The organism is Xanthobacter flavus, from assembly GCF_017875275.1.
Lineage (GTDB): Bacteria > Pseudomonadota > Alphaproteobacteria > Rhizobiales > Xanthobacteraceae > Xanthobacter > Xanthobacter flavus_A.
Genome location: NZ_JAGGML010000001.1, coordinates 2881387 through 2996729, shown reverse-complemented (window position 1 = coordinate 2996729; position 115343 = coordinate 2881387). Strand labels below are relative to the sequence as shown.

The 115343-nt window shown below is 67.8% G+C and carries 95 protein-coding genes and 1 tRNA gene (1 of these 96 running past the window's edge); 54 read left to right on the top strand and 42 right to left on the bottom strand.

Translation table 11 applies throughout. The annotated features are described in order from the left end of the window. The 16 genes from J2126_RS14310 to J2126_RS14235 form a co-directional block, all read left to right on the top strand. Positions 1 to 945: the 3' portion of a UbiD family decarboxylase gene (locus J2126_RS14310; protein ID WP_209487591.1), read on the top strand. It extends 489 nt beyond the left edge of the window; 945 of the gene's 1434 nt are visible here — the last part of the coding sequence; the start codon falls outside the window, past its left edge; it ends in the stop codon at positions 943 to 945. A gap of 85 nt (positions 946 to 1030) precedes the next feature. Next, the gene (locus J2126_RS14305) at positions 1031 to 2071 is read left to right on the top strand and encodes an ABC transporter substrate-binding protein (protein ID WP_209487590.1); all 1041 of its coding nucleotides are present in this window, start codon (positions 1031 to 1033) and stop codon (positions 2069 to 2071) included. Positions 2072 to 2126: 55 nt separating this feature from the next. Next, positions 2127 to 2963, top strand: a complete 837-nt coding sequence (locus J2126_RS14300; RefSeq protein WP_209487589.1) for an ABC transporter ATP-binding protein — start codon at positions 2127 to 2129, stop codon at positions 2961 to 2963. Beyond that, positions 2963 to 3733, top strand: a complete 771-nt coding sequence (locus J2126_RS14295) for an ABC transporter permease (protein WP_245327334.1) — start codon at positions 2963 to 2965, stop codon at positions 3731 to 3733. Before J2126_RS14300 ends, J2126_RS14295 begins: the two co-directional genes overlap by 1 nt. A 36-nt stretch (positions 3734 to 3769) precedes the next feature. Further along, positions 3770 to 4609, top strand: a complete 840-nt coding sequence (locus tag J2126_RS14290) for a helix-turn-helix domain-containing protein (protein ID WP_209487588.1) — start codon at positions 3770 to 3772, stop codon at positions 4607 to 4609. Between the two features lie 200 nt (positions 4610 to 4809). After that, entirely contained in the window at positions 4810 to 7806 is a 2997-nt protein-coding gene (locus J2126_RS14285; protein WP_209487587.1) for a xanthine dehydrogenase family protein molybdopterin-binding subunit, read from the top strand. Beyond that, positions 7803 to 8627, top strand: a complete 825-nt coding sequence (locus J2126_RS14280) for an FAD binding domain-containing protein (protein WP_209487586.1) — start codon at positions 7803 to 7805, stop codon at positions 8625 to 8627. The genes J2126_RS14285 and J2126_RS14280 overlap by 4 nt, the downstream gene beginning before the upstream one ends. Next, entirely contained in the window at positions 8615 to 9133 is a 519-nt protein-coding gene (locus J2126_RS14275) for a (2Fe-2S)-binding protein (protein WP_209487585.1), read from the top strand. Before J2126_RS14280 ends, J2126_RS14275 begins: the two co-directional genes overlap by 13 nt. Next, a complete protein-coding gene (locus J2126_RS14270; RefSeq protein ID WP_209487584.1) occupies positions 9126 to 10670 on the top strand; it encodes an AMP-binding protein in 1545 nt (514 codons plus the stop codon). The genes J2126_RS14275 and J2126_RS14270 overlap by 8 nt, the downstream gene beginning before the upstream one ends. A 42-nt stretch (positions 10671 to 10712) precedes the next feature. Then, positions 10713 to 11519, top strand: coding sequence for an enoyl-CoA hydratase/isomerase family protein (locus tag J2126_RS14265; protein ID WP_209487583.1), 807 nt, complete (start codon positions 10713 to 10715; stop codon positions 11517 to 11519). Between the two features lie 39 nt (positions 11520 to 11558). Next, entirely contained in the window at positions 11559 to 12893 is a 1335-nt protein-coding gene (locus tag J2126_RS14260; RefSeq protein ID WP_209487582.1) for an MFS transporter, read from the top strand. 90 nt (positions 12894 to 12983) lie between these two features. Beyond that, positions 12984 to 14702 (top strand): thiamine pyrophosphate-binding protein, encoded by a 1719-nt coding sequence (locus J2126_RS14255; RefSeq protein ID WP_209487581.1) that lies wholly within the window; start codon positions 12984 to 12986, stop codon positions 14700 to 14702. A 35-nt stretch (positions 14703 to 14737) separates the two neighbouring features. Then, positions 14738 to 16201 (top strand): aldehyde dehydrogenase family protein, encoded by a 1464-nt coding sequence (locus tag J2126_RS14250; protein WP_209487580.1) that lies wholly within the window; start codon positions 14738 to 14740, stop codon positions 16199 to 16201. Next, entirely contained in the window at positions 16201 to 17916 is a 1716-nt protein-coding gene (locus J2126_RS14245) for a GMC family oxidoreductase (RefSeq protein WP_245327333.1), read from the top strand. The genes J2126_RS14250 and J2126_RS14245 overlap by 1 nt, the downstream gene beginning before the upstream one ends. Positions 17917 to 18374: 458 nt before the next feature. After that, positions 18375 to 20807: a TonB-dependent receptor gene (locus J2126_RS14240; protein WP_209487579.1), complete on the top strand. Its 2433-nt coding sequence runs from the start codon at positions 18375 to 18377 to the stop codon at positions 20805 to 20807. A gap of 227 nt (positions 20808 to 21034) precedes the next feature. Further along, positions 21035 to 21748 (top strand): nitroreductase, encoded by a 714-nt coding sequence (locus J2126_RS14235; protein ID WP_209487578.1) that lies wholly within the window; start codon positions 21035 to 21037, stop codon positions 21746 to 21748. A gap of 12 nt (positions 21749 to 21760) precedes the next feature. Here the strand turns inward: J2126_RS14235 and J2126_RS14230 are convergent, their stop codons facing one another. Further along, complete coding sequence (locus J2126_RS14230) at positions 21761 to 22267, bottom strand: cysteine hydrolase family protein (protein ID WP_209487577.1); 507 nt, start codon at positions 22265 to 22267, stop codon at positions 21761 to 21763. An 87-nt stretch (positions 22268 to 22354) separates the two neighbouring features. Between J2126_RS14230 and J2126_RS14225 the strand changes: the two genes are divergently transcribed. Beyond that, complete coding sequence (locus J2126_RS14225) at positions 22355 to 23290, top strand: GlxA family transcriptional regulator (protein ID WP_209487576.1); 936 nt, start codon at positions 22355 to 22357, stop codon at positions 23288 to 23290. Positions 23291 to 23327: 37 nt separating this feature from the next. On the opposite strand, the gene J2126_RS14220 is transcribed toward J2126_RS14225, so the two are convergent. Beyond that, entirely contained in the window at positions 23328 to 23813 is a 486-nt protein-coding gene (locus J2126_RS14220; protein WP_169122216.1) for a DUF1269 domain-containing protein, read from the bottom strand. A gap of 244 nt (positions 23814 to 24057) precedes the next feature. Between J2126_RS14220 and J2126_RS14215 the strand changes: the two genes are divergently transcribed. Further along, the gene (locus tag J2126_RS14215) at positions 24058 to 25185 is read left to right on the top strand and encodes a helix-turn-helix transcriptional regulator (RefSeq protein ID WP_209487575.1); all 1128 of its coding nucleotides are present in this window, start codon (positions 24058 to 24060) and stop codon (positions 25183 to 25185) included. Positions 25186 to 25607: 422 nt separating this feature from the next. Here the strand turns inward: J2126_RS14215 and J2126_RS14210 are convergent, their stop codons facing one another. The 9 genes from J2126_RS14210 to J2126_RS14170 form a co-directional block, all read right to left on the bottom strand. After that, entirely contained in the window at positions 25608 to 26825 is a 1218-nt protein-coding gene (locus tag J2126_RS14210; RefSeq protein WP_209487574.1) for a GIY-YIG nuclease family protein, read from the bottom strand. Further along, positions 26818 to 28884, bottom strand: coding sequence for a DEAD/DEAH box helicase (locus tag J2126_RS14205; RefSeq protein WP_209487573.1), 2067 nt, complete (start codon positions 28882 to 28884; stop codon positions 26818 to 26820). Before J2126_RS14205 ends, J2126_RS14210 begins: the two co-directional genes overlap by 8 nt. A 1-nt stretch (position 28885) precedes the next feature. Next, entirely contained in the window at positions 28886 to 30181 is a 1296-nt protein-coding gene (locus J2126_RS14200; protein WP_209487572.1) for a PD-(D/E)XK nuclease family protein, read from the bottom strand. Then, a complete protein-coding gene (locus tag J2126_RS14195) occupies positions 30178 to 32952 on the bottom strand; it encodes a class I SAM-dependent DNA methyltransferase (protein ID WP_209487571.1) in 2775 nt (924 codons plus the stop codon). The genes J2126_RS14200 and J2126_RS14195 overlap by 4 nt, the downstream gene beginning before the upstream one ends. Before the next feature lie 182 nt (positions 32953 to 33134). Beyond that, complete coding sequence (locus J2126_RS14190; protein ID WP_209487570.1) at positions 33135 to 34241, bottom strand: tyrosine-type recombinase/integrase; 1107 nt, start codon at positions 34239 to 34241, stop codon at positions 33135 to 33137. A gap of 4 nt (positions 34242 to 34245) precedes the next feature. Continuing rightward, a complete protein-coding gene (locus J2126_RS14185) occupies positions 34246 to 34728 on the bottom strand; it encodes a helix-turn-helix domain-containing protein (protein WP_209487569.1) in 483 nt (160 codons plus the stop codon). A gap of 5 nt (positions 34729 to 34733) precedes the next feature. Continuing rightward, positions 34734 to 34946 carry a helix-turn-helix transcriptional regulator gene (locus J2126_RS14180; protein WP_245327332.1) on the bottom strand — a complete coding sequence of 71 codons (213 nt, stop codon included), beginning with the start codon at positions 34944 to 34946 and terminating at the stop codon, positions 34734 to 34736. A 131-nt stretch (positions 34947 to 35077) separates the two neighbouring features. Beyond that, positions 35078 to 35770, bottom strand: coding sequence for a hypothetical protein (locus tag J2126_RS14175; protein WP_209487568.1), 693 nt, complete (start codon positions 35768 to 35770; stop codon positions 35078 to 35080). Positions 35771 to 35883: 113 nt separating this feature from the next. Continuing rightward, a complete protein-coding gene (locus tag J2126_RS14170; protein WP_209487567.1) occupies positions 35884 to 37077 on the bottom strand; it encodes a tyrosine-type recombinase/integrase in 1194 nt (397 codons plus the stop codon). A 448-nt stretch (positions 37078 to 37525) separates the two neighbouring features. On the opposite strand from J2126_RS14170, the gene J2126_RS14165 reads away from it, so the two are divergent. Genes J2126_RS14165 through J2126_RS14150 form a run of 4 tightly spaced genes read left to right on the top strand, consistent with a single transcriptional unit; the run spans position 37526 to position 44133 of the window. Beyond that, positions 37526 to 39268 (top strand): type I restriction-modification system subunit M, encoded by a 1743-nt coding sequence (locus J2126_RS14165; protein WP_209487566.1) that lies wholly within the window; start codon positions 37526 to 37528, stop codon positions 39266 to 39268. Further along, positions 39265 to 39651 carry a hypothetical protein gene (locus J2126_RS14160; RefSeq protein ID WP_209487565.1) on the top strand — a complete coding sequence of 129 codons (387 nt, stop codon included), beginning with the start codon at positions 39265 to 39267 and terminating at the stop codon, positions 39649 to 39651. The genes J2126_RS14165 and J2126_RS14160 overlap by 4 nt, the downstream gene beginning before the upstream one ends. Beyond that, on the top strand, positions 39648 to 40970 hold the full coding sequence (locus J2126_RS14155) for a restriction endonuclease subunit S (protein WP_209487564.1): 1323 nt from the start codon (positions 39648 to 39650) through the stop codon (positions 40968 to 40970). Before J2126_RS14160 ends, J2126_RS14155 begins: the two co-directional genes overlap by 4 nt. Before the next feature lie 19 nt (positions 40971 to 40989). Further along, positions 40990 to 44133, top strand: a complete 3144-nt coding sequence (locus J2126_RS14150) for a type I restriction endonuclease subunit R (RefSeq protein ID WP_209487563.1) — start codon at positions 40990 to 40992, stop codon at positions 44131 to 44133. A gap of 293 nt (positions 44134 to 44426) precedes the next feature. Here J2126_RS14150 and J2126_RS14145 read toward each other — a convergent pair whose 3' ends face one another. Continuing rightward, entirely contained in the window at positions 44427 to 45209 is a 783-nt protein-coding gene (locus J2126_RS14145; protein ID WP_209487562.1) for an LEM-3-like GIY-YIG domain-containing protein, read from the bottom strand. Positions 45210 to 45587: 378 nt separating this feature from the next. Between J2126_RS14145 and J2126_RS14140 the strand changes: the two genes are divergently transcribed. The 4 genes from J2126_RS14140 (at position 45588) to J2126_RS14125 (ending at position 49296) form a co-directional block, all read left to right on the top strand. Beyond that, positions 45588 to 46163: a recombinase family protein gene (locus J2126_RS14140; RefSeq protein ID WP_348634306.1), complete on the top strand. Its 576-nt coding sequence runs from the start codon at positions 45588 to 45590 to the stop codon at positions 46161 to 46163. 387 nt (positions 46164 to 46550) lie between these two features. Further along, a complete protein-coding gene (locus J2126_RS14135; protein ID WP_209487561.1) occupies positions 46551 to 46979 on the top strand; it encodes a Rha family transcriptional regulator in 429 nt (142 codons plus the stop codon). Between the two features lie 1148 nt (positions 46980 to 48127). Beyond that, positions 48128 to 48901: a hypothetical protein gene (locus J2126_RS14130; protein ID WP_209487560.1), complete on the top strand. Its 774-nt coding sequence runs from the start codon at positions 48128 to 48130 to the stop codon at positions 48899 to 48901. A gap of 254 nt (positions 48902 to 49155) precedes the next feature. After that, positions 49156 to 49296 carry a hypothetical protein gene (locus tag J2126_RS14125; RefSeq protein WP_209487559.1) on the top strand — a complete coding sequence of 47 codons (141 nt, stop codon included), beginning with the start codon at positions 49156 to 49158 and terminating at the stop codon, positions 49294 to 49296. A gap of 34 nt (positions 49297 to 49330) precedes the next feature. Here the strand turns inward: J2126_RS14125 and J2126_RS14120 are convergent, their stop codons facing one another. The 6 genes from J2126_RS14120 to J2126_RS14095 form a co-directional block, all read right to left on the bottom strand. Continuing rightward, a complete protein-coding gene (locus J2126_RS14120) occupies positions 49331 to 50980 on the bottom strand; it encodes a tyrosine-type recombinase/integrase (protein ID WP_209487558.1) in 1650 nt (549 codons plus the stop codon). A gap of 85 nt (positions 50981 to 51065) precedes the next feature. Next, positions 51066 to 51150 (bottom strand) — tRNA-Leu (locus J2126_RS14115). A 134-nt stretch (positions 51151 to 51284) separates the two neighbouring features. Next, entirely contained in the window at positions 51285 to 52055 is a 771-nt protein-coding gene (locus J2126_RS14110) for an enoyl-CoA hydratase (protein WP_209487557.1), read from the bottom strand. A gap of 149 nt (positions 52056 to 52204) precedes the next feature. After that, positions 52205 to 53083 (bottom strand): bifunctional DNA-formamidopyrimidine glycosylase/DNA-(apurinic or apyrimidinic site) lyase, encoded by an 879-nt coding sequence (gene mutM / locus J2126_RS14105; protein WP_209487556.1) that lies wholly within the window; start codon positions 53081 to 53083, stop codon positions 52205 to 52207. A 122-nt stretch (positions 53084 to 53205) separates the two neighbouring features. Then, entirely contained in the window at positions 53206 to 53559 is a 354-nt protein-coding gene (locus J2126_RS14100; RefSeq protein WP_209487555.1) for a DUF2200 domain-containing protein, read from the bottom strand. A 10-nt stretch (positions 53560 to 53569) separates the two neighbouring features. After that, on the bottom strand, positions 53570 to 54724 hold the full coding sequence (locus tag J2126_RS14095; protein ID WP_209487554.1) for a DNA recombination protein RmuC: 1155 nt from the start codon (positions 54722 to 54724) through the stop codon (positions 53570 to 53572). 80 nt (positions 54725 to 54804) lie between these two features. Here J2126_RS14095 and def point away from each other — a divergent pair, with 80 nt between their 5' ends. Together def and fmt are read left to right on the top strand one after the other, a co-directional pair. Then, complete coding sequence (gene def / locus J2126_RS14090; protein WP_209487553.1) at positions 54805 to 55323, top strand: peptide deformylase; 519 nt, start codon at positions 54805 to 54807, stop codon at positions 55321 to 55323. 51 nt (positions 55324 to 55374) lie between these two features. Beyond that, a complete protein-coding gene (gene fmt / locus J2126_RS14085; protein WP_209487552.1) occupies positions 55375 to 56298 on the top strand; it encodes a methionyl-tRNA formyltransferase in 924 nt (307 codons plus the stop codon). Here fmt and J2126_RS14080 read toward each other — a convergent pair. After that, on the bottom strand, positions 56291 to 56524 hold the full coding sequence (locus tag J2126_RS14080; RefSeq protein WP_245327331.1) for a methionyl-tRNA formyltransferase: 234 nt from the start codon (positions 56522 to 56524) through the stop codon (positions 56291 to 56293). The genes fmt and J2126_RS14080 overlap by 8 nt on opposite strands. A gap of 30 nt (positions 56525 to 56554) precedes the next feature. On the opposite strand from J2126_RS14080, the gene truA reads away from it, so the two are divergent. Both truA and J2126_RS14070 read left to right on the top strand, forming a co-directional pair. Next, positions 56555 to 57292: a tRNA pseudouridine(38-40) synthase TruA gene (gene truA, locus J2126_RS14075; RefSeq protein ID WP_209487551.1), complete on the top strand. Its 738-nt coding sequence runs from the start codon at positions 56555 to 56557 to the stop codon at positions 57290 to 57292. Positions 57293 to 57434: 142 nt separating this feature from the next. Next, entirely contained in the window at positions 57435 to 57785 is a 351-nt protein-coding gene (locus tag J2126_RS14070; RefSeq protein ID WP_209487550.1) for a hypothetical protein, read from the top strand. Positions 57786 to 57855: 70 nt separating this feature from the next. Here the strand turns inward: J2126_RS14070 and trxA are convergent, their stop codons facing one another. The 8 genes from trxA to J2126_RS14030 form a co-directional block, all read right to left on the bottom strand. After that, complete coding sequence (gene trxA, locus J2126_RS14065; RefSeq protein WP_024276966.1) at positions 57856 to 58176, bottom strand: thioredoxin; 321 nt, start codon at positions 58174 to 58176, stop codon at positions 57856 to 57858. Between the two features lie 85 nt (positions 58177 to 58261). After that, a complete protein-coding gene (addA, locus tag J2126_RS14060; RefSeq protein ID WP_209487549.1) occupies positions 58262 to 61777 on the bottom strand; it encodes a double-strand break repair helicase AddA in 3516 nt (1171 codons plus the stop codon). After that, positions 61774 to 64821, bottom strand: a complete 3048-nt coding sequence (gene addB / locus J2126_RS14055) for a double-strand break repair protein AddB (RefSeq protein ID WP_209487548.1) — start codon at positions 64819 to 64821, stop codon at positions 61774 to 61776. The genes addA and addB overlap by 4 nt, the downstream gene beginning before the upstream one ends. A gap of 33 nt (positions 64822 to 64854) precedes the next feature. After that, positions 64855 to 65556 (bottom strand): nucleotidyltransferase family protein, encoded by a 702-nt coding sequence (locus J2126_RS14050; RefSeq protein ID WP_209490171.1) that lies wholly within the window; start codon positions 65554 to 65556, stop codon positions 64855 to 64857. A gap of 77 nt (positions 65557 to 65633) precedes the next feature. Next, positions 65634 to 67205, bottom strand: a complete 1572-nt coding sequence (tsaE, locus tag J2126_RS14045; RefSeq protein ID WP_209487547.1) for a tRNA (adenosine(37)-N6)-threonylcarbamoyltransferase complex ATPase subunit type 1 TsaE — start codon at positions 67203 to 67205, stop codon at positions 65634 to 65636. Beyond that, complete coding sequence (locus tag J2126_RS14040; protein ID WP_209487546.1) at positions 67202 to 69751, bottom strand: sensor histidine kinase; 2550 nt, start codon at positions 69749 to 69751, stop codon at positions 67202 to 67204. The genes tsaE and J2126_RS14040 overlap by 4 nt, the downstream gene beginning before the upstream one ends. A gap of 147 nt (positions 69752 to 69898) precedes the next feature. Next, on the bottom strand, positions 69899 to 70333 hold the full coding sequence (locus tag J2126_RS14035; protein ID WP_209487545.1) for a VOC family protein: 435 nt from the start codon (positions 70331 to 70333) through the stop codon (positions 69899 to 69901). 3 nt (positions 70334 to 70336) lie between these two features. After that, complete coding sequence (locus J2126_RS14030; protein ID WP_209487544.1) at positions 70337 to 71347, bottom strand: tyrosine recombinase XerC; 1011 nt, start codon at positions 71345 to 71347, stop codon at positions 70337 to 70339. A 239-nt stretch (positions 71348 to 71586) separates the two neighbouring features. Between J2126_RS14030 and J2126_RS14025 the strand changes: the two genes are divergently transcribed. From J2126_RS14025 to J2126_RS13990, 8 genes are all read left to right on the top strand, one after another. Next, positions 71587 to 72192: a PadR family transcriptional regulator gene (locus tag J2126_RS14025; protein WP_209490169.1), complete on the top strand. Its 606-nt coding sequence runs from the start codon at positions 71587 to 71589 to the stop codon at positions 72190 to 72192. A 167-nt stretch (positions 72193 to 72359) separates the two neighbouring features. Continuing rightward, a complete protein-coding gene (locus J2126_RS14020) occupies positions 72360 to 72629 on the top strand; it encodes a helix-turn-helix domain-containing protein (protein WP_209487543.1) in 270 nt (89 codons plus the stop codon). Between the two features lies 1 nt (position 72630). Further along, positions 72631 to 74652: a hydrogenase 4 subunit B gene (gene hyfB / locus J2126_RS14015; RefSeq protein ID WP_209487542.1), complete on the top strand. Its 2022-nt coding sequence runs from the start codon at positions 72631 to 72633 to the stop codon at positions 74650 to 74652. Beyond that, positions 74649 to 75596 (top strand): respiratory chain complex I subunit 1 family protein, encoded by a 948-nt coding sequence (locus tag J2126_RS14010; RefSeq protein ID WP_432445331.1) that lies wholly within the window; start codon positions 74649 to 74651, stop codon positions 75594 to 75596. Before hyfB ends, J2126_RS14010 begins: the two co-directional genes overlap by 4 nt. After that, complete coding sequence (locus J2126_RS14005; protein ID WP_245327330.1) at positions 75596 to 76321, top strand: hydrogenase-4 component E; 726 nt, start codon at positions 75596 to 75598, stop codon at positions 76319 to 76321. The genes J2126_RS14010 and J2126_RS14005 overlap by 1 nt, the downstream gene beginning before the upstream one ends. Continuing rightward, entirely contained in the window at positions 76318 to 77763 is a 1446-nt protein-coding gene (locus J2126_RS14000) for a hydrogenase 4 subunit F (protein WP_209487540.1), read from the top strand. Before J2126_RS14005 ends, J2126_RS14000 begins: the two co-directional genes overlap by 4 nt. A gap of 9 nt (positions 77764 to 77772) precedes the next feature. After that, on the top strand, positions 77773 to 79275 hold the full coding sequence (locus J2126_RS13995; protein ID WP_209487539.1) for a nickel-dependent hydrogenase large subunit: 1503 nt from the start codon (positions 77773 to 77775) through the stop codon (positions 79273 to 79275). Positions 79276 to 79284: 9 nt separating this feature from the next. Next, on the top strand, positions 79285 to 79797 hold the full coding sequence (locus J2126_RS13990) for an NADH-quinone oxidoreductase subunit B family protein (RefSeq protein WP_209487538.1): 513 nt from the start codon (positions 79285 to 79287) through the stop codon (positions 79795 to 79797). A 6-nt stretch (positions 79798 to 79803) separates the two neighbouring features. Here J2126_RS13990 and J2126_RS13985 read toward each other — a convergent pair whose 3' ends face one another. Next, positions 79804 to 80493, bottom strand: a complete 690-nt coding sequence (locus J2126_RS13985) for a class I SAM-dependent methyltransferase (RefSeq protein ID WP_209487537.1) — start codon at positions 80491 to 80493, stop codon at positions 79804 to 79806. After that, positions 80454 to 80873, bottom strand: a complete 420-nt coding sequence (locus tag J2126_RS13980) for an EVE domain-containing protein (protein ID WP_209487536.1) — start codon at positions 80871 to 80873, stop codon at positions 80454 to 80456. The genes J2126_RS13985 and J2126_RS13980 overlap by 40 nt, the downstream gene beginning before the upstream one ends. 151 nt (positions 80874 to 81024) lie before the next feature. Between J2126_RS13980 and J2126_RS13975 the strand changes: the two genes are divergently transcribed. Both J2126_RS13975 and J2126_RS13970 read left to right on the top strand, forming a co-directional pair. Then, positions 81025 to 81324 carry an antibiotic biosynthesis monooxygenase family protein gene (locus J2126_RS13975; RefSeq protein WP_209487535.1) on the top strand — a complete coding sequence of 100 codons (300 nt, stop codon included), beginning with the start codon at positions 81025 to 81027 and terminating at the stop codon, positions 81322 to 81324. A gap of 184 nt (positions 81325 to 81508) precedes the next feature. Further along, positions 81509 to 82258 (top strand): YkgJ family cysteine cluster protein, encoded by a 750-nt coding sequence (locus J2126_RS13970; protein ID WP_209487534.1) that lies wholly within the window; start codon positions 81509 to 81511, stop codon positions 82256 to 82258. A gap of 258 nt (positions 82259 to 82516) precedes the next feature. Here J2126_RS13970 and J2126_RS13965 read toward each other — a convergent pair whose 3' ends face one another. Together J2126_RS13965 and tsaD are read right to left on the bottom strand one after the other, a co-directional pair. Further along, complete coding sequence (locus tag J2126_RS13965) at positions 82517 to 83500, bottom strand: NAD(P)H-dependent glycerol-3-phosphate dehydrogenase (RefSeq protein WP_348634305.1); 984 nt, start codon at positions 83498 to 83500, stop codon at positions 82517 to 82519. 3 nt (positions 83501 to 83503) lie between these two features. Beyond that, positions 83504 to 84565 (bottom strand): tRNA (adenosine(37)-N6)-threonylcarbamoyltransferase complex transferase subunit TsaD, encoded by a 1062-nt coding sequence (gene tsaD / locus J2126_RS13960; RefSeq protein WP_209490165.1) that lies wholly within the window; start codon positions 84563 to 84565, stop codon positions 83504 to 83506. A 141-nt stretch (positions 84566 to 84706) separates the two neighbouring features. On the opposite strand from tsaD, the gene hemC reads away from it, so the two are divergent. From hemC to lepA, 5 genes are all read left to right on the top strand, one after another. After that, a complete protein-coding gene (hemC, locus tag J2126_RS13955; RefSeq protein WP_209487533.1) occupies positions 84707 to 85639 on the top strand; it encodes a hydroxymethylbilane synthase in 933 nt (310 codons plus the stop codon). A 112-nt stretch (positions 85640 to 85751) separates the two neighbouring features. Then, the gene (locus J2126_RS13950; protein WP_209487532.1) at positions 85752 to 86450 is read left to right on the top strand and encodes a uroporphyrinogen-III synthase; all 699 of its coding nucleotides are present in this window, start codon (positions 85752 to 85754) and stop codon (positions 86448 to 86450) included. A 110-nt stretch (positions 86451 to 86560) separates the two neighbouring features. After that, complete coding sequence (locus J2126_RS13945; RefSeq protein ID WP_209487531.1) at positions 86561 to 88183, top strand: hypothetical protein; 1623 nt, start codon at positions 86561 to 86563, stop codon at positions 88181 to 88183. Continuing rightward, the gene (locus J2126_RS13940) at positions 88180 to 89988 is read left to right on the top strand and encodes a heme biosynthesis protein HemY (protein WP_209487530.1); all 1809 of its coding nucleotides are present in this window, start codon (positions 88180 to 88182) and stop codon (positions 89986 to 89988) included. Before J2126_RS13945 ends, J2126_RS13940 begins: the two co-directional genes overlap by 4 nt. Positions 89989 to 90336: 348 nt before the next feature. Next, entirely contained in the window at positions 90337 to 92142 is a 1806-nt protein-coding gene (gene lepA / locus J2126_RS13935; protein ID WP_209487529.1) for a translation elongation factor 4, read from the top strand. 21 nt (positions 92143 to 92163) lie between these two features. On the opposite strand, the gene J2126_RS13930 is transcribed toward lepA, so the two are convergent. Both J2126_RS13930 and J2126_RS13925 read right to left on the bottom strand, forming a co-directional pair. Further along, positions 92164 to 93414 (bottom strand): PepSY-associated TM helix domain-containing protein, encoded by a 1251-nt coding sequence (locus tag J2126_RS13930; RefSeq protein ID WP_209487528.1) that lies wholly within the window; start codon positions 93412 to 93414, stop codon positions 92164 to 92166. Continuing rightward, positions 93411 to 95453 (bottom strand): TonB-dependent siderophore receptor, encoded by a 2043-nt coding sequence (locus tag J2126_RS13925; RefSeq protein WP_209487527.1) that lies wholly within the window; start codon positions 95451 to 95453, stop codon positions 93411 to 93413. Before J2126_RS13925 ends, J2126_RS13930 begins: the two co-directional genes overlap by 4 nt. A gap of 471 nt (positions 95454 to 95924) precedes the next feature. Here J2126_RS13925 and glsA point away from each other — a divergent pair, with 471 nt between their 5' ends. Further along, positions 95925 to 96920 carry a glutaminase A gene (gene glsA, locus J2126_RS13920; protein WP_245327329.1) on the top strand — a complete coding sequence of 332 codons (996 nt, stop codon included), beginning with the start codon at positions 95925 to 95927 and terminating at the stop codon, positions 96918 to 96920. Between the two features lie 69 nt (positions 96921 to 96989). Here the strand turns inward: glsA and J2126_RS13915 are convergent, their stop codons facing one another. After that, positions 96990 to 97544 (bottom strand): hypothetical protein, encoded by a 555-nt coding sequence (locus J2126_RS13915; protein ID WP_245327328.1) that lies wholly within the window; start codon positions 97542 to 97544, stop codon positions 96990 to 96992. Positions 97545 to 97863: 319 nt separating this feature from the next. Between J2126_RS13915 and groES the strand changes: the two genes are divergently transcribed. Both groES and groL read left to right on the top strand, forming a co-directional pair. Beyond that, positions 97864 to 98154 (top strand): co-chaperone GroES, encoded by a 291-nt coding sequence (gene groES, locus J2126_RS13910; RefSeq protein WP_024281106.1) that lies wholly within the window; start codon positions 97864 to 97866, stop codon positions 98152 to 98154. A gap of 70 nt (positions 98155 to 98224) precedes the next feature. Continuing rightward, positions 98225 to 99871: a chaperonin GroEL gene (gene groL, locus J2126_RS13905; protein ID WP_209487525.1), complete on the top strand. Its 1647-nt coding sequence runs from the start codon at positions 98225 to 98227 to the stop codon at positions 99869 to 99871. 350 nt (positions 99872 to 100221) lie between these two features. Here the strand turns inward: groL and J2126_RS13900 are convergent, their stop codons facing one another. Then, positions 100222 to 101724 (bottom strand): protein adenylyltransferase SelO, encoded by a 1503-nt coding sequence (locus J2126_RS13900; protein ID WP_245327327.1) that lies wholly within the window; start codon positions 101722 to 101724, stop codon positions 100222 to 100224. Positions 101725 to 101917: 193 nt separating this feature from the next. Here J2126_RS13900 and J2126_RS13895 point away from each other — a divergent pair, with 193 nt between their 5' ends. Next, complete coding sequence (locus J2126_RS13895) at positions 101918 to 102301, top strand: hypothetical protein (protein WP_209487524.1); 384 nt, start codon at positions 101918 to 101920, stop codon at positions 102299 to 102301. Positions 102302 to 102379: 78 nt separating this feature from the next. Further along, positions 102380 to 103348, top strand: coding sequence for a DUF1775 domain-containing protein (locus J2126_RS13890; protein WP_209487523.1), 969 nt, complete (start codon positions 102380 to 102382; stop codon positions 103346 to 103348). Positions 103349 to 103417: 69 nt separating this feature from the next. On the opposite strand, the gene J2126_RS13885 is transcribed toward J2126_RS13890, so the two are convergent. Further along, positions 103418 to 104293, bottom strand: coding sequence for a LysR substrate-binding domain-containing protein (locus J2126_RS13885; protein WP_209487522.1), 876 nt, complete (start codon positions 104291 to 104293; stop codon positions 103418 to 103420). 115 nt (positions 104294 to 104408) lie between these two features. Here J2126_RS13885 and J2126_RS13880 point away from each other — a divergent pair, with 115 nt between their 5' ends. Then, positions 104409 to 104816 (top strand): tautomerase family protein, encoded by a 408-nt coding sequence (locus tag J2126_RS13880; RefSeq protein WP_209487521.1) that lies wholly within the window; start codon positions 104409 to 104411, stop codon positions 104814 to 104816. A gap of 198 nt (positions 104817 to 105014) precedes the next feature. Here J2126_RS13880 and J2126_RS13875 read toward each other — a convergent pair whose 3' ends face one another. Both J2126_RS13875 and J2126_RS13870 read right to left on the bottom strand, forming a co-directional pair. Then, positions 105015 to 105674 carry a DsbA family protein gene (locus tag J2126_RS13875; protein ID WP_394031187.1) on the bottom strand — a complete coding sequence of 220 codons (660 nt, stop codon included), beginning with the start codon at positions 105672 to 105674 and terminating at the stop codon, positions 105015 to 105017. A 210-nt stretch (positions 105675 to 105884) separates the two neighbouring features. After that, on the bottom strand, positions 105885 to 106376 hold the full coding sequence (locus J2126_RS13870; RefSeq protein WP_245327326.1) for a DUF721 domain-containing protein: 492 nt from the start codon (positions 106374 to 106376) through the stop codon (positions 105885 to 105887). An 86-nt stretch (positions 106377 to 106462) separates the two neighbouring features. Here J2126_RS13870 and mutY point away from each other — a divergent pair, with 86 nt between their 5' ends. Next, positions 106463 to 107563 (top strand): A/G-specific adenine glycosylase, encoded by a 1101-nt coding sequence (gene mutY, locus J2126_RS13865; RefSeq protein ID WP_209487518.1) that lies wholly within the window; start codon positions 106463 to 106465, stop codon positions 107561 to 107563. A gap of 72 nt (positions 107564 to 107635) precedes the next feature. Here the strand turns inward: mutY and J2126_RS13860 are convergent, their stop codons facing one another. The 3 genes from J2126_RS13860 to J2126_RS13850 all read right to left on the bottom strand — a co-directional run bounded on the left by J2126_RS13860 (position 107636) and on the right by J2126_RS13850 (position 110840). Then, complete coding sequence (locus J2126_RS13860) at positions 107636 to 108859, bottom strand: site-specific DNA-methyltransferase (RefSeq protein ID WP_281066340.1); 1224 nt, start codon at positions 108857 to 108859, stop codon at positions 107636 to 107638. A 129-nt stretch (positions 108860 to 108988) separates the two neighbouring features. Next, the gene (locus tag J2126_RS13855) at positions 108989 to 109516 is read right to left on the bottom strand and encodes an Hsp20/alpha crystallin family protein (RefSeq protein WP_209487516.1); all 528 of its coding nucleotides are present in this window, start codon (positions 109514 to 109516) and stop codon (positions 108989 to 108991) included. A 310-nt stretch (positions 109517 to 109826) separates the two neighbouring features. Then, a complete protein-coding gene (locus J2126_RS13850) occupies positions 109827 to 110840 on the bottom strand; it encodes an NAD(P)-dependent oxidoreductase (protein WP_348634400.1) in 1014 nt (337 codons plus the stop codon). A gap of 18 nt (positions 110841 to 110858) precedes the next feature. Between J2126_RS13850 and J2126_RS13845 the strand changes: the two genes are divergently transcribed. Both J2126_RS13845 and J2126_RS13840 read left to right on the top strand, forming a co-directional pair. Beyond that, positions 110859 to 111956 carry a LacI family DNA-binding transcriptional regulator gene (locus J2126_RS13845; protein ID WP_209487514.1) on the top strand — a complete coding sequence of 366 codons (1098 nt, stop codon included), beginning with the start codon at positions 110859 to 110861 and terminating at the stop codon, positions 111954 to 111956. After that, positions 111953 to 112759 carry a TrmH family RNA methyltransferase gene (locus tag J2126_RS13840; protein WP_209487513.1) on the top strand — a complete coding sequence of 269 codons (807 nt, stop codon included), beginning with the start codon at positions 111953 to 111955 and terminating at the stop codon, positions 112757 to 112759. Before J2126_RS13845 ends, J2126_RS13840 begins: the two co-directional genes overlap by 4 nt. 480 nt (positions 112760 to 113239) lie before the next feature. On the opposite strand, the gene J2126_RS13835 is transcribed toward J2126_RS13840, so the two are convergent. Next, positions 113240 to 115189 (bottom strand): sigma-54-dependent Fis family transcriptional regulator, encoded by a 1950-nt coding sequence (locus tag J2126_RS13835; protein WP_209487512.1) that lies wholly within the window; start codon positions 115187 to 115189, stop codon positions 113240 to 113242. Positions 115190 to 115343: the final 154 nt, after the last annotated feature.

Sequence of the window (115343 nt, the reverse complement as noted above, 5' to 3'; positions counted from 1 at the left end):
CACCGCTGCCAGATCAGCGGGCCGAACCGCATCGGCGTGCTGCTGCTGCCCCGCCATACGCTCGCCTACTACCGCATGGCGGAAGAGGCGGGCGCGGCGCTGGAGATCGCCATCGTCATCGGCGCGCACCCCGCGCTGCTCCTGGCCTCGCAGGCCATCTGCGCGCTGGATGAGGACGAGATGGAGATCGCCGGCTCCCTTCTCGGCCGCCCGGTCGAGGTGGTGAAGTGCAAGACCAATTCCGTGCGCGTGCCGGCCGCCGCCGAGATCGTGGTGGAAGGCCGCATCCTGCCCAAGGTGCGCGAGCCGGAAGGCCCGTTCGGCGAATTCCCGCAATATTACGGCCCGCGCGCCGCCCGCGAGGTGATCGAGGTGGATGCGGTGACCCATCGTCGCCACGCCATCTACCACACCATCGTCGGCGGCTCGTTCGAGCATCTGGTGCTCGGCGGCGTGCCGCGCGAGGCGACGCTGCTGCAGCACCTCAAGCGCTCCTTCCCCAACGTGCTGGACGTGCGCCTCACCCGCGGCGGCACCTGCCGCTATCACCTCGTCGTCAAGATCGACAAGCAGCGCGAAGGGGAGCCCAAGAACATCATCCTGTGCGCCTTCGGCGGCCACTATGACGTGAAGCAGGTTGTGGTGGTGGACAAGGACGTGGACATCTCCAGCGCCGAAGAGATCGAGTGGGCGGTGGCGACCCGTTTCCAGGCCGATCGCGACATGGTGGTCGTCGCCGGCGCGCTCGGTTCCAAGCTCGACCCCTCCACCGACGAGGCCGGCATCAGCGCCAAGCTCGGCCTCGATGCCACCGCACCGCTCTCCGACGATCCCCTGTCCTTCCGCCGAATCCACGTGAAGGGCGAGGAGAGCGTGGACCTTGCCGAGGCGCTGGTGAAGGACCCAAATGCCGCCTTCGCCCGCATCGTTGCTCAGGTCTCCTGATCCCAAAGCAGCGCGGACGGCGTCCGCGCCCCAACACAGAAGCCGGGCGCCCCGCGCACCGGCCGCCAGCCCGGGAGGATTATTGATGTTCAAGACGACAACCCGCCGCCTCTTCTGCGCCGGAGCCTTTGCCGTCGCCTTCGCCGCCGCCGGCAGCGCGCAGGCCGCCGACAAGGTGAAGGTCGGCATCAACAATGTGGTGTCGGACGTGGTGTTCCACCTCGGCGTCGAGCGCGGCATCTTCGCCCAGGAAGGTCTGGAGGTGGAACTGATCGCCTTCGATTCCGGTCCGAAGATGGTCGCCCCGCTGGGTTCGGGCCAGATCGACGTGGGCGCCGGCGCCTCCTCCGCCGGGCTCTACAATGCGGCCGCGCGCGGCATCAACATAAAGGTGGTGGCGGACAAGGGCTCCACCCCGGTCCATTACGACTACATGCCCCTCATGGTCCGCAAGGAGCTGGTGGACTCAGGCAAGGTGAAGACCATCGCCGATCTCAAGGGCATGCGCGTCGGCTCCGTCGGCCCGGGCGCGGCGACCAACGCCAAGATGGCGCACATCCTCGCCAAGGCCGGCCTTACCTACAAGGACGTGAACCACAACTACATCGGCTATCCCCAGCAGATCGCCGCCTTCACCACCGGCGCCATCGACGCCGCCATCACCACCGAACCCTCCGTCACCCAGGCGGTGAACAACGGCGTCGCCGTGCGCTTCCTCGTGGACGGCTATCCCAACCAGCAGGTGGCCGTGCTGCTCTACGGCGGCGATTTCATCGCCAAGCGCCGCGACGTCGCCCAGCGCTTCATGAACGCCTATGTGAAATCGGCCCGCATCTTCAACGACGCCACCGCAGGCGGAAAGTTCGACGGCAAGGGCGCGGACGAGGTCGTCAAGACCATCATGCGCACCACCGGCCTCAAGGACGCCGAGCTGTTCAAGACCATGATCCCCAACGGCATCGACCCCGATGGCAAGGTCGATACGCAGAGCATGGCGGAAGACCTCAAGTTCTTCACCGAGAACGGCTATATCGAGCGCCCGGCCAAGGTCTCCGACGTGGTGGACACCTCGTTCGCGGAAGCCACCCTGAAGGCGCTCGGCCCGTACAAGGCCGCCCAGAACTGACGCGCACGCGGCGCCCTTGCGGCGCCGCCCCATCCGGCATCCGGAGGAAGCATTCATGGCCGTGGTGAGCATGTTGAACGTGAAGCCGAGCCCCGCGGAAGCGGCGCCGCCGGTGCAGATTTCCATGCGCGGCGTGCGCAAATACTTCGGCTCATCCGGGTTCGTCGCGGTGGACGGCATCGACCTCGATATTCCGCAAGGCCAGTTCTTCGTCATCGTCGGCCCGTCCGGATGCGGCAAGACCACCCTTCTGCGCATGCTGGCGGGCCTCGAGAGCGTCAGCGAAGGCACCATGAAGCTCAACCGGACCGACCCCAGCCGGCCGGAAAACTCCATGATCTTCCAGGGCGACAGCCTGTTCCCCTGGATGACCGTCTACGACAACGCCGCCTATGGCCTGAGGATGCGCGGCGTGGCGGAGAAGGACGTGGCGGAGAGCGTGAAGCTGTGGCTGGAGCGCATTGGCCTCTACCGCTTCCGCGACCGCTATCCCAACCAGCTGTCCGGCGGCATGCGCCAGCGCGTCTCCATCGTGCGCGCCTTCGCCAACGATCCGGAAATCCTGCTCATGGACGAGCCGTTTTCGGCCCTCGACGAGCAGAACAAGATGCTGCTGCATGAAGAATTGCTGCGCATCTGGGAAGCCACCAAGAAGACCGTTGTCTTCATCACCCATTCGGTTGACGAAGCGGTGACTCTGGGCGACCGCATCATGATCATGACCGCCAATCCGGGGCGCGAGAAGGCCATCATCGACGTGCCCTTCGCCCGCCCCCGCAACGTGCTGGAGCTGCGCCACGATCCCGCCTACGGCGATCTGGTGTTCCACATCTGGGAGCAGTTGCGCGACGAGGTGCAGCGCGCCCGTATGAGTGCCGAGGGAGGCAAGTGATGGCGAAGAGATCCGGCTTCATCGGCGAGCGCTTCATCGGCCTGCTCACCCCGCTTTTGCTCCTCGGCCTGTGGGAGGCGGCGGCACGCATGGGGCTCGTCGACGCCCGCTTCTTCCCACCGCCCTCCAGCATCGTCCACACCTTCGGCGCGCTGGTCGCCTCGGGCGAGTTGTGGACCAATCTCCTCGCCAGCCTGCGCCGCCTCTTCCTCGGCATGCTGCTCGGCGGCGTGCCGGCGCTGTTCCTCGGCCTCGCCATGGGCATCTCGAAGCCGCTGCGCGCGGCCATCGACCCGCTGATCTCAGCGACCTACCCGATCCCGAAGAGCGCCATCCTGCCGCTGGTGCTGCTCATCTTCGGCCTCGGCGAGATGTCGAAGGTGGTGATGGTGGCGCTGGGCGCCTTTTATCCCATCCTCATCAATACGGTGATGGGCGTCGCCAACATCGACAAGATCTATCTGGACGTCGGCCACAACTACCGCGCCAGCCGCTGGCAGGTGTTCCGCACCATCGCGCTGCCGGGGGCGCTGCCCTCCATCATGGCCGGAGTGAAGCTCGCCATGGGCATGGGCCTCATCCTCATCGCCATCTCGGAGATGGTCGCCGCCTCCGACGGCATCGGCTACATGATCTGGAACGCCTGGCAGGTGCTCACCGTTGACACCATGTATGTGGGGCTGTTGGTTATTGCGCTGCTCGGCTTCGTCTTCTCCGTCATCCTCGACGAGATCGAGCGGATGCTGATCCCCTGGAAGGCGAAAGCTTGACCGGAAGATGAAAGCCTAAGCGGAGATACAGGCCGGATGTCGAACGCACTCCGGATCGCGCACGGGGCCTTCGGGCGGGTCGCCCTTCTGGACATGGACCGCCCGCTGGTGCGCCACGCGCATCCGCACTGCCACGTGCTCCTCAAGGTCGAGGGCGCGGACACGCAATTCGCGGTCTGTGAGGGGCTGGTTCCCCTCACAGACCGTTCGTGCGTTCTGGTGAACGGCTGGGAGCCCCATGCCTATGTGCATGATCCGAGCCGGCCGAAGACCATCATCCTCGCCCTGTATATCGAGCCGGGCTGGCTGAAGACCTTCCGCCCCGGCTGGGTCGCGTCCGGCGGCGCCGGCTTTTTCGAGCAGCCGGGGGGCGAGGTGTCGCCGCGCATCCACCGCCTCACCCACGACCTTGCCGCCGCCATGATGGCCGAGCCCGACGCCAAGGCAGTTCACGAGGCGCTGCTGGCGGACCTGATGATCGCCGTGGTGGAGCGCTTCACCCCCTGGCGCAGCTTCTCCATCCGCGCTTTGGACGGCCAGCGCCGCATGGACTGGCGCATCCGCCGCGTGGTGGACGCCATGCGCGCCAACCTCGCCGAGGAGGTGGACACGGCCACCCTCGCGAAGGAAGCGGGCCTCTCCCGCGCGCACTTCTTCCGCCTGTTCGAGGCCTCTACCAACGTGCCGCCGCGCATCTATCTCAACGTGATGCGCGTGGAGGCGGCGGTCGCGGCCGTCACCGCCGAAGACGGCAGCTTCACCCACATCGGCGAGCGCCTGGGCTTTGCCGCGCCCTCCCATTTCACCCGCTTCTTCCGCGACCACACCGGCGTGACGCCGAGCGAATTCCGCGCCATCTCCCGCATCGCAATGTGAGGTCGGCGTCGCGGGAAGGCGTTGCAGGCGCTCAACTCAAGAGGCGCTCGCCCCTCTTTCTTCCCGCCGCACCGCACAACGCCGAATGAGACTCCTCGGTAAAAGCTGAGACGGCTCGGCATGGTCCGCGCCGCCCTCTCCCGGCACCTTCCCCCCAACCAACGCACCGCCTCCGCGGCGCGAATAAGGGAAGCGCCGGGATGCTGGATACGCCGCACGACAAGGCGGGGGAATGGGTCGGCCGCGCCATCGAGCGCGTGGAGGATGCCGCCCTTCTCACCGGCGGCGGCCGCTATCTGGACGATCTGGGCGTGAAGCCCGGCGCCCTCCACATGGCGATCCTGCGCGCGCCCCACGCCCATGCCGACATCGTCTCCATCGATACAGCTGCCGCCAGGGCGCTGCCCGGCGTCGCCGCCGTGCTCACCGGGGCCGATGTGGCACAGCTCACCACCTCCCTCGTGGTGGGGGTGAAGGCACCGGTGGAATGCTGGCCCATGGCGGTGGATCGGGTGCGCTTCGTCGGCGAGCCGGTGGCCCTCGTGGTCGCGCAGGATCGCTACGTGGCGGAGGATGCCCTCGACCTCATCGAGGTCTCCTACGAGATGCGTCCCGCCGTGGTTGACCCGCTCGCCGCCATGGAAGAGGGCGCGCCGCTGCTGCACGACGGCTTCCCCCGCAACATCGCTTCCGACCGCACCTTCCGCTATGGCGACCCGGAGGCCGCCTTTACGGAGGCAGCACACCGCATCGCCATCTCGGTGCGCTATCCCCGAAACTCCTGCACGCCCATCGAGACTTATGGGCTCGTCGCCGAATACGACCCGCACGAGGATGCCTATGACGTCCTCGCCAATTTCCAGGGCCCCTTTTCCATCCATGCGGTGATCTCGCGGGCCCTGAAGGTGCCGGGCAATCGCCTGCGCCTGCGCACGCCCCGCGACAGCGGCGGCTCGTTCGGCATCAAGCAGGGGATCTTCCCCTACATCGTGCTGGGGGCCGTGGCGGCGCGGGTTTCCGGGCGGCCGGTGAAGTGGATCGAGGATCGCCTCGAACACCTCATGGCGTCCGTCTCCGCCACCAACCGCGCCACCACGCTCACCGCCGCGGTGGCGGCGGACGGGCGCGTCACCGCGCTCGACTACGATCAGGTGGAGGATTGCGGCGCCCATCTGCGCGCGCCCGAGCCGGCGACGCTGTACCGGATGCACGGCAATCTCACCGGTGCCTACGACATCCGAAACCTCACCGTCCGCAACCGCGTGGTGGTCACCAACAAATGCCCCACCGGCCTCAACCGGGGCTTCGGCGGCCCGCAGGTCTATCTCGCCCTCGAACGGCTGATGCAGCGCATCGCCGTGGAGCTGGGGCTCGACCCGCTGGAGGTGATCCGCCGCAATCTCGTGCCGGCGGATGCCTTCCCCTATCGCACCGCCTCCGGCGCGCTGCTCGATTCCGGCGATTACCCGAAGACGCTGGAGCTGGGCCTTGAGGCCGGCGATCTCGCCGAGCTTGTGGCCCGGCGGGAGACGGCGCGGGCGGAGGGGCGAATTTACGGCATCGGCTATGCCGCCGTGGTGGAGCCGTCCGTCTCCAACATGGGCTATATCGCCACCGTCCTTACCCCCGCCGAGCGGCACAAGGCAGGGCCGAAGAACGGCGCGCAGGCGACCGCCACCATCGCCATCGATCCGGTGGGTTCGGTCACGGTGCATGTCGCCTCCGTGCCCCAGGGCCAGGGCCACCGCACCGTGCTCTCGCAGGTGGTGGCGGACGTGCTGGGCTTGAAGCCCTCGGACATCCGCGTGAATGCGGAGATGGACACGGCCAAGGACGCCTGGTCCATCGCCTCCGGCAATTATGCCAGCCGCTTCGCCGCCGCCGTGGCGGGCGCTGCCAAGCTGGCGGCAGACCGCATCGCGGCGCGCCTCGCCCGCATCGCGGCCCCGCAATTGAACGTGCCGGCGGAGGACGTGATGTTCGCCGGCGGCAGGATCGCCGCGCGCTCCAATCCCGCCAATGCGGTGCCCTTCTCCCGCGTCGCCGCGCTCTCCCACTGGTCGCCGGCGCAACTGCCGGAAGGGGTCGCGCCCACCATCCGCGAGACGGTGTTCTGGACCCCGCCGGAACTCACGGCGGCGGACGAAGGCGACCACATCAATTCCTCCCTCTGCCACGGCTTCATCTTCGATTATTGCGGCATCGAGATCGACCGCGACACGGGCGAAATCCGCATCGACCGCTACGTGACCGCGCATGACTGCGGCACCATCCTCCACCCCGGCATGGTGGACGGGCAGATCCGCGGCGGCTTCGCCCATGCGCTCGGCGCCGCGCTGCTGGAGGAATACGCCTATGGCGCGGACGGCAGCTTCCTGACCGGCACCTTCGCCGATTATCTCGTGCCCACCGCCATGGAGGTGCCCGAGCCGGTCATCGTCCATATGGAGACCCCCTCCCCCTTCACGCCGCTCGGCGCCAAGGGCGTGGGCGAAGGCAATTGCATGTCCACCCCCGCCTGCCTCGCCAATGCGGTGGCGGACGCGCTGGGCATCACGGACGTGCGCCTGCCGCTCGTGCCCTCCGCCGTCGCGGCGCTGATCCACGGCGCCGAGCCGCCGGCCCCAGCGGGCGCGCGCGCCATGGCAGCTCCAGCCCCGTCCGGCAAGGGCGAGCGGCTCATGCGCGGCGAGGGCAAGGCCCACGTTGCCGCCGCACCCGAAGCGGTGTGGGCCATGTTGCTGGACCCGGACACCCTCGCCACCATCATCCCCGGCGCCCACGACGTGCGCAAAGTCTCGGATACGAAATTCACCGCCGACGTGACGCTGGGCATCGGCCCGGTGAAGGGGCGCTACAAGGCGCAGGTTGCCCTCTCCGACCTAGACCCGCCGAAGGCCGTGACACTCTCCGGCAAGGTGGACGGCAACCTCGGCTTCGGCGGCGGCTCCGGCCGCATCACGCTCAACCCGGACGGGGCGGGCGGCACCGAACTCTCCTACACCTACGAGGCCTTCGTGGGCGGCAAGGTGGCGAGCGTCGGCGGACGCCTGCTGGACGGCGCGGCCAAGGTCATCATCGGCCAGTTTTTCGCGGCCCTTGCCCGCAAGGCGGGCGGCGGCACGGCGCCGGAGGACGGGCTCGTCTCCCGACTTCTCGCCCGGCTCTCCTCGCTGCTGGGGAGGGATGCGCGATGAAGCCCGCCGCCTTCGATTACGTCCGCGCCGACAGCGTGGAGGAAGCCCTCGCCGTGCTGCGCGCGGAGGGTTCGGACGCCCGCATCCTCGCCGGCGGCATGTCCTTCATGGCCATGCTCAACATGCGCCTCGCCCGGCCCAAGGTGCTGGTGGACATCATGCGCGTCGCCCCCCTCGCCCGGATGGATGCGGAGAAGGGCGCGCTGAAGATCGGCGCCGGCGTGCGGCAGGCGCGGCTGCTGGCCTCCAACGGGCTGGCGCAGGCCGCCCCGCTCATCGCCAAAGCCCTGCCCTTTACCGGCCACGCCCAGACGCGCAGCCGCGGCACCGTATGCGGCTCCGTCGCCCATGCTGATCCGAGCGCGGAGCTGCCGCTCTGCCTCGTGACGCTCAAGGGCCATGTGCATCTGAAAAGCGCAAAGGCCAGCCGCAAGGTGGCGGCGGAGGATTTCTTCACCGGCATGATGGCCACCGCCAAGGCGGATGACGAGATGATCGAGTCTGTCTCCTTCCCCACCGCCAAGGGCGAGGGAACGGCCTTCCGCGAGATCGCCCGCCGCCATGGCGATTTCGCCATCGTCGCCTGCGCCGCGCTGGTCTCCGGCACCGGCATCCGCCTCGGCGTGGGCGGGGTCGCCGACATGCCGGTGGCCCGCGATTTCCCGCTGCTCGACGGCTCGGCGCTGGACGACGCGCTCAATGCCCTCGCGTGGGAGCTGGACGCCCGCGACGACGTGCATGCCACCGCCCGCTATCGCCGCGAGCTGGTGCGCCGCATCGGCCGCTCCACCATCGAGGAGGCCAAAACATGCCGCGCCTGAGCGCCGAGGCGCGCCACACCGTGCGCTTCACCCTCAACGGCCGCCCGGTTTCGGGGCAGGCCGCCCCGCGCACCCTGCTCTCCGATTTCCTGCGCCACGAGATCGGCGCCACCGGGACGCACGTCGGCTGCGAACATGGCGTGTGCGGCGCCTGCACCGTGGACGTGGACGGGATGCTCACCCGCTCCTGCATGACCCTCGCCGTACAGGTGGAGGGATGCGCCATCCGCACCGTGGAAGGCCTCGCCCCGGCACCGGACCGCCTCTCGGTGCTGCAGGCCGCCTTCCGCCGCCACCATGCGCTGCAATGCGGCTTCTGCACCGCCGGCATCCTCATGTCGCTCGACGTGTTCCTGAAGGCGGAGCCCGACCCGAGCGAGGAGGCCGTGCGCGATCTCCTCTCCGGCCATCTGTGCCGCTGCACCGGCTACACGCCCATTGTCCGCGCCGCGCTGGAAGCGGCGGCGGAGCTTAGAGACGCCCAGGGGGAACCCGCCCATGCTTGACCTCGGCACCAGCTTCCTCGCCAGCGTGGCGCGCGATCCGGGGGCCATCGCCATCGTGGACGGCGACCTGCGCCTCACCTATCGGGACTGGCTGGCTAAGATCGGCGCGGTGGTCGCGGCCTTCGACCGGCTGGGGCTGAAGCCCGGCGACCATCTGGTGAGCGTGCTGCAGAACCGCTTCGAGGCGGCGACGCTGCACTGGGCCTGCCAGTTCGCCGGCATTGTCATCACCCCCATCAACTGGCGCAGCAAGGCCGACGAGATCGACTTCGCGCTGGAGAATGCCGAGGCCAAGGCGCTGGTGTTCGAGGCGGTGTCGGCCGAGGCGGTGCAGGGTGCCACGCGCGCCGCCGGGCTGCTCACCATCGCCGTTGGCACGAGCCTGGAAGGCGCCGTGCCTTTCGCCGAACTTCTGGCCGAGGCGACACCGGACCCGCTGCCACGGGCAGGGGCGGATGCCTGGTCCATCATGCTCTACACCTCGGGCACCACATCTCGCCCCAAGGGCGTGCCGCGCCGCCACCGGGCGGAGCGGGCGGCGGGCATCGCCCATGTGGCGCAGAACCTCTACCGGCGGGGCGAGGTGACCCTCGGCGTCATGCCGCTCTATCACACCATGGGGGTGCGCTCGCTGATCGCCATGTCGGTCATCGGCGGCACCTTCGTGTGCCTGCCGCGCTACGACACGAAGAGCGCGTTGGCGCTGATCGAGCGCGAGCGCGTCACCAACCTCTATCTGGTGCCGACCCTCTACCACGACCTCGTGCACGATCCCGCCTTCGCCTCCACCGACGTGTCGAGCGTGCGCAAGCTCGGCTTTGCCGGCGCCTCCATGACCGATGGTCTTTTGAAAAAGCTCGACGCGGAATTCTCCCCCGAGCTGTTCGTGAACCATTACGGCTCCTCGGAAATCTACACCTTCACCATCGACCAGAAGGCGATCCTGAAACCCGGCTCGGCGGGCCGCGCGGGCATCAACCAGATGGTGCGCGTGGTGCGCCTCGGCGCGACCTCCGCCGAGGAGATCGCCGCCGAGGGTGAGGAAGGCGAGATCATCGCACTGCTCGCCGGGGACGAATCCTTCGAGGGCTACTGGCGCCGTCCCGAGGCGGATGCCAAGTCGCTGCGCGACGGCTGGTACTTCACCGGCGACACCGGCTTCCTCGACAAGGACGGCGACCTCTTCGTCACCGGCCGGGTGGACGACATGATCATCACCGGCGGCGAGAACGTCTCGCCGGTGGAAATCGAAAGCTGCCTCTCGCTGCACCCCGCCGTCTCGGAAGTGGCAGTGGTGGGCCTGCCCGACGAGAAGTGGGGCAAGATCGTCGTCGCCTTCGTCAAGCGCGCCGCGCCGGTGGAAGCGAGCGAGCTGGACGCCTGGTGCCGCACCTCGGGCCTCGCCAATTTCAAGCGCCCGCGCCGCTTCGTGTTCGTGGCCGACATCCCGAAATCCCCGGTAGGCAAGCTGCTGCGCCGCCAGCTCGTCGCCGGCGAATACGTGGCCGAGGCGGACGCCGCCCACTCCGCCGCCTGACCTCTTCTTGCAAATCCCCGATCATCCAGAAGGAAGTCCAAGATGGCTGTTGCCTACACCTTCGCCGACCCCCGCCTCGCCAAGCTGGACGGGTTCGGCGTCGAGATCGATGAAGCCCGCGAGCGCGCCGACATCATCCTGAACCGCCCGCCCTTCAACATCGTCTCCATGCCGGAGCGCGACCAGCTGCGCCTCGTGTTCGAGACGCTGGACGAGGATGACCGCGTGCGGGTCATCGTGGTGCGCGCGGTGGGCGAGCATTTCTCCTCCGGCGGCAACATCAAGGGCTTCATGGAGGCCTCTCCCGAGACCGTCTCCAAGCTTGCCTGGAACATCGCTGCGCCGTTCCGCGCGTCCAAGCCCGTGATCGCCGCCAACCGGGGCTTCTGCTTCGGCGTGGGCTTCGAGCTGTCGCTGGCCTGCGACTTCCGCATCGTGACCGACACCACCCAGTACGCCTTGCCCGAGCAGAAGCTCGGCCAGATCCCCGGCTCCGGCGGCTCGGCGCGCCTGCAGATGATGGTGGGCATCACCCGCACCAAGGACATCGTGATGCGCTCCAAGCGCATCAGCGCGCAGCAGGCCCTCGACTGGGGCATCGCCACCGAGAAGGTGGCCGACGCGGACCTCGAGAAGGCCACCGACGCCCTCGTGGATGAACTCCGCGCCTTCTCGCCCATGGCCCAGCGCACGGCGAAGAAGCTGCTGAACGACACCGAGGATTCCCCGCTCTCCATCGCCATCGAGCTGGAAGGTCACTGCTACAGCCGGCTGCGGCAGTCGCACGACTTCAAGGAGGGCGTCGAGGCCTTCCACGAGAAGCGCAAGCCCGAATTCAAGGGCTTCTGAGAGCCCAACACGCCCCTCAGGGGCCGGGAGGAAACAATAATGTCCGCTCAAGACGCTACTGACACCGCCGCGATCGCAGTGGGGAGCCGCCAACGCAACAGCGCGATCATCGCGTCCGTTCTCGGCTGGTCGCTCGATCTGTTCGACCTGTTCATCCTGCTCTATGTGGCGCCGGTGGTGGGGCAGCTGTTCTTCCCCTCCACCCATCCCACATGGTCGCTGGCGGCGGTCTATGCCTCGTTCGCGGTGACGCTGCTGATGCGGCCCATCGGCTCGGCGCTGTTCGGCCACTATGCCGACGTGCACGGCCGCAAGGGCGCCATGCTGGTGGCCATCATCGGCGTGGGCCTCTCCACCGCCGCCTTCGGCCTGCTGCCCACCATCCATCAGGTCGGCGCCATCGCCCCCGTCATCTTCCTGCTGCTGCGCCTCGTGCAGGGCGTGTTCGTCGGCGGCGTGGTGGCCTCCACCCACACCATCGGCACGGAATCGGTGCCGCCCAACTGGCGCGGCTTCATGTCCGGCCTCGTGGGCGGCGGCGGCGCGGGCATCGGCGCGCTGCTGGCCTCCATCGTCTTCCTCATCACCTCCACCCTGTTCCCGGGTGAGGCCTTCGCCGAGACCGGCTGGCGGGTGATGTTCTTCTCCGGCCTGCTCTCCTCCTTCCTCGGCTGGTTCATCTTCCGGAACCTCGAGGAATCTCCCTACTGGAAGGAGATGCAGAAGCAGAAGGCGGCGAAGAAGGCCGCGGGCACCGCAAGCCAGGCGCCGCTCAAGGCCCTGTTCGCGGGCGGCTATCGCAACGTGCTCCTGGTGAACCTGCTCATCACCATCGGCGGCGGCGCGGGCTATTACCTCACTTCCGGCTACATGCCGACATTCCTGAAGCTCATCAACCAGCTGCCGAACCAGACCTCGTCCTACATCCTGATGGCCTGCTCGGTGTCCGCCCTCGTCTCGGCGGTGCTGGTGGGCACGCTCAGCGACATCATCGGCCGCAAGAAGACCTTCCTGCTGGTGGGCATTGCCGCCATCATCCTCCTGCCGACCTTCTATCTCGGCATGGCAAAGACCACCGACCTCTCCTCCATCGTGCTTTATGCCCTCGGCATCGCCTTCGTGGGCAATGCGGGCTACGCGCCGGTGCTGATCTTCCTCAACGAGCGCTTCCCCACCGCCATGCGCGCCTCGGGAACGGGCCTGTCGTGGAACATCGGCTTCGCCATCGGCGGCATGATGCCCACCTTCGTCTCGCTGGCCAGCGCGACGCCGTCGGACCTGCCGCTGTCGCTCTCCATCTTCGCCGTCGGCGTGTTCGTGCTCTACCTCATCGGCACGCTCATCATCCCGGAAACCAAGGGCAATTTCCGCTAGGCTGAGCCTCCCTCAAACGCGCGAGTCGCGCCGAAAGGCGCGGCCTCGCCCCCCGGAAAGAGCCGGGCAAGACCACACACGGGCAGGACCATGGCGAACACGAAGACCTTCCGCTCCGGCGGCGAAATCCTGGTGGACGCGCTGAAGATCCATGGCGTCGAACGCGTCTTCTGCGTGCCCGGCGAGAGCTTCCTTGCCGCCATCGACGCCCTCGCCGGCGCGGACCGCGCGATCCAGACCATCGTCACCCGCCACGAGGCCGGCGCCGCCAACATGGCGGAGGCCTATGGCAAGCTCACCGCGAAGCCCGGCATCTGCTTCGTCACCCGTGGCCCCGGCGCGAGCCATGCGGCGATCGGCGTCCACACCGCGTCGCAGGATTCCACCCCGATGATCCTGTTCATCGGGCAGGTGGGCTCGCACATGCGCCAGCGCGAGGCGTGGCAGGAGGTGGACTATCCCGCCATGTTCGGCGGCATGGCGAAATGGGTGGTGGAGATCGATCGCCCGGAGCGCATCCCGGAGCTGGTCTCCCGCGCCTTCCATGTCGCCACCTCCGGCCGTCCCGGCCCGGTGGTGGTAGCGCTGCCCGAGGACATGCTGGCGGCCGAGTGCGAGACGGCGGACGCGGAAGCCTATCGCCGCGTCGCCGCCCATCCGGGCGCGCAGGACATGGCGCGGCTCGCCGCCATGATCGCGGAGAGCGCACGTCCGCTCGTTCTGGTGGGCGGTGGCGGCTGGACGAAGGCCGCCTGCCGCGACTTCGCGCATTTCGTGGAGGCATTCGATCTGCCAGTGGCGGCCGGCTTCCGCCGTCAGGACATCCTCGACAACAACCACCCCAACTTCATCGGCCACGCCGGCCTCGGCCCGAGCCCGAAGCTCGTCGCCCGCATCCGCAACGCCGACCTGATCATCGCGGTGGGCGGACGGCTCGGCGAGACGACCACCAATGGCTACACCCTGTTCGACCTGCCGCGCCCGGCGCAGCGGTTCGTGCATGTGCATGCGGACCCCAACGAACTGGGACGGGTCTATCAGTCGGACCTGCCCATCAACGCGGGCATGCCGGAGTTTGCCGCCGCCGCGGCGGCCTTGAAGCCCAAGGGTCCGACCGGCTGGCGCTCCCGCATGCCGTGGAGCGACGAGGTGCGGGCCGCCCGCGCGGCCTATGAGGCGGACCAGACCCCCGGCCCCATGCCCGGCCGGCTCGATCTCGGCGCGGTCATGATGCATCTGCGCGAGGTACTGCCGAAGGATGCCATCCTCACCAACGGCGCCGGCAATTACGCGATCTGGGTGCACAAGTTCCACCGCTACGGCGGCTTCCGCACCCAGCTCGCGCCCACCTCCGGCGCCATGGGTTATGGGCTGCCGGCGGCCATCTCGGCCAAGCTCCACGATCCCGCGCGCGAGGTGATCTGCTTCGCCGGGGACGGCTGCTTCCTCATGAACGGGCAGGAGCTGGCCACCGCCTGCCAGTACGGCGCGGGCGTCGTGGTGCTCGTCGTCAACAACAACATGTACGGCTCCATCCGCGCCCATCAGGAGCGCGAATATCCCGGCCGCGTCTACGCGACGACGCTGGAAAATCCGGACTTCCCGGCGCTCGCCCGCGCCTATGGCGCGTTCGGCGAGAAGGTGGAGGAGACGGCGGCCTTCGCCGATGCCTTCGCCCGCGCCCGCGCCTTCGCCGCCGAGCACAGGAAGCCCGCGCTCCTCGAACTCGTCATCGACCCCGAGGCCATCACCCCTTCGACCACGCTGACCGCGCTGCGCGAGGCGGCGCTCAAGGCGGGTCACGGCTGACCAATAAAGGCCGTCACGGACGGCCGGGAGGACACATGAACGCCATCGCTCCGCTCGCGGCCCAGAACCTCATTGACGGCATCTGGCAGGGCGCGCTCTCCGGTGAGACCGCGCCGAGCTTCGATCCCGCGACCGGCGCCGTGCTCGGCCATTTCCCGGCGAGCGGCGCGGCGGACGCCGAGGCGGCCATTGCCGCCGCACGGCGGGCGTTCGAACGGCCTGAGTGGTCGCAGGCCCCGCGCCTGCGGCAGATGGTGATGCTGCGCTGGGCCGACGCCATGGAGCGGAAGGCGGACGACCTCGCCCGCCTGCTCACCGCCGAGAACGGCAAGCCGCTCGCCCAGTCGCGCGGGGAGATCGCGGGGTCCATTTCGGAGATCCGCTATTATGCGGGCATCACCCGCTACATCCCCGGCCATGTGTTCGAGGTGGAGCCGGGCGCCTTCTCGACGCTTCTGAAGGAGCCGGCGGGCGTCGCCGGCCTCATCATCCCGTGGAACGCGCCGGCCGTGCTGCTCATCCGCGCGCTGACGCCGGCCCTCGCGGCCGGCTGCACGGCGGTGGTGAAGCCCGCCGCCCAGACTGCCCTCGTCACCGCCGAGATTCTGCGCACGCTCGCCGAGGTCGAGGGGCTGCCGCGCGGCGTCCTCAACCTCGTCACCGAGACGGGGCACGACGTGGCGCGCACGCTGGTGGCCTCGCGGGAGGTGGATGTCATCTCCTTCACCGGCTCCAACGCCACCGGCGCGCGCATCATGGCCGATGCGGCGCCAACCATGAAGAAGCTGTCGCTGGAGCTGGGCGGCAAGTCCTGCTGCCTCGTGTTCGAGGATGCGAATGTGGAGGCCGTGGCGCCGAAGCTCGCGGCGGCGGCCACCATCATCGCCGGCCAGCAATGCACGGCGGCGCGGCGCATCCTCGTCCACGAGAGCCGCTTTGAGGCCATGAAGGCGGCGCTGAAGGGCGCTCTCGCCAGCCTCAAGATCGCCCCCGGCGCGGCGGAGGGCAGCCAGATGGGTCCGCTCATCGACGAAGCCTCCCGCGTGCAGGTGGAGCGCAAGACGGAAGAGGCCATGGCGCTGGCCGACGAGGTGGTGCTCGCCGGCAGCCGGCCGGGCGGCGCGCTCGAGATGGGCACGTTCCTCTCCCCCACCCTGCTGGCCCATGCCGACACCGGCGCCTTCTTCGTGCAGGAGGAGATTTTCGGCCCCCTCGTGGTCATCGAGCGCTTCGCCGACGAGAAGGATGCGGTGACGCGCGCCAACCACACCGACTACGGCCTGTCCGCCAGCGTGTGGACGCGCGACGGCGCGCGGGCCATGCGGGTGGCGCGGGCGCTGCGCAACGGCACGGTGTGGATCAACGACCACAACAAGCTGTTCGCCGAAGCCGAAACCGGCGGCTATCGCCGGAGCGGCCTCGGCCGGCTGCACGGCTATGACGCGCTGATCGACTTCATGGAGATCAAGCACATCTACCAGGAGGCCGGGGTGGTCTGATGCCCGGCCACGCCCCCATCCCCGACATGCTTTTCTTCGACACGGTGATCGTCGGCGGCGGCTCCGCCGGCTGCGTCATGGCCAACCGGCTTTCGGCCGATCCCACCCATCGCGTGCTGCTGATCGAGGCCGGAGAGGACACGCCGCCCGGCGCGGTGCCCGAGGCCATCGCCGACAGCTATCCCATGGGCCTGTTCCAGGGCGACCGCTTCGTCTGGCCCGGCCTCTCCGCCTTCACCGCCCGCCGGCCGGACGGCTCGCGCGGGTCGCGGGCCTATGAGCAGGGGCGCGTCATGGGCGGCGGCTCCAGCATCAATGTCCAGTCCGCCAACCGCGGCCTGCCGCGCGATTATGACGAATGGGCCGCCCTTGGCGCCGCCGGCTGGGGCTGGGACGACGTGCTGCCCTACTTCATAATGCTGGAACGCGATCTCGATTGCGGTGGGCCGCTGCATGGCAGGGACGGCCCCATCCCCATCCGCCGCATTCTGCCGCCCGGCTGGCCCGCCTTCGCCGATGCCGCGACCTCGGCCTTCGCCGCGAGCGGGCTGCCGCGCCGGCTGGATCAGAACGGGGAAGTCGGGGACGGCATCTTCCCGCCCGCCTTCAACAACGAAAACGACAGCCGCGTCTCCGCCGCCATCGGCTATCTCGATGCCGCCACCCGCGCCCGCCCCAACCTCGCCATCTGGCCCCGCACGCGGGCGCTGCGCCTGCGCATGACTGGCGCGCGGGCCTCCGGCGTGCAGGTGGAGCGGGACGGGACCGTCACAGAGGTGGCCGCCGGCCGCGTGGTGGTGACGGCGGGCGCGTTGCAGACGCCGGCCATCCTCATGCGCGCCGGCATCGGCGACGGGGTGGCACTGGCGGCGCTGGGCATGCCGGTGGCAATCCACCGTCCCGGCGTGGGGCGCAACCTGCGCGACCACCCCACCCTCACCTTCTGCCAGTATCTGCCGGAGCGGCTGCGCCTGCCCATGTCCTATCGCCGGGCCAGCTTCGCCGCCCTGCGGTTCTCCTCCGGCGTGGAGGGGGGCGAGGCCTCGGACCTCTACGCCACCGCCTCGGCGCGGGCGGGCTGGCATGGGCTGGGCCGCCGGCTCGGGCTCTATTTCCTGTGGTGCAACCGGCCGAGATCCAGCGGCTCCGTGCGCCTCGTCTCGCCCGATCCGAGCGTCTATCCGGAGGCCGACCTCAACCTGCTGGACGATCCCAGCGACCTCGCGCGGATGAAGTCGGGGGTGCGCACCCTTTTCTCCCTCCTCGTCTGTGAGGCGCTGAACCCGGACGCGGGGGATGTCTTCCCCGCCGCCTTCTCGCCGTTCGTGAAGCGCCTCAGCCGCGTCTCCCGCGCCAATGCGGTTGTCGCTGCGGCGCTGGGCGCCCTCCTCGACGTGCCGGCGGGCCTCCGCCAGATGGCGCTGAAGCGCTTCATGTCCGGAGGCCTGTCTCTCGCCGAGATCGTGGAGGACGATGCGCGGCTGGAGGCGTTCGTGCGGGCCAACGTGTTCGGCGTCTGGCACGCCAGCGGCACCTGCCGACTTGGCGCGCCGGACGATCCGCAGGCGGTGCTCGACCCCACCGGCCGCGTCATCGGCAGCGAGAACCTCTATGTGGCGGACGCCTCCGCCATGCCGCGCCTGCCTACCGCCAACACCAACATTCCGGTGCTGATGATCGCCGAGAAGATCGCCGCCGGCCTCGCCCGGCGTTGAGCCGGGCCGAACAGGCGACACTGGGCGACGGGGGAGGACAAGTCTGGAGGGCGCCTGTAGAGTCGCCTGCGACGCAAGCGAAGCGCAAACCCTCCAGACATTGCCAAATGTTCCCGAATTTCATTGCCGAATCGTCCCGAGCGTTCCCTGGAAGACACACCCCGAAAACCTAAGAAAATTCTCAGCCCTCTGTCCGATTGACGGCATTCTGGGCGCGCCTATGGTTTTCAGGTGGTAGAATTCTGGTGTGACGACCCACACGGTTTCCCTGAGCTTTCGCGGGTCATCTCGGCGACGTCACACCGCCAAAAAAACAGCCCCGGTCGGACGAGGGCTGAAAGGGGCGGGACATGCACGGGGAGCGCGAGAGCGGGGCCTCACGGCGCGCACAGCAGCAGCGGGTTGCACCCCGCCGCGCGTCCGGACAATCTGCGGCGGGCAGCGCGTCGTGGCGCGCGATGGCGGTGGCCCTCGGCCTCTCCGCCGCCGCGGTGCCGGCGGCGCTGCTCGCGGCCTTCCCGGCACGCGCGCAAGAGCAAAGCGATGCATCCGGCACCCTCCAGCTCGGCACCGTGGAAGTGGTCGCCACCACCCCGCTCTCCGGCACCGGCATTGATGCGGACAAGGTGCCGGGCTCCGTCACAATCATCGGCGCCGATCAGTTCGACCGGCTGAATTCCTTCGCCGTCACCGATGGCCTGTTCCAGTATACGCCCAGCGCCAACACCTCGGATGTGCAGGGCAACGCCTTCTTCCAGGACTTCCGCTATCGCGGCTTCGCCGCCTCGCCGCTGCAGGGCACGCCGCAGGGCATCGCCGTCTACCAGAACGGCATCCGGCTCAACGAAGGCTTCGGCGACACGGTGAACTGGGACCTCATCCCCGAGGTCGCCATCAACCGGGCCGAGGTGTTCTCCAATAATCCCGCCTTCGGCCTCAACGCTTTGGGCGGCGCCGTCTCCATCGAGATGAAGAACGGCTTCAACTATCACGGCTTCGAGGGCAGCATTCAGGGCGGCTCCTTCGGCCAGATCGGCGGCAACATCCAATACGGCGGCGAGAAGGACGGCTTCGGCGTCTATATCGCGGCCGATGCGGTGCATTCCGACGGCTGGCGCCTGCAGTCGCCCGCCGATCTCGCCCGCTTCTACAGCGACTTCGGCTGGAAGAACGACAAGACCGAGGTCCATCTCGTCGCCAGTGCCGCCACCACCAATCTCGGCGTGGTCGGCCCCACCCCGGTGGAGATGCTGAACCAGAACTGGAATTCCATCTACACCTGGCCGCAGACCACCGAGAACAACGTCGGCCTCCTCGCCCTCAACGGCCGCTATGACCTCACCGACACCTGGCAATTGCAGGGCAACCTCTATGCCCGCAAGTTCAGCCAGACGCATGTGGACGGCAACGACGCCGACCTCGAAGCCTGCTCCAACACCTGGAACCCCGGCGTCGGCAATACCAAGATGTGTCTTGAGGAGGACCAGTTCACCGGCCCGGCCGGCGGCGGCAATCCGATCACCAACCCCACCTACGCCGCGTTCCGCAGCCAGATGGTCCTCTATGACCAGAACGGCAATACCATTCCCTTCACCGCGCTCGGCCCCAACCAGCTCTACGGCGTCATCAACCGCACCTGGACCGACACCACGACCTATGGCGGCTCGGTGCAGGCGACCAGCACCGACAAGCTCCTCGGCCACGACAATTACTTCGTCGTCGGCGGCAGCGTGGATTCGAGCCAGATCAATTTCCGCTCCAATACGGAGCTTGGAATTACGAACACCAATACGCTGGAAGTGGTCGGCCTCGGCAAATACCTGCACAACATCCCGAACTATTCCCTGCCGGAGCAGTATCAGGTCTTCTATCTGCCGGTGGATCTCAATGCGAGCGCCACCTATTACGGCCTCTACGCTACCAACGCCTTCGACATGACCGACCGGGCAACCCTGACGGTCGGCGCGCGCCTCAACATCGCGAACATCTCGATGCAGGACGCCACAGGCACCAGCCCCCAGCTCAACGGGGACTACACCTTCGCCCGCATCAACCCGCTGATCGGCCTCACCTACAAGCTCACGCCCGAGGCGACGCTCTATGGCGGCTATTCGGAATCCAACCGCGCGCCCACCCCTCTGGAACTGAACTGCGCCGATCCCAACCGCCCGTGCCTGCTCGAAAACTCCCTGGTGGCGGACCCGCCGCTGGAGCAGGTGGTCTCCCACACCTACGAGGCGGGCCTGCGCGGCGGCGGCGCGCTGTTCGGCGGCAAGGTGAACTGGAAGCTCGGCGTCTATCGCGTCGACAGCGACAACGACATCATCGCGCTGGCCAGCCAGCAGACCGGCTACGGCTATTTCACCAACGTTCCCGCCACCCGCCGCCAGGGTTTCGAAGCGGAGATGCAGTATGTGAACGGGCCGTGGAAGTTCTACGCCAATTACGCCTATCTCAACGCCACCTACCAGTTCACCGGCTATCTCGCCTCGCCCAACAATCCCTATGCGGTGGATGAGCAGGTGCTGGTGACGCCGGGCGACACCATCCCCGGCATCCCGGCCCAGACGCTGAAGTTCGGCCTCGACTACATGGTGACGCCCAAATGGAAGGTGGGCGGCGACGTCATCGCCGTTTCCAGCCAGTATTATGTCGGCGACGACGCCAATCAGGCCCCCATGCTGCCGGGATACTGGGTCGCCAACATTCACACCTCCTACCAGGTGACGGACAACATCCAGGTGTTCGGTTACATCAACAATCTGTTCAACGCGAAGTACGCCACCTACGGCACCTTCTTCGACACGGATTATCTTGGCCTCAGCAATCCGCAGATGCAGTCACCGGGCCAGCCTTTCTCCGCTTATGCGGGCCTGAAGGCGACCTTCTGAGGCGGCGGGCACGCCTTCATCTGCGCGAGTGGGCGATCGGCGGGCGCGGGGGTTCGCCGATCGTCAGTCTCAGGGCGGACCCGGGGCGCATACCGGGTCCGCCCCCTGTTTTCTCTTCCGGGCAGTCTTCTCTTCACCGACCGCCGGGCACGCGCTACCTTCCGCGCCCCGCGTGGGCCTCTGCTGGCCTCTCGCGTGCCTCTCCGTTGCCGGTGATGTCTGCCCCTATGCCCGATTCCGCTGCCCCTCCCCCTGTCGGACAGTCCCTCTCGGCCGAGGAGGCGATCCGCTCGCGGCGCTCCATCCGCGCCTTCCTGCCGACGCCGGTGCCGGACGAAACCGTCGCGCGCATCCTGGAGCTTGCCGCCCGCGCGCCTTCTGGCTCCAACATCCAGCCCTGGCGCGTGCGGGTGCTGCGCGGCGCGCCGCTCGCCGCGCTGACGGCCGAGCTGCACGCGCTGTCCCTCTCCGGTGATGGCGGCGCCGAGGAATATGCCTATTACCCCCGGAAGTGGCGCGAGCCCTATCTCGCCCGCCGCCGCAAGGTGGGCTGGGACCTTTACGGCGCGCTTGGCATCGGCAAGACCGACACCGCCCGCATGCGGGAGCAGCACGCCCGCAACTTCCTGTTCTTCGATGCGCCGGTGGGCCTCATCTTCACCATCGACCGCGACATGGAAGCGGGCTCCTGGCTCGATTACGGCATGTTCCTCCAGAACATCATGATTGCCGCGCGTGGCGTGGGCCTCCACACCTGCCCGCAGGCGGCCTTCATGCTCTACAGCACCGTGATCGCGGAGCGCCTTGCCATCCCCGACACCGAGATGGTCATCTGCGGCATGGCGCTCGGCCACGCCGACCCCGCGGCGCCGGAAAACAGGTTCGAGACGGTGCGCGAGCCGCTGGAGAACTTCGCGCACTTCATCGACACCCTTGCCTGAGGCGAGGCCGCCTCAGGCAAGCCCCGCCTCCGCCGCGGTGACGACCTTCGTCTTCGAGCCGATGGCGTTGAGGGCGATGCGGTGGACCACCTCGATGGGCGCCGTGCACAGGTCGCCCACCACCGAGACCCGGTAGGCATCCGCATCGCGCGACAAGGCGGTGAAGACGACGCAATTCTGCGTCATCATTCCGCAGACCAGCAAGTCGTCCGTGCCCGCGAGATGGTGGGCGAGGTCTGTCTCCTGAAAGGCATCGGCAAAGCGCTTGGTGACGACCGGCGCGTCCCCGGCCGCGGCCAGGATGGCCGGGCGGATGGCGATGCCCGGCCCATCTGCTGCGAACAGGCCCTTGGGCGCGCTGGAGACATGGCGGACAAGCATGATGCGGTCGCCCGCCGCCCGAGCCGCGACGATGGCCGCGACGATGCGCGCCTCGGTCTCTTCCGCCTGCCAGAGCGGCAGCACGCCGCCGGGGAAATAATCCTGCTGAATGTCGATGACGAGAAGGGTGCGGCTCATGTCGGGCTCCTGTGGCGCCATCCTTCTAGAGGTGCACGATACAGGCGTTCAGTGGCCTGATGGACAAGATTGATGTAGATCGGGCCAATGCGCCTTGCCATTCTCGCCTATGACGGCATCAGCCCCTTCATGCTGTCCACGCCCCTCGCGGTGTTCGGCGAACCCTTCCTCGCAGGAGGCCACGGCGCGGACGTCTGCGCCGAAGCGCCCCGCCTGTCCGCCACCGGCGGCCTTGTGATCGAGGCGCCGCATCCTTTGTCCGCCGCCCGCAAGGCTGACGCGGTGATCCTGCCCGGCTGGCGGGATGCGGACGAACCGGTACCGGATGCTCTGATCGCGGAGCTTGCGGCGGCGGAAAGGCGCGGCGCGCTGGTGGTGGGCCTGTGCCTCGGCGCCTTCGGCCTCGCGCAGGCGGGCCTGCTCGACGGCCGGCGCGCCACCACCCACTGGGCGCGGGCTGAGGCCTTTGCCGCGCGCTATCCCGAGGTGCGGGTGGATGCCGGCGCGTTGTTTGTCGATGAAGGCCAGGTCCTGACCTCGGCCGGCATCGCGGCGGGGCTCGATTGCTGCCTGCACCTCATGGCGCGGCTCTCGGGCGTGGGCGAGGCGAACCGGGTGGCGCGCCATCTCGTGGTGGCGCCCCAGCGGGCCGGGGCTCAGCCGCAGATCATCGCGCGGCCCACCATCGCCACATCGGCCGACAAGAAAGTGACCGATCTGCTGGAAGACCTCAGGGCCGATCCCGCACAGGCGCCTGCGCTCGACGATCTCGCAGCGCGCATGGGCATGAGCCGGCGCAGCCTCACCCGTCACATCCGCGCACGCACGGGCGGCAGCCTCGGTGATTGGCTGAAGCGGGCTCGGCTGGCGCAGGCCCAGGATCTGCTGGCCTCTGGCGCCCGCGGCCTCGAAGCCATCGCGCAGCGCTGCGGCTTTGCGGACGCGCACGCTTTGCGCAGCGCCTTCCGCGCGGAACTTGGCACCACGCCGCGCCAGTGGCTGGCGCGGCAGAGGCTGGATTGAGCGGGCGCCATTCCGGGGGAATAGCGCCCCCTGGGACTCAGACGCCCTTGAGCGCGGCCTGAAGCTTTTCTTCCTGCTCCTTGGAGAGGCTGGTCTGCAGCACGGTGCCGCCGAACTGGGCCATGTCGGCCACCACCTTGTCGGCGGTCACCTTGCCCACCAGCACGCAGAGCGCCGCCTGGTTCGGACCGAGCGCGGAGCTTGCCTGCTTGATGAAGTCGTCATTGATGCCGACATCGGTGAACTTGCCGGCGAGCGCGCCGGCGCCGGCGCCGATGGCCATGCCGAGCAGCGGGTTGAGGAACAGAAGGCCGACGAGCCCGCCCCACAGGCCGCCCGAAGCGGCGCCCGCGACGGTGGTGTTGATCATCTGGTGCAGCTTGATGGAGCCGTCTTCCTGGCGCACCGCCACCACCGCGTCGCCGAGCTCGATCAGATATTCCTTCTGGAGCTTGAGCAGCTCCTGCCGCGCAGCCTCCGCCTTGGCCTCGGAATCATAGGCAATGATGATGAGGTCGGCCATCTTGGTCTCCAGCTCCCGTCGACGGGCATCGCGTTGCGCCCGCCGCCTTCTCTACAGGCCAAGTCGCGCCAATGCGCAACCCCCGCCTCACTTCGGGACGGCCCGGAGCGCCCCCGCGCATCTTGCGCCTCCTGCCTCCTCCAAATGGAGGTGCGGCGGGCCGCCGCAGCAGAAGAGACCATCGCGGTGAAGCCTTGACGACCACCTCAGGCTGTATCTCGCTAGGTCAGGGTTGGGGGCGACCATGACAAGACGAGACATCCTGCCGGTCATCGACACGCTTTACGAGGCGGCGCTGCACCCGGAAAAATGGGCGGGTGCGCTCGCGGCCCTGTCCGATGTCATGGGCGCCATCGGAGCGACCATCGTTCCCATCGGAACCTGGACGTCCGTCCGCAGCATCGCCTCCAGGAGCCTCGAAGAAGCGAACCTCGAATACCAGCAGGGGTGGTGGCAGCACGACACGGCCACCGCTCGCGTCATGGCGCGCGGCATCCGCCCCGGCACGGTCGGGACCGATCGCACGGTCATGACCGAGGAGGAAATCCGCCGCGATCCGTTCTACAACGAGTTTCTCCGGCGCCACGGAATCCAGCAGCCCCTGGCCGCCATAGCGCGGGTGCAGGAGGATCACCTTGTGGCGATCTCGGTTCAGAGCGGCCTGAAGCGGGAACTGTTTCAAAAGGACGATCTGGACGCCATGACGGCCCTCTCGCCCCACCTCGGGCGGGCGGTCGCCATAACCACCTCACTGGTCGAGGCGCGTGAGCTGACGGCCGACCTCGCCGAGGCGCTCCAGCGCGTGGACCTCGGCCTGATCCTGCTCGATCGCCACGGCAATGTCCGCCACGTCAATCTCATGGCCGAACAGCTCCTCGGCGACGGGCTCGTCGTCACGAACCGGCGCGTCCACGCATCATCCCGGCGCGACGATGCGCGCCTTCAAGGCGCGATCCGCAACGTACTGCCGGGCCATGCGCTTCCTCCGTCGGGCGGCGTGGTGCTGCGCCGGCCGAGCGGCAAGGCGCCGCTCCACATCGAGCTGGCTCCGGTCAGGCCCCGATCGGATGTGATGGAAGCCATCTCCTTCGGCGGAGGCGGCGCGATGCTGCTCGTCCGAAATCTCGAGCCGAAGCTCAAGGACGTCCAACACCACCTGCGGGCGCTCGGACTTTCCCCGGCCGAGGCCAGGCTGGCCGAAGCTGTCGGCCAAGGTGTCACGCTGCGCGATTTTGCCGAGATACAGGGCGTCTCCTACGAAACCGCCCGCACGCACATGCGCTCCATATTCGCCAAACTCGGCATCGGGCGCCAGGCTGAGCTGGTCGCGCTCGTGACGCGGCTGGCATCCAGCGTGGGAGGACAGAAGTAAGGAGCCGAGGCGGACTGGTTCGGGCGCGCACTTCGTCGCAAAGTCGGAGGCGCGCGCGACAAAGCCAGCGGGACCAAGCGCGCTGGCACGCCATCGATGCTGACAATCGCGCCATCATGCAGCGTGGGTACAACCTGACCTCAGCGGATCCGGAGAGGCGCTTGCGGAGCCATAAGTCTATGATTTCGCATCGACATCAGACGTGCTTAGACGTCTCTGGATGCTGAAATGGTGCCCAGGAGAGGCAACGAATAAATTCAGTAACATATTGTTTTAAATACAAAAAAACTGATCAAAAAAATAACATACCCCCAAATGTACCCCCATTCTTAGCCGCTACCCCCTCGCGGCAAATCAAACGAGGGCAGGAAATTCCGTGCATAGGGCCTCACACGGCCGCACCTCATCCTCGCATGTGAGAGTTATACACCCAACCCAGGGGGGGCGACTCTCGCGAGCGAGGCCGACTTAGGATCGTAAGTGTAGCCGGTGATCGTCCCATCCCTGATTCTCTCGATCGCTTCATCGACGATGAACAGCGGTACGAGGAACCACTCGCGGGGCACCACCGGCTGGCCGAACCTGTCCTTAATTTCGATGTCGAGGCGGGCGGCGCCGAAGATGCGGTGGATTAGGTTCTCAAGCCGAGTCCGGTTGATGTTGAACAGTTCATAGGTGGCGACGATCTCGACGTCAGCCATGAGGAAGGTGGGATCGAGCCGCGCGTTGGCGATTCGCCGCTCCACATCGCCGCCGGTAACGCCGATCTTATGCAGCACACCACGATGGGTCATGACGATCGGATGATCGGATCTGCTCCGCAGCACATACACAATGCCGCTGGCCTCATCCCCATCCTCATTCTGATTGGCGAACAGCGGCCCTGCGGTCGGTTCCGTGATGCGCCGGCCCGCTTCGTCCTTGTAAAGCCCCCGCTGGAGCGACCTCAGGAGCAGGTTGCTTTCCGTCCCATTCCCATAGATCACTCTTAGCCGCGCATCAGTCTCCCCATTGGGCGCCCTGAAAGGCTCCCCCACCTCGGCCACATAGGCGGTCTGTCCACCGAGGATAAAAAACTGGCCCGCCTTGATTTCCGCTTTCAGGAAGCCCGCGTCTTTGACAAACGGCCGAGTCGAGCGAAGCCCATTCTGAAGGTCGCTCTGCACCTGATCGAAAAGCGGCTTAAATCGCTCGAAGTCCTCGCATCTCTGGCGATTGGCGATCTCCTCGGCGGCGCGCTTTTCGGCAACCGATCGGACATGCCGAAGCTCCCTGATGCCGCCCAGATCATCGCCCACGCCGAGCTGCGCCAGAAGCGCGTCATCATCGAGTTCGTCGGCGGCACCTGCGTCGTGCTCCGCCCCGCCCAAGAGCCCCTGATGATCGAGGGGGGCAAGGAGGGTGCGGCAATCCTCCTGTTCGCGGAGGCGATCGAGGCGCACGGCATAGAGGCGCTCGAAGATGTCGCGGTCCTCGCCATGCTGCGGGCCGCGGCCGTGCTGCTCGACGAACCGCTGGATCTCTTCGAAGCCGGCGATGATGCGCTCCTCGCGTGGTGTCCGGCTCCCGACCTTTTTGGTTTCGACCTCGACGCCAAGTTCTTCGAGAAGGGCGTCGTCCTCCTCCGTGAACTTAGCCATTCGCCGCCTCCGCCTTCATCTGCCTGAGGAACTCGACACCCTGCGCCATGCGCTGCTCCCAGGCGTCGGGCGACGTGAGCGAGGGTAGCCGGCCCCGCTCCTGTTTGAACTTCAAGGCGCGCTTGGCCAGATCGCGCGCCTCCTCGACGGTGAGGGTCACGCGTCGGCCGGCGATCACAGCCGCGACCTGCTTCAGGCTTGCCTCGCTCATGGTCTTTGCGAGGATCGCATAGGCCTCACTGAAGGGGTTTATCCGGTCGATCAGGTCGATATCCAGATCGCGGACATTCACGAACTTCCGAACGCCGTCCACGAACGCGGTGTTAGCACTCTCCCCTCCGGCTCCGCCTCCGGTGGCCACCTCCTTGGCCTGTTGGGTAAGATTCAGGGCGGCGATGGCATGTTGGCGCACGGCCTCCTGATCGTCCGCATCCAGTTCGGGGAAACGGTCCCTGATGATTTTGCCCATGCGGACCTGCGTCAGCTCCACAGCCAAAGTCTCGCCGCCGGCATGCTCGCCATCGAACAAGCCACGCTCGATGGCATGTTTGTCTTGCACGAAGGCGGCTATGACCTCGTTCAGGTCCTCTTGGCAGATGCGCTGTGCCTCTTCACTCTTCGGCGTGACAAGGCCCTTGATCTCGATCTCGAACTTTCCGCTCTCTTCGTTGAAACCGACATTGCACTTTCCCGGATCATAGCCGCCCGTGCCGTAATCGAAGCCGGGCGTTGCTTCATTGGCCGGGTTCTTCGGCTTGAACTCGAAACGGGGCGCGAGCACTTGCTCCATGAGAAGGCTGGCGGCGATGGCCTTCAGCGTATCGTTAACAGCCTCGGTCACGGCTTCTTCGGAGGCATCCGGCTCAGCGATCAGATTGGTGAAGCGGGCGCGCACCTTGCCCGGCGCGTCGCGGGTGGCGCGGCCGATGATCTGCACGATCTCGGTGAGGCTGGAGCGATAGCCCACCGTCAGCGCATGCTCGCACCAGATCCAGTCGAAGCCCTCCTTAGCCATGCCGAGGGCGATGATGATGTCCACATGATCGCGATTGTTCTTCTGGCTCGCATCCTTCAGCGCAGCGGAAACCCGCTCGCGCTTGGCGGCGTCGTCATCCACCAGATCGGCGATGCGGAGCACTCGGCCAGCCCGGGTCTTCACCAGTTGGAAGCCGGTGGCGGGGTCGGTGCCCTGCCATTCGCCCAGTTCCTCGATGATGTGCTCCACCTCCCTTATCTTGTCCTTCGTGCTCTCTCGCGAATTGACGCTGGGGATGTGGATGATGGTCTTCTCGGCCGGGTTGAGCACTTTCAGGATGTCGTCGGAATAGGCGCCGGCATAGAAATAATAGCCGATGTCGAGCTGCTTCAGGTGGGCATAGCCGTTGAGCTGCTCATAATAGGTGTAGGTGACGGTATCGAACTTCGCCTCGTCCAGGGGGGAGAGCACCGCCTCGGCATCGCCCCGGAAATAGGAGCCGGTCATCGCCACCATGTGCACGCGGTCTCGGGCAATAAGGGCACCCAGGTGGGTCCCGAGCTTATTGTCTGGATTGGCCGAGACGTGGTGAAACTCGTCGATGGCGATCAGCCGGTCGTCGAAGGCATCCACCCCCAATTTGTCCACGGCGAAGCGAAAGGTGGCGTGGGTGCAAACTAAGACGGTGTCGTCGCTTTCAAGGAAGGAGGCGAGGGCATTGACCTTGCCTCCGTTGTCAGAGCCTGGCGCGTTGCACAAATTCCACTTGGGGGCGACCTGCCAGTCCATCCAGAAGCCGTACCGAGTCAGCTCCTCGTCGTGGAAGCTGGAGCCGATGGACTTCTCCGGCACCACGATGACCGCCTGCTTCAGCCCTTGATTGGCGAGCTTGTCGAGGGCGATGAACATGAGCGCGCGGCTCTTACCGGAGGCCGGCGGCGACTTGATGAGAAGATATTGCTCACCCCTCCGCTCATAGGCACGCTCCTGCATGGGCCGCATTCCCAAGGCATTGGCCTTGGTGGATGTGCCGTTGCGGGCATAGGAGACCGAGACGGAAGGGATAATGATCTTCTCAGTCACCTTAATAACTCCCATCCGGCCGAAGTGATGCCAGAACATTTTCAATCGCGTCGAAGCTCGCCGCGAAACGGCTAAGCAAACCGCTCATCCCTTTTGCAATTCTTTCAGAATCATAAATATCATGTATGTCAACGCTGTTATCCCTCAGAAATCTCGAATACTTACGTACTTCATCTGAAGCTCCACCTTGGAACTTTATGAGATTAAGTTTTTTGTCACTTGCCTGTTCCTGAATTTTTTCAATCAACTCCTTACGCGCAAAATATGGGGAGAGCGGGCCGACCTCAGCGAAAAGCCGCAAATAACCTTTGGACCCATCATTGCCGTCGATCAGTTCCATCCAGCAGATCAAAGGATAGCCCATCCAATAGCCTTCGCATCCCGGCCAAGTCTGCTGTTGACCGCCAAACGCGGTATACCAACTCCAGGGAAGGAAGGCACAATTGCGGCCATTGGACCATCCGAAGGCGTAAGCGCGCCCATCGACCTCCACCTTAGCCCCGCGCGCGGTATTTGTTCCAAAGAGCGTTTCGGCCGCGATCTTGAAATCCGTGGCCGCTCCGTGCTCCATCACAAAGTCCAGCACCTTCTTGTGACTGCGATAGAGTTGCTGGGCGAGCTTTTCCATCTCGCTGCGCTCGTCGTTCATGCCGGCCTCATCCCGAATAATTTCAATGTAGTGTCGGAGGAAAATATCCACCTCGCGACTAACTGAGACCCCCTCATTTGCAAGCAACCGAGGAAGAAGTTCGCAAATCGCCGCATACCGAAGAGGCGCATAGGATTTATCCTTAGGCTCCTCATCAAATAAAGTCAGGAATATACCAACAACCTTCAACTCTTCAATGTCTTCCTTAAACACAGACTTCACAACTTCTATGTACTTCGAAAGCTGACCTTCTCCTTGCGTGGCATAGAACTTATTTTCAACAACGAAGGCCCACTTCCTGCGCGGGCAGTAGAGGAATATATCCATATTCCTCCATTCGCGCCGCACCTCCACATCCCGGAGATCGCTTTGCGAGATATCAATGGCGGTGGGTCCGCCCACTCCGCTGCGGCCCCGAAGCGCCTCAGCGAGGAGGGCTTTAAGGAAGGCGTCTCCCAGCCCATGGGTTTCCTTGGGGTCCAGAAGCCATGCGAGAATGGCCGAATGGCGGATTTCCATTCGATCCATTCCCATAATCCGGATGGGATTGAAGCGGTTGAGGTATGCCGCAATCCTGTCCATTTTCTCATTGTTGACGAAGAGCTTCTCAAGCTCATCGTGGGTGGGCTCGTTGGACATCGCGCTCATGAATGCTTGCCTCCGCCCTTGGCGGTCATCTTCGTATAAAGCTCGAACAGCTTTTCCAGCCGCTCGGTATCGTTGCGGAAGCGGCGGCCGATGTAGATGCGCTCCAGCACATCGTCATTGCGCTCGTGCGCCGCGCGCAGGTCGGCGGGCATTTTTTCCGGGTCGTAAAGCTCGGCGATGGTGGCGGGGAAATGGGCCTCGCGCGCTAACAGGATCTCCTCGGCGCAGCGGGTCAGGTCGGACTTGTTTTTCTCAGTGAGTGTTGGGATCGGAAAGGTGTTCCAGCCCAGCGTATTGGAATAGGAAAATCGCATCTCCAACCGAACGCAAACGGCCCCTATCCAAACCAAATGCAATTTCGATACAATAACTGCCATGTTCCATAACGGTTTATCGTACATAGCAAAATTACGATCCCCAATGATTGTTTTTTCATCCTCCAATCCGACCGGTAAATACTCCCTTGCCTCAGAGCTAACTCTTGCAATAATCATAGAATATTTGTTTGCAACAGATTGGATCTGCCTGAACCGATGCGGAAAAGAAGCGGCCGGGCGCGTCTCGACAGCTCTGCTCTCAGACCGCATCTTTGCGACCGCATCAATTCGGCGTCGAACTTCGGGGATTTTTTCCGCATCAGCTCGGTCGGCGTCGGAAATCCAAAGGCAATACCTCTCCTGCCCGCGAATAAATTCCTGCGCTCCCAAGAAGCGCCTTATGAAACGTTGAGCTTCCGGAAACTGCCCCAACAATTCACCTCGCTCACCAGCAGTTAAGAAAAAATTACCTCCATCGGTGGGCTTGTTCCCCCATTCCATAACCCCTCTTTCATCAGTTGCCCTCGTTATCGGCTTCACGATTATGTCTATTCCAGCTATCAAATAAGCATTAATGTGGTCCACATATTTTTCGATCGTTGAACCATCTTCGGCAATTGAAAATAATCGGCGACCCTTTACATTCCTATTTGATATGCCGACGATCACAACCGTAACTCCCGCATTGTGACTCGCCAAGTTCACCCACTTAAGGCTTGTATGCGCAAAAATTATATCATGTCCCATATTAAATATAATTGGCCACAATATTGGTACTTGTTCGCCTTGGCAGATCGAGTTCGTTGCGACAAAAGCTGCAATACTTTTTGTTTTGGTTCCGTAATCGGCAGCCTTTAAAAACCACCCAGCTACGTAGTCGAGCGACTTCCAGTTCCTCACGCGCCCTTCGAACAGGGCCTGGAGTTCCGCTTTTTGTTCCCGAGATTGCCATGTAAATCCAAGATAGGGCGGGTTTCCACAAATATAGGTCTCTCCACCCTCGTTCTCGAAGTCGATCTGCGCTTGGTCGAGCGGCGTGTGAAACAAATCATCCGCCATATGCTTCACCCCAATTCCCGTGGGGGGGCAAATGCTGAGCCAATCAACGCGCAAGGCATTATCGCAGGTGATCCAGTTCTCGGCATCGAGGGGCAGAAAATTTCGCAGAGCCTCTTTCTGGCCGCGATAGAGCACGTCGCACTGGTACTCGGCGATGATGAGGGCGAGGCGCGCGATCTCGGCGGGAAAATCGCGGATCTCGATGCCCCGGAAATTGGTGAGCGGGATATCGCTGCGCCGTTCCGGCTCGCCGCGCCGCTTGTTGATCTCAGCCTCGATCTCCCGCATCTCCTTATAGGCAATGACCAGGAAATTGCCGGAGCCGCAGGCGGGATCGAACACCCGGATGCGCGCCATGCGCTTGCGCAGGTTCAGCAGGCTGCGGGGATTGTCCCCCGCCTCCTCCAGCTTCGCGCGCAGATCGTCGAGGAACAGCGGGTTCAGCACCTTCAGGATGTTCGGCACGCTGGTATAGTGCATGCCCAGCGCGCCGCGCTCCTCATCCTCCGCCACCGCTTGGATCATGGAGCCGAAGATGTCCGGGTTGATCTTCTTCCAATCCAGATTGCCGATGTGCAGCAAATAGGAGCGCGCGATCTTGCTGAAGCGCGGCGCCTCTGTGCTGCCGGAAAAGAGCCCGCCATTCACATAAGGAAAGGCATCCGCCCAGCGCGGCAGCTTCGCGGCGGGGCGGTCGTCGATCTTGGTGTTCATGGCGCGGAAGAGTGTGCCGATCACCTCATGGGTGTTGGACGAATCCCGCGCGCTCATCTGCTCAACGGTGGCGGTGAAGAGCCGCTCGCCGAAAAAGATGTCCGTGTCCTCGGCGAAGAAGCAGAAGATCAGCCGCGCGAGGAAATGGTTGAGGTCGTGGCGCCGATCGGCCGCGCCCCAATCGGGGTTGTCCTTTAACAGCTCGATATAGAGCCGGTTGAGCCGGCTTGTGGCGCGGATATCGAAGGAGCTTTCGCGGACCTGCTTGACGGTGGTGATGCCGGCAAGCGGCAGGAAGAAGCCGAAATGGTCCGGGAAATCCTTGTAGGCGCAGGCCACCGGCGCTTCGTCCGATGTGAGGTCCTCGGCCTCGAACGTCTCACCATCGGTCGCCAGGACAAACTTCGCCTTGGCCTTGGTCGTGGCAGGGCTCGCCTTCAGGGCGGCCAGGGTGCGCGTGACCTCGCCGGGGGCGGCAACCGCGATGTGGATATTGTTCGTCTGGAGTACACCGCCCCAAGGGCCGGCAAAGTCGGACTTGTTCGATTCGCCCTTGCGCAGTCGGCGTATCGTCGTCTCCTTGTTGCCGAAGGCCTGAAGGAAGAGAAAGGGAAACTCTTGCGGGTCGAAAGGCTGCTCGGCCAGCGCGGATATAGCCTGTTCAATCTCGACGGCGTTCATACGATCACAAATCCTACACTCCAGCGGCTCCGAAGAGATATCGCGGTTGCGGATGGCCGGCAAGCGTGTCCTGCGCCGGCAATTTTCCATAAGCAATTGATTTATTTATATTTATGTCGAGAGCCCCGGAGGAGTGGATTGCCCTTCTGCACGTGGTGGCCCTTTCCGCACTCGCTGCCACCTCAAGCCAATGCCGTTCCCCTCTGCCGCGCCAAGAGCGCACCGATCTGCGCCAGCACGTCGCCGGCCTCGCCATCGGCCTCCCGCCCCATGCGCCCCATCACCTCCCCCTGCCGGTGGGGGGCGATTCGCCCGTAGGAGGTGAGCGTGGTGGCGATGTTTTCGTGGCCGAGGTTCTGGCTCCAGGCCTTCAGCTCCTCCGGGGTCCGGCACATGGTCTGCGCCAGATGGCCGAGGGTGTGACGGAAGGCGTGGGGCGGGAAATAGGGCAGGCCCGCGCGCTCGAAGGCCTTGCGGAAGATCTCCCGCACCGGAGAGGCATTGCTCCAGTGATCCCGCTCGATGCCCACCGGAACGAAGCCACCGTCGTCGCCAAGGCCCATGTGCGTGCGGGGGAAGAGCGGATCGGCCGGGCCGAACAGGTGGACCTTGCGCAACTCCTCGATCCAGGCGAGCGCGATATCGGCGAGGTCGTCGCCCACTGGAAAGAAGTAGGTGACGATGGCCTTTGCGAACTTGGTCTCGACGCTGTTGGGGTCCTGCGCCACTACAGGGGTCTTGCCGGACGTGTCCACATGGCCGAGTGACAGAGACACCAGCGCGCGGTCGCGTATGCCGGTCAGGAGGGTGAAGGCGACCAGGGCGCGGTTGCGCCGGTCAATGACTGTCACCCCCGGCATGGCGGCAACAGTGGCGCGCACCTGTTCGAGGCTGGGGAAGGCCCGCAGCTTCGCCGCCTTGGCCCGCGCGGCATCCTTGTTCGAGGGCGACAGATAGTCGATATCCGCCATGTGGACCTTGGACTTGAAGCCGGGTTGCCACGACAGCCAGGTGAAAAAGTCCTTCAGCGCGGTGAGCGTGCTGGCCTGTGTGGATGCGCTCAGGCCCTCGCCGGTGCGCACGCCCTCGGTCTCGGCCAACCGGGTCTTGAAGCCGATGGCCTGTTCGCGCCGGAAGGTCTTGAAGTCCTTTGCGGCCGTGTATGCCTCATAGCGGGCGAGGGCCTTGCGGACGGCATCGAGCGTCGCCTCGCTCTTGCCCTTGGCTTCCTTCAGATAGCGGATATAGTCCCTTTTCAGGCGCTCATTGGACGGGTTCAGTCTCGTCATCGCGTCACACCTTCTCGAAAGCACGGTTTGCATTGGGGTCGGAACAACCATTCATTCGTTCCGGCGCCAGCGTGTGCAGATCGATCAGGACGCCGAGGGTCGGCAGGTCGGCCCGCCGCACTGTCCGGTGCATGGGGGTTCCACAGCAGGCGCAGAGGGCCGCAAGACGCGCGACCTTCTCATTGCGGAATGACAGGTCCGCCGTCCCGCCCCACGGCGCGCGTGGCACCCGACAACGGAAGCAATAGAACTCGCCGGGGCGGCATGTGTGGCGTCGGGTCTCCCGCCGCTTCGCAAGGAAGGCCTTTAGGGCCGAACCGTGGATCAGAAGGGGGCGCCGGTCATCGATCGCCCCCAGCCCCTCCTTGAGCCACCGCCGCACCGTGTTGCGGTGGATGCCGAGGAGCTTGGCAACTTCGGCCACTTCATAGGTGGTGCCCTGTTTCACCCTCTGCGGCGAGCACCGGCGCGGCTTGCGGGCGCGCATCCCCTTCACCCACGCCGCCCCGTCGCGATGCGGTCGGCAATCCAGCCGTCGATCTCCGCCTCGATCCAGGCGACGCAACGCTCGGTGAGGGCCACCGGCTGGGGAAAGCGCCCCTCCCGCATATAGGCGTAGATGGTGCTGCGGCTGAGACAGGTGCGGGCCTTCACGGCCTCCAGGCGCAGGAGAGAGGGGCGGGTCGTCGTATCGTTGCTGCTCATTGGCTCCATCCGGGTCCGAGTGGACATGGACGGAAGGATGGGCGCGACGCGGGCGCTAAAATAGCCGGGCGAATTTGAAAAAACGTAAGCCGATCAGCCGATTAATCAGGCCTAGAGATACCCCAAGCCCCCTAGAAAGGTATCTCGTCGTCAAGGTCGGAACCGAACGAACCAGAGTAGGGGTTTTCCTGATCCAAGGGGCTGGTTTGACTAAACCCACCCGGAGGTTCTGGCGCATCCTCCGGGGTAGCCGGAGCACCGCCGTTGGGCCGCCAGTTCGCGACCTTGGCAATATCCTCGATGCCGGTGGCGTTCGGCTTCCCCTTGTGAAGAAGCCCGTATTCGGCGGCGTGCTCTTCAAGCCACTCCTGCAAGGCCTGCTTCACTGATTTGCCCCGCAGGCGCTTGGGGTCGGCCGTAACGGCCCGCCAAGCGGCATTCGCAGCGGCGAGCTTCGGCGCATAGAATAGACCGCGCGGATCATCGACCTCATGAGCAGGCTTAGGTTTAATTCTGAAGAATAAATCATATATATCATGCTCAAAATACCACTGATGAATCCTCTTACTGTGGATTAGACTTTCCGATAAATCCACGTCGTTTCCAAACGAATCACAGTATACCTCCCTCGCAAGGGGAATAGCGCGATCGAATATCGCATGTTTAAGAGCATTTATTGTCGGAAGCGTCGCATGGCGCACCGAAACGGGCCACCGCTCAAATTCGATTCCATACACCGACGCTGGATCGTAGCCGTGGCTAAGAAGAGCGGCCTGATAAATGGTGAACTGCTTTACGAGGCGCCAACGCTCCAGATCGGACATAGCCGTACCGCCAGTTGATTCGCTGGCATAGTTTCCGTCTAACCCGCAGCAAGTCCAACGTCGTCCAGGGAAGCCATGCACAATCCGGTGCAATCAGCGGACGTCGGATTGATTCAGTCCGCGGCCTCCCGCAGCGCATCCATATGATCCGCCCACCACGCCATCATCCGCACCCGCTCCTCCCAATGCTCGCCCCGCAGATAGGCGCGGCGTACCTCATTGTTCTCCGCATGGGCGAGCTGGCGCTCGATGGCGTCGGGATTCCACCGCCCGCTCTCGTTCAGGAGCGTCGAGGCGGTGGCGCGGAAGCCGTGGGCGGTCGCGATATCCGGGCCGAAGCCGAGACGACGCAGGGCGAAGTTCAGGGTGTTCTCGCTGATCGGCTTCTTCGCCGCGCCGATGCAGGGGAAGACGAAATCCTCCTCCGCCGTCACGGCATGAAGCTCGCGCAGGATGGCCACCGCCTGCGTTGGCAGCGGGATGCGGTGGGGCCGGCGCATCTTCATGCGTTCGGCCGGGATAGACCAAACCGCCTTGTCGAGGTCGAATTCGGACCACCGCGCCGCGCGCAGCTCGCCGGGACGGGGGAACAGCAGTGGCATAAGCCGCAGCGCGGCGCGCGTCGCCGGCTGGCCTCGATATCCGTCGATGGCCTTGAGGAGCTTGCCCAGCTCGGTCGCGGTGGTGACAGCCGATCTGTGCTGCACCTTCGGCGTGGTCAGGGCGCCGCGCAGGGCGAAGGTGGGATCGTTCTCGATTCGGGCGGTGGCGATAGCGTAGCGGAAAACCGAGCCGATGACAGAGCGCATCCGCCGCGCCGTCTCGTGGTGGCCCTTGGCCTCAATCTCCCGAAGCGCCACCAGCACGTCGGCCGAGCTAACACTGCCGATATCCCGGTCCCCGAAATGGGGGTATGCGAACCCGAGGAGCCAACGCCGCTTCCCTAACGTGATATCGGCAAGCCCCTCGCGCTCCAGCTTGGCGAGGTGTTCCTCGGCCACCGCGCGGAAGGTGTTGGCGGGCGCCGCCTTCGCCTCCTCCCGTGACTGCTTCTTGAGGGCGGAGGGGTCGGCGCCGTCTATGATCGCCTTCTTCGCGTCGTCGCGCCGCTCCCGCGCCTTGGCGAGCGTCACATCGGGATAGGGGCCTATGGCGAGGAGCTTCTCCTTGCCCTCGATCCGGTACTTCAACCGCCAAAGGCGGGAGCCGGTCGGGTTCACCAGGAGATAGAGACCGCCACCGTCCGCCAGCTTATAGGGCTTGTCGCCGGCCTTCGCCGCGCGGATGGCCGTGTCGGTCAGGGGCATTAGGGGTCGCCCTCAGTGGGGGTACGTTTCCGATACCCCCAAAAATACCCCCAAATTTGCCGGCTGCCAACGAATACCCCCAAACACCCCCGGACCTTCTTGGACCGGAGGATTGAGTGTTTGTAAGGGTTTTCGGAGCTTTTGGGACTTACCCGGAAGGGTAAATGGTGCCCAGGAGAGGATTGGCCCTAATCTGGCCGCCCGCCATTGATTTTACTGCGTTTTCAGCCGCCGCAAGGAAGCCGATGTGTACCAGTGCGGTGGCCGCGGCGCAAGCTGCATGAGTTCGAGTCCTGACAGCGTACTCGAATCTCCATAACCCCGTCGTCTCCGCCAAGCTCAATTGCACTACGCCGTTGCCAACGAGGGTTGATCGATGCCCGGCAGGGACACTCTTGCCAAGGCCCCCGTCGCCGATTCACTCTCCGGTTGTCAGGGGGACGGGAAATTGAACCAACAGGCATTGTCGGCTTTCATCTGGTCCGTGGCGGACCTGCTCCGGGGCGACTACAAGCAGGCGGATTACGGCAAGGTCATCCTGCCTTTCACGGTGCTGCGGCGTCTCGATTGCGTGTTGGAGCCCACCAAGGCGGCGGTGGTGGCGGAGTTTGCGGCCAAGACTGCGGCGGGGATCAACCCTGACCCGTTCCTGCTCCGCAAGGCCAAGCAGAGCTTCTACAACACGTCGGACCTGGACCTGAGGAAGCTCCTCGGCGATCCCGACCACATCCGCGAAAACCTCTACAGCTACGTGTCCGCCTTCTCGCCCTCCGTCCGCGACGTGTTCGACCGCTTCGAGTTTGCCGCCCAGGTGGAGAAGCTGGCCAAGGCGGGGCTGCTCTATCAGGTGGCGGAGAAGTTTGCCCGCGTGGACCTCCATCCCAACCGGGTGGACAACCACCAGATGGGCCTCGTCTTCGAGGAGCTGATCCGCAAGTTCGCCGAGCTGTCGAACGAAACGGCGGGAGAGCACTTCACCCCGCGCGAGGTCATCCGCCTGATGGTCAACCTCATCTTCGTGGAGGATGATGCGGCCCTCTCGGTGCCCGGCGTAGTGCGGTCCATCTATGACCCCACGGCGGGAACAGGCGGGATGCTCTCCGTCGCCGAGGAGTATCTGGCGGAGCACAATCCCCGCGCCCGACTCACGGTGGCGGGGCAGGAGTTGAATCCGGAATCCTACGCCATCTGCAAGGCGGACATGCTCATCAAGGGGCAGGATGTCCGCAACATCACCTTCGGCAACACCCTGGCGGACGATGGGCACCCCACCGCCAAGTTCGACTACATGCTCTCCAACCCACCGTACGGCGTGGAGTGGAAGAAGGTCGAGAAGGAGGTGAGGCGGGAGCATGAGCGGGAAGGCTTCAACGGGCGCTTCGGGCCCGGCCTGCCGCGCGTGTCCGACGGCTCCATGCTGTTCCTGCTGCACCTCATCTCCAAGATGCGACCGGCCAAGGATGGGGGCTGCCGCTTCGCCATCGTGCTGAACGGCTCGCCCCTGTTCACGGGCGGGGCGGGATCGGGAGAGAGCGAAATCCGCCGCTACGTGCTGGAGAACGATCTGTTGGAGGCCATCATCGGCCTGCCCACGGACATGTTCTACAACACGGGCATCTCCACTTACGTGTGGGTGGTGACCAACCGCAAGCCGGACTACCGAAAGGGCAAGGTGCAACTCATCGATGCCTCGGGCATGTGGCAGAAAATGCGCCGCAGCCTCGGCTCGAAGCGCAAGGAGCTGTCGGACACCCATATCGAGGAGATCACCCGACTGTTCGGGGATTTTGAAGAGGCGGACCGCGACGGCAGGCCCATCTCCCGCATCTTCGACAATGCGGACTTCGGCTATCGCACCATCACGGTGGAGCGGCCGGAGCGGGATGAGGATGGCCGCATCGTGGTGGGGCTCAAGGGCAAGCTGAAGGGCAAGCCCGTGGCCGACACCAAGCTGCGCGACACGGAGAACGTGCCGCTGAAGGAGGATGTGGAGGCCTATTTCCGGCGCGAGGTGCTGCTCCACGTGCCCGATGCCTGGATTGACCATGACAAGACCAAGGTGGGCTATGAAATCCCCTTCAATCGTCTCTTCTACGTCTTCGAGCCCCCGCGCCCGCTGGCGGTGATCGACGCCGAGCTGAAGGAGGTCACGGACCGGATCAAGGTGATGATCGAGGGGCTGGACGCATGAGCACGATTGACGCCTTGCGGGAAGGCATCCGTTCCATGCTGAAATCGCACCCCGCCTTGGAAAAGCTTGATGATGGCGTTCGCAAAGCGGACACCGTCTATGTCGAGCGCTATGCCAAGGGGCGGGAAACCGGGATCGGCCACGAGCCGGGGCGCAGCACGCAGCAGAACCTTTGGGTCGCGCTCGAAGCCATCCGCCTGAACGATATGGAGGACATCCTCCACAACCTCAAGCCTGGCTATGCCGAGGGAGAAAAGCCCGGTCGGAACAGCAATCTGGAGCAAATCCCCGGCTTCCGGAGGGCTGCGCTTGTGTGCTTCAAGCCGAAGACGATTGAAGAAGCTCGCCGTGTGATCGAGGCTGTTGCGGGGCAAAGCCGATGAGCCGGAAGGCATACCCCAGCAACAAGGACAGCGGGATCGAATGGCTTGGGTGCGTGCCCGACCATTGGTGGGTCTATCGTCTGAAACGCCTAGCAACACTCGTTACCGAGAAGGCCGAGGCCCAAACCGCGCCTGTTGCTCTCGAAAACATCGAAGGTTGGACGGGGCGTTTCCGTCCCTCTGAAACGCAGTACGAAGGCGATGGCATTGCCTTCAAGGCAGGGGATATCCTGTTCGGGAAGCTTCGCCCGTATCTCGCAAAAGTTTTCCTCTGCCAACTCTCCGGTGAAGCCGTGGGGGACTTCCACGTTCTTCGTCCGGCATCGGATATGGCTGGCAGGTTTCTGCAGTACCTTATGTTAACCCGTGAATTCATCGTAATCGTCGACGGCTCGACGTATGGCGCGAAGATGCCAAGGGCTAGTTGGGATTTCATGGGCCAGATGGAACTGCCCAAGCCCCCGCTTCCTGAGCAACGCGCCATCGCCGCCTTCCTCGACCGTGAGACCGCCAAGATCGATGCGCTGGTGGCCGAGCAGGAGCGGTTGATTGCGCTGCTGGCCGAGAAGCGCCGCGCTGTCATCTCGCACGCCGTCACCAAGGGGCTCGACCCCAATGCCCCGATGAAGGATAGCGGCATCGCATGGCTGGGCGAGATTCCAGCGCATTGGGAAGTGAAGCAACTCCGCCGGATCGTCGCAGCGATCGAGCAGGGGTGGAGTCCAGAATGTTTGAGCCGCCCAGCCGAAGACCTCGAATGGGGGGTCCTCAAGGCTGGATGCACAAATGGAGGCTTATTCTCGGAGCAAGAAAATAAAGCGCTTCCGCCTGAACTTGCTCCTGTTATCGCATATGAGGTGCGTCCCGGTGATATCCTGATGTCCCGCGCCAATGGATCACCTAAGTTCGTTGGATCGACCGCATACGTTTCTGCAGTAAGAGCGCGGCTGTTGCTTTCAGACAAGATCTATCGTGTACGGTTAGCACCTGACGAGGCTCCGGAATGGTTTGTGGCCTTGATGGGGGCGACAATTATGAGGGATCAGATTGTCCAGGCGATAAGCGGAGCAGAGGGACTAGCAAACAACCTGCCCCAGTCGAGCCTTAAAGAGTTCTTGGTGCCGGTTCCCCCACGTGATGAGCAGTTTGCGATTTCCAAACACATTGCTATCCAGACCGCCAAGCTCGACACCCTCACCTCCGAAGCCGAACGCGCCATCGCCCTTCTCAAGGAACGCCGCGCAGCGCTGATCTCCGCTGCCGTCACCGGCAAGATCGATGTGCGCGACGCTGTCGCTGCCGAAGAGGTTGCGGCATGAGCGCGAGGGAGCCCCGGCCATGAGCCTGCATCGGGAGATCGCCTTCGAGGTGGGCATCTGCGAGGCCCTTGCCGCGCGGGGCTGGCTCTATGACGAGAGCGCTGCGGAGGGCTTTGACCGGGCGCGGGCGCTGTTCCCGGCCGATGTGCTGGCTTGGGTGCAGGACACCCAGCCCAAGGCGTGGGAAGCGCTGACCAAGAGCCACGGCGCCGCCGCGTCCACCGTGCTGCTGGACCGGCTGCGCCACCAGATGGACCCGCGCGGAACGCTGGATGTGCTGCGCCACGGGATCGAGGTGGTGGGCCTGCGCCAGCCCGTGAGCCTCGCCCAGTTCCGCCCCGCGCTTGGTATGAATGCCGATCTTCAGGCCCGCTATCAGGCCAACCGCCTGCGGGTGGTGCGACAGGTGCGCTATTCGGCCGCCAACCAGAATGCCCTCGATCTCGTGCTCTTCCTCAACGGCCTCCCCGTCGCCACCGCCGAGCTGAAGAGCGACTACACCCAGCGCGTGGAAGATGCTGTTGACCAGTATCGCTTCGACCGCGACCCCAGGCCCAAGGGGCAGCCCTTCCCGGAGCCGCTGCTGGAGTTCCCCCGTGGCGCCCTCGTCCACTTCGCGGTGAGCAATTCGCTTGTCCGCATGACCACCCGCCTTGAGGGCGCGGCGACCCGCTTCCTGCCCTTCGACAAGGGCAACAACGGCGCGGCAGGCAACCCCGTGAACCCCGCTGGCGCCCCCACGGCCTATCTCTGGGAAGATGTGTGGGAGCGCGAGAGCTGGCTGGAAATCCTCGGCCGCTACATCGTCGCCAAGCGCGATGCCAAGAAACGGGTCACTTCCCTCATCTTCCCCCGCTATCACCAGCTTGACGCCACCCGCCGCCTCGTGGGCACGGTGCTCGCCGAGGGGCCGGGAAGCAAATACCTGATCCAGCACTCGGCGGGCTCGGGCAAGACCAATTCCATCGCCTGGACGGCGCACTTCCTCGCCGAACTGCATGACGCGGCCAACGCCAAGGTGTTCGACACGGTGCTGGTGGTGAGCGACCGCACGGTGCTCGACAGCCAGCTTCAGGAAGCCATCTTCGATTTCGAGCGTACCACCGGTGTGGTCGCCACCATCAAGAGCGAGAGCGGGGCCAAGAGCAGCCAGCTCGCGGAAGCCCTGTCCGGCGGCAAGAAGATCGTCGTTTGCACGATCCAGACCTTTCCCTTCGCCCTGAAGGCGGTGCAGGAGCTGGCCGCCACGCAGGGCAAGCGCTTCGCCGTGATCGCGGATGAAGCCCACTCGTCCCAGACCGGCGAGGCTGCCTCTAAGCTGAAGCAAGTGCTGTCCGCCGAGGAGATGGCCGAAGTGGCCGATGGCGGAGAGGTGGGCACGGAAGACCTCCTCGCCCTCCAGATGGCCGCCCGCGCGAACGACAAGGGCATCACCTACATCGCCTTCACCGCCACTCCGAAGGCCAAGACGCTGGAGCTGTTCGGCAGGCGGCCCGAGCCCGATGAGCCCGCCAGCGACACCAACAAGCCACAGGCCTTCCACGTCTATTCCATGCGGCAGGCCATCGAGGAGGGCTTCATCCTCGATGTGCTGAAGAACTATACCCCGTACAAGCTCGCCTTCCGCCTCGTGCATGACGGGGAGGAGATGACCGAGGAGACGGTCGAGCGCAGCACCGCCGTCAAGGGCATCATGCAGTGGGTGCGCCTCCACCCCTACAACATCGCCCAGAAGGTGCAGGTCGTGGTCGAGCACTTCCGCGCCAACGTCGCGCCGCTGCTGGAGGGCAAGGCGAAGGCCATGGTGGTGGTCGCAAGCCGCAAGGAGGCGGTGCGCTGGCAGCTCGCCATAGACCAGTACATCAAGCGCAACGGCTACCGCATCGGCACTCTGGTGGCCTTCTCCGGCGAGGTGGACGACCCCGAGAGCGGAGACGAACCCTTCACCGAAGTGAGCCGTTCGCTCAATCCGGGGCTGAAGGGGCGGGACATCCGGGAGGCGTTCGCAACCGAGGAGTATCAGATCCTTCTCGTCGCCAACAAGTTCCAGACCGGCTTCGATCAGCCCTTGCTGTGCGGCATGTATGTAGACCGTCGTCTCGCGGGCATTCAGGCGGTGCAGACCCTGTCGCGGCTCAACCGTGCCCATCCGGGGAAGGACACCACCTACATCCTCGACTTCGTCAATGAGCCGGATGAAATCCTGAAGGCCTTCAAGACCTATTACGAGACGGCCGAACTAGCAGGCGTCACCGACCCGCACATCGTGCTGAACCTCAAGGCCAAGCTGGACGCCTCCGGCCACTATGACGACAACGAGGTTGACCGCGTCGTCAATGTGGAGATGGACCCGGGGGCGACACAGGGCCAGCTCGACGCGGCACTGCTCCCCGTCGCAGACCGGCTGTTGCGGTCATTCAGGTCGCTTCAGATGGAACGCGAGGCAGCCCGCGCACGCGGCGATGCCCAGGCCGAGCGGGACGCCAAGGATGCCCAGGAGGCGCTGCTTCTCTTCAAGACCGACATGGCGACCTACCTGCGGGTCTACGCCTTCCTCTCCCAAATGTTCGATTATGGGTCCACGGCGGTGGAGAAGCGGGCCATCTTCTTCAAGCGGCTGCTGCCTCTCCTCGACTTCGGGCGCGAACGGGAGGGCGTGGACCTCAGCCGCGTGAAGCTCACCCACCACCGCCTCAACGATCAGGGTAGGCGGACCCTCGCGCTTGGTGGCGGACAGGGCGAGCAACTGGCACCCATGACCGAGACGGGCGCCGGAGCCGTTCAGGAGAAGCAGCGGGCATTGCTCACGGAGATTATCGAGCGGGTCAACGATCTGTTCGTGGGCGAGCTAACGGAGGACGACAAACTCGTCTACGTGAACAACGTGCTGAAGGGGAAGCTGCTGGAGTCCGACCTTCTGGTGGAACAGGCCAGCAACAACACCAAGGAGCAGTTCGCGAACTCCCCTGACCTCGCCACCGAGTTGCTGAACGCCATCATGGATGCCCTCGCCGCACACACCACCATGAGCAAGCAGGCGCTGGACTCGGAGAAGGTAAGGGCGGGGCTGAAGGACACCCTGCTTGGGCCGGGGCAGCTTTATGAGGCGCTTCGGGCGAAGGCCCGTTTGGGTGCTGAGGACATCGTCGCTCGACCGAGTTGAAATCCGTGCTCCGATTTACGGACACATATTCCCTCCGTGCAGACGAAACGCTCCCCCCATATCCCCCGACTTGTATGATCGGCGAGAGGGCATTGAGATGTCATAGCGCGATGCGGCAGCAAGATCCAAGCAAAGGGAGCCGCGACCCCTATGACTGGCTCTGTTGGCAGAGCGGGCAACCAACGGCAGTGATGAAGACACGCAACGCCCAAACGCGCGCTCAATCCATTTTGAGCGAATTGGTAGATTGAGAGGCCTTCGCTAGCGCCTTAGATTACACTTCGTCGGCGACGTCAGCAGTTAATGTACCGGCAGGACTGGCGGGCGGGCGGTAGGTCGCTGGGATTAATGCGTTTGCCATGCTCGCCCACGTAGAACTCCCAGACATCCTTAGGGGCACGCTCACCCTGGAATGCCAGCCGATGTGGCTCGTCAACTAAGTCGCGAATGTCGGGAAAGTCAGAAGCGCGGGCTGGAGCCCAGCTCAGGGGCTTGAAGACACCGACGACCACTCCGCGGTCGACTGCCAGCACATAATCCACGGTCTCGGCACGCTTCCGACTGAGAGGCCAGCAGTAACGTATCAGATCGAAAATAACCTCCTGATCGCGCCGACCACGTAGCTTGTTGATAGTGATCGCCAATAACTTCTCTCCGCTCCTGACTTCAAGCGGCGGCAGATTGTATCGTCCAAGAATTTCTTCAACAGTTGCTACGCCGTATATTGAGGCATTATGCCCTCTGATTGAATTTCGCAGATCCGGATTCATATCAACATAGGCATCAATAAGGGCTGCTTCAACTTGAAAGGCCGTGTCATCATCCATGCCATGACGGTGTATGACGTACTTAACCTCATGCCCTGAACGTTGAATTTCCCGGATGTGATTTAGTTTCAACCCCATGATATCGGTCTCTTGTTCCTCAGCGACGTTGGCTTCAATAGCGTGCTGAAAAACGCGGTTACCTCTTCCCTTTCCAACATAAAACGTCTTTTCGTCGCGGGGATCGATTAAGCGATAAACGTAAGCCCGCAACTGCTCTGCCACTTCGTAAGAGAATATTTTATTGGCCATCATCGCCCTCGACCTACAAGCGCCTTACAAGCGACCTACGCTTTAATATTTTAGCCACCGATCGCGTTCAATAGCCTGCGCACAGCTCATCTTTACCCAATAGCGCAAATACACAGATCTTCAGATGGATGTGCAGAAATTTCCACCCTCACACTCCCTCTTGCCCCCGGCTCCGCTCACCCTATGCACCACCGAAACGTTAACAGCGTATGCGACTCGCCCGGCGACCGTCATCCCTCGCCGCCCAATAGACCCTGCCCATGCGGACGCGTCCGGTGACGCTCGCGATTGCGTCCAATAGGATGGACTTGACATTTCGGACGGTTCCGACTCTCATCTCTAGACCTTTTGGACGCCGAAGGCCGGGAGGCAGGGCACATGGGGATGTTGGTCGGTTACGCGCGGACCTCCACCACCGAACAGGAGGCAGGGCTTGAGGCCCAGCGACGCGACCTCGATGCGGCGGGATGCGGCAAGGTGTTTGCCGAGCATGTGTCCTCGGTTGGGGACCGGGACAGGCTGAAGCAGGCGCTGGAGTTCGTGCGGGAGGGGGACACCCTCGTCATCACCAAGATCGACAGGCTTGCCCGCTCCACCATCCACCTGTGGGAGATCGTCCGCGACCTCGATGCGAAGGGAGTGGGTCTCCGAGTGCTGAACCTCGGTGGCGAGGTGGTCGACACCAAGAGCGCGACGGGGCGCCTGATCCTCACCATCTTCGCGGGCTTCGCGCAGTTCGAGCGTGAGATGATGTTGGAGCGCCAGAGGGAGGGCATCGCCAAGGCGAAGGCAGAGGGGAAATACCTCGGTCGTAAGCCCACCGCGCGGGCGAAGTCGGAAGAGGTGATGCGGCTCCACCGCGAAGGGAAGACGCCCACCGAGATCGCTGCGGCTGTCGGGATTGGCAGGGGGAGCGTCTACCGGATCGTTCAGGGACAGGGAGCAGAGGCATGAGCGAGTGGCTACGGGATGAAACACCGCCTCACCTTCGGCGCTACACACACCCTGAGATCGGCCCCAAAGGCCGCTTCAATGACCACGACCGGATAGGGTTGTGGGCGATTACGGCTCATGTCGTCTTCTTCATCGTCGCCGCTGTGTTGGTGCTCGGACGATAAGCCCACAGATCGCCTCAGAGCGCCGCAGGAGTCCGTCAAGCTCGAAACGGTGGGGACGTAGCGTGGAACGGCCAAGCGAGTCTGGCGGCCACCGGGGAACCGAGCTGGTCGACGAAGCGACCGGCACGCGGGTCCGCTTCTTCATGTTCAACGACGAGGCGTCGGCGCGGGAGCACCGGATTTCCGGCCTGTGTCAGTCCTGCCAGGACGGAGTGTTCCACTGATGGGAGACCTCGTCACCGCTAAGCCCATTGTCAGGACAGTGGGCCGCTTCGTGGTCGCCAGCTCGAAGGACGTCGCGGCATACTTCGGGAAGCGGCACGATCACGTCCTCAGGGACATCGACACGCTGATGAGCGAGGCTCCGTCATGTGCCCCCAATTTTGGGGCCACGTCGGAAACCGTTGTAATGCCTCGCGGAGGAACCCGTCAGGTTCGCTCCTTCGACATGACCCGTGACGGCTTCACGCTGCTCGCCATGGGCTTCACCGGAGCCAAGGCGCTCAAGTTCAAGCTGGCCTACATCGCCGAGTTCAACGCCATGGAGGAGGCCCTGAAGGCTCCCCCTCCGGTGTCGACCGAGATTGCCCAGCTGGCGGCCACGGTGGCCCAGATGGAGGAGCGCCCTCGGATCGCCAGAGCGCGCCGCTAGAGTCGATTTCTCATGCTCAGGCTGCCTACCTGCCTGAAAAACTCGAGACGACTCCCACGCCCCTCCCTGCGCATCTGAGGCGCCGCCCCCACGCTGGGGTTGGCCCGATGGGCCGCTTCAATGACCACGACCGAGTTGGGTTGTGGGCCGTCGCGGGGCAGCTACTCCTGATTGTCCTTATTATTCTCCTCCTACTGCCCTAGGGTGAGAAAGATTAACTCTATGTGTACTCATAGAGTCCCACATCAGGGTTACATGATGGTCCTGTATTGTCAGACCTGCTCAGAGGATCAGAGACGAAGTCTCCCTCCACCAGGAGTTCTCTAGCTCTCCGACTGACCTCGGGATCGTATAGGGAACATCAGACACCCTGAGCCACCGCCAGCATCACCCGCACCCGTGGGATGGACATCGCTTTTTCTAACCGCAGCGCCACGCAGGAAGCCGTTACCCGCCCCATTCGACGCTATCCTATTTACTCGACCCTACTGCCTAGGGGTGAGAAAGATTAACTCTAGGTGTACTCACAGAGTCCCACATCAGGGTCTCCTGATGACCTCGGAATGGGTACCTGCCTAGAGGATCAGAAACGAAGTTTCCCTCCCACAGGAGTTCTCTAGCTCTCCGACTGACCTAGGGATCGTAGAGGGAACATCTCGATACCTTGAGCCACTGCCACGACCAGATGGGCCTCCTGTCGTTTGTTCTCTCCTACTGATAGAGGACCGCCTCGCTCAGGATCACACGGCGAACGCATTGCCAGTCAGGGACTGCGGGGTGGACATCATTTTTCCCGAACACAACGACACACCGGAAGGCTGATACCCGCCCCGCTCGCATGACAGTGAGTCGGTCGGGACGGGCCGTCAGCCTCCCCGTGTGCCGCCGTCGCGCTCCCCAATCCCATGTCGTCCCGCCCACCACGGGCAGGACCTCACGACATGGCGCCCCTTCACAGAGCGTTTCGCTCGAAGGTCGATGTCTGCGACGACCGAGGGGCATTGCCTTCCCAACCCAAGACCAGACCGGAAGCATCTCTCCCGCGCGACCGCCGTCACAGAGCGCCCTTCCACCGCTCGGGATGCTTCTGGTCTGGCACCCCATCCACTTCACCACCCCCACCCATCATCCCAACACCGAGGCACACCATGAGCACCACCGCGCGACAACGCAGGATCGACAAGGCCGTTCGTGCAAAGGCTGCACAGCTCATTGCCACCGCTCTGAAGGACATGCCCGTCCGGAGCCTTCTGGAGGGAGACGACGATTATGGATTTGTCACCGCCATTCTGGGTCCGCGCCATCGCGTGATCCTCGCCAAGGGTGGATCGTCTTGGCTTGTCCAGCGACGGGACATCGCTGTCGGGACTGTCTCTCGCAGGGCATGGCGCAAGCTGAGTGCCCACCCGACGCGGGACGAACTGTTGGTGGCCGTGGCTGGGCTGGGATTGACCATCGACCCCACCGTCATGGAAACGCTTCTGGACCTTCCCGAATGGGCCTCTATGGCCCCGTCCCTGTTCTCTGAGGTTGGGCTGCACAGCACCCCAGGCGCCGACACAGACACAGGACCGAGCACTCTGTCGGAGCTGATGGCCCGTCGCCGTGGCCGCTTCGTGCCCTTCGGTGCGCCTGCCCCTGGTGGGAACAAGGAGACCGAAGACCTGTACCGGAAGGGGGTCTGTCGGCTGAACGATGGCTGGCGGGTTATCCTCACCAAGGATCGAGCCCAGTTCGCCCTTCAGCGGCGCGAGGGCAAGACACCGGACGGCTTCCCTCGGTGGACCAGCCGCAGCTTCTGCAAGTCCAAGGCCGTGTTGCTCAGGGACGTGACCCGGTTCGCCGGGAAGGTCGACCCTATGGCCCGGCTGGTGCTGGACGCTCTGCCCAGTGAGGCTGACCACGTCTACCTCCGCGCCTGAGACTCGCTCAGATCGAATGGGAGCCCCGTGGGAGTCAATGGAGCATCGTCAGGCTACAGGACTAGCCGAGCGACCTTCTTGGACTCCTACGGGCTTCTGAGCCGCTTTGATCGGCTCGCCTGCTTTCGCGCCCCTGTTTTCAAGTAACACAACATCTAGCGCGATTTTTTCGTAACACACTATATCTAGGAGATCACACAATCACCCTCAACGCCTACCCCCACCATGTCACAGCGCGCCTCGACGCCACCGACATGACCACCATCCGGGACATCCACCGCGTCATCCGCCCCGGCAAGGTCACGTCCTTCACCGATGTCCTGCGTTTCCTCCTGTCGGAATGGCGGAAGGCAGCGCTTCGCGACCTTCCCGCCTCTCAGGAGCCCACCGCCTGATGGGTGCGATCATCCCCAGGCATCAAATCAGAGGTCACACCTCTGTTTCGATCTGATACCTCGGGAACTTGGCGATGCCATCCGCCCGTGCGTTCAACGTCACGTCCCCGTAGGCGGCTCCCACCGTTCGCGGGGCGTGACCACAGATGGCATCCAGCACCCGTTCCGAAACGCCCGCTTCCAGCCCCACCGTCTTGAACCGGTGGCGCCATCCATGGTTCGGGGCGACATTGGGGTCTTTGACAACTTCACGGGCAAACTCGGCAAGGCGGTTCTTCACGCCCTGAAGCGGACCAAGGACGTCCCCGCTCCGACTCGGAGTGAGGAACAGGTGGCCATTCTCCGCCTGCCTCACGAACTCCGGGAAGCCCATCTCGACAAGGTGCGGATGCAGGGGGACTTCGCGCGCCTCCTTGTTCTTCACCGCGCCCGCCTCGGGCGTCAGGGTGAGCACCCAATGGTCGCCTTCCTGCCGGACATCCTGTTTGCGGAGTTGGGCAATCTCACCCACGCGTGCCCCGGTGTAGGCGCACAGCCATGGCACCCACCGCTTGGCCGCGAACGTCTTTGGCCGCTCCTGCCCCCGCTGATGGCGGAAGGCGGCTGCGAGAATGGCATCGGCTTCCTTGTCCGTGAGCCCCTTTCCACGGAGCTTGACCGCCTTCACCCGCTTCACGGTGATGCCCTCAGCCGGGTTCGCGGGGAGCAGCCGGTTGGCCACAGCCCATCGGAAGATGGCCTTGAGCCCCGCAAGGTCGCTGTCCTTCACCGTCTTGGGGCTCACCCCGGCGGCGAGGCGCGCGCTCTTCAGGCCGATGATGTCGTCTGCCGTGATCCGCGCGGCGTCGCTGTGTCCGACATGCTCGGCCAGGCGGTCCACGGCGCTGGCATAGGCTTGGTGCGTCTTGCGGGAGAGGCGTGCCGCCTCACCTTCCTTCCACCAGCCCGTCACCAAGCTCGCGAAGGTCACAGCCTTTCCGCCCTCCGCTGCCGCCGCCGTCTGCGAGGTTGGCACAAATGCGCCGCCGAACCGTCCCGCATTGGGGTCCGGCCGGTAGTCGCCAGCCACATTGCGATCCAGCTTCAGCGCCGCATCCTTGAGTGCGATTGCAGCGTGAAACAGCAGTGCTTTGCGGCTGGTCTGGTCAACCTCCAGATGATGAGCGGACAGCACGCGGTCGGCCAGCTTGCCGAACCGCTCTTCCAACAGGATGTCCCGGCGCTCCTGCTCGTCACCGATGATGAGCAAATGTCTACCGCCCCCGACAGGCCCTGCCATCGCTTCGGCGATGCCAGCAAGGACCGCATCCCACAGCTTGGCAGAACCGGGGTCGTCTTCCATGCCATCGGCAAAGAGTCGGTAGACCTCCCCCGACAGGGCGACGGTCTGCTTATGGGTAAGGGAGACAGGCCCTTTGCGGATGGCTTCCCAATGGCGCGCAAGGAACGATTCGGCGAAGCCGGTTCTGGCCCTAGCGTTAGCAGGGTCGCGCGCCTTGAGAGAGAACTTGATTTCCGGGCCAATGGTGAACGCGGCCGTGTGCTGCCCCTCGCTGTCCTGCGGGAACGCGATGGTGACAACCTGTCCCTTCGCCTTGGCGAGGATGTCCTTGGGGGTGCGCTTGCGGAACGTCAGGAACGACGACTCAGGGCGCCGTGTGGGGCGTGTCATAGGAAGAGCCATGTGGCCGCTCATGTGTACCAGTTTGAGCGGCGAGAAACACAGCTACATCAATATGTTCTGAAGCGTCAACGCTCTAGGGGAGCGATGGTGCCCAGGAGAGGACTCGAACCTCCACGGCTTTCACCACTGGTACCTGAAACCAGCGCGTCTACCAATTCCGCCACCTGGGCCCCGTCCGGTTGGGGCCGGAAGGGAGCGCGACACATAGAGGGGGGGCGGCTTGCTTGTCAACACGCTCCTTGCGCTCTTCCGTGGAAAGATGGGGAAGGCGGGTGCGGCCGGTGGGGCGGCACCCGCGTGGTCGTCAGGCCTTGAAGTCGGGGGGGCGCTTTTCGATGAAGGCGCTCATGCCTTCCTTCTGGTGAGGGAGGCCGAACTGGGACTGGAACACCCGGCGCTCGAAGCGGATTCCCTCGGCGAGCGAGGTCTCATACGAGCGGTTCACCGCCTCCTTGGTCTGCATGGCGACGGGCAGCGACATGCCGGCGATCACCTTGGCCACCTTCAGCGCCTCGGTCATCAGATCGGCGGCGGGGATGATGCGGGAGACGAGGCCGGAGCGCTCGGCTTCCACCGCATCCATCAGCCGGCCGGTCAGGCACATCTCCATGGCCTTGGACTTGCCGACGAAGCGCGTCAGGCGCTGGGTGCCGCCCGAGCCGGGCATGACGCCGAGCTTGATCTCCGGCTGCCCGAATTTCGCGGTGTCGGCGGCGAGGATGAAGTCGCACATCATGGCGAGCTCGCAGCCACCGCCCAGCGCGAAGCCGGCGACCGCCGCGATCACGGGCTTGCGGGTGCGCGAGAGGCGCTCCCAGGAGGTGATGTAGTCGTCGAGATACGTGTCCGGATAGGTGAAGTTCTGCATCGCCTTGATGTCGGCGCCGGCGGCGAACGCCTTTTCCGAGCCGGTGAGGATGATGCAACCGATGTTGCGGTCGGCCTCGAGCCCGTCGAGGGCGGCGTTCAGCTCGTTGATGAGCTGGGCGTTGAGCGCGTTCAGCGCCTGCGGGCGGTTCAGCCGGATGATGCCGACCCGCTCGTCCACCTCCACCAGGATCGTCTCGTAAGCCATCCTCATCTCCTCCTCAGCCGGCGTGACACCGGTCGATGTCCTCAGCCGCGCCTCGCGCGCAGGGGTAACGTGCTCTACCGTGCCTCGGCATTGATGCGAAGTGGCAGCCTCGCACAGTCGCCGTGCGGGCCTGCGCCTTCTCTGCGCGGCTATCTCTGGCAGGTTGGGCAGAAGAAGGTGGAGCGCCCGCTCTGCACGATGCGCTGGACCGTGCCCTTGCAATGCCGGGTGCGGCAGGGCTCGCCCTCGCGGTCGTAGACGCGGAAGGTGTGCTGGAAGTAGCCCAGCTCTCCGCTCACCTGCTTGTGGTCGCGGAGCGACGAGCCGCCGGCCTGGATGGCCTCGCGCAGCACGTCGCGGATGGCGGTGACGAGACGCTCCGCCCGTTGGGTCGGCCTGCCGTCCTTGGTCACGATGGTGTGGGCGAGGCGCCGGGGCGAGAGGCCGGCGCGGAACAGCGCCTCGCACACATAGATGTTGCCGAGTCCCGCCACCAGCTTCTGGTCCAGCAGCGCCGCCTTCAGCGAGGTGCTGCGGCGGGCGAAGGCGCTCGCGAGATAATCCGCATGGAAGGCGTTGCCCAGCGGCTCGGGGCCGAGGCCGGCGAGGAGCGGATGGCTCTCCAGCCGGTCGTAGGGCACGATGAGGATGGCCCCGAAACGGCGCGGGTCGTTGAAGGTGATGGTAGTGCCGCCGGCGAGGTGCAGCACCACGTGGTCGTGCGGGCCGGCCTCGGCGCGGGGATAGTGGAAGGCACCCGTCCGGCGCGCGTGCGCGCCTTCCACCCGGATGGATCCGGACATGCCGAGGTGCAGGATCATCACCTCGCCCCCGTCGAGGTCGGCGAGCAGATATTTGGCGCGGCGGCCGATGGCCTCCACGCGGCGGCCGGCCAGGCGTTCGGCGAAGTTCTCGGGCAGCGGCCAGCGCAGGTCCGGGCGGCGCGCCTCGGCGCTTTCGATCACGGCGCCCTGCAAGACGGGCATCAGGCCGCGGCGGACGGTTTCCACCTCGGGCAGTTCAGGCATTTCGTCCTTAAAGGTCACGGGCGCGCCACAACCGGCGCGATTCATCTCGGTCTCCAGCATCCCGCCTTGGATGCCGCTGCGCAAGATGGCACAGCCCTCCGGGAGGGGCGCATCAACAGCCCTCAACCCTTGCGCAGGATCTTCTCCAGCGGGCGCCCGCGCGCCAGCTCGTCGACCAGCTTATCGAGATACCGTATTTCCCGCATGGTCGGCTCGGCGATCTCTTCCACGCGCACGCCGCAGACCACCCCCGTGATCAAAAAGCGGGCGGGATTGGGCGCGGGCGCCTCGGCGAAGAAGGTCTCGAAATCGGTGGTGCCGGCGGCGATGGCGGCAAGCTCGGTGTCGGAATAGCCCGTCAGCCAGCGGATGATCGTATCCACCTCCGCCCGGGTGCGCCCCTTGCGCTCGGCCTTGGCGACATAGAGCGGATACACGCTGGCGAAGCTGGTGGTGGTGATGCGGTGCTTCGGCATGGCCGCCCTCTCACTCGGTCGGCGCGGAGGGCGCCGGGCCGGGCGCGTCGAAATCGAGCTGCTCCAGCCTGAGGCCGCGCCGGGCGATCTTGTCGGCGGAGATGATGACGCGCTGCACGTCGTCGCCCACTTGCGCGAAATGCTTGGCGAGGTCGCCCACCCGCTCGCGCAGGCGGCTCACATCGTCCACCAGCGCGCCGACCTCCGCCCGCACGCGGTCCGCCTCCTCGCGCATGCGGGCATCCTTGGCGATGGCCTGCACCACCTGCACCGCCAGCATCAGCAGGGAGGGCGAGACGAGCACCACGCGCAGCCGGTACGCCTCCTGCACCACGCCGTCGAAATGCTCGCTGATCTCGGCGTAGACGGATTCCGACGGCACGAAGATCAGCGCCACGTCCTGCGTCTCGCCGGGGATGAAATAGCGCTCGGCCACGTCATAGACGTGCTTCAGCAGATCGTTGCGCAGGCGCTGGCCGGCAGCTTTTCGGTGCTCCGGGGACGGCGCCTCGCGGAAGGCGGTGACGGCCTCCAGCGGGAATTTGGAATCCACCAGCAGCGGGCGCTGATCCCCGGGCAGGAAGATGGCGCAGTCCGGCCGCTTGCCGTTGGAGAGGGTGTACTGGAAAGCGAAGCTGCCGCGCGGCAGCCCGTCGGCGACGATGGCCTCCATGCGCGCCTGCCCGAAGGCGCCGCGGGCCTGCTTGTTGGCGAGCGTCTCGCGCAGCGACACCACCTGCGCGGAAAGATCGCCGAGCGTGCGCTCGGCCGTCTCTACCATCACGAGGCGCTCGGCGATGCGCGTCAGGCTCTCATGGGTGGCGCGGGCGGCGGTGGAGAGGGTCTCTCCCAGCCGGTGGGAGGTCTGGTCGAGGCGGTCGGAGACGGCGCGGGCGAGTTCGCTCTGCCTTTGGGCGAGGATCTCCGTCATGCTCTGCACGCGGCCGGCGGTCTCGGACTGGACGCGGACCAGCTCGCGCAGGCGGCGGTCCATCTCGTCGCGCCTGAGCGCCTCCTCGGACGCTGCGGCGGCGCGCGCTCGCGACTGTCGGACGAGCGTCACAAGAACGAGGAACAGCAGCAGCGCCAGCACCCCCGCGGCGACCGCAGCCGCCTCAGCCAAGGTGAAGGGCCGCCCGCCCAGGGTGAAGAGCACAACCGGCATGGCTTTACTTACGCGATTCTCTCCTCTGAACAAACGGCGAACATGTTGACCTGTGCGGCAGCTTCGCTTATCTCGCTCGAATGACGATCCGGCCCATCCTCATCATCCCCGAGCCCAAGCTGCGCACGCTTTCCGCCCCGGTCGAAAAGATCGACAGCGAGGTGCGCAAGCTGGTCGAGGACATGTTCGAGACCATGTACGACGCCCCCGGCATCGGGCTGGCAGCCATACAGGTGGGCGTGCAGCGCCGCGTCATCACCATCGACGTGGCGCGCGACGGCGAGAACAAGAAGCCCCTCGCCCTCATCAATCCGGAAATCATCGCCGCCTCGGAGGAAACCTCCATCTACAGCGAGGGCTGCCTCTCCATCCCCGAATATTACGAGGAGGTTGAGCGCCCGGCGAAGGTGGCGGTGCGTTTCCTGGATGTGGAGGGCAAGACGCGGGAGGTGGAGGCCGAGGGCCTGTTCGCCACCTGCGTGCAGCACGAGATCGACCACCTCAACGGCGTGCTCTTCATCGATCACATCTCCAAGCTGAAGCGCGACCGGGTCATCAAGAAATTCACCAAGCAGGCGAAGCACAAGGCCGAGGCCTGAACCCGCCGCGGCGGGTGATCACGGGGCACGAGGGTCAAACACCGAGGGTTCATGCGCATCGTCTTCATGGGCACGCCGGATTTCGCCGTGCCCACCCTCTCGGAAATCGTCGGGCGCGGCCATGAGGTCGTCGCGGTCTATACCCGTGCCCCCGCCCCCGCCGGCCGGCGCGGGCTCGACCTCACCCCCTCGCCCGTCCATGCGGTGGCCGAGCGCTTCGGCCTGCCGGTGTTCACGCCCAGGAGCCTGAAGGGCGAAGAGGCGGCGGAAGCCTTTCGCGCCCATGGGGCGGACGTGGCGGTGGTGGTGGCCTACGGCCTCATCCTGCCGCAGGCCATCCTTGATGCGCCGCGCCTCGGCTGCCTGAACCTGCACGGCTCCCTCCTGCCGCGCTGGCGCGGCGCCGCGCCCATCCAGCGCGCCATCATGGCCGGCGACCGGGAGACCGGCGTCGCGGTGATGCAGATGGAGGCGGGGCTGGACACCGGGCCCGTGGGCCTCGTCGAGCGAATCCCCATCGGGCCGGACATGACCGCCGGCGAATTGCACGACCGCATGATGGTGATCGGCGCCGACCTGATGGGCCGGGCGCTGGCCGCGCTGGAGCGCGGCGGCCTCGCCTTCACGCCCCAGCCGCCAACCGGCGTGGAATATGCCGCCAAGATCGAGAAGGCCGAGACCCGCATCGACTGGTCCAGGCCCGCCCAGGAGGTGCACGACCGCATCCGTGGCCTCTCCCCCTTCCCCGGCGCCTGGTTCCCCCTCGGCTCCGAAGAGACGCGGGTGAAGGTGCTCCGCTCCACGCTGGCGGACGGCTCCGCCGCGCCCGGAACGGTACTGGACGACCGCCTCACCATCGCCTGCGGGACGGGCGCGGTGCGGCTCGTGGAACTGCAGAAGGCCGGCAAGCAGCCCATGGGGGCGGAGACGTTCCTTCGGGGAAACAAGCTCGCACCTGGGTCGCAGCTCACTTGAAGCCGAATTCGGCCTTCAGAATTTCATAGAGCTGTTCAGCGCTCCGGCGATCCAGTTGCACTGATTGGCTTATCTTGTGCGGGTTGGCTCTCGTGCCACGGCCATAGGTGTCGATTTGAAGTACTCGCCCACCCTCGGCTTCGAAGGAGCAGACGTGTGCCTCAATGGCCTCATGAACTTTAAACCGCTCTTTGTCCTGCCTGACAAAATTCTCAATAAGTGCCACGAGCGTTCTCTCCGTTGGAATTAGCCGGAAGTGCCTAGATATAAGCTCACCATCGAATATGACGGCACCCCCTTCGCCGGCTGGCAGATGCAGGCGGACTTGCCCACCGTGCAGGGTGTGCTGGCCGAGGCGTTCGAGCGCTTCTGCGGAGAGAAGGTGACGGTGGCGGGTGCCGGCCGCACCGACGCCGGGGTCCATGCCACCGGGCAGGTCGCCCATGTGGACCTGAGCAAGGACTGGCGCACCGACACGGTGCGGGACGCCATGACGGCCCAGCTTCGCCCCCATCCGGTGGCCGTGCTTGCCGCCGAGCGTGTGCCGGACAGCTTCGACGCCCGCTTCTCCGCCACCAAGCGGCATTACCTCTACCGCATCGTCAACCGCCGCCCCGATCTCGCGCTCGATCGCGACCGGGCCTGGCGCATTCCGCAGAAGCTCGATGCAGACGCCATGCACGTCGCGGCTCAGCGCCTTCTCGGCAGGCACGATTTCTCCACCTTCCGCGCCGCCGAGTGCCAGGCCGCCTCGCCCATGAAGACGCTGGACCAGCTCGACGTGACCCGCCACGGCGACGAGATCCGCGTCGTCACCTCGGCGCGGTCCTTCCTGCACCATCAGGTGCGTTCCATGGTGGGCTCGCTGATGCGGGTGGGCGAAGGCCGCTGGAGCGCGGACGATCTTGCCGCGGCCCTCGCCGCCGCCGACCGCACCCGCTGCGGCCCCATGGCGCCGGCGGCCGGGCTCTATCTCGCCGCGGTCAGCTATTGAATCTGCGCGATTCCGCCAGCTTGAGCCTCGCACTTGGCAACTTCCTGTAAACGTTCATCGCGTCGCAGGTTGGAACGGTCCGGCCCTCTAGAGCATTTCCACTGGGAAGACACCTCAGGGGCGATAGAGGACAACGGGTCCGATGTTCAGTTTCCGTATGCCACGCTGGCAGCCCACGCGCCGCCGCGTCCCCCTCTCGCTCGCCCATGTGATTGCCCGTTCCGTGCCGGGTGCGCCATGCGGGTGGGTCTTCTTCGACGGTAGCGAGACGCGGATCGATACGCAGGACGGCGAAGCCGTGATCATTCCCGGCGGCGCCTTCTTCCCCCGCGAGGCCCATCGCTTCGCGAGCGAGGGGGAGGCGCAGGCCGAGGCCTCAAGGCTGAACGATGCGAGCCTCTGCCTCGACCGGCCGTGGCGCGTGCGCGCCGCCTCCGCATTCTCGGTGGAGCGGATCACCGCCGCGGGCAAGCTCATGGCCAGCCTCGGCTGACACGCTCCATCCCCCAACGCAAAAAAGCCCCCGAGACGGGGGCTTTTTCGCGTTTCGGGACCCGAAGTGGTCAGATGGAGCCGTTGATCCACTGCACCAGCTTGGCCTTGGGGGCGGCGCCCACCTGGCGGGAGGCGATCTTGCCGTCCTTGAACAGGAGCAGGGTCGGGATGGACATGATGCCGTACTTGGATGCCGTCTGCGGATTTTCGTCCACGTTCAGCTTCACGATGCGCACCTTCTCGCCCAGCTCGCCGGAGACTTCCTCCAGGATGGGGGCAACCATGCGGCAGGGGCCGCACCACTCCGCCCAGAAGTCGACGATGACCGGAGCACTGGACTTCAGCACGTCCTGATCGAAATTCTGATCGGAAACTTTCTCGACGGCCATGACATACCTCGTAGGGCAGAACGGGGAGAACCACTGGATGTTGGGGAGAACGTAGGTACCCCCTCCCCTCTCCGTCAAGGCGGCTTCACGCGCCCTTGACGCTCGGCGCCATGAAAGATGGTGAGGAAACACCGAGCCGGGCCAGCGCGGCCTCCAGCCGGTCGGGGAAGAGCGGCACCACACGCGGCCCGGCCGTATAGACGATCCGCGCCTCCACGGGACGCCCACCGAACGCCTGCGACAGAATGGCGCCGTAGATTGCGAGCTGGGAAACATAGCTTTCACCGGCCTCGGCGGGGTCGGAAGGCGGCACCCGGTCGGTCTTGAAATCGGCGACGAGGATGCGGTCCGGGCGCACGACCAGCCGGTCGATGCGGCCGCTGACGGCGAACACCTCCCCGCCCGCCCCCGAAATGCGCCCGATCACCGGCACCTCGGCCCGGCTTCCGGCGCCGAACAGCTCCGCGAGCGGCGCATGGCCGAGCACGGCCAGCGCCTCGGCGAGAATCACACGGTGCGCCGCATCGTCCACCCCGTCGGCCGCATGGCGGAGCAGGCGCAGGCCGGCGGCCTCCCGCTCCGCTTCGGCCACCTCCGGCAGACCGGCCAGCAGGCGGTGGATGAGATCGCCGCGCAGGAGCGGCGGCAAGGCGCTCTCCGGCAGCGGCGCGGGCGCGGACGGGCGGACGGGCACAGCGCCACTTTCGATGCCGGATGGGCGCAGCCGCCGCATCACCACCTCGGGCGGCGGGGGATGGGGGAAGGAGAGGGCTTCCTCTGGCTCGACCGCCGCCGGCACCGCCGCACCACCCGCCACCTTCAGCCCCGGACCCCGGCGCCAGCGCAGCACCTCGCCCTCGAAGCCCAGCGCCGGGCCGGCGTCGGCCTCCGGCTCCAGCGCCGCGCGGGCGAGGTCGTACCAGCAACCCTCGGGCCGGGCGTGGGGCTTGTCCTTGGCCGGTGAACGGGTCTCGGCGCCGCAGATGACGAGGGCATCCTCGGAGCGGGTGAGCGCGACATAGAAGAGCCGGCGATATTCCTCCAGCTCCCGCGCGGCGGCGGCGGCGCGGGCGGTGGCGAGCACCTCCGGGTCTTCCGCCTTGCGCGGCGCCAGCACCGGCACCCCCTCCCCCGGCAAAGTGAGGAGGCCGCCGGCGATGCGAGGCCGGGGCATGTCCACCGTGTCGGCGAGGATGACGAGGGGCGCCTCCAGCCCCTTGGCCCCGTGGGCGGTCATCACCCGCACCTCGTCGCGCCCGCTCTCCATGTCGCGCTTGGTCTCGGCCCCGCCGCGCCTGAGAAAGGCGAGGAAGCCGGCGAGGCTCGCGGGCTCCGCCCCCTCATAGGTGCGGGCGAGGGCCATGAATTCGTCCAGCACGTCCGCCGCCTCGGGGCCGAGCCGCGCCAGCATGGCCCGCCGCCCGCCGTCGCGGCCGAGCACCCGGCCATAGAAGTCGAACGGCCGCAGCCCCTCCGCCTCGCTTTTCCAGCCGGCGAGCCGGGCGGCGGCGGCGCGGTGGCGTGCGTCGTCCGAGGCGGCGAGCACGAAGGCGAGCGTCCCCTTGCGCTGCGGGCACAGGCGCATGAGATCGTCGTCGGTGAAGCCGAACAGCGGGCTTTTCAGCACGGACGCGAGCGAGAGATCGTCGTGCGGCGAGAGCAGCGCATCGCCCAGCGCCATCAAATCGAGGGCGGCGATGTGCTCGGGCACCACGAGCCGGTCCGCGCCGGCCACCTGCACGCGCGGGTCCTTCAATTCCTTCAGCGCGCGGATGACCGCCTCGAACACCCGCCCGCGCCGGCGCACCAGCACCAGAACATCGCCGGCCCGCATGGGCCGCCCGTCACGGGAGGGCATGGCGAGGCCGTTCGCGATACCCGCCTGGATGAAGCTCGCGATGCGCGCGGCAAGCCGGCTGACGGGATCGTCGGTGGGCACCTCGTCCAGCGGCCGGCGCCAATTGTCGGGCTCGGGATGGGGTTCGGGCACGGTGGTGGGCCAGATCTCCACCAGGGCGGGCGCATCGGCGCGGATGGCGGCGTGGACGGGGCCCACCCCATCCAGCGTAAGCCCCGCATGCGCATCGGCGCTCTTGAAGATGGCGTCCACCGCCTCCAGCACGCCCGGCGCCGAACGGAAGGAGTGGGGCAGTTCCACCCGGCGGAAGCCCTCCGCCCCCACCTTGCGCTCGAAGGTCGCGCGCATGGCGCCGAAGGCGCGCGGATCGGCGCCCTGGAAGGAGAAGATGGACTGCTTCTCGTCGCCCACCACGAAGATGGTGCGCGTCACGCCCGCCCGCGCGCCTGCGCCGGAGAAGAAGTCGGAGGCGAGGCCCTCCACCACCTTCCACTGCTCGGGGCTCGTATCCTGTGCCTCGTCCACGAGAATGTGGTCGATGCCCTGGTCGAGCTTGAACTGCACGAAGGTCGGCTGCTCGGCGAGCAGCGCCGCCGCCTTGGTGATGAGGTCGTCGAAATCGAGCAGGCCCCGCGCCGCCTTCTCCGCCTCGTAGCGGCGGCAGGCTTCGGCGCCGAGGGTGAGGGCCGCGCCGGTGCGCTCCAGCGTCCAGGCGGCCTTGAGCCGGTCGTCGAGCCCCGCGAGCCGGTCGCGCTCGGCGGTGAAGCGGGCGAGCAGGTCCGGCTCGCGCGTGCCCATGCCCTTGGTGAGGAGATTCTTGTCCGAGCGCGGGCCATCCGAGCCGAAGAATACGCCGCGATAGGCGACAAGGGCCGAGGCGTCATCGCCCGCCGAGGCGGCGGCCGCGAGGTCGTCGGCGCGCTTGCGGTCGGTGGCCTTGTCGGAGGTGGCGAGCGTCGCCGCCACGCTCTCCCATTCGGAGCGCGGCAGATGCGGGCTCGCCAGCATCCCGGCTTCCACATCGGCAACCGTGAGCCCCGCCGGAAGCCCCAGTGCCCGCGCCACGGCGACGCGGCGGGCGGCGGGGGTGTCGCCTAGGGGCAGGATGCGCGCACGCAGCGCCACCGCCGCCTCGATGAGGCTGGTGAGGCCGCTATCGGACATTTCCTCCGTCAGCCGCGCCAGCGCCTCGCCGGCCGGGGATACGGGGGCAAGGCTCGCCGCCACCACGAGGTCGGCGCGGATGCGGGCCATCAATTCGCGCCGGGCCACCTCGTCCAGCTCGCGGAAGCCGGCCGCCACGTCCGCCTCGAACGGGAAGCGATGCAATAGGCCGCCGCAGAAGGCGTGGATGGTCTGGATCTTCAGCCCGCCCGGCGTCTCCAGCGCCGCCGCGAACAGCCGGCGCGCCCGGGCGCGCAGCGCGGCGTCCGCCGGCTCGCCCACGGTCTCGGCGATGGCGGCATCGAGCGCGGCGTCATCCATGCGCGCCCAGCGGCCGAGGATGGCAAGCACGCGGTTCGCCATGTTGGCCGCCGCCGCCTTGGTATAGGTGAGGCACAGGATGCGCCCCGGCGGCGTGCCGGCGAGCAGGAGGCGGATGACGCGCCGCGCCAGCACGTGGGTCTTGCCCGAGCCGGCATTGGCCGAAACCCAGGCGGACACGGCGGGGTGCGACGCGTCCGACTGGCGGCGGGTGGCTTCCGCCTTGGGGCCGGTGGCGAGAGGAGTGGCGCCGCTCATTCGCTTTCCTCCCCGGCCAGCGCCCATTCGCGCACGCGGGCGAGGTGGTCGTAATCCCCATAGCGGCCGGACCATTGCGGCGCGGCGAGGGAGCGATAGCCCTGCGCCAAATTCTCGAACGCCTTCAGGAGGCCTTCGAGGCCGGCGAGGGCATCCTCGGCGAGATCGTGGGTGGAGCGGTCCTTCACCTTCACCGGCTTTTCCGCGCCGCCCTCGGCCCCGCCCTTCAGCTCCACATAGGTCAGTTCCTCGACCGGCGCCCCGGGCACACCCTCGAACCCGCCGCGCGCAGCCATGGCCGCTTCGAGCGGCAGTTGCGGGGAGAGGGAGGCGGCCTGTTTCGCACTCGGCGCGGTGCCGGTCTTGTAGTCGATGATGGCGAGCGTGCCGTCGCGCTTGATCTCGATGCGGTCGGCGCGCCCGGTGAGGCGGAAGGTGGAGGCGGCGAGCGGAATGTCCAGACTTCCCTTCGTCTCGGCGACGATGCGGTCGAGATGCGCCCGCCGCTCGCGCTCGAAAGCGACGAGGAAGGCCGCCGCCCGCTCGAACCGCGCCCACCACAAAGCATGCTCGGCCGGGAATGCCTTCAGCGGGGCGAAGGCGCGGGCGCCTTCCTCGATCAGCCGCGCCAGCGCGTCGGGGGGCAGTTCGTCCGGGAAGGCGGTGGTGAAGCGGCCCACCGCCTCGTGCAGCGCCATTCCCCGCTCCGCCCCGCCCGGGGGGGCGTCGAGGTCGTCCAGCGGGGACAGGCCGAGAACGTGGCGGGCATAGATGGAATAGGGATCGCGCAGGAACGTCTCGATCTCCGTCACCGAGAGCCGGCGCGGGCGCAGCTCCAGCGGCGGGGCGGGCGCGGGGCGGGTGGCGCGGGGCACGGCCGGCGCCTCGTCCAGCCTTCGGGCGGCGCGGACGAAACGGGCGCCGCGCGCGCGGGCGGCGCCCCACTCGGCCTCCCCCGCCACGGTCTTCAGCCGCTGCACGAAGCGGGAGGGCACGCTCTGGGTGCCGCCCACCTTGGCGGCGAAGCTGAGCACCAGCTCGCGCGCGCCGAAGCCTTGCGCGAAATCGTGGGCGGACAGGCCGATGCGCCGCTCCGGCAGATCAAGCCCCAGTTGCGCCCGCATCGGGCGGCTGAGCCATGGGTCGGTCTCGGGAATGGTCGGCCAGGAGCCCTCCACCAGACCGCCCAGCACCATGCGGTCCACATGGACGAGGCGCGCCTCCAGCGGGCCGAGGATGCGGATGCGCGCATGGGGCTCCGCATGCGGGCGCACCATGGTGTCGGAGAAGAGCGCGCCCGCCGCGTCGGCATAAGAGGAGAGGTCGAGGGCGGGGCCGTCGCCGGCGGCGCTTTCCAGCGTCTGGAAGGTCCGGGCCAGCGCGGCCGTGGCCGCATCCTCGGCCTCGGGATCGAGCCGGCCGGCGGCGGCCTCCACGGCGGCGCGATGGGCGGCGACCAGTTCCGCGAGCGGCACCGCGCCGTGCCGGTCGCCGATCGCTAGCAGCGGGCCGAGCGCGCCCTCCAGCCGCTGCACCAGATCGCGCGCGGCGGCGATGGCCGGACCGTCGATGCGGCTGCGCGGATCGGAGCGGCGGTAGCCCTCGGGATCGTGCGCATCCAGCGCCGCGCGAAGCCCGGCGATGCCGGCAGCAGGGCGTGGTCCGCGCAGGGCCGCCAGCTCCAGCGCGGCCACAGCTTCGGCCTTGCCGTGCCCATCGAGGCCGAAGCGCGCCCGGGGATGGGTGAGGAGGGCAAACAGCGGCACCGGCGCCAGCGCTTCCGCCGCCGCCGTCACCAGCAGGCCGGCGAGGCGCCCGGCCGGGGCATCGGCCAGCGGCGTGCCGGCGGAATCATCCAGCGCCACGCCGAAGCGCGCCATCTCCGCCGCCACCCGCCGGGCGAGATCGCGGTCCGGGGTAACGAGGGCCGCCGTCTCGCCCGGTCGCTCCAGGCTGTCGCGCAGCAGGAGCGCGATGGCCAGCGCCTCGGCGCGCGGATCGTCGGCCTCCACGACGCTGATGCCGGCCATGGCGGCGGCGAGAGCGTCCGCCGGCAGGCGGTCGGCAAGGGTCGCCCAGAGGTCGGTCGTCTCCGCCTGCCGCAACGCCTCGCCCATCAGCCGCTCGCGACCGAACGGGGCCGGCGGCGCCAGCGGGATCACCTCCCCCCGCTCCACCCCGAGCGTGCCGAGCAGGCGGGCGAGGCCGTATTGCGGATGGTCGGGCGCGCCGAGCACCGGATCGGCGAGCCGGTCGAAGGACGGCGCATCGAGGTCGAGGTCCAGCCCCGGCAGCACCACGGCGCCATGGGGCAGGCTGGCGATGGCCTTCAGCAGGCGCGCGGTGGCCGGCATGGAGCCGGTGGAACCGGCGGCGATCACCGGCCCGGCCGCCGTGCCCAGCGCGATGAGGCGGCGCGCCTCCGCATCCACCAGCGCGTCGCGGCGGGCGGCGGGCTCCACCAGCCCCTCCTCCGCCAGATAGGCGGAGAAGGCACGCCGGGCGATGCGCACGAAATCCAGCCCCACCTTGAAATAACGGTCCAGCTCGTCCGGCACGAGCCCGTCCATGCGCTCGACGCCGAGGCCGGCGGTGGTGAGATCGTCGAACAAGGAGCCCAGCGCATCCGCGAGGGCAAAGGTGGAAGCGGTGCCGGCGGCGACCGCCTCCCGCTCCACCGTCTTCGAGAGCGTGTCACGCCAGTGCGCGACCAGCCGCGCCAGCACGAGCCGGCGATGCACCGGCGCGATGGCGTGGGGTGCGGCCAGCACCGGGGCGTCCTCGGAGAAGGCGAGCGCATCCTCGTCCACGTCGCCAAGGGGCACGATGCGCGGCAGCAGCAGCGCCGTTCCGCCGGACGCCTCCAGCAGCGCCTCTGCAAACAGGCGCCCAGCGCGGCGGGTAGGCAGGAAGACGGTGGCGCTGGCCAGCGCCAGCGGATCGTGACGCGGGGCGAATCCTTCCACCAGCGCGCCATCGAGCAAGGCGCGCGCGAGCACCGGCAGGAAGGGCGCGGAGGGCGGAATGGTCAGCACGCGCGGCACGGCTTCACTCCCAGTCCCGCCAGAGGAAAAACCTCAATCGCTCGACCGCTCGATAGCCTCCTCGGCCAGGGCGATGGCGTCGGGTGTGCCCACATGCATCCAGATGCCGTCGAGCCGCAAGCCGAACAGCCGCTCCGCCGCCGCCGCGCGATCGAACACGCGGTTGAGCGAGAAGGCCCCCTCCGGCGCATCGTCGAACAGCTCCGGCTTCAGGATGGCGGCGCCGGCATAGACGAAGGGGGCGATGGTGCGCTCGCCCCGGCGCTCCAGCCGGCCGAGCTTGTCCATCTGGAAGTCGCCCATGCCGTCATAGCCGATGGAATGGGCGGCGGAGGCCAGCAGCAGCAGCGCGTCCATGCGCTCGGGATCGAACTGCTCCATGAGCCGCACGAGGTTGGGGCGCATGCCCTCGATCCAGATGGTGTCGGAATTGATGACGAGGAAAGGCTCCGCGCCGATCAGCGGCAGCGCCTTGCGCACGCCGCCGCCGGTCTCCAGCAGCAGGCCGCGCTCGTCGGAGAGGATGATCTCGGGCGCGCCGGCGCGGGCCTTGAGATGCGCTTCCAGCATGTCCGCATGGTGGTGCAGATTGACGATGGCGCGCGGAATGCCCGCGGCAGCGACACGATCCAGCACATGGTCCACCAGCGCGCGCCCCTCCACCACCACCAGCGGCTTCGGGCGGGTGTCGGTGAGCGGCCGCATGCGGGTGCCGAGGCCGGCGGCGAGCACCATGGCGGTGGTGATTCGGGCGGCATCGATCCGGACGGTTCCGGCGGCGGGCGCGTCAACGAGCGTGGCGGGGGCAGCGGTCACGCGGAAAGATCCTTCGATGGCAGCACGGCCTCATACCACATGCGCAGCGAGCCCAGTTCCTCATGGGCGAGGCACCGGGCGAGGTAGCGGCGGATGCGCGGCAGGTGCTTCAGATAGTGTGGCTTGCCGTCGCGATCGTTGAGGCGGGTGAAGATGCCGAGGATCTTGCTGGCCCGCTGGGCGCCCATCAGCGCGTAGGTGCGGGAGAAGCCGCGCGGGTCGAAGGTGGGGTCCGCCTCGCCCCGCAGCGCCACGTAGCGGCGCACCAGATCGATCTCCAGCTCCTCCGGCACGTCCACCCGCGCGTCCTGCGCCAGCGAAACCACGTCATAGGCCGCCGGCCCCATCACCGCGTCCTGGAAATCGATGAGGCCGATGCGGCGCAGGCCCTCGCGGTGGGGCAGCCAGATGAGATTGGGCGAGTGGTAGTCGCGCAGCACCCAGGTGGGCGGCTCCGCCATGGCGGAGTTGAGCGCGCTGCGCCACAGCAGGCGGAACTCCTCCCGCACCACGCCGTCGAGCCGGATGCCGCGGGACGGCAGATACCAGTCCAGCATCAGGTCAATCTCGGTGAGCATGGCGGCGACGTCGTAGGACGGCAGCGCCCGCTCCACCCGTGGCGCGATGTTCAGCGTGCGCGGCAAGGGGCGGCTGTGCAGGGTGGCTAGCACCTCCACCGCGAGGCGATAGCGCTCCGGCACCGGGGCGGGCGGGGTGCCGGCCACCACGAACTGGGAGCCGAGGTCCTCCAGCACGAGAATGCCCGCCTCCAGATCCGCCGAATAGATCAGCGGTGCGGAGAGCCCCTGCGCCAGCAGGGCCCGGTCCATGGCGACGAAGGGCTTCACGTCTTCCGCCAGATGCACGAGCTGGCTGTAGGGCAGGCCGCGCTTCAGCGGTGGCCCGTCCGGCTGGCGCGGCGCGTTCATGACGATGGCGGAGCGGTCGCCGAGCACGAGGCGGCTGTAGGAGCGGGCGGAGGCGTCACCCTGCAGGAAGCGGTGCGCCGCCTCGGCGAAGCCGCTCTGCTCGATGAGCGATTGCGCGATCATCAGCCGGTCGAGCCGCGCGCCGAAGCTGCCGTAGCCGGTGACGATGGCGATGCGCGCCTCCGGGCCGAGATCGGCGGCGTCCCGCGTGCCGGCGGCAAGATAGAGCGCCACGTCGAGGCGGTCGGCCGGCAGGCGCTCCTCGGCGCGCTCGGGCCATTCCACCATGAGCAGCGCGTTCTCGCGCATCTCGTCCCAACCCAGCTCGTCCAGCTCGTCCGGTTCCTGGATGCGGTAGAGGTCGGCGTGGACCACCCGGCCGCGCGGGAAATCGTAGGAGATCAGGATCGGGAAGGTGGGGCTCGGCACGTCCACGCCGGGATCATCGGCGAAGGCGCGGATCAGCGCGCGGGCCAGCTCCGTCTTGCCGGCGCCGAGGTCGCCGGTGAGCGTGATGGTGTCCTTGCCCCCGAACCAGCTGGCGATGAGGGCGGCCAAGCGGGTGGTGGCGGCGAGGTCCTTCAGGACCACGCGGCAGGCCACCGGCTTTCCTTCGAGGCGTTCGAGCAGGATGCTCATTCGGCGGCCTCCCGCCGGCGCTCGTTGTCGAGCGGGAAGATGCAAGTCGCGATCGTACCCACAGCGAGGGTTCCGGTCGCGAGCGCTCCGCGCGCGGAGGACGCCGGCCCCACCATGACCGAGCCGCCGTGCAGGCTCACGAAGGAGCGCACGATGGCGAGGCCAAGGCCCACCCCGCGATGACGCGGTCCGGCGCTGCGGCTCTCGAAGCGGTCGAACAGCGTCTCCCGCACTTCCGCCGGCACGCCCGGCCCCTCGTCGCGCACGGTGAACACCAGCGCCCCGTCGCGGCGCGCGGCCCCGAGCGCCACGGTGCCGCCCTCGGGCGAGACGGCGATGGCATTGGAGAGGAGGTTGAACAGGATCTGCCGCAGCCGCCGCGCATCGGCGACGAAGATGCCGGCGGCGGGATCGATATTGACCGCGAGAACGAGCCGCGCCTCCTCCACGCTGTCGCGCACAGCCTCGGCGACGGCGAGCACCAGCTCGCGCACGTCCACCTCGGCGAGGTCCAGCTCCATGGCGCCGGCGTCGATGGTGGCGAGGTCGAGGATGTCGTCGATGAGCGCGCGCAGCAGATCCGAGGACTGGTGCATGTGGTCGAGATAGTCGCGCTGGCGGTCGTTGAGCGGGCCGGCGAGGCCCTCGCGCAGCATGTCGGCATAGCCCATCAAGGTATTGAGGGGCGTGCGCAGGTGGTAGGAGACGTGGCCGACGAAGGCGTTCTTCAGTTTGTCCGCCGCCTCCAGCGCCTCGGCGCGCTCGGTCAGCGCCCGCTCCACCTTCACGCTGTCGGTGACATCGCGGAACGTCACCATGGTGCCGCCGTCCGGCAGGGGCTGGGTGGCGCCGTCGAGCACCCGGCCATCCGGCCGCTCGAAGCGCAGGGTCATGGCCTCGCGCGGGCCGATGGCCGTCACCGCCTGCCGGATGCGGGAGAAGGCGGCCGTCTCGCCATAGAGCGGGCGACACATGGCGGCGACCGCATCCACATGGGGCTTGTCGCCCATGGCCTGGGCGTCCAGGGACCAGAGCGCGAGGAAAGCCTCGTTGTAGAGGTTGAGCCGCCCGTCCGCGCCGAACACCGCCACCGCCTCCGCAAGGCCGTCCAGCGTCTCGCCCTGGATGCGGATGAGGCTGTTGTAGCGGCTCTCCAGTGCCAGATGCTCGGACAGATCGTCGAACAGATAGGTGATGCCGCCCTCGGCATTGGGCGTGATGACCACGCGCAGCATCTGCCCGCCGGGCAGGTGCCACCAGTCGTTCACCGGCTCGATGGCGCGGTAGGCCTCGCGCAACTGCGCGCGCCACGCCCGGAAGTCGGCCTGCTCGGGCACCTTGCGGCGGCGGCGCAGGTCTTCGAGGATCTCGCTCTCCGGCGGGCGCTGGTCGAGGAAGCCGGGGGCGAGGTCGAACAGCCGCTCGTAGGCGGCATTGTGGAAGACGAGGCGCTCGTCGGCGCCGAAGATGGCCACGGCGGTGGTCAGCTGGTCCAGCGTGCGCTGGTGGGCGGCCACCGTGCGGGCGGTCTCGGCCTTCGCCGCGTCCTCCGCCGTCACGTCGATGGCGATGCCGGCTGTGCCGAAGGGGCCGGCCACCTCCACCACGTCCATCTGCCGGCGCTGGCCGCTCGCCACCGCCTTCACCCGCTGGCGGAAGGTGCCGGCCGTGCCTTCGGCGGTCAAAGCGGCGCTGCGGATGCGGGCGTCGAGGAGGTCGAGGCCGGCGGCCCGCGCCTCCTCGGCCGAGGGCGCGCCCACGGCGGCGGCGAAGGCGGGGTTCACATAGATCAAATCGCCATCCGGCCGCCGCAGCCAGGCCGGCGCAGCCGCGGCATCGAGGGCGGCGGCGAGGCCGTGCGCCATCCGTTCCGCCTCTGCGAAACCGGTCGTCCCGGCTTGCGCGGCTGGGTCGGGGGCGTCCGCCGGACGCACGAGGAGGACGCCCGCGCCGCCGAGGCTGCGGCCTTCCAGCCGCACCGGGCCGGCCGGCGTCTCCACGGCAACCGACACAATGCCATCTTCCCGGCGCAACTGCTCCAGCGCCGTGTCGAGCGCCGTGGTGGCGGGGCCGAGGCCGGCGCGCAGGCCTTCCGGCGTCGTGCCATGCACGTCCACCGGCAGGGTCCGGCCGGTCCAGGCCATGAAGGCGGGAGCGCCGGCGGCGAGCAGGGTGCGCGCGGCATGGGCTTCCGCCCGCGCCCGGGCGGCGGCGGCGGCGGCATCGCGGGCTTCGGCCTCGGCCTTGTCCATGCGGGCGGAAAGCGCGGCCGCAACGCTCCGCGATCTCAGGGCGATCAGCCCGGCGACGGCGCAGGCGGACAAAGCGATCACCGGCCACAACGCCTCGGCCGCGCCGACGGCGACGGTCCAGCCGCTGGCAAAGGCAGGCGAGCCGGCAAGGGCCGTGGAGCCGAGGAGGGCGGAACCGAACAGCGCGGCGCGGGTGCCGACGCAGCGGTTCGCGCGTCCCGTCGCCGGGGCGGGCGCCAGCCTGCGCCCACGCGCCGGGCGCCGCGCGCCGCTCATCCGGATGCGCTCCGCCATTCGCCCCGGTGTCCTTCCCCTGCCCTGCGGCTGCCGCAGCCTTTCCGTGGCGCGCCGCGAATCACTTTCGAAGAATAACGGAGCGCTTGCCGGCATTGAAAGAGCCGAGCGCCGCCGGCCCACAGCCGGCAAACCGGTGCGCGGCCACTACACATAGGCCACGGCCTCGATGCGCCAGCCGTCCGGGTCCATCAGGAACGCAGCGTAATAGCCGGGGCCGTACTGGGGCCGGAGCCCCGGCGCGCCGTAATCCGTGCCGCCCGTGGCGGTGCCGGCCGCATGGAAGGCTTCCACCGCCGCCCGATCCGCCGCGCAGAAGGCGATATGGGTGCCCGGTGGCGGCGTCACCGGACCGTCGCGCAATTGCACCCAGAAAGGCGCCGCGCCCGGCACGCCCTCCGGCGCCGGCAGGGTGCCGGGCGGTCCCCAGCAGGCGGAGGCGCCTTCCGGCTCGTCATAATCCGCCACCCGCACGAGGCCGAGGGGCCCCAGCACCGCATCGTAGAAGCGCACGGCGCGGGCGAGGTCCACGGTGGTGACGGACAGATGCTCAATGACGGGGCGGACGGGCGTGAACGTCATGCGTCAGCTCCCCGTTTGCGCGCGAGGGGATTGCGCGCGTGCCCTGGGATGCGCGGCGCGCCAGGCGTTCATGAGGGCCGCCGCATCCACCTGCGTGTAGATCTGCGTGGTGGAAAGCGAGGCGTGCCCGAGCAATTCCTGGATCGCGCGCAGGTCGCCGCCGCGCGACAGGAGATGGGTGGCGAAGGAGTGGCGCAGCGCATGGGGCGTCGCGCTGTCGGGAAGCCCCAGCACGCCGCGCATCCGCTCCACCGCCAATTGCACGATGCGCGGCGAAAGCGGCCCGCCCCGCGCGCCGCGGAACAGCGGCTTGTCCGGCGCCAGCGCATAGGGGCAGAGCGCGCGGTAGGCCTCCACCGCCGTGAGCACGGGGGCGATCAGCGGCACCATGCGCGTCTTGTTGCCCTTGCCGGTGACCGTGATCTGCGTCGTGCCCGGCGCGAGCGTGCCCGCCGTGAGACCCAGCGCCTCGGAAATGCGCAGGCCCGCGCCGTAGAGGAGGGTGATCACCGCCGCATCCCGCGCCAGCACCCATTGCTCGCGCGCCTCCCCGGCCCGTGTGTCGGGATCGGAAAGCGCGCGGGCGGCGGTGACGGAGACGGGCTTCGGCAGGCCTTTCGGCACCTTCGGCGCGCGCACCGCCGTGAGCGCACCGACCTTGCCCTGCCCTTCCCGCTCCAGATGCCGGCCGAACGACCGCGCGGCGGCGAGCAGGCGCACCAACGTGCGCGGCGCCACGCCCTCCGCGCGACGCGAGGCGAGCACGGCGCGCACGTCCGCCGGGGTGAGCGCCGCGAGGTCGGCGAGCGTCGGGCGGCGGCCGAGGTGGTCCGTGAGCCGCAGCAGAACGACGGAGAGATCGCGCGCATAGGCCTCCAGCGTCTTGGCCGAGAGGCGGCGCTCATGGGCGAGCCGGGCCAGCCAGCCCTCCACCGCCTCCGCCACATCCGGCGCGGCGGCGGAGGCGAGGCCGTGGGCGGCGCGGGCGGCTCGGTCCTGATCGGTCATGGCCATAAGGGAACACTCCGGCGATCCGGCCGATCCTGCAAGCGCGGGCCTTCAGAAAGCCTGAACGGAATTTTCGGAAGGCCCCCTTGCGTGTCAGATATATCGAACGATATAACCATCGTCGCTATATCTAACGACATATCTAAGGAGACTTCCGAATGTTCGGATGCAAACGAGACTGGCGGGACGCCCGCCGTGGCCGCGGCTTTGGCGGCGAAATGGGCGGTGAGTTCGGCCGCCGCGAGATGGCAGAGCATGAGTTCGCCGGCCATGGCCATGGCGAGTTCGGCGGCCATCGTGGCGGCGGCGGACCGGGTGGGCGCGGCGGGCGCGGCGGCGGCGACATGTTCCGCATCGGCCGCATGCTGGCGCAGGGCGACCTCAAGCTTCTGGCGCTTTCGCTCATCGCCGAGCAGCCGCGCCACGGCTACGAGATCATCAAGCTGATCGAGGAGAAAACCGCCGGCTGGTATTCGCCGAGCCCGGGCGTGGTCTATCCCACCCTCACCTTCCTTGAGGAGGCGGGCTACGTGACCGCCGAGGCGGATGGCTCCAAGAAGCGCTACACCATCACCGAGGAAGGCCGCGCCTATCTCGCCGAGAACCGCGACTTCGCCGACGCCATCATCGGCCGGCTGTCCGAGATCGGCCTCAAGATGGGCCGGGTGAAGAAGTGGATGGGCTGGAGCGAGAACGGCCCGAGCCACGGCGCCGAATTGCCCCGGCTGGTGGAGGCCGCGCTGGAGAATTTGCGCGACGTGACCCGCGAGAAGCTGGAGCAGAACCGCGGCGCCGAGACACGGATCGTCGAGATCCTCGCCCGCGTGGCCAACGACATCCGCGAGGCGTGAGCCTCGCAAGGAGGGCGGGCGCCGACCCCCTGCGCCCGCCCTTGCGCTCGCCCCTGCGCTCGCCTTGGCGGTAGTATGATGTTTTAAACATCACTAATAATGCTTGATCGCTTAATAGACCGGGTGTAAGCAGCATTAGTCACGCTTTACACCTGCTGTTGACGATCATGATCACTGCCGCCCAGCTCCGTGCCGCCCGCGCCATTCTCGGCCTCGACCAGCGCGCCCTTGCCGGCCTGTGCGGCCTCTCGCTCCCCACCATCCAGCGTATGGAAGCCAGCGACGGCGTGATCCGCGGCAATGTGGATTCGCTGATGAAGCTGGTGGGCGCGCTTGATGTCGCCGGCGTCGATCTCATCGGCGAAGGCGCGGTGAGCGACGGCGGCGGACGGGGCGTGCGCCTCAAGGCGCCGGCCCACCGGCCATCGGGGGACTGAGATGGCCCTCGCCCCCACGGTCCAGCTTCTCGCCGCTCTTTCTGCGGTTGCCGTGCTGCTGGTGCTGGCGGCGGGCGGGGTGCTGCTCGCGCGCGGGCCTTACGGGCGAACGGTGGTCTATGGCGGCGCGCTGGTAGTGACGCTGCTTGCCGCCGCCTCGGCCCTTACCGCCATCGCCGCGCCCACGGGCGCCCTCGTGCTGCCTTTGGGCATTCCGTGGATCGGCGCGAACCTGCGGCTCGATGCGCTCTCCGCCGTCTTCCTCTTCGTGGTGAATCTCGGCGGCGCGGCGGCGAGCCTCTACGGCCTCGGCTACGGCCGGCACGACCACGCGCCGGAGCGGGTGCTGCCGTTTTTCCCCGCCTTCCTCGCCGGCATGAGCCTCGTGCCGCTGGCGGCGGATGCCTACACCTTCCTCCTCGCGTGGGAATTCATGTCGCTGGCCTCGTGGGCGCTGGTGGTGTCCCACGACAAGGAGGCCGGCAACGTGCAGGCGGGCCTCGTCTATATCCTTATGGCCTCCTTCGGCACGCTGGCGCTGATGCTGGCGTTCGGGCTTCTCGCGGCGGGCGGCGGGGGCTTCACCTTCGAGGCCATGCGGGCCGCGCCCCCCACCGGCTGGGCCGAGGCGGTGGTGCTGGCGCTGGCGATGCTTGGCGCAGGATCGAAGGCCGGCCTCGTGCCGCTGCACGTCTGGCTGCCCCTCGCCCACCCCGCCGCGCCGAGCCATGTCTCCGCGCTGATGAGCGGGGTGATGACGAAGGTCGCCGTCTACGGCTTCATCCGCATCGTGTTCGATCTCGCCGGCCCGCCGGACTGGTGGTGGGGCATTCCGGTGATCGTCGCGGGCGCCATCGCCGGCGTGGTCGGCGTGCTGCAGGCGCTGCTGCAGAGCGACACCAAGCGCGTGCTCGCCTTCTCCACCATCGAGAATATCGGCCTCATCTTCGTCGGCCTCGGCCTCGCCCTCGCCTTCAAGGCCTCGGGCTTCGGCGGGGCGGCGGCGCTGGCCTTCACCGCGGCGCTGTTCCACGTGTTCAACCACGCGGCCATGAAGAGCCTGCTCTTCTTCGGCGCCGGCGCGGTGCTCACCGCCACCGGATCGCGGGTGATGGACCGCCTCGGCGGGCTCATCCACCGCATGCCCGTCACCTCGGTGGCCATGCTCATCGGCGCGGCCGCCATCTCCGCTCTGCCGCCGCTCAACGGCTTCGCCTCCGAATGGCTGGTGTTCCAGGCCATCCTACTCAGCCCCGAGCTGCCGGCCTGGGGCCTGAAGCTCGCGGTGCCCGCGGCCGGCGCCCTGCTGGCGCTGGCGGCGGCGCTGGCGGCGGCGTGCTTCGTGCGGCTCTACGGCATCGTCTTCCTCGGCCGCGCGCGCAGCGATGAGGCGGCAAACGCCCATGAGGTGGACGCCTTCTCCCGCGCGGCGATGCTCGCCCTCGCAGCCATCTGCGTTCTCGCCGGCCTGTTCCCCGGCCTCGTCATCGATGCGCTGCAGCCGGCGGTGACGGCGCTGGTCGGGGTGAGGATGCCGGCGCAAAGCGAGGTGGCGTGGCTCTCCATCGTGCCGGTGGCGGAAAGCCGATCGTCCTATAACGGCCTCCTCGTCTTCCTCTTCATCGCCTCCTCGGCGCTGCTGTCGGCCTTCGTCATCCACCGGCTCGCCACCGGCGCGGTGCGCCGCGCGCCGCCGTGGGACTGCGGCTTTCCCAATGCCGATCCGGTGACGCAATATTCCGCCGGCTCGTTCGCCCAGCCGATCCGCCGGGTGTTCGCCCGCTCCCTGTTCGCCGCCCGCGAACGGGTGGAGATGCCGCCGCCGGGCTCGCTCGCCCCGGCGCGCATCGAGATCACCGCCCGCGATCCCGCCTGGGCCTTCCTGTTCCTGCCGCTGGCCGGGCTGGTGGAGCGCATCGCGACGCGGGCCAACCGCCTGCAATATCTCACCATCCGCCAGTATCTGGCGCTGGTGTTCGGCGCCCTCGTCCTCCTGCTCCTGGTGCTGGCACTATGGACATGATGGCCAACCTTCTGGTGCAGGGCACCCAGATGCTGCTGGTGCTGGCGCTGGCGCCGCTGCTCACCGGCCTCGTGCGCAAGGTGAAGGCGCGCCTCACGCGGCGGCGCGGCGCCTGCGTGTTCCAGCCCTACCGCGACCTCGCGCGGCTCCTGAACAAGGAGGCGGTGCTGGCCCACAACGCCTCCTGGCTGTTCCGCGCCGTGCCCTACCTCCTCTTCGCGGCGACGTGGGTGGCGGCGGCGCTGGTGCCCACCTTCGGCACCGGGCTCATCTTCTCCTGGTCGGCGGACCTCATCGTCATCACCGCCCTGCTCGGCTCGGCCCGCTTCTTCCTCGCGCTGGCGGGCATGGACGTGGGCACCAGCTTCGGCGGCATCGGATCGAGCCGGGAGGTGATGATCTCCTCCCTCGCCGAGCCGGCGATGATCATGATCGTCTTCTCCCTCGCCCTCGTCGCCCAGTCCACCCAGCTCTCCACCATCGCCTCGGTGATGGTGGCCGGCGTCGGCCTGCGCGTGTCGCTGGCGCTGGCGCTGGTGGCGCTCGCCATCGTCGCGGTGGCGGAGAACGGGCGCATCCCGGTGGACAATCCCGCCACCCATCTGGAGCTGACCATGGTCCATGAGGCCATGGTGCTGGAATATTCCGGCCGCCACCTCGCGCTCATCGAGCTGGCCGCGCAGCTGAAGCTGCTCCTCTTCCTCTCCCTCGTCGCCTGCGTGTTCGTGCCGTGGGGGCTGGCGCCGGCCGGGGCCGGGGCGGGCGCGCTGGTGCTCGGCATGGCGAGCTATGGCGCGAAGCTCGCGGCGGGGGCGGTGCTGCTCGCCATGTTCGAGACATCCATCGCGAAAATGCGGGTGTTCCGCGTGCCGGACTTCCTCGGCGCCGCTTTGATGCTGGGGCTGCTCGGCACGCTGCTCCTGTTCGTGTCGAGGATGCTCTGATGGACCGCGCGCTCGCCCTCCCGCACGGCTCGGCCCTCGACGCCGCTTTGTCCGCAAGCCTCGTGTTCGACGTGGCGCACCTGTTCGCCGGCGCGCTGGTGCTCATCAGCTTCCTGATGCTCTATCAGGATCGGCTCTATGCCCTCCTGAAAGTGTTCGCCCTGCAGGCGGTGGTGCTCGCCCTCTCCGTGGGCTGGCAGGCGCTGGCGCAGGATGCGCCGCACCTTTATGTCACCGCCGCCATCGCCCTCGTGTTCAAGGCGATGGTGATCCCGCTGGCGCTGGCGCGCATGGTCAAGCGCCTCGGCATCCACCGGCAGGTGGAGACGGTGGTTTCCATCGGCCCCACCATGCTCGCCGGCATCGCCCTTGTGGCACTCTCCCTCGTGGTCATGCTGAAGGCCACCGCCGACGTGGGCGGCGCGGCGGATGCGCTGGCGCGGGAAGACCTCGCCTTCGCTTTGTCCGTGGTGCTGCTCGGCCTCCTGATGATGGTGACGCGGCGCAACGCCGTCAGTCAGGTCATCGGCTTCATGTCGCTGGAGAACGGGCTCATCCTTGCCGCCACCGGCGCCAAGGGGATGCCGTTGGTGGTGGAGATTTCCGTCGCCTTCTCGGTGCTCATCGCGCTCATCGTCATCGGCATCTTCCTGTTCCGCATCCGCGAGCGGTTCGACACCGTGGACGTGGATGCCCTCGACCGCTTCCGGGGAGGGCGCGCATGAGCCTCCTCTCAGACCCCGCCCCCCTCCTCGTCGCGGTACCCGCCATGAGCGCGGTGCTGCTGGCGCTGGTGCCTTCCTATCGCGTGGGCGCGCTCCTCAATGTGGCGGCCTGCGGCCTCACCTTCGCGCTGGCGCTGCTGCTGCTCGGCGCGCCGCGGATCGCCGGGCCGTTCCTCATCGTGGACGATCTCAATATCGTCTTCGTGGTGTTGAACACCTTCGTCGCCTTCACCACCGCGTGGTTTTCCGCCGGCTACATCGCCCATGAGCTGGAGACGGGGCGGCTCACGCCGCTCAATTTGCGCTTCTACCACGCCATGTATCAGGTGCTGCTCGGCGCCATGACGCTGGCGCTCTTGTCCAACAATCTCGGCGTCATGTGGGTGGCCATCGAAGTGGCGACGCTCACCACCGTGCTCATGGTCGGCCTCTACCGCACCGAGGCCGCCATCGAGGCGGCGTGGAAATATTTCATGCTCGGCTCGGTGGGCATCGCGCTCGCGTTGTTCGGCACCATCCTCGTCTACATGGTGGCGCAGCCCGTCGTGGGCGAAGGCGCGGGCGGCATGATCTGGAGCGTGCTGATGAAGCGGGCGCGGGATTTCGACCCCGCGCTGCTCAATGTCGCCTTCGTCTTCCTGCTGCTCGGCTACGGCACCAAGGTGGGCCTCGCGCCGCTCCATGCCTGGCTGCCGGATGCGCATTCCGAAGGCCCCACCCCCATCTCGGCGGTGCTGTCGGGCCTGCTGCTCAACGTGGCGCTGTTCGCGGTGCTGCGCTTCAAGTCGCTGCTCGCCGCCCATCCCGGCACGCTGGCGCCGGGGCCGCTGATGATGGCCATGGGCCTCGGCTCCCTGCTGCTCGCCGGCTTCATGCTGTACCGGCGGCGCGACATCAAACGCCTGTTCGCCTATTCCTCCATCGAGCACATGGGCATCATCGCCTTCGCCTTCGGGCTCGGCGGGCCGCTGGCGAATTTCGCCGGGCTGCTGCACATGACCATGCACAGCCTCACGAAATCCGCCATCTTCTTCGCCGTAGGCCACGCCTGTCAGGTGAAGGGCACGCAAGAGCTGGCGAAGATCCGGGGTCTCACCACCTCCCACCCGCTGCTGGGCTGGAGCCTCGTCGCCGGCGTCGTCGCCATCGCCGGCCTGCCGCCGTCCGGGGTGTTCATGAGCGAGTTTCTGGTGGTGACGAGCGCGTTTGCCGCCCGGCCGTGGCTGGCGCTGATCCTCGTCCTCGGGCTGCTGACTGCTTTCGGGGCGCTGATGGTGAAGCTTTCCGGCATCGCCTTCGGCGAGCCGAGCCCGGGCACCGATCCGGTGAAGGCGAGCTATGTGCCCATGGGCGTGCACCTCGCTCTGGTCTTCGCCGCCGGGCTCTACCTGCCGCCGGAGCTGGTCGCGTGGTTCCGCCACGTGGCCGCGGTGCTGGGCTAGGAGGGCGGCATGGTCAACCTCTCCGATCTCTTCGCCCGCAACGGCTCCGCCTGCCGCCCTTGGCCGCGCGTGAGCGTGAACGAGGCAGAATGGTCCGCCCTCTGCGCGGAACTGGCCGCCGGCCGGCTCACCCTCTCCGCTCTGTTCGGCGACAGCGCCACCGTCCACATGGCGCTGCTGGACGAGGCGACCGGCCGCCTCGCCCTCGCGAGCCTCCCCTGCCCCGCCGGGGCTTTTCCCTCCGTCGCCCGCCACCACCCGCCCGCCGCACGGCTGGAGCGGACCATCCGCGATCTCTTCGGCCTGACGCCCGTGGGCGCGCCGGATGATCGCCCGTGGCTCGACCACGCCCGCTGGGGCGTGCGTGCGCCGCTCGGCGCCGCCAGTCCCGATGCGGGCGCGGGCGCGGCCTATACGGTGCTGCCGGTAGAAGGCGAGGGCGTTCACCAGATCCCCGTCGGCCCCGTCCATGCCGGCATCATCGAGCCCGGCCATTTCCGCTTCTCCGCCTATGGCGAGACGGTGGTGCGGCTGGAGGAGCGTCTCGGCTATGTCCACAAGGGCACGGAAGGCCTGATGGCCGGCCGCACGCCGGAGGAGGCCGCCCGCATCGCCGGGCGCCATTCCGGCGACGCCACCGTAGCCTATGCGCTCGCCTTCTGCCGCGCCGTGGAAGCCGCGCGCGGCGTCGCCATCCCGGAGCGCGCCCATGCCTTGCGCGGGCTGATGGCGGAGCTGGAGCGCCTCGCCAACCATCTCGGCGACATCGGCGCCATCTGCAACGATGCCGCCTTCGCGCTCATGCTCGCCCATTGCGGCGTGCTGCGCGAGCGCGTGCTGCGCGCCTCCGCCCGCGCCTTCGGCCACCGGCTGATGATGGACCGCGTGGTGCCCGGCGGCGTGGCGCAGGACATAACGGCGGAGGCCATCACCGGCGTGAAGGCCATGGTGGCCGAGGTGCGCCGCGCCTTCCCCGCCCTCGTCCGCCTCTATGACGAGACCGCCTCGCTGCAGGACCGCACGGTGGGCACCGGCTTCACCAAGCCTGAATACGTGCGCCAGTTCGGGGCCGGCGGCTTCGTCGGCCGCGCCTCCGGCCGGCCCTTCGATGCCCGCCGCGCCTTGCCCTATCCGCCCTACGACCGCCTGCCCTTCGAGGTGCCGGTGCGCACGGATGGCGACGTGAACGCCCGCGTGTGGGTGCGCATCCGCGAGGTGGAGGAGAGCCTCGGCCTCATCATCCGCCTCCTCGACACGCTGCCCAAAGGCGACATCCTCGTGCCCGTGCCGGCCGGCGGCGGCGAGGGGGTGGCGCTGGTGGAGAGCTTCCGCGGCGATGTCTTCGCCTTCGTGGCGCTGGCGGCCGACGGGCGCGTGCGACGGGCGCACCTGCGCGATCCCTCCTGGTTCCAGTGGCCGCTGCTGGAAACCGCCATCGAGGGCAACATCGTCGCCGACTTCCCCCTCTGCAACAAATCCTTCAACTGCTCCTATTCGGGCGTGGACTTATAGGGGCCGATGATGCGCAAGCTCCTGCTCCAGGGCCTGCTCAAGGCCCCGCTCACCGAAAAAGGCCCCGATGACGCGGCGGTGGAAGCGCTGGCGCGCGAGCTGGACGCCGCTGCCCGCGCCCGGCTGGGCCGCAGCCTGTCCATCCGCGAGGTGGATGCGGGCTCGTGCAACGGCTGCGAGCTGGAAATCCACGCGCTGGGCAATGCCTTCTACGATCTCGACCGCTTCGGCATCCGCTTCGTCGCCTCGCCCCGCCATGCGGACGTGCTGCTGGTGACCGGCCCGGTGGCGAAGAACATGGCCGAGGCGCTGAAGCGCACCTATGACGCGACGCCATCACCGAAATGGGTGGTGGCGGCCGGCGACTGCGCCATCAACGGCGGCCTCTTCGCCGGCAGCTATGCGGTGACCGACGGCGCCGCCGCCGTCATTCCGGTGGATTTGAAAATCCCCGGCTGCCCGCCGACGCCGGTGGACCTGCTGACGGGGCTTCTCGCGCTGCTGAGGGCGGGCAAGGCGTGAGGATCCTCACGCCGGCCGCCACACCGCCGTGCGCTTGATTTCCATGTCCTCCAGCTCCCGCGTCACCGGGACGGAATATTCGGCGAGCTTTTCCAGCCGGTCCTTGGGCAGATAGGTGCGGCCGGGGTCGCCGATGAGCACCGTGGCGCCGCGCCCGGCGAGGGCGAGGAGCCAGGCGAAGACTTTTTCCGCAAGGTCGCGCTCATAGGCGATGTCGCCGGCGAGCACCGTGTCCCAGCCGTCGTCCCGGCCGATGAGATCGTCCTGCACCGGCGTGAGCACGACGCCGTTGGCTTCCCCGTTGAGGGCGATGGCGGCCACCGCGAACGGGTCGATGTCGGCGCAGGAGACGGATGACGCCCCCGCCTTCATGGCGGCGATGCCCACCAGCCCGGAGCCGGACGCGAAATCCAGCACGCGCCGGCCACGAACCGTCTCCGGATGGTCCAGCACATGCCGGGCCAGCGCCTGCCCGCCGGCCCAGGCGAAGGCCCAGAAGGGCGGCGGCAGGCCGAGCTCGCCCAGTTCCTCCTCCGTGCGATGCCAGATGGGCACCGCCTCGTCGGCCACATGGAGCGAGATTTCCGGCACCAGTGGCACCGGCCGCAGGCGCGTCTCGGCGCGGATGAAGGCGGCCGGGTCGGTGATGGGGCGGCTCACCCCTTCACGCCGCCCATGGCGCAGACGAGGGCCCATTCCTCGTTCGTCACCGGCTGCACCGAGAGGCGGGAGAACTTCATCAGCGCCATTTCGGAGAGCCGCGGCTCGGCCTTCACGGCGGCGAGGGTGACGGGGGTCTTCAGCGGCTTCACCGCCTTGATGTCCACCATCACGAACTTGCCGGTGGGGTCGGAGGGGTCGGGGTAGGCCTCCTTGATGACCTCGACGATGCCGACGATCTCCTTGCCCTCGTTGGAATGGTAGAAGAAGCCGGTGTCGCCGATCTTCATGGCGAGCAGCTGCTGCTTGGCGAGGTGGTTGCGCACCCCGTCCCAATGGGTGCCCTTGGCGCCGGCCTTCACCTGCATCTCCCAGGACCATTTGAAGGGTTCGGACTTGTAGAGCCAGTGGGCCATGGCAATGCTCGCGCTCGCAATCGATGGGTCCGGATGTGCCGTGTCCCGCCTGTCTTGGCAAGGTTTCTTGTCACTTGCCTGAGACGCGCGAGGCCTTAATCTCCGCCGCCGACGGCGCGGACGGTCGCCGCATCTCATCAAGGAAGCGCACATGGTCTATGAGGTTGCCACGCTCGACATCAAGGAAGGCTCCGAGGCGGCCTTCGAGGCGGCGGTGAGGGAGGCGGCGCCCCACTTCCAGAAATCGCGCGGCTGCATCGGCATGTCGCTGGCGCGCGGCGTGGAGACCCCCACGCGCTATACCCTGCTGGTCACCTGGGAGAGCGTCGAGGATCACATGGTCCATTTCCGCAACTCGCCCGAGTTCCAGGAATGGCGCCGTCTCGTCAGCCCCTATTTCGCCAGCCCGCCGTCGGTGGAGCACACCACCGGCGTGGCGACCTACTTCTGATCGCCTGCTTCTGACGCCCCGCCCGCCCTCTCCGAACGGGGGGCGGGCGCTCTACGCGGTTTCCCGGACTTTTCGGCTATTCCCGATTGTACATAGCTTGTTCCATCTCAATGCTCCGGCTCCGGCTTTTGGCCAGCGTTCCGGTTCGCCCGTTTGGGGCGCGATGCATTTTTGGAGGCTTGCCGTGGCGATCGCTTCTGAGCCGGAGACCGCAGCCGACGGCCCCGCCGCCTTCTTCCGCGCCCAGCACGCCGCCTTCGGCGCGACGCTTCAGGCCCATGGCGGCTCGGCCGAGATCGTCGACCGCCTCTGGATGCAGGCCTTCTCCAGCTACGCGCACAATGTCACCGAGCAGACGAAGGATCTGCCGCCGCTCGCCTGCCACAAGGGCTGCGGCACCTGCTGCCGCATCCAGGTGGCGGCGACCATGCCCGAAGTGCTGATGGTGGCGCGCTATGTCCGCGCCATGGCCGAGGGCTTCCGCAAGGTGGGCATCGATCTTCCCGCCCGCCTCGCCGCCGCGCAGGGGGCGAACCCCGCCACCTCCGGCACCATGGCGCTGGGGGCCGAATGCCCCTTCCTCGCCGAGGGCATCTGCGTGATCTACCCGGTGCGGCCGCTCGCCTGTCGCGGCCACGTCTCGTTCGATGCGGCGGCCTGCATCGCCGCGCTGGAGGGGGAGGCGGACGAGGTGCCGGTCTCCGAATCCCACCGCACGGTGCGCGCGCTGGTGCAGGGGGCGCTGCAATCGGCCCTGCGCGATGCCGGCAAGCCTTGGGCGCTCTATGACCTCCTTGGCGCGCTCCGCATCGCGCTCGCCCACCCCGACGCCGAAGGCGCCTTCCGCGCTGGCGCGGACGTGCTCGACCCCGCCATCATTTCCCATGTGAGCCGCGCGGAGATGGGCCGGACATTCGACCGGCTGAAGACCTGAAGCCCGCGCGGCGCCTGAGCGAAGGCAGCGCGCAAAGCCCGCGCGGCTTCATCCCCTCTGTCATCGCCCGCCTTGTGCGGGCGATCCACCGAGACGCCAGAAGAGTGCCCGGCCTGCGAGAACCGGACGCGCGGATGGGTGGATCCCCCGGACGAGCCGGGGGATGACGCTTGTGAAGGGGCGATGACGCGGGGAGCAGCGAGCCGGGGGATGACGGCTGTGAGAGGCGGCACGGGCTCCGGCCTCCCCCCCTTTCGCTCACTCCGCCCGCTGCGGCCGGGCCATCAGCGCCTCGATGGCGCCGTCGATGCCGAGGCGGCCGGCGAGCACGGCGTCCACGGCGGCGCTGACGGGAACATCCACGCCCTTGGCCGCCGCCATCTCCACCAGCACGCTGGCGGTGAAGGCGCCTTCCGCGAGCTTGCCCGCGCCCGCCTCCCCCGCCCCCAGCGCGCGGCCGAAGGCGAAGTTGCGCGATTGCGGGCCGGAGGTGGTGAGGATGAGGTCGCCGAGGCCCGAGAGGCCGGTGATGGTCTCCGGCCGGGCGCCGTAGGCGGCGCCGAAGCGCATCAGTTCGGCAAAGCCCCGCGCCACCAGAGCGGCGGCGGCGCTGGCCCCCAGTTTGCGCCCGGCGACGATACCGGCAGCGATCGCCAGCACATTCTTCGCCGCCCCGCCGATCTCGGCGCCGCGCACATCGGTGGAATGATAGAGCCGCAGGGTGGAGGAGCCCAGCGCCTGGGCGAGATCCTTCGCCAGCATGCCGTCCCGCGCCGCCAGCGTCACCGCCGTGGGCAGGCCGGCCGCGACATCGCTTGCGAAGCTCGGGCCGGAGAGCACGGCGGGCAGCGCCCCGGGCAGCGCCTCGGCGATCACATCGCTCATGAAGGCGCGGGTGCCGCGCTCGATGCCCTTGGCGCAGGAGATGACCGGCATCCCGGCCCGCACGCGGCTTCCCAGATGGCCCAGCGCCTCGCGGCAGGCCTGCGCCGGCACCACCAGCAGCACGGCGTCGCAATCGGCAATCAGATCGAGGTCGGAGACCGGCGAGACGGCGGGATCGAGGGCGATGCCCGGCAGATCGGCCCGGTTCTCGCGGGCCGCCGCCATGTCGGCCATCGCCCCAGCATCGCGGCCCCACAGCACCACCTCGCGGCCGGCACGGGCGGCGGCGTTGGCGAGGGCGGTGCCCCAGGCGCCCGCCCCCATCACGCCGATGCGGCGAAAGCTGGAACCCGACACCGTTCAGGCCCGCGCGGTGGCAGAGGCGGCGGCCGCCGGATCGAGCGGCCAGCGGGCGCGCGGGCTCACGTCGAGCCGGTCCCGGATGCCACGGGCGAGGCGCTCGGCCCCGGCCCAGGCGATCATGGCGCCATTGTCGGTGCACAGCACCGGGGCCGGCATGGCGAAGCGGGTGTTCAGCTCGGCCGCCACCTTGGCGAGGCTTTCGCGGATCATGCCGTTGGCGGCGACGCCGCCGGCGACCACCAAAGCAGTCGGGCCACGCCCCAGCCGGTCACGGAAGGCGCGGGCGCCGGCGCGCACGCGGTCGGCGATCACCTCCACCACCGCGGCCTGGAAGCTGGCGCAGAGGTCCGCCACGTCCTCGTCGGAGAGGGGTGCCAGGCGGTCCGCCTCCAGCCGCACCGCGGTCTTGAGGCCGGAGAGGGAGAAATCGGGCTCGCGCCGGCCCAGGAGCGGGCGCGGGAAGGGGAAGCGGGCGGAATAGCCGTGCTTGGCCTGTTCCTCCACCTGCGGGCCGCCCGGATAGGGCAGGCTCAGCATCTTCGCCACCTTGTCGAAGGCCTCGCCCACCGCGTCGTCCAAGGTGGTCCCCAGACGGGTGTATTTGCCCACATCCTCGATGGCGAGGAGCTGGGTGTGGCCGCCGGAGACGAGCAGCAGCAGATAGGGGAAGGCGACGCCATCGGTGAGGCGGGCGGTCAGCGCATGAGCTTCCAGATGGTTCACCGCCACCAGCGGCTTCTTGGCGGCGAGCGCGATGGCCTTGGCCGTGGTGAGGCCGACGATGACCCCGCCGATGAGGCCGGGACCGGCCGCCGCCGCGATGCCCGAAAGTTCGGAATAATCCACGCCCGCCTGCCGCATGGCCTCGGCGATCACATGGTCCAGCACCTCCACATGGGCGCGCGCGGCGATCTCCGGCACCACGCCGCCATAGGGCGAGTGGATCTCCACCTGCGAGCGGATGACGTTGGAGCGGATGTCCGACGCGCCAGAGGGCGAGCGCGTCACCACCGCGGCGGACGTCTCGTCGCACGTGGTCTCGATGCCGAGCACCATCAGGTCGGGCAAACTCTCATCCTCCCAAGGGCGCGCGGGCCAGATTGCGCGCCGCCATTGCGCTGCGCCGCAACGCCGCCTATCCCGTTTCGAATCCCTCGCGCATTCTACGCATCCCTGAACGAGAATACGAAATTGGAAGAAATGTCCGGCGGAAATTCTCCAATCCTGCGCATCGGCACCCGTGGCAGCCCGCTCGCTCTGTGGCAGGCCCATGCGGTGCAGGCGGCGCTGGCCGCGGCGCTGAAGGTTGAGCCGGCTCAGGTCGCCATCGAGGTCATCCGCACCACCGGCGACCAGATCCAGGACCGGGCGCTGTCCGAGGCCGGCGGCAAGGGGCTCTTCACCAAGGAGCTTGAGGAAGCGCTGCTGGACGGCCGCGTGGACCTCGCCGTGCATTCCGCCAAGGACGTGGCGACCTATCTGCCCGAGGGCCTGCACCTCGCCGGATACCTGCCGCGCGCCGACGTGCGCGATGCGCTGATCCTGAAGTCCGGCGCCGGCCTCGCCGATCTGCCGGCGGGCGCGCGGGTCGGCACGGCCTCGCTCCGGCGCGAGGCGCAATTGCGGCGCCTGCGGCCGGACCTCAAGGTCGAACTGCTGCGCGGCAACGTCCACACCCGCCTCGCGCGGGTGAAGGACGGGGATTTCGACGGCACGCTTCTCGCGCTCGCCGGCCTCACCCGCCTCGGCCTCGCCGATGTGGCGAGCGCGGTGCTGGCGACCTCGGACTTCCTGCCGGCGGTGGGTCAGGGGGCGGTGGCCATTGAATGCCGGGTGAATGATCCTGCCACCAACGCCGCCATCGCCGCCGTCGCCTGCCGCGACACCGGCATCGCGCTCGCCGCCGAACGGGCTTTCCTGACCGCCCTCGACGGCTCCTGCCGCACCCCCATCGCCGGGCTCGCCAAGGTGGAGGGCGATCAGGTGCGCCTCTCCGGCCTCGTCATGACGCCCGATGGCGCGGACGCGGCGGAAGCCTCCGGCGCCGCTCCCATCGCGGACGCGGCGGCGCTGGGCACGGCGCTCGGCACCGAGCTGCGCGCCAGCGCCCCGGCCAGGGCGCTGGGATTGTGAGTTGCCGGCGCGGCCCTTGCCGCGTCCTGTTTTTCAGCGCGGCGGCCCTCGTGTCTGGCTACCGCGTCTGGCCGTTGTTCCGCCCCGTTCTTCCGTTCGATTGATTGCTGAGATGCATGTTCTCGTCACCAGGCCGCTACCGGCGGCGCACCAGACCGCCAAGCGCCTCAAGGCGCTGGGGCATGAGGTGACCGTCGATCCCATGCTGCGGATCGGCCCCACCGGGACACCGTTGCCGGATCGCGTCTTCGATGCGGTGGCCTTTACCTCCATCAACGGGGTGACGGCCTTCGCCGCCGATCCGGACAGCAGGCGCTTCCTGCATCTGCCCGCCTTCGCGGTGGGGCCGCGCACGGCGAAGGAGGCCCGCGCGGTCGGCTTCGACCAGGTGACGGACTGCGACGGCGACGCCACGGCCCTCGCCGGACGCATCGCTGCGGTCCTTCCTTCTGGCGCGCGGGTGCTGAATCCGGCCGGCGAGGACCGCGCGGCCGATCTCGCCGGGCTCCTGGCGGCGCCGGGCATTTCATTGGAACTTGCCATCGTCTATGCGGCCGAGCCGGCGGATGCCCTCTCCGATGACGCACGCGCGGCGCTGGCGAGCGGAACCGTGACGGCAGCGCTGCACTTCTCTCAGCGAACGGTGAAGACACTGCTGCGGTGCGTTGCCGCCGCCGGGCTTAACGACACGTTGACCGGTGTGCGGGAACTGTGCCTCTCCGAGCAGGTGGCCGAGCCGTTCATCCGCAGGGGGCTGGCGGTGGAGGTTGCCGCCGCGCCCAATGAGGACGCACTGTTCGCGCTGCTGTGACGCGGCTGTGAGGGACGGGGGCGGGCGGCGCGGTTGCGGCCCGGCTCCGGCCGGTCTATCCCGGTCCCGACGACGGGTCCGAACCCAATAGGGAGGCACGAGCGACGCCGATGGCCACCACTACGCCGGCGAGCGACGATCCGAAGGCGGAGAACTTCTCCTCCCGAACGCCCCGCATCCCGCCCACGCTTGACCTGAAAGCGCAGGAAGTCGCCTCCGCGCCGGCTCCGGCCGGGTCGGGCGCAAAGGCCCCCGTGCCGGGACAGGCCCCCGCCTCCACGGCTGACACGCCCTCAAGCGCGGCCAGCGAGAAGAGCGCCGAGCAGGTGGCCGAGACCGAGGTGCGGCAGGAGGCTGACGCCAAGGCTGAGGCCAAGGTGGAGGCCATCGCGGAAGCCAAGGCCCAGGCTGCTGCCGAAGCCGCCACTGAGGCGGCCGCCGAGGCTCCGGCCGCTCACCAGCCCCCCCCTGAAACCCCGCGCAAGGGCGGCGGCGGCACCGTGTTCGCGGCGCTGATTGCCGGCCTCATCGGCGGCGGCGCGGCGGCGGGCGGGCTGTGGTACGCCTTGCCGATCCTCTATCCCCCGGCCCCGGTGGCCGCGCCGCAGGTCGATCTCTCGCCGCTCCAGTCGCGCATCGCCGCGCTGGAGGCGCGTCCGGCGGTCGATCCCCGGGCCATCGCCGCGCTCTCCGAGCGGCTCGACCGCGACGAGGCGGCGCTCAAGGCGGTACAGGACGCCCTCGCCGGCCTCAGGGCCGCGCCGGCGGCCCCGTCTTCCGCCACCCCGTCCGCCGCTCCGGCGGCGCCCGCCATTCCCCCCGCGCTTGTGAAAAGCGTGGACGATCTCAAGACCGCGACCGAGCAGGCCCGCGAGGCGCTGGCCGGCCTGCGCCGCGACGTGGATGCCCTGAAGGGTGGCGAGGGTACGCTGCGCACCGCCGTCGCCGCCGCCGCCACAGGCGCCCGCGAGGCCAACGCCAAGGCGGAGGCGCTCGCCCCCAAGGTGGACGCTCTCGCCCCGCAGGTTCAGGCGCTCATCGGCGCCACCCAGTCGCTCGGCCCGCAGCTGCAGGCTCTCGCCACCCAGACGCAGGCCCTCGGGCCTCAGGTGCAGGGACTGGAGAAGCAGGCCGAAGCCATCGGCCCGCGCTTCGACGCGCTGAAGAAGCAGATCGACGACACGAGCACGGCCGCCACGCAGTTCAACCGCACGGCCTCCAGCCTCGTTGTGGTCGCCGCTTTCCGCGATGCGGTGGTCTCGGGCCGTCCGTTCGCGGCGGAACTTGCCGCCGCCCGCGCCACGCTCGGTGCCAACGCCGGCCAGCTCGACGCCTTCGCCGGCGCGGCCGAAAAGGGCTTCGCGCCCGCCGCCGCCCTCGCCGCCCGCCTCGCGCAGGAGGGCGCCGCCGCGCTCGGTGCATCCGCGCCGGCCCCGGCGGATGCGAGCGCCTCGCTGATGGACCGGCTGATGTCCTCGGCCGAAAACCTCGTGAAGGTGCGCCCCGCCACCGGCCCCGGCTCGGTGGATTCGGAAGGACTCATCGGCACCGCCGTCACCCAGGTGCGCGCCGGCCAGCTCGACGAGGCCCTGAAGACGCTCAAGCAGCTGCCGGAAAGCGTGCAGCAGCGCCTCGCCGTGATGCGCGACATCGAAGCGCGGGCCGCCGCGGTCAAGGCCGCCGGAACTCTCTTCCAGCAGCAGCTGGCCGCCATTTCGGGGAAGGTGCCGTGATCCGCCTCATCCTGCTCCTCATCCTCCTCGCCGCCGCCGCCTTCGGCGTTTCCTGGCTCGCCGACCGACCGGGCGAGATCGCCGTGGTGTGGGAGGGATGGCGGGTGGAAACCACCGTGCCGGTGGCCCTCGCCGTCATCGCGGTCGTGTCCGGCGTGCTGCTGCTGCTGTGGCGGCTGCTGTCGCTGCTCATCCGCTCGCCCAGGCTGATCGCCGCCTTCTCCCGCCGTCGCAAGCGCGAGAAGGGCTGGCAGGCGGTGTCGCGCGGCCTGCTCGCGGTGGGCATCGGCGACAATGCCGCCGTGCGGCAGGCACGCCATGACGCCGCGCGGCTCCTGCCCCATGAGCCGCTCACCCATCTCCTCACCGCCCAGGCCGCACAGCTGGACGGCAAGCCGGAGGTGGCCATCGCCGCCTTCCGCGCCATGGTGGACGACCCCTCCACCCGCCTCCTCGGCCTGCGCGGGCTGCACATGGAAGCCCGCAAGGCCGGCGACAAGGGCGCCGCCTACGCCATCGCCGAGGAGGCCGCATCGGCCGCCCCGACGCTGGGCTGGGCTGCCGATGCGGTGATCGAGGCGCGTTGCGCCGCCGGGGACTATGCCGGCGCCCGCGCCGTGCTCGAACGCCAGATGGCGCAGAAGGGCATCGACAAGGCCCAGTACCGCCGCCGCCGCGCGGTGCTGCTCGCCGCCGAGGCCATCGCGCTGGAACAGACCGACCCGCTGGTCGCCCGCGAGAAGGCGGTGGAGGCGGTGCGCCTCGCCCCCACGTTGGTACCGGCCGCCGCCTGCGCCGGCCGCCTGCTCGGCGCCGCCGGGGAACTGCGCAAGGCGGCAAAGATCGTCGAGACCGCCTTTGCCGCGAACCCGCATCCCGAACTTGCCGACGTGGAGGCGTACCTCCGCCCCGGCGACGCGGCGCTCGATCGCCTCAAGCGCATCCGCACCCTCGCCAACAAGGCGCCCTCCCAGCGGGAAAGCGCCATCGCGCTCGCCCGCGCGGCCATCGACGCGCAGGAATTCCGCCAGGCCCGCCTCGTGCTGGAGCCGCTCCTCGCCGATCCCAGCCAGCGGGTGTGCCTGCTGATGGCGGAACTGGAGGCGGCCGAGCATGCCGACATCGGCAAGGCCCGCGAATGGACCGCCCGCGCGGTGCGCGCCAACCGCGACCCGGCCTGGATCGCCGACGGCGTCGTCTCCGACCGCTGGGCGCCGGTGTCCCCGGTGTCCGGCCGGCTCGACGCCTTCGTCTGGGAGGTGCCGCCCGGCGTCTCCGCCACGCCCATCCTCGAGCATGAGGCCGAGCGGGTGAAGGCGGCCATCGCCGCTGTGCGCGCCAGCGAAGAGGCCAAGATCGCCGAGCAGAAGAAGATCGCCGAGCAGAAGGCAACGGAAAAGACGGCCGCCGAGGTGAAGGCGGCTGAAGTGAAGGCAGCCGAAGCCGCGGCGGCAGAAGCGAAGGCGGCGGAAGCCGTCCCGGTTGCCCCCGTGGAGGTGATCGTGGAGGTCCCGGCGACGCCGGCCGAGACGCCCGCCTCGCCGAAGGCGCTCGAGCCCAAGGCCGCTGGCCCCGTCAAGGACGCGCCGAAAGAAACGACCAGGGCAGCGCCTGCCGAGCCCGTCCCCGTCATTCTCGCCCCGCCGCCGGGCAACGGAACCGGGCGCGGACGCACCGCCGAAACCGGCAAGAAGCCCGACGCCATCGTCGCCTTGCCGCCTCTGCCGGACGATCCCGGCCCCGAGGCGGACGCGACGGAGGATTCCGAGCCCACACCCAAGTCCCGCCGCCTCATGGGGCTGTGAGCCACCCGTTTCCCTTCTCCCCTCGCGGGAGAAGGTGGCACGCGGCGCGAGCCGCGTGACGGATGAGGGGGCTGGCTCCGAGCCTCACAAGGTGCGGCAACCGGAGAGGCATACCCCTCACCCCGGCCCTCTCCCGCCCAAACTCGGCTGTTGCCGAGTTTGGCTCGTGGAGTTCGAAGCCGGCAATCGCCGGCTTCGAGGGGAGAGGGGGCGCCGAGCGGGGCGTGCGGCTCTCCAGGAGACCAAAGACGGGCAGCGGCCCGCGCGAGCCGGCCGTTGCGTCTCCCGGCGGGACCCTAATCGCGCCTTCGCCTTGTGGCCGCCCCCCGCCGATGCTATGCGGCCCGGATGACCGCCACCGCCCAGAAGCACATCCGCAACTTCTCCATCGTCGCCCATATCGACCACGGGAAGTCGACCCTCGCCGACCGCCTCATCCAGATGACCGGCGGGCTCTCCGAGCGCGAGATGACGGAGCAGGTGCTCGACAGCATGGATATCGAGCGCGAGCGCGGCATCACCATCAAGGCTCAGACGGTGCGCCTCTCCTACAAGGCGCAGGACGGCGAGACCTACGTCCTCAACCTCATCGACACCCCCGGCCACGTGGACTTCGCCTATGAGGTGAACCGCTCGCTGGCCGCCGTGGAAGGCTCGCTCTTGGTGGTGGACGCCTCCCAGGGCGTGGAGGCGCAGACGCTCGCCAACGTCTACCAGGCCATCGACAACAACCACGACATCGTGCCGGTGCTCAACAAGGTGGACCTGCCCGCCGCCGAGCCGGAGAAGGTGAAGGCGCAGATCGAGGACGTGATCGGCCTCGACGCCTCCGACGCCATCGGCATCTCCGCCAAGACCGGCCTTAATGTCGATCAGGTGCTGGAAGCCATCGTCACCCGCCTGCCGCCGCCCATGGGCGACCGCGAGGCGCCGCTCAAGGCGCTGCTGGTGGATTCTTGGTACGATACCTATCTCGGCGTGGTCGTCCTCGTGCGCATCGTCGACGGCGTGCTCAAGAAGGGCCAGCGCATCAAGATGATGGGCTCCGGCGCCGTCTATGACGTGGACCGGGTGGGCGTGTTCACCCCCAAGATGGTGACGCTCACGGAGCTTGGCCCGGGCGAGATCGGCTTCCTCACCGGCTCCATCAAGGAAGTGGCCGACACCCGCGTCGGCGATACCATCACCGAGGACAAGCGCCAGACCGACGCCGCCTTGCCGGGCTTCAAGCCGGCCCAGCCGGTGGTGTTCTGCGGCCTGTTCCCGGTGGATGCCGCGCAGTTCGAGGATCTGCGCGCCGCCATGGGCAAGCTGCGCCTCAACGACGCCAGCTTCTCCTTCGAGATGGAAACATCCGCCGCGCTCGGCTTCGGCTTCCGCTGCGGCTTCCTCGGGCTCCTGCATCTGGAGATCATCCAGGAGCGGCTGGAGCGCGAGTTCAACCTCGACCTCATCGCCACCGCCCCCTCGGTCATCTACGAGATCCAGATGACGGACGGCTCGGTGATCGACCTGCACAATCCCGCCGACATGCCGGACGTGGTGAAGATCGAGGAAATCCGCGAGCCGTGGATCCGCGCCACCATCCTCACCCCGGACGATTATCTCGGCTCCGTGCTCAAGCTCTGCCAGGACCGGCGCGGCACCCAGATCGAGCTGACCTATGTGGGCGCGCGCGCCATGGTCACCTATGACCTGCCGCTGAACGAGGTGGTGTTCGATTTCTACGACCGGCTGAAGTCCATCTCCAAGGGCTATGCCTCGTTCGACTACCAGATCACCGAATACCGGCCCGGCGACCTCGTGAAGATGTCCATCCTCGTCAATTCCGAGCCGGTGGACGCGCTCTCCATGCTGGTGCATCGCGCCCGCGCCGACGCGCGCGGCCGGGTGATGTGCGAGAAGCTGAAGGATCTGATCCCCCAGCATCTCTTCAACATCCCGATCCAGGCCGCCATCGGCGCCAAGATCATCGCCCGCGAGACCATCAAGGCCCTGCGCAAGGACGTGACCGCCAAGTGCTACGGCGGCGACATCTCGCGCAAGCGCAAGCTTCTGGACAAGCAGAAGGAAGGCAAGAAGAAGATGCGCCAGTTCGGCAAGGTGGAGATTCCGCAGGAAGCCTTCATCGCCGCGCTGAAGATGGACGAGTGAGGGCAAGGCTTACCGCCCACCTCACTCCGCCGGCATCGCCTTCGTCCGGGCGTCGGACGCCTTCCCCGCCCGCGCCTTGGCCTTGCGCCCCACGCGCCCCTTGCGCTTCATCCACCACACCGCGACGCCGGTGATGGCGAGGCCGGCGATGACCACGCCCATCACGGCGATGAGGATGCGCCCGGTGAGGCCGAGGATGCGCCCCGAATGGATGGGGAACTGAATCTGGATGAAGACGTCCCCTGCCGTGCCGACGCCGGGGATGATGGCGTTCCGGAAGGCCGCCGTCTCGCCGTCGAAATAGAGCCAGCGCGTGTCCATGGGGTCGTCGTGGTCGCCGAAGGCGACGCCGAATACGCCGTAATGGGGCGAGAAGAAGATCTCGCTCGCCGGCTCCTGCCAGCCGCGGGCGCGGGCTTCCTTCAGTCCCGTCTCCAGCATAGTGTCGAAGGAGAGGGTGCGCTCGGCGAGCTTCTCCAGCGGCGGGTTGGAGAAGGGCGTGGGCGTGAGCTGCGAGAACAGGCTCACCACCGGCTCCACCACCTCGCGGCGCAGGTTCATCGCCACCGAGGAGATGGCGAGGATGATGAGCAGCACGAACAGCCAGAGCCCGGCCGCGCGATGCCAGTCGAGATTGAGGCGGAAGGCGCTGCCGCCCTTGATGGCAAAGGCCGCGCGCCATTTGGCGAGGAACGGCTGACCGCGCGGCAGGGTCAGCGCGAAGCCGACGAAGCCATCCACCAGCCAGAGGATCGCCACCCCGCCCATGAGCAGGATGCCATAGACGCCGGGCAGGCTGAGGTTGTGGTGGAATTCGTAGAGGAAGGGGATGATGTTGAGCGAGGAGAAACAGCAGGCCCCCCACAGGCGCGCCGCCAGCACCTCGCCGCTCACCGGGTCCACCTGAAAGACGTCGGCGGGGATGGGCACCGCCTCGCCGGTGGCCGGATCGATGCGGCCGAGCGCGGCGGCGTTGGCGGCATGGCCGGCATCGCTCTCCAGCGTCATGTACCAGACGCGGCGGTCGGGATGGCCGGCCTCGATGGCCCGCGCCAAAGCCTCAGGCCCGAGCGGTGTGCCCGCCGCGGTGGCGCGGTAGGCCGAGGGGTTCAGCCATTCGTCCAGCTCGTGGTGGAAGGCGAGCACGCTGCCGGTCAGCCCGGCGATCACCAGGAACAGCGCGGTGGACAGGCCGAGGATGCGGTGCGCCCACACCAGCGCCGGCCGCAGGCTGAACCGGCGGGCGGCGGCGGGCCGTGCGGGCGGGCTCACCAGCGGACCTTGGCCGTGGCCATCACGGTCCGCCCCTGCTGCCAGTACCAGTAGCCCTCGTTCAGGAGCGCCTGCTCCTGGCCGAAGACGTTCTTGCCATTGAGCTGCAGGCTCCAATTGTCCTTCGCGTAATAGAGCGCCGCATCCACCGGGAACTGGGCGGGGTTCTGGTAGACGTTGTCGTTGCTGGACCAGAACCCGCCCACGTAGCGGATGCCCGCGCCGAGGCCGAAGCCCTTCCACGGGCCGTCCTGGAACGTGTACTTGAGCCAGAGCGAGGCCACGTTCGACGGCATGTTGATGGGCGTCTTGCCAATGGTCGCGATGTTGGCGCTGTCGATGATGGTGCCTTGGGTGAAGGTGTAGGCTGCGGTGAGGTCGAGGCCCTCGGCCATCTCCACCAGCGCCTCCGCCTCGAAGCCGCGCACCCGCACGTCGCCCACCGCGCTGTAGACGAAGGTGTTCGGGTCGGGCACCGCATAATTGTTCTGGGTGATCTGGTAGGCGGCGAGGGTGAAGAAGCTGCGGCCGCCCTTGGGCTGGAACTTGATGCCCACCTCATACTGCTCGCCGGTGGAAGGCTGCAGCAGCTGGCCGTTGGCGTCCACGTTGAGGGAGGGCAGGAAGGACGTGGCGTAGCTCACATAAGGCGAGACGCCGTTGGCGAATTCGTAAAGCAGGCCGGCCTGCCAGGTGAAGGCGCTGTCATCGCGCGAGGCGGTGGTGAGGCCGGCATAGCTCTGGTCGGTGGTGGCGAAGTCCTGCCGGCCACCCAGGGTGAAGTGCCATCCGTTGCCGAAGGAAATCTGGTCCTGTGCGTAGAGCCCAACCTGCGACAGCGCGCCGCCCGACGCGATCGTGTTGGGCGGCATGACCACGAGGTTCGGCACGTTGGCGTTGAGCAGGTTGATCGGCACCGTGTTGTAGCCGGTGTCGTACCAATAGGTGGATTCGGCGAGGAGGAAGTCGACCCCGCCGATGACCTTGTGGTTGAACCCGCCGGTGGCGAACTTCGCCGTCACCTGATTGTCGGCCTGGAAGGTGTCGAGAATCTCGCGGTAGTTGCTGGCGGAAATCTCTACCAGCGGCCCGTTCTGCACGCCGGTGGGGAACGCCCAGAAGCTGTGGTTCTCGATATGGCCGTAGCGCACGTTCTGGTGCGCGCTGAAGACATCGTTGAAGTCGTGGTCGAGGATGTACCCGACCTGCTCCTGCGTCTGCTTCAGGGCGTTGTAGGTGGTGCCGATGGGAATCTTCGTGAGCAGCGTCGGCGTCTGGTAGTAATAGATGCTTGATGGCAGCCGGATATCGAGGATGTTGGCCAGCACCGTGAGGCGGGTGCTGTCGTCCTTGAAGGTGATGGCCGGAGCGAGGAAAAGCTCGTTGTTGGTGGTGTAGTCGATGGGCCCGTCCGCGGCGCGCGCGACGCCGGTGAGGCGGTAGAGGACGTTGCCGTCCTGCGTCGCCTTTCCGCCCACGTCGAAGCCGGCCTGATACCAGCCCGGCGCGCCGATCTGCCCTTCCACCTCGGCGAAGGGCGTGTCGACCGGCATCTTGGAGATGCGGTTGATGAGGCCGCCCGGCACCGTCTGCCCGTAGAGCACGCTCGCCGGGCCCTTGATGACGTCGATGCGCTCCAGCCCGTAGGTCTCGGTGCGCCAGTAGGCGAAATTGCCGGAGCCCTGGGACAGGCCGTTGAGGAAGTCGCCGCGGGAGGTCACCGAGAAGCCGCGCAGATAGATGTCGTCGAAGCGCGGGTCATAGCCATAGGCGCCGGTGACGACGCCCGCCGTGTAGGAGACCGCGTCGATCACGTTCTGCACTGCGCGGTCGTCCATCTCCTGCCGGGTGACGACGGAGATGGAGCGCGGCGTCTCGATCAGCGGCGTATCGGTCTTGGTGCCGGCGGCGGAGCGGGTCGCCACATAGCCGTCCACCGGGCCCCAGGCGGTCTCGGCCACGCCCTCCACGTTCACCGTGGGCAGCGCGACGGAGGGTTCGGCCTCCTGCGCCCGCGCCGCACCGGAAGCCAAGGGCATGACCAGCGCCGAGGTCGCCAGCAGTGATCCGGCCGTCAGCGCAAGCGTCGAGAACCGTCGTGCCGCCAGACGAGGCCGGCCTGCGCCAGCAGACGAACTCTTCCCCGGGCGATGTCGGACATTGGAAACACATGTAAAGACGGGCATCGCGGGGCTCGACACAATTCAGACTACTAAGCTCGGTTTTATTAACCCCCTACCTTACGGGCAATATGCGGTGGAGCGTGGCGGGAAATATTAGATTTATTCAAAACGATAACTGTTCTGATGCATTCCAGAATTTGAAATAGACTAATTCCATTCGAGGCCGGTTTCTCCTTACGGCGCAACCGTCTGCGCGGACGCGATCGCGCGCCATGGCACGTCTCCTGCTTGGCTCGTCTTGTGCTTGGCTCGTCGCCAGCACGGTGCGACACAGGGTCCGCGATCGCGGTCGGCATCCGCTGGACCGCAAGGGGGAAGAGGATGGATTTGAGCCCGACGCATGCGGCTTCCGCCGAGCCGGCCGGCTCCGGGCTGGAGACGGTGGTGCGGCATACTTTTGAGCGCAGCCGCGCCGACACCTCCGGCGCGCTCGCCGATTACATCCCGGAACTGGCGCTGGTGGACCCCGACCGCTTCGGCATCGCCGCAGTCTCGGTGACGGGCGAGGTGGTCGCGGTCGGGGATGCCGGCGTGGCGTTCACCATCCAGTCGATTTCCAAGGCATTTGCCTTCTGTCTCGCCCTTGAGGTGGCCGGGCGGGACAAGGTGCTCTCCCGCGTCGGCGTGGAGCCCTCCGGCGACGCCTTCAATGCCATCGTCTTCGACGCCGAGACCAACCGACCCTTCAACCCCATGGTGAATGCCGGGGCCATCACCGTCTCGGGGCTGCTGGTGGAGCATCTCGGCGACGCGGCGCTGGATTTCGTGCTGGATCGCTTCTCGGCGGCGGCGGGGCGGCGGCTCGCGGTGGACGAGGCGGTGTTCCGCTCCGAGGCCGAGACGGCCCACCGCAATCGCGGCATCGCGCATCTGCTCGCCAGCGTCGGCGCGCTCACCGCCGACGTGGATGCGACGCTGGACCTCTATTTCCGGCAGTGCTCCATATTGGTGACGGCCGGCGACCTCGCCCGCATGGGCGCGACGCTCGCCAACATCGGCGCGGATCCGCTCACCGGCACGACGGTGTTCGCGGTGGATGCGGTGCGCTCGACCCTCGCCGTGATGTTCACCTGCGGGATGTACAATTTCGCCGGCAACTGGGCCTTCGACGTGGGCGTGCCGGCCAAGAGCGGCGTGGGCGGCGGCATCCTGGGCGTGGTCAACCGGCAGCTCGGCATCGCCACCTATTCGCCCCGGCTCGATGCGCGGGGCAATTCCGTGCGCGGCATCGCCGCCTTCCGGGAACTGGCCGAGGAACTGGGCCTGCACGTCTTCGACCCCACCAACCGGGGGTCGGCCGTGCTCAGCGCCCTCGGGCGCTGAGCAGAGCGTAACCTTGGCGCCCTGGGGCGCTGAGCGTCAGACTGTAAAGGGGCGGCGGGCGCCCTCCCCTCACGCGCAGCGCACGTACACCATGGTGCCGTAGCGCTTGGCCACTTCCGGATCGACGAAGCGCAGCACCAGGATGTTGTTGTCGAAGCGCACCACCTGACGGTCGCGCTCGCCGCCGGCCGGGTCATCGGGCGGGCCGATATAGACCGGGCCGTTGCCCACCTGCTTGGAGACCAGTTCGGTCAGCTTGTTGTCATCGGCGAGATACATCATCACGCCGCCATTGGTGCCGGCGGTAATGACATAGGGCTGGTTGCCGCAGGAGGACTTGGCCTGCGCCTCGGTGCGGGTGGCGTCGTCCGGACGGTGGTAGGCGGCGAGGCCCCAGCGGCCGACGAGGCGGTCCGGCGGGATCGGGCTGGTATAGACCGGGCGCGCGGGCGGCGGCGGCGCGGGTGGCGTGGTTTCGCAGCCGGCGAGGCCCAGCGCGAGCACCGTAAGGGCGGCGCCGGCGAGGGCGGCGCGCTGCCGCCCGAAAACAGAACGCCCGAAAGCAGAACGCCCGAAAGCAGGCCTGGATAAAGCAGACTTGGATTCCGCAACCATCTTCGTCATGTGCTTTCCGAGGCCTCCCGCCGCCTGGAACAAGAATGCGACCACCCAGACAGTCGCCTGACCATAGTCGCCCCGACCATAAAGGCTTGCGTCGTCGGCGTCGATGCCGTCCGCATCCGCCACCATCCGCCGTCAAGCCCCAGCTCCCGATGAGCTTATCCCACGGCTCGTTACCGCTTTGCTAGCCTGCCAATTGCTGCACCGCGCCTTGACGCGGGGGGGACGCGCCCTTATCTCCGCGACGAGCTTGGCACTCTTCATCCGGGAGTGCCAGAACGGCGGGCCAAGGCTCGCGCTCCCCCGAAAGAGGTAACGACCCATGTCCTTCCGTCCTCTGCACGACCGCGTGGTCGTCAAGCGCATCGAAGCCGAGCAGAAGACCGCCGGCGGCATCATCATCCCCGACACCGCCAAGGAAAAGCCCCAGGAGGGCGAGGTGATCGCGGTGGGCGCCGGCGCCCGTGACGAGAGCGGCAAGCTCGTCCCCCTCGACGTTCAGGCCGGCGACCGCGTGCTGTTCGGCAAGTGGTCCGGCACCGAGGTCAAGATCGACGGCCAGGACCTGCTCATCATGAAGGAAAGCGACATCCTCGGCGTCATCGCCAAGTGAGCTTGGCCAAGTGATGTGTCGTCCGCGCTTCTGAGCCGGTCCACCGAAACAGAATCACAAGGAGGCCGTTATGGCTGCCAAAGAAGTAAAGTTCTCCTCCGACGCGCGCGAGAAGCTGCTGCGCGGTGTCGACATCCTCGCCAACGCGGTGAAGGTGACCCTCGGCCCCAAGGGCCGCAACGTCGTCATCGAGAAGAGCTTCGGCGCCCCCCGCATCACCAAGGACGGTGTGTCGGTGGCGAAGGAGATCGAGCTTGAGGACAAGTTCGAGAACCTCGGCGCGCAGCTCGTGCGTGAGGTCGCCTCCAAGACCAACGATCTCGCCGGCGACGGCACCACCACCGCGACCGTGCTGGCCCAGGCCATCGTGAAGGAAGGCGCCAAGGCGGTTGCCGCCGGCATGAACCCGATGGACCTGAAGCGCGGCATCGACCTCGCCGTCGCCGCCGCCATCGCCGACATCAAGGGCCGCGCCAAGAAGGTCTCTTCCTCCGCGGAAGTCGCGCAGGTCGGCACCATCTCCGCCAACGGCGATGCCTCCATCGGCGAGATGATCGCCGGCGCCATGCAGCGCGTGGGCAACGAAGGCGTCATCACCGTCGAGGAAGCCAAGACCGCCGAGACCGAGCTCGAAGTGGTCGAAGGCATGCAGTTCGACCGTGGCTATCTCTCTCCCTACTTCATCACGAACGCGGAGAAGATGATCGCCGACCTGGAAGAGCCCTTCCTGCTGATCTTCGACAAGAAGCTCTCCGGCCTCCAGCCGATCCTGCCGGTCCTCGAGGCCGTGGTGCAGACCGGCCGTCCCCTCGTCATCATCGCCGAGGACGTGGAAGGCGAGGCGCTCGCCACCCTCGTGGTCAACAAGCTGCGCGGCGGCCTGAAGGTCGCGGCCGTGAAGGCTCCCGGCTTCGGCGATCGCCGCAAGGCGATGCTTGAGGATATCGCCATCCTCACCGGCGGCACCGTGATCTCCGAGGACCTCGGCATCAAGCTCGAGAACGTCACCATCGCCCAGCTCGGCCGCGCCAAGAAGGTCATCCTCGAGAAGGAAAAGACCACCATCGTGGACGGCGTCGGCGAGAAGGCCGACATCGAGGCCCGCGTCAACCAGATCAAGGCGCAGATCGAGGAGACCACCTCGGACTACGACCGCGAGAAGCTCCAGGAGCGTCTGGCCAAGCTCGCGGGCGGCGTCGCGGTGATCCGCGTCGGCGGCTCGACCGAGGTCGAGGTGAAGGAGAAGAAGGACCGCGTTGACGACGCGCTCAACGCCACCCGCGCCGCGGTGGAAGAGGGCATCGTCCCCGGCGGTGGTGTCGCCCTGCTCCGCGCCAAGGCGGCGGTGGAGAAGGTCACCTCCGACAACGCCGACATCAAGGCCGGCATCAAGATCGTCCTGCGCGCCCTCGAGGCCCCCATCCGCCAGATCGCCGAGAATTCCGGCGTGGAAGGCTCCATCGTGGTGGGCAAGGTGCAGGAGTCCAACGATCCGTCCTTCGGCTTCAACGCCCAGACGGAAGAGTATGTGGACATGATCGCCTCCGGCATCGTCGATCCGGCCAAGGTCGTGCGCACCGCCCTCCAGGACGCCGCCTCCATCGCGGCCCTGATCGTCACCACCGAGGCGCTCGTCGCCGAGCTGCCCAAGCGCGATAGCGGCATGCCCTCCATGCCCGGCGGCGGCATGGGCGGCATGGGCGGCATGGATTTCTGATCCATCCACCGGTCCAGAAATGAGAGAGGGCGCGGCTTCGGCCGCGCCCTTTTCTTTTGGGCCGCGCATTTGTCCCTGAGTCGCCCTTCTTTTCCGGCGTCGCCCTCCGACTTGATCGGAGGGTCCATCCCTCCGCCGGAGCGGGCGGCCCAAGGGCGGGGCAAACGGCGCCTTGGGTCCTCCGATCAAGTCGGAGGACGACGGCCATGTGGGTTCTGTGCCCCGGACAGGTGACGGCGCAGGCGGAGCGCCGAGCCGGGGTCCAGCGGCAAAGTCTGCCGCATCGGGCCATGCTCCCCTCTCCCCTTGCGGGAGAGGGGGCTTAGCCGTTCAACGCGGAGAGAGCCCCCTCACGTCCCGCAGAACGTCCGGTACCCCTCCATGGACGGCGGCAGCCCCGCATAGGCGGCGAAGTCGGGCTGCTCCGCATAGGGCCGCGCCAGCACCGTGTTCAGCCGCTCGAAGGGGCCAAGGTCGCCGCGCTCGATGGCGGCGGCGATGACCTCTTCCACCAGATGGTTGCGGGGGATGAAGAGCGGGTTCACCGCATCCATCCCGGCGCGGATGTCGGCGCCGGACCGGCCGGTTTCGGCGAGGCGGGCGCGCCAGCGCTCGGCCCACGCATCGAAGGCGTCCCGGTCGAGGAACAGGTCGCGCACCGGGCCGCCCGCGTCCGCATCCTCCGCCAGTGCGCCGAGGCGGCGGAAGGTGAGGGTGAAGTCGGCCTTGGAGCCGATCATCACGTTGAGGAGGTCATGGGCGAGGGCCACATCCCCTTCGCCCGCCTCCGGCAGGCCGATCTTGGCGCAGAGCCCGGCATGGTAGGCCGCATAGAAGCGCGCGGGGAAGGTGCCGAGCGCCGCATTGGCGGCGGCGATCGCGGCCTCGCGGTCCTCTCCCATGATCGGGATCAGGCACTCGGCGAGGCGGGCGAGGTTCCAGTGGGCAATGTCCGGCTGGTTGCCATAGGCATAGCGGCCCATCTCGTCGATGGAGGAGAAGACCGTGTTGGGGTCGTAGGCGTCCATGAAGGCGCAGGGGCCGTAATCGATGGTCTCGCCCGAGACCGACATGTTGTCCGTGTTCATCACCCCGTGGATGAAGCCGACGCAGAGCCAGCGCGCCACCAGCGCCGCCTGCCGGCCGATCACGCCGTCGAGCAGGGCGAGATAGGGGTTCTCCACCCCCACAAGGTCGGGATAGTGGCGGGCGATGGTGTAGTCGGCGAGCTGCTTCACCGCGTCGAAGCTCTTGCGCGCGGCGAAGAACTGGAAGGTGCCGATGCGGATGTGGCTCGCCGCCACCCGCGCCAGCACCCCGCCCGGCAGCGCCCGGTCGCGCAGCACCGGCTCGCCCGTGGTGACAGCCGCGAGCGCCCGCGTGGTAGGGATACCGAGCGCCGCCATGGCCTCGCTGACGATGTATTCGCGCAGCACCGGCCCGAGCGCCGCCCGCCCGTCGCCCCGGCGCGAGAAGGGGGTGGGGCCGGAGCCCTTCAGCTGGATGTCGCGGCGCAGCCCGTCGCGCCCCACCACCTCGCCGAGCAGGATGGCGCGGCCATCGCCCAGCTGGGGCGAGAAATGGCCGAACTGGTGCCCGGCATAGGCGAGCGCGATGGGCTCCGCGCCCTCCGGCACGGCGAGGCCGGCGAACACCGCCACGCCTTCCGGCGTCGCGAGATCGGCGGGGTCGAGGCCCAGCAGCTCGGCCAGCGCGGTGTTCACCTTCACCAGCGCCGGCGCCTCCACCGGGGTGGGCAGGACGGGCGCATAGAAGCCGGCGAGGTCGCGGGCATAGGAATTGTCGAACGGGAAGGCGGGCGCGGCCTTCATGGTCGGCTGTGTGCTGGTCATCGCGGCAATCTCCGCCGGGCTCGAAAAGGGGCAGTCCCGGACCGAACGATCAGAAAAGGGTGCCGGGTCCGCAGGTCCGTGTCCAGCCTGGTCCCTGTCCAGCCTCCAGCCTGGCGGCGGGATGGCGTGGGTGCGACACCATCCACCCCCGCGCGGCTTGCCGGCCGGCGGATGTGGTCTTAAGGCGATACCCATGCTCCGGCCTCCGTCCCGGCTTCCGTTCTGGCGCCGCGCCCTCGTGCCTCTGGCGCTCGCCTATCTGCTCGTCGCCCAGCTGGTGCTCGGCGGAGCGGCGACGGCGGAGCATGCCGGCCGGACGTTGGCGACCGACGTGGGGCTCCTGTGTGCCGGCGGGACGCCCGACGGTCCGGACGGATCCCATGCCCCGGATGCGCTGTGCTGCGTGCTCGGCTGTGCCGCCTCGGCGCCGATGCCAAGCCTCGATGGAGCGGCCGGGAGCCTGACGAAGCCGCTTTTGCGTGTCCGCGCAGCCGTCTTCGCCGTGCGCGACGGGCTGGGGCGCGGCGGCAGCGTCACCCTTGGGTTCCACGCCACCGGGCCGCCCGCCCGGGTCTGAGCGCCAGCCGAACGCCGCCCGTTGCTGCACCGCCCGCCGCGCCAGATGCGTGCGCGTGGCCGATCCCAAGGACACTCCATGACCCGTTTTTCCCGTCTCGGCCCGGCGCTCGCCGCGGCCGTCCTGCCGGTCGCTCTTCTTGCGACGCCCGCCGCCGCCCATGTCACGCTGGAAAAGGCCGAGGCCCCGGTGGGCAGCTATTACAAGGCCGTGCTCAAGGTCGGCCACGGCTGCCAGGGTTCGCCCACGACCGCGCTCACGGTGACCATCCCCGATGGGCTCGTCGCCGCCAAGCCCATGCCCAAGGCCGGCTGGACGGTGAAGACGCAGGCCGGCCCCTATGACCGCGCCTATGCCTTCCATGGCAAGGAGGTGAAGGACGGCGTGCGCTCGATCACCTGGAGCGGCGGCGCGCTGCCGGACGATTTCTACGACGAGTTCGTCTTCATCGCCTACCTCGCCCCCGAAGCCGGCGCCCGCCCGGTGCCGATCCCCGTGGTCCAGACCTGCGAAAAGGGCGAGCACCGCTGGGTCGAGGTGGCGAAGGCCGAAGGCGAGAAGCTCGCCAGCCCCGCGCCGGTGCTCCGCATCTCCGCGGCCAATGCGGCGGCCTCCGCCGCGCAGGTGAAGGCCGGGGCGCTGGTGATCGAGGCGCCGTGGAGCCGGGCGACCCCCGGCGGGGCCAAGGTGGCCGGCGGCTTCCTGCGCATCACCAACACCGGCACCGCGCCGGAACGCCTCACCGGCGGCACCTTCGCCCGCGCCGGCGAGGTGCAGGTCCACGAGATGGCCATGAACGGCGGCGTCATGACCATGCGCCAGCTGGCGAGCGGCCTCGAAATCCCGCCCGGCAAGACCGTGGACCTCGCCCCCGGCGGCTATCACCTCATGTTCATGAACCTCGGCGCGCCGCTGAAGGAGGGCGAGGTGGTGACGGGCACCCTCACCTTCGAGACGGCCGGAAAGGTGGATGTGAGCTATCAGGTGCGCGGCCTCGGCGCCAAGGCGGGCGATCCGGCGCCGGCCGCCGGCGGCCACCAGCACTAAGGCTTACAGCGCAGTGAGGCTTGCCCGCCGCGCCCGGCAAGCCGAAGCGTGGGGCGCCCCGGGGGCGCCTCACGCCACGGCGTAGAGCGGATGCTCGCGCCGCAATTCCTCCTGCAACACCTCCTCCACCTTCTGGAGGGCCGGCGGGCGGGTGCCGGGGCGGGTGTAGAGCAGGAATTCCATGTCCGGCAGCGCCGCGCGGTCGAGGTCGGCGACGATGGCGAGGTCGGGCCTCAGTGCGCGCGGCGAGCGCACCGTGACGCCCATGCCCGCCCCCACCGCCGCCATCAGGCCCGGCAGGCTGGGGCTGGTGAAGGCAATGCGGAAGGGCCGCCCGGCGGCGTTCAGCGCGGCGATGGCCGCCGTGCGGCAGGAGCACGGGTGCTCGAACAGCACGAGGGGCACCGGCGCCTCCCGGTCGAGCCTGAGCTGGCGCGCGGCGATCCACACCATGGGCTCGCGCAGCAGGAGGGAGGCGGGCAGCTCGCTTTCGCTGCGGAAGCCCACGGCCACGTCCAGTTCCTCGGCGCGCAGCATGTCGAGCATGGTGGAGGTGGTGCAGATGCGCACGGTGATCGGCGCCTGCGGGAAGCTCGCCGAGAGGCGGGAGAGGATGCGCTGGAGCACCTGCTCGCCCACGTCCTGAAGAAAGCCGAGCCGCAGCGGCTGGGCGAAGGCGCCGTGGACGTGCTGGGTCAGCACCCGGTCGTTGAGATCGAGCAGGCGGCGCGCATCCTCCAGGAAGGCGGCGCCGCGCGGGGTCGGCGACACCGCCCGCCCGCGCCGCTCCAGCAGCGCGAAGCCCACCGATTCGGCGAGGCGATCCATCTGCAGGCTCACCGCCGACTGGCTCCGCCCCACCTTGCGCGCCGCTGCCGAGATGGAGCCGAGGTCCACGACGGCGGCGAAGCTGCGGATGAGGTCGAGGTCGAGATTGCGGATCATGATATGAGGTTAGCAAATCTCTGGGATTTTAGAATTCAATTTTTCTCATGAGTTGGGGCGGCGTACAAGAAGCCATCGCGGCCGATGCCGATGCATCGCGCCGATGGAGGTCAAAATGCCCATCCTGAACGTGAAGCTCTCCGGCGCCCCGGACACCGCCCTCGCGGCCAAGGTCGCCGCCACCTTGTCCGATCTCACCGCCCGCATCCTGCGCAAGGACCCGAAGCTGACGGCGGTGGCCGTCTCCTTCGTGCCGGCGGAGCACTGGTTCGTGGGCGGGGAAGCCCTGAGCGCGAAGCGTCGCTCGTCTTTTTCGCTCGATATTCTCGTGGTGGATGGCACCAACACCAAGGACGAGAAGGCCGCCTATCTGGAAGCCGTCTTCGCGGCCATGTCCGGCCTGCTACCGGAGCTGGATGAGGAGAGCTACATCCTCGTGCGCGAAGTGAAGGCGGACGCCTATGGCTATGGCGGGCGCACGCAGGAAAGCCGCTATGTGGAGAAGAAGCTCCGGGCGGCCTGAAAGCCCGCGTGGCGCCTGAGCGGAAGCAACGAGAAAGCCCGCGCGGCGACTGAGCGGGAGCAACGAGAAAGCCCGCGCGGCGACTGAGCGAAGGCAACGAGAAAGCCCGCGCGGCGACTGAGCGAAGGCAACGTCAAAGCCCACAAAACAAAAAGGCCGGCGCAGTGCGCCGGCCTTTCAGCGTCGGAACATCGAAACTCACTTGCCGGCGAGCAGCGGGGCCAGCTCCTTGTCCCATTCGGCCATGCCGAGGGCGCCGGAGAGCTTCTTGCCGTTGACGAAGAAGGTGGGGGTCGCGTTCACGCCCAGCTCCTTGTTGGCGTAGAGGGCGCTTTCCTGCACCTTCTCGCCGAGCTGCTGGTCGGTGAGGCACTTCTCGAAATCGGCCTGGCTCATGCCGGCCTGCTTGGCGACGGCGAGGAGGCCGGCGGCGGGGTCGGTGCTGTAGGCCCAGGTCTTCTGCGTCTCGAACAGGGTCGAGACCATGGGGAAATATTTGTCCTCGGGCACGCAGCGGGCGAGCATGAAGGCGGCGGTCGCCACCGGCTCGAACGGGAACTCGCGGAAGATGAAGCGCACCTTGCCGGTGTCGATGTACTTCTTCTTCAGCTCGGGGAAGGTGCCGGTGTGGAAGGCGGCGCAGTGGCTGCACGTCATCGAGGCATATTCGATGATGGTGACCGGCGCCGTGGCGCTGCCCAGCGCCTTCTCCGGCAGCGGGCTCGCCTCGGGGGCGATCAGCTTGGCCTGCTCCACGGTCTGGGCCGCGGCCGGTTCGAAGGAGAACGGCAGGCCGAGCCCGGCCGCCATCGCGGCGAGGCCTGCTCCGACCAGGAAACGGCGGCGATCGACAATCATGGACATCTCCGAGTGGTCCGGCGGCTGGCGACCGGCGTTCGCCGGTCTTGGCCGCATCGCCGGTTCCGTAGGGTCATCAGAACGGGAAACGGAAGCAGTCCGGCACCGCACCGCCGAACCTGCGTGAAAGCCTTCGCGCTCTATCATGTCGCCCTTATGGCGGGAAAGACCCGCGCCGCGCGCCGGAGATAACGGACGGGTGAACGTCCCCTATCCGCCGCCGCGCTCGCGCCGCACCAGCGCGCCGAGCCTGGCGAGGGAATCCGCCAGCGCCTCGTCCTCGAACGCGCCGATCTCGTGTCGAACGGCGGCGACGGTCGCCTTGTCCGGCTTCGGCGGCACCGGCGGCGGCGCGTGGCGCTGGGGCACCGGGCCCTGGCGAAGCATCAGGCGGCCGACGCAGCGCCAGCCGAAATAGGCGTTGATTCGCTCCACCACGATGCCGGCGGCATATTGCAGCTCGATGGCATAGGCGCCTTCCACCCGCACCACGAGGGTGGCCGCAGCCCCCTCCTCCCGCGGCCATTGCAGCTTGAGGGGGATGCAGCGGGGCGCGAGGTCCGGCCCCACGATCTCGTCCCAGTGGGTCACCACCTCCACCACCGAGAAGCCGGCGCGGCCGCACAGGTCGCTGATCCCCGGCGCGACGAAATCGGCGAGGGGGCGCGGGCCACGGTGGCGACGGGTGAAATTGGTGTTCAAGGCGTCTCCGGTTGCGATGAGAAATGGCGAACAGATGGGTGGGCGAGGCTCTTGCCCCGGCACGCGGGCGCGGCCACCTTGGCCGCATGACATCCTCCCCCGCCGCTCGCTCGGCCGCAAGCGGTGCCGGAAAACCCGGCGCCAAACCCGGCACGCCTGCCCCCGCCGCGCTCCTCGCCTGGTATGATCGCCACCGCCGCCGCCTGCCCTGGCGCGCCGAGCCGGGCCGGCAGGCGGACCCCTATCACGTCTTCCTCTCCGAGATCATGCTCCAGCAGACCACGGTGAAGGCGGTGGGGCCGTATTTCACCGGCTTCCTCGCCCGCTGGCCGACGGTCTCGCACCTCGCCGCCGCGCCGCTGGAGGAGGTGCTCTCCGCCTGGGCGGGGCTCGGCTATTACGCCCGCGCCCGCAATCTCCACGCCTGCGCGCAGGCGGTGGTGGCGCGCCATGGCGGGCGCTTTCCGGACGACGAGGCGGCCCTGCTCGCCCTGCCCGGCATCGGCCCCTATACGGCGGCGGCCATCGCTTCCATCGCCTTCGACCTCAAGGCGAGCCCGGTGGACGGCAATATCGAGCGCGTCGTCTCACGGCTTTATCGGGTGGCCGAGCCACTGCCCGGCGCCAAGCCGCGCATCAAGGCGCTGGCCGCTGCCCTGACCCCCGCGCAGCGGCCCGGCGATTTCGCGCAGGCGATGATGGACCTTGGCGCCACCATCTGCACCCCGCGCTCGCCCGCGTGCTCGCTCTGCCCGTGGATGGAGCCGTGCGCGGCGCGGGCGGCGGGGGATGCGGCGCTCTATCCGGTGAAGGCGCCCAAGGGCGAGAAGCCGAAGCGGGAGGGCGCCGCCTTCCTCGCCGTGCGGGCGGATGGCGCGGTGCTGCTGCGGACCCGGCCGGACAAGGGGCTTCTGGCGAAGATGACGGAGGTGCCCTCCACCCCCTGGGGGCCGAAATCAGATGCGCCGGAGGCCCACGCGCCGCTCAAGGCCCGCTGGCGGGCGCTGCCGGGGGCGGTGGAGCACGTCTTCACCCATTTCGCGCTGACGCTGAAGGTGCTGCGGGCCGATCTGCCCGCCACGGCGCCCGCGCCGGAGGGTCACCGCTGGGTGACGCCGGACCGGTTCGATGCGGAGGCGCTGCCCTCGGTCATGCGCAAGGTGCTCGCGCATGGGGGCATCGAATAAACCAAAGCCCGCGCGGCGGTTGAGCGTAACCCGCTCGGTATCGGTCGAAGACCGCGACCGACGGTAAAATGCTTACTCCGCCGCGATGCCCATCTCGGCGCGCAGACGGGCGCGCAGGATGTCGATGGGGTGGCGGCGGCCTTCCTCTTCCACGTGCCAGAAGGTCCAGCCGTTGCAGGCCTCCGCACCCTGGGCGAGGGCGCCCACGCGGTGGATGGAGCCCACGTTCGGGCTGTCGGCGAGGGAAATGGTGCCGTCCGCCCGCACCACGGCGCGGAACCGGCCCTTGGCGTCGGTGAGTTCGGCGCCGGGCGTGACGAAACCGCGTTCCACCAGCGCCGAGAAGGCGACGCGCGGCGCTTCGCGCGCACTCGGCGGGGCGACCAGCGCCTCCTCCGACAGCGGCTCCACGGCGGCGATGCGGGCCCGCGCGGCCTCCGCATAGGTCTCCTCGCGCTCGATGCCGATGAACGAACGGCGCAGGCGCTTCGCCACCGCGCCGGTGGTGCCGGAGCCGAAGAAGGGATCGAGCACCACGTCGCCGGGCTTGGTGGAGGAGAGCAGCACGCGGGCGAGCAGCGCCTCGGGCTTCTGGGTGGGATGGAGCTTGCGGCCCTTCTCGTCCTTCAGACGCTCCTGCCCGGTGCAGAGCGGGAAGAGCCAGTCGGAGCGCACCTGCACATCCTCGTTGCCGGCTTTGAGCGCCTCGTAATTGAAGGTGTATTTCGAATCGGCGCTGCGGGCGGCCCAGATCAGGGTCTCGTGCGCATTGGTGAAGCGCCGGCCCCGGAAGTTGGGCATGGGGTTCGCCTTGCGCCACACGATGTCGTTGAGGATCCAGAAGCCCAGATCCTGCATCAGCGCGCCGACGCGGAAGATGTTGTGATAGGAGCCGATGACGAACATCGTGCCGTTCGGCTTCAGCGCCCGCCGCGCGGCGAGCAGCCAGGCGCGGGTGAAGGCATCATAGGCGGCGAAGCTCTCGAACTGGTCCCAATGGTCGTCCACCGCGTCCACGCGGCTTTCGTCCGGCCGCTTCAGCTCGCCGCCGAGCTGGAGGTTGTAGGGCGGATCGGCGAAGACAAGATCCACCGAGCCGGCGGGCAAGGCCGCCATCTGCGCGATGGTATCGCCGATGAGAATTTCATTGAGGGGGAGAGCACGGTCCGAAACCGCTCCCGCAGGAACCGCTCCCCGAGGTGCGGCCGGTGGGGCCGCCAAGGGGGCGATTGCGGGATACTCCGGACGACATAGACGCGCCGTCCGCCCGGCCGCCCCCTTGGCCACACTACGCATGACGCAACCCTACGCAACGCTTACTTACGAGACGCAGGATGGCGGCAAGGGGTTAAGGTCGGGTGAAGGGGGCGCGGCGGGTTCCGCGGTGTCTGCGGGACGTCGCGCATCGCGCAACCCGGCGCGCGCCTACGCGGCCTTCACCTCGATCTTCTTCTCCTGTTTCTGGGCCTCTGCCGTCTTGGGCAGCGTTACGGTGAGGACACCCTTTGCAAAGCGGGCCTCCACCTTGTCGGCGTCCACGCCTTCAGGCACCTGGAAGGAGCGGGTGAAGGCACCATAGCGCCGTTCGGACAGGTAATAGTCCTTCTCCTTTTCCTCCCGCTCTTCCTTTTTCTCGCCGCGGATGGTGAGGAGCCCGTTGGCGAGCTTCACCTCCACATCCTTTTCGTCGAGGCCGGGGAGTTCGGCGCTGATCTCGTAGGCCCCCTCCCGCTCGGCCACGTCGACGGCCGGCGCGAGCGTCAGCGCACCGAGGCGCGGGAAGTCGAAATCCATGACGCGGCGCGCGAAGGGAAAGCCCAGCGTGCCAATGCGGAAGTTGTCGAACACCTGTTCGATCTCGCGCCGCAGGTGATCGAACGGCGTGGCCGGCGCAGCAGCGGCCACGGGTGTGGATTTCGGCTCGATTTTCACGGGAATCTTGGTCTCGGCCATGATCGTCTCCTAAAGCGGACAATGGACGGACGGAGGCTCGCGCGTCCATCGGATGCGCCTCTCGGCGCCTTCGTCTCATCGGCTTTCGCGCGCCGGAACCGCCGCGCAGGAAGTCGAAGCTCGATCACTCGCCGGCATCGAACGCGCCAGCACTGCGAACCTGCACCCGGAAAATGGCGGTCCTGTGCCGCGACCCCATCTGGGCATGCGGCACTTCCCCTGCTGCCACCTCAGATTGCAGGCGCAATGTTGTTAATATGTGGTCGATGGCGCGCTGGCGCGTTGACGTGAGTCAAGGCAGGTCGGCTCCTCACCCCGCCCCCTGCTTGCGCTCCAGCACCGTCGGCAGGCCGTTCATCTGGGCCAGCACATCGGTGATCTGCGGCACGTTCTTCCCGCCGTTGCCGAGGCCCTCGGCCGCCGCATAGAGGTTCTTCACCGTGGCGCTGACGAAGGCCGAGGCGCCGGTGTTGGTGGCGAGGTTGGTGACGTAGCGCATGTCCTTGTGGGCGTTGGCGATGGTGAAGCGGTGGGCGTTCACGTTCGCCTCCAGCACGTAGCCCATGAAGGTCTGGTAGAAGCCGCAATCCATGCGCGAGCCGCGAATCACGCTGTCGAACACCTCGGCCGTCACCCCCACCTTGCCGGCGATGGCCAAGGCCTCGGCATAGATGGCGCCGTAGCCCAGCGACAGGAAGTTGTTGAGCAGCTTCATGGTGTGCCCGGCGCCCGGCGCGCCCACCCGCACGATGCGGCTGGCGAAGGCCGCCACCACCGGCTCGATCACCGCGAAGGCCGCGTCGTCCGCCCCCACCATGGCCGAGAGCGCGCCCTCCTCCGCCTGGATGGGGGTGCCGCCCAGCGGCGCGTCGCACAGGAAGATGCCGTCCTGCGCCAGCTTCGCCGCCAGCGCCATGGTCAGCGTCGGCTCGGAGGTGGAGGTGTCGATGATGTGGAGGCCGGCCTTTGCGGCCTTCAGGATGCCGTTCTCGCCGTTGAGCACCTCGTCCACCTGCGGCGCGCCGGTGACGCAGAGCACGATCACGTCGCACTGCGCGGCCATCTCGGCCGGGCTCTTCACCTCGGTGGCGCCGCGCGCGACCAGATCCTCCACCGGCGCGCGGTTGCGATGGCCCATGACGGCGAGGGGAAAGCCCTTGGCGAGGATGTTCTTCGCCATGCCGTGGCCCATGAGGCCGACCCCGATGAATCCAACCCGCGTCCCTGCCATGGCGTCCTCCCGGTTCGTATCGTCGCGGCTGTCGTTGCCGTTGTCGTTAAATCGTTTAGCATGGCGGAAAGGACGGCGCGAGACGCGACAGATCCGCTATAGGGATGGCCCATGGACGAGACACATCCTCCTCCGCCGGGTGCCGCTCACACCGGTGCCCCTCCCGCCGGCGTTCCCATCGGCAAGGTGACGCTGCAGGGCCTCGCGCGCGAGCTGGGGCTGTCCACGGCCACCATCTCGCTGGCCCTGCGCGACAGCCCCATGGTCGCCGAGGCGACGCGCCTGAAGGTGCAGGAGGCGGCGCGGGCGCGCGGCTATGTGGCCAATCGCGGCGCCGCGGCGCTGCGCACCGCCCGCACCAACATCGTCGCCCTCGGCCTGCATGACATCGTGAACCCCTCCTTCACCGAGCTTCTGGCGGCGGTGGAGGATGCCCTCTCCGAGGCCGGCAAGACCGTGCTGCTCGGCGTCAGCCAGGAGGATGTGACGCGCCAGACGCGCACCCTCGGCACGCTGGCGGAATACCGCCCCGACGCCTTCCTCGTCTCGCCCGCCGCCCATTCGCGGGTGGAGGATCTCAAGGCGCTCGCCTCCACCGGCATCGCCGTGGTGCAAGTGACCCGTGAGATCGAGGGCTCCGGCTTCGATTTCGCCGGCTCGGACGACGTGACGGGCGTGGCGCTGGGCGTCGCGCATCTCGTGGAACTGGGCCACCGGCGCATCGGCATGATCGGCGGCTTCGGCGCCATCTCCACCGGCCGCAAGCGCTTCGCCGGCTACAAGGCGGGCCTCGCCGCCGCCGGCCTGCCCCTCGATCCCGCGCTGGTGATGGAGGGGCCGGGCCTGCGCGCGGAAGGCCGCAAGGCCATGGCCCGCCTGCTAGCGCTGGACGAGCCGCCCACCGCCGCCGTCTGCTTCAACGACCTCTCCGCCTTCGGCGCACTGATGGAATTGCAGGCTGCCGGGCTCATGGCGGGGCGCGACTTCTCCCTCGTCGGCTATGACGACATCGAGGAGGCGCGGGTCTGGCATCCGCCGCTCACCACGGTCCACACCTTCATTCCCGAATATGGCCGGGCGGCCGCGACGCTGGCCTTGAAGCGCATCGCCGATCCCGGCCGGCCGGTGGAGCGGGCGGTGATGACGCCCGAGCTGGTGGTGCGCGCCAGCACCTGCGCGCCCGTGCCGGTGAAGCGCCGGCCCCTATGATCGTTCCCGTGTCCGAGGCCGGCGATCCGCGCATCGCCGGCTTCCGCGCGGTGCGCGAGCGCGATCTCGTCGGGCGGCAGGGCGGCTTCATGGCCGAGGGCGAGGTGGTTCTGCGGCTGCTGGCCGGCCGGCTGGGGACACGCGGCGGCCATCGGCTCACCTCCGTGCTGCTGTCGCAGGCGCAGGCGGAGCGCCTCGCCGATCTGGTTGCCGGGCTGCCGGAGGAATTGCCCGTCTATGTGGCGCCGCAGGGGGTGATGGACGCCATCGTCGGCTTTCCCATCCATCGCGGCATCCTCGCGCTGGGGGCGGCGCGGCCGCTTCCGGAGGTGGGCGCGCTGCTCGATGGCCTCGGGCCGCGCGCGCTGGTGGTGGCGGCCCTCGGCCTCACCAATCACGACAATATGGGCGGCATCTTCCGCAACGCCGCCGCCTTCGGCGCCGATGCGGTGATCCTCGATGACGCTTCGTGCGATCCGCTCTATCGCAAGGCGATCCGCGTTTCGGTGGGCGCGAGCCTCGTGGTCCCCTTCGCACGGGTGCCGGATGCGGGCGCGCTCATCGCGCTTCTCGGCGCGCGGGGCTTCGAGGCGGTGGCGCTGTCCCCCTCTGGCCGGGAGACGCTCTCCCGCCTCGCCCGCCCGCCGCGCGTCGCCGCTTTGTTCGGCACCGAGGGGCCGGGCCTTCCGGAGGCGGTGATGGCGCGGGTGCGCACGGTGGCCATTCCCATGGCCGCCGGCTTCGACAGCCTCAACGTCGCCACCACCTCGGGCATCGTGCTGCATCATCTGGCGGGGGTGTGAGCGGGGGGCCGGAATGCAGGCAACGCGCCACCGCCCCGCCTGCCCTCGGGCGGCTGCGCCATCCCCTCCCCCGTCATCGCCCGCCTTGTGCGGGCGATCCACGGTTCAGCGAGAGGGGTGCCCTCGACGAAGACCGGACAAGCGGAGGGGTGGATCCCCCGGACGAGCCGGGGGATGACGGTGAAGAAAGGGGGATGACGGTGAAAGGAGCCGATGGTCCGGTTCCGCATCATCCGCCGACGCAGGAGCGCGCAATCCGCCAGCCGCCAGCCTCCAGGCGGCCGAACCACCCTCTCCCCCGTCATCGCCCGCCTTGTGCGGGCGATCCACCGCGCCGCGAGAGGGGTGCCCTCGACGAAGACCGGACAAGCGGAGGGGTGGATCCCCCGGACGAGCCGGGGGATGACGGTCAATGGAAGGGACGACGGTGAACAGCCAGAGGATGGCGCCCCGCCCCTGCCCCTCATTGTCCCCCACCCCTCAATGCCCGCGCGCGGCGAGGTGGCGGTGGAGGGTGGAGCGGTGGATGCCCAGGCGGCGGGCGGCGCGGGAGATGTTGCCGTCGCATTCCTTCAGGGCGGCATCCATCGCCGCGCGGGTGACGCTGCCGAGATCGCCGGTGAGGGCGGCTGTATCCGCCGCCGCATTGGGCGCGGCAGGGGCGGCAAAGGCGTCTGAACCCGCGTTGCCCATCGGCAGCGTGGCGCCGCGCAGTTCGCTGGTGCGCACGTCGGCGGGCAGCGCCTCGAGCCCCACCGTCTCGCCCGGCTCGGCGAGGGCGAGCAGCACCTTGAGCACGCCAGTGAGCTGGCGGAAATTGCCGGGCCAGGTATGGCGCGCCAGCGCCTCGCGGCACTCCGGCGAGAGAAGCGGGGCATCCGGGCCGGGGCCGGACATCTCCCGCCACAGCCGCTCCACCAGCGCTTCCCGGTCCGCGAGGCTGCGGAGCGGCGGCAAAGTGACGGTGTATTGGGCGATGCGGAAATAGAGGTCGGCGCGGAAGCTGCCCTGCTCCACCAGCATCTTCAAATCGCGGTGGGAGGCGCAGACGAGGGCGAAATCCACCTTCACCGCCTTGCCGCCGCCGAGCGGCGTCACCTCCCGCTCCTGCAGCACGCGCAACAGGCGGCTCTGGAGGCCGAGCGGCATGTCGCCGATCTCGTCCAGGAACAGAACGCCGCCGTCCGCCTCGCGGAACAGGCCCTTGAAGCCGGCGCGGCGGGCGCCGGTGAAGGCGCCGTCCTCGTAGCCGAAGAGTTCGGATTCGATGAGGCCTTCCGGCAGCGCCGCGCAGTTCACCGCCGCGAAGGTGCGGTCGGCACGGGGGCCACGGGCGTGGATCTGGCGGGCGAACACCTCCTTGCCGGAGCCGGTCTCGCCCTGGATCAGCACCGGCACGCCGGCCGTCATCAGCCGGATGGCCCGGCCCAGCGCCTGCTCGGTCTCGGCATCGAAGCGCGGGCCGGGGTTGACCGCCGGAGCGGCGGGAACGGGCACAGGTGCGGCTCGCACGGGGGCCGGCGCCTGCCGCTCCAGCCGCAGCATCACGGCACCGTTGGGCGTGCGGGCGCGGCGGGCGTCGCCCGGGCGGCCGAGGCTGCCCTCGAACAGTTCGGAGAAGCGCCGCGCGCCCAAGGCGTCCCAGCCGAGACCGAGCAGCGCGAGGGCCGGGCGGTTGGCGGCCACGAGGCGATGGTCCTCGAACACCAGCACGCCCTCGCGCGCGGTACCGAGGAAGGAGGGGTCGGCGTGGAAGCGCACCACGTCCCGGCCGGGGAAGGCACCTTCGAACAGGCGATGCTCCACCTGCCCCACCGCCAGCTCCACCAGCGCCAGCGCATGGAGGTGCGGCACGGCGGAGGGGCCGGAGAGGTCGAGCAGGCCGACAAGCTCGCCGAACGGATCGTGGATGGGCGCGGCGGCGCAGGTGAGGATGCCATGCGGCTCGGCATAATGCTCGGCGCCGCGCACCTCGATGCCGCGCCGCTCGATAAGCGCCGTGCCGATGGCGTTGGTGCCGCTGTCCGCCTCGCTCCAGCTCACGCCCGGGCGCAGCGCCACCTGCGCGGCGCGGTCGGCGAAATCGGCGCTGCCCACCGTGTCGAGCACGAGGCCGGTGGGATCGGTGAGGATGACGATGCCGCCCGCGGCGCTGGCGCTGAGGTGCAGCGCCTCCAGCTCCGGCCGGCAGCGGCGGCGCAGCGCCTCGTAGCGCTCGCGGCGGACGGAGAGTTCGCCTTGCGTCAGCGGCTCGGCCTTCAGCCGGCCGCCCACGGGCAGGCCGCGCTCGGCGCAGCGGGTCCAGGAGCGGATGATGGGGAGCGCGAGCGCCTGCTCCGCCCCGGGCGCGCCGGAAAAGAACCGGCGGCGGGCGGTGATCAGCTCGTCCGGCGGCGGCACCGGCGAGAGCGGCGGAAAGGGCGCAGGCATTCGTCCCTCGGCTTGTTTCGCGTCCCTGAACCTGTTCTTCGATGCCGACTGTCGCACTTTGCGACAGGTGTCGCGACACCTTGTTCTTATGCGCGACAGTCTCGCACGACACTTCGTCGCGCGTAAAGTCGGGCTTCTGCGTAGGTCCGCCGGT

Excerpts from the sequence above, each read along its gene's own strand:
- J2126_RS14305 (WP_209487590.1), top strand. The coding sequence starts at position 1,031 with ATGTTCAAGACGACAACCCGCCGCCTCTTCTGCGCCGGAGCCTTTGCC.
- J2126_RS14300 (WP_209487589.1), top strand. The coding sequence starts at position 2,127 with ATGGCCGTGGTGAGCATGTTGAACGTGAAGCCGAGCCCCGCGGAAGCG.
- J2126_RS14295 (WP_245327334.1), top strand. The coding sequence starts at position 2,963 with ATGGCGAAGAGATCCGGCTTCATCGGCGAGCGCTTCATCGGCCTGCTC.
- J2126_RS14290 (WP_209487588.1), top strand. The coding sequence starts at position 3,770 with ATGTCGAACGCACTCCGGATCGCGCACGGGGCCTTCGGGCGGGTCGCC.
- J2126_RS14285 (WP_209487587.1), top strand. The coding sequence starts at position 4,810 with ATGCTGGATACGCCGCACGACAAGGCGGGGGAATGGGTCGGCCGCGCC.
- J2126_RS14280 (WP_209487586.1), top strand. The coding sequence starts at position 7,803 with ATGAAGCCCGCCGCCTTCGATTACGTCCGCGCCGACAGCGTGGAGGAA.
- J2126_RS14275 (WP_209487585.1), top strand. The coding sequence starts at position 8,615 with ATGCCGCGCCTGAGCGCCGAGGCGCGCCACACCGTGCGCTTCACCCTC.
- J2126_RS14270 (WP_209487584.1), top strand. The coding sequence starts at position 9,126 with ATGCTTGACCTCGGCACCAGCTTCCTCGCCAGCGTGGCGCGCGATCCG.
- J2126_RS14265 (WP_209487583.1), top strand. The coding sequence starts at position 10,713 with ATGGCTGTTGCCTACACCTTCGCCGACCCCCGCCTCGCCAAGCTGGAC.
- J2126_RS14260 (WP_209487582.1), top strand. The coding sequence starts at position 11,559 with ATGTCCGCTCAAGACGCTACTGACACCGCCGCGATCGCAGTGGGGAGC.
- J2126_RS14255 (WP_209487581.1), top strand. The coding sequence starts at position 12,984 with ATGGCGAACACGAAGACCTTCCGCTCCGGCGGCGAAATCCTGGTGGAC.
- J2126_RS14250 (WP_209487580.1), top strand. The coding sequence starts at position 14,738 with ATGAACGCCATCGCTCCGCTCGCGGCCCAGAACCTCATTGACGGCATC.
- J2126_RS14245 (WP_245327333.1), top strand. The coding sequence starts at position 16,201 with ATGCCCGGCCACGCCCCCATCCCCGACATGCTTTTCTTCGACACGGTG.
- J2126_RS14240 (WP_209487579.1), top strand. The coding sequence starts at position 18,375 with ATGGCGGTGGCCCTCGGCCTCTCCGCCGCCGCGGTGCCGGCGGCGCTG.
- J2126_RS14235 (WP_209487578.1), top strand. The coding sequence starts at position 21,035 with ATGCCCGATTCCGCTGCCCCTCCCCCTGTCGGACAGTCCCTCTCGGCC.
- J2126_RS14230 (WP_209487577.1), bottom strand. The coding sequence starts at position 22,267 with ATGAGCCGCACCCTTCTCGTCATCGACATTCAGCAGGATTATTTCCCC.
- J2126_RS14225 (WP_209487576.1), top strand. The coding sequence starts at position 22,355 with ATGCGCCTTGCCATTCTCGCCTATGACGGCATCAGCCCCTTCATGCTG.
- J2126_RS14220 (WP_169122216.1), bottom strand. The coding sequence starts at position 23,813 with ATGGCCGACCTCATCATCATTGCCTATGATTCCGAGGCCAAGGCGGAG.
- J2126_RS14215 (WP_209487575.1), top strand. The coding sequence starts at position 24,058 with ATGACAAGACGAGACATCCTGCCGGTCATCGACACGCTTTACGAGGCG.
- J2126_RS14210 (WP_209487574.1), bottom strand. The coding sequence starts at position 26,825 with ATGGCTAAGTTCACGGAGGAGGACGACGCCCTTCTCGAAGAACTTGGC.
- J2126_RS14200 (WP_209487572.1), bottom strand. The coding sequence starts at position 30,181 with ATGAGCGCGATGTCCAACGAGCCCACCCACGATGAGCTTGAGAAGCTC.
- J2126_RS14195 (WP_209487571.1), bottom strand. The coding sequence starts at position 32,952 with ATGAACGCCGTCGAGATTGAACAGGCTATATCCGCGCTGGCCGAGCAG.
- J2126_RS14190 (WP_209487570.1), bottom strand. The coding sequence starts at position 34,241 with ATGACGAGACTGAACCCGTCCAATGAGCGCCTGAAAAGGGACTATATC.
- J2126_RS14185 (WP_209487569.1), bottom strand. The coding sequence starts at position 34,728 with ATGCGCGCCCGCAAGCCGCGCCGGTGCTCGCCGCAGAGGGTGAAACAG.
- J2126_RS14180 (WP_245327332.1), bottom strand. The coding sequence starts at position 34,946 with ATGAGCAGCAACGATACGACGACCCGCCCCTCTCTCCTGCGCCTGGAG.
- J2126_RS14175 (WP_209487568.1), bottom strand. The coding sequence starts at position 35,770 with ATGTCCGATCTGGAGCGTTGGCGCCTCGTAAAGCAGTTCACCATTTAT.
- J2126_RS14170 (WP_209487567.1), bottom strand. The coding sequence starts at position 37,077 with ATGCCCCTGACCGACACGGCCATCCGCGCGGCGAAGGCCGGCGACAAG.
- J2126_RS14160 (WP_209487565.1), top strand. The coding sequence starts at position 39,265 with ATGAGCACGATTGACGCCTTGCGGGAAGGCATCCGTTCCATGCTGAAA.
- J2126_RS14155 (WP_209487564.1), top strand. The coding sequence starts at position 39,648 with ATGAGCCGGAAGGCATACCCCAGCAACAAGGACAGCGGGATCGAATGG.
- J2126_RS14150 (WP_209487563.1), top strand. The coding sequence starts at position 40,990 with ATGAGCCTGCATCGGGAGATCGCCTTCGAGGTGGGCATCTGCGAGGCC.
- J2126_RS14145 (WP_209487562.1), bottom strand. The coding sequence starts at position 45,209 with ATGGCCAATAAAATATTCTCTTACGAAGTGGCAGAGCAGTTGCGGGCT.
- J2126_RS14140 (WP_348634306.1), top strand. The coding sequence starts at position 45,588 with ATGGGGATGTTGGTCGGTTACGCGCGGACCTCCACCACCGAACAGGAG.
- J2126_RS14135 (WP_209487561.1), top strand. The coding sequence starts at position 46,551 with ATGGGAGACCTCGTCACCGCTAAGCCCATTGTCAGGACAGTGGGCCGC.
- J2126_RS14130 (WP_209487560.1), top strand. The coding sequence starts at position 48,128 with ATGAGCACCACCGCGCGACAACGCAGGATCGACAAGGCCGTTCGTGCA.
- J2126_RS14125 (WP_209487559.1), top strand. The coding sequence starts at position 49,156 with ATGACCACCATCCGGGACATCCACCGCGTCATCCGCCCCGGCAAGGTC.
- J2126_RS14120 (WP_209487558.1), bottom strand. The coding sequence starts at position 50,980 with ATGGCTCTTCCTATGACACGCCCCACACGGCGCCCTGAGTCGTCGTTC.
- J2126_RS14110 (WP_209487557.1), bottom strand. The coding sequence starts at position 52,055 with ATGGCTTACGAGACGATCCTGGTGGAGGTGGACGAGCGGGTCGGCATC.
- mutM (WP_209487556.1), bottom strand. The coding sequence starts at position 53,083 with ATGCCTGAACTGCCCGAGGTGGAAACCGTCCGCCGCGGCCTGATGCCC.
- J2126_RS14100 (WP_209487555.1), bottom strand. The coding sequence starts at position 53,559 with ATGCCGAAGCACCGCATCACCACCACCAGCTTCGCCAGCGTGTATCCG.
- J2126_RS14095 (WP_209487554.1), bottom strand. The coding sequence starts at position 54,724 with ATGCCGGTTGTGCTCTTCACCCTGGGCGGGCGGCCCTTCACCTTGGCT.
- def (WP_209487553.1), top strand. The coding sequence starts at position 54,805 with ATGACGATCCGGCCCATCCTCATCATCCCCGAGCCCAAGCTGCGCACG.
- fmt (WP_209487552.1), top strand. The coding sequence starts at position 55,375 with ATGCGCATCGTCTTCATGGGCACGCCGGATTTCGCCGTGCCCACCCTC.
- J2126_RS14070 (WP_209487550.1), top strand. The coding sequence starts at position 57,435 with ATGTTCAGTTTCCGTATGCCACGCTGGCAGCCCACGCGCCGCCGCGTC.
- trxA (WP_024276966.1), bottom strand. The coding sequence starts at position 58,176 with ATGGCCGTCGAGAAAGTTTCCGATCAGAATTTCGATCAGGACGTGCTG.
- addA (WP_209487549.1), bottom strand. The coding sequence starts at position 61,777 with ATGAGCGGCGCCACTCCTCTCGCCACCGGCCCCAAGGCGGAAGCCACC.
- J2126_RS14050 (WP_209490171.1), bottom strand. The coding sequence starts at position 65,556 with ATGGTGCTCGCCGCCGGCCTCGGCACCCGCATGCGGCCGCTCACCGAC.
- tsaE (WP_209487547.1), bottom strand. The coding sequence starts at position 67,205 with ATGAGCATCCTGCTCGAACGCCTCGAAGGAAAGCCGGTGGCCTGCCGC.
- J2126_RS14040 (WP_209487546.1), bottom strand. The coding sequence starts at position 69,751 with ATGGCGGAGCGCATCCGGATGAGCGGCGCGCGGCGCCCGGCGCGTGGG.
- J2126_RS14035 (WP_209487545.1), bottom strand. The coding sequence starts at position 70,333 with ATGACGTTCACGCCCGTCCGCCCCGTCATTGAGCATCTGTCCGTCACC.
- J2126_RS14030 (WP_209487544.1), bottom strand. The coding sequence starts at position 71,347 with ATGGCCATGACCGATCAGGACCGAGCCGCCCGCGCCGCCCACGGCCTC.
- J2126_RS14025 (WP_209490169.1), top strand. The coding sequence starts at position 71,587 with ATGGCAGAGCATGAGTTCGCCGGCCATGGCCATGGCGAGTTCGGCGGC.
- J2126_RS14020 (WP_209487543.1), top strand. The coding sequence starts at position 72,360 with ATGATCACTGCCGCCCAGCTCCGTGCCGCCCGCGCCATTCTCGGCCTC.
- hyfB (WP_209487542.1), top strand. The coding sequence starts at position 72,631 with ATGGCCCTCGCCCCCACGGTCCAGCTTCTCGCCGCTCTTTCTGCGGTT.
- J2126_RS14010 (WP_432445331.1), top strand. The coding sequence starts at position 74,649 with ATGATGGCCAACCTTCTGGTGCAGGGCACCCAGATGCTGCTGGTGCTG.
- J2126_RS14005 (WP_245327330.1), top strand. The coding sequence starts at position 75,596 with ATGGACCGCGCGCTCGCCCTCCCGCACGGCTCGGCCCTCGACGCCGCT.
- J2126_RS14000 (WP_209487540.1), top strand. The coding sequence starts at position 76,318 with ATGAGCCTCCTCTCAGACCCCGCCCCCCTCCTCGTCGCGGTACCCGCC.
- J2126_RS13995 (WP_209487539.1), top strand. The coding sequence starts at position 77,773 with ATGGTCAACCTCTCCGATCTCTTCGCCCGCAACGGCTCCGCCTGCCGC.
- J2126_RS13990 (WP_209487538.1), top strand. The coding sequence starts at position 79,285 with ATGCGCAAGCTCCTGCTCCAGGGCCTGCTCAAGGCCCCGCTCACCGAA.
- J2126_RS13985 (WP_209487537.1), bottom strand. The coding sequence starts at position 80,493 with ATGGGCCCTCGTCTGCGCCATGGGCGGCGTGAAGGGGTGAGCCGCCCC.
- J2126_RS13980 (WP_209487536.1), bottom strand. The coding sequence starts at position 80,873 with ATGGCCCACTGGCTCTACAAGTCCGAACCCTTCAAATGGTCCTGGGAG.
- J2126_RS13975 (WP_209487535.1), top strand. The coding sequence starts at position 81,025 with ATGGTCTATGAGGTTGCCACGCTCGACATCAAGGAAGGCTCCGAGGCG.
- hemC (WP_209487533.1), top strand. The coding sequence starts at position 84,707 with ATGTCCGGCGGAAATTCTCCAATCCTGCGCATCGGCACCCGTGGCAGC.
- J2126_RS13950 (WP_209487532.1), top strand. The coding sequence starts at position 85,752 with ATGCATGTTCTCGTCACCAGGCCGCTACCGGCGGCGCACCAGACCGCC.
- J2126_RS13945 (WP_209487531.1), top strand. The coding sequence starts at position 86,561 with ATGGCCACCACTACGCCGGCGAGCGACGATCCGAAGGCGGAGAACTTC.
- lepA (WP_209487529.1), top strand. The coding sequence starts at position 90,337 with ATGACCGCCACCGCCCAGAAGCACATCCGCAACTTCTCCATCGTCGCC.
- J2126_RS13925 (WP_209487527.1), bottom strand. The coding sequence starts at position 95,453 with ATGCCCTTGGCTTCCGGTGCGGCGCGGGCGCAGGAGGCCGAACCCTCC.
- J2126_RS13915 (WP_245327328.1), bottom strand. The coding sequence starts at position 97,544 with ATGACGAAGATGGTTGCGGAATCCAAGTCTGCTTTATCCAGGCCTGCT.
- groES (WP_024281106.1), top strand. The coding sequence starts at position 97,864 with ATGTCCTTCCGTCCTCTGCACGACCGCGTGGTCGTCAAGCGCATCGAA.
- groL (WP_209487525.1), top strand. The coding sequence starts at position 98,225 with ATGGCTGCCAAAGAAGTAAAGTTCTCCTCCGACGCGCGCGAGAAGCTG.
- J2126_RS13900 (WP_245327327.1), bottom strand. The coding sequence starts at position 101,724 with ATGACCAGCACACAGCCGACCATGAAGGCCGCGCCCGCCTTCCCGTTC.
- J2126_RS13895 (WP_209487524.1), top strand. The coding sequence starts at position 101,918 with ATGCTCCGGCCTCCGTCCCGGCTTCCGTTCTGGCGCCGCGCCCTCGTG.
- J2126_RS13890 (WP_209487523.1), top strand. The coding sequence starts at position 102,380 with ATGACCCGTTTTTCCCGTCTCGGCCCGGCGCTCGCCGCGGCCGTCCTG.
- J2126_RS13885 (WP_209487522.1), bottom strand. The coding sequence starts at position 104,293 with ATGATCCGCAATCTCGACCTCGACCTCATCCGCAGCTTCGCCGCCGTC.
- J2126_RS13880 (WP_209487521.1), top strand. The coding sequence starts at position 104,409 with ATGCCCATCCTGAACGTGAAGCTCTCCGGCGCCCCGGACACCGCCCTC.
- J2126_RS13875 (WP_394031187.1), bottom strand. The coding sequence starts at position 105,674 with ATGATTGTCGATCGCCGCCGTTTCCTGGTCGGAGCAGGCCTCGCCGCG.
- mutY (WP_209487518.1), top strand. The coding sequence starts at position 106,463 with ATGACATCCTCCCCCGCCGCTCGCTCGGCCGCAAGCGGTGCCGGAAAA.
- J2126_RS13860 (WP_281066340.1), bottom strand. The coding sequence starts at position 108,859 with ATGCGTAGTGTGGCCAAGGGGGCGGCCGGGCGGACGGCGCGTCTATGT.
- J2126_RS13855 (WP_209487516.1), bottom strand. The coding sequence starts at position 109,516 with ATGGCCGAGACCAAGATTCCCGTGAAAATCGAGCCGAAATCCACACCC.
- J2126_RS13845 (WP_209487514.1), top strand. The coding sequence starts at position 110,859 with ATGGACGAGACACATCCTCCTCCGCCGGGTGCCGCTCACACCGGTGCC.
- J2126_RS13840 (WP_209487513.1), top strand. The coding sequence starts at position 111,953 with ATGATCGTTCCCGTGTCCGAGGCCGGCGATCCGCGCATCGCCGGCTTC.
- J2126_RS13835 (WP_209487512.1), bottom strand. The coding sequence starts at position 115,189 with ATGCCTGCGCCCTTTCCGCCGCTCTCGCCGGTGCCGCCGCCGGACGAG.